This is a genomic window from Gillisia lutea, from assembly GCF_021568705.1.
GTDB lineage: Bacteria > Bacteroidota > Bacteroidia > Flavobacteriales > Flavobacteriaceae > Gillisia > Gillisia lutea.
Map to the genome: position 1 here is coordinate 1 of NZ_JAKGTH010000009.1, position 115343 is coordinate 115343.

The 115343-nt window shown below is 35.4% G+C and carries 108 protein-coding genes and 2 tRNA genes (1 of these 110 running past the window's edge); 72 read left to right on the forward strand and 38 right to left on the reverse strand.

Annotation, left to right across the window (positions count from 1 at the left end; genetic code table 11):
* The first annotated feature begins 181 nt into the window (after positions 1 to 181).
* The 25 genes from L1I30_RS09410 to L1I30_RS09530 all read left to right on the forward strand — a co-directional run bounded on the left by L1I30_RS09410 (position 182) and on the right by L1I30_RS09530 (position 21517).
* Complete coding sequence (locus L1I30_RS09410; protein ID WP_236134035.1) at positions 182 to 553, forward strand: transposase; 372 nt, start codon at positions 182 to 184, stop codon at positions 551 to 553.
* Positions 553 to 1404: an IS3 family transposase gene (locus L1I30_RS09415; RefSeq protein ID WP_308444063.1), complete on the forward strand. Its 852-nt coding sequence runs from the start codon at positions 553 to 555 to the stop codon at positions 1402 to 1404. Before L1I30_RS09410 ends, L1I30_RS09415 begins: the two co-directional genes overlap by 1 nt.
* 74 nt (positions 1405 to 1478) lie before the next feature.
* A complete protein-coding gene (locus tag L1I30_RS09420) occupies positions 1479 to 1838 on the forward strand; it encodes a hypothetical protein (RefSeq protein WP_236134036.1) in 360 nt (119 codons plus the stop codon).
* Between the two features lie 214 nt (positions 1839 to 2052).
* Positions 2053 to 3483 carry an amidohydrolase family protein gene (locus L1I30_RS09425; protein WP_236134037.1) on the forward strand — a complete coding sequence of 477 codons (1431 nt, stop codon included), beginning with the start codon at positions 2053 to 2055 and terminating at the stop codon, positions 3481 to 3483.
* A 115-nt stretch (positions 3484 to 3598) separates the two neighbouring features.
* On the forward strand, positions 3599 to 4966 hold the full coding sequence (locus L1I30_RS09430; protein ID WP_236134038.1) for a Kelch repeat-containing protein: 1368 nt from the start codon (positions 3599 to 3601) through the stop codon (positions 4964 to 4966).
* Positions 4967 to 5117: 151 nt separating this feature from the next.
* Positions 5118 to 5747 (forward strand): SGNH/GDSL hydrolase family protein, encoded by a 630-nt coding sequence (locus L1I30_RS09435; protein ID WP_236134039.1) that lies wholly within the window; start codon positions 5118 to 5120, stop codon positions 5745 to 5747.
* Between the two features lie 164 nt (positions 5748 to 5911).
* Positions 5912 to 6841, forward strand: a complete 930-nt coding sequence (locus tag L1I30_RS09440) for a hypothetical protein (protein WP_236134040.1) — start codon at positions 5912 to 5914, stop codon at positions 6839 to 6841.
* Positions 6842 to 7531: 690 nt separating this feature from the next.
* Positions 7532 to 8413, forward strand: a complete 882-nt coding sequence (locus L1I30_RS09445) for a carboxypeptidase-like regulatory domain-containing protein (RefSeq protein ID WP_236134041.1) — start codon at positions 7532 to 7534, stop codon at positions 8411 to 8413.
* Positions 8414 to 8568: 155 nt separating this feature from the next.
* A complete protein-coding gene (locus tag L1I30_RS09450; RefSeq protein WP_236134042.1) occupies positions 8569 to 9264 on the forward strand; it encodes a Tim44 domain-containing protein in 696 nt (231 codons plus the stop codon).
* Between the two features lie 154 nt (positions 9265 to 9418).
* On the forward strand, positions 9419 to 10129 hold the full coding sequence (locus L1I30_RS09455) for an SIMPL domain-containing protein (protein ID WP_236134043.1): 711 nt from the start codon (positions 9419 to 9421) through the stop codon (positions 10127 to 10129).
* A gap of 167 nt (positions 10130 to 10296) precedes the next feature.
* Positions 10297 to 10914 (forward strand): hypothetical protein, encoded by a 618-nt coding sequence (locus tag L1I30_RS09460; protein WP_236134044.1) that lies wholly within the window; start codon positions 10297 to 10299, stop codon positions 10912 to 10914.
* 60 nt (positions 10915 to 10974) lie between these two features.
* Positions 10975 to 11277, forward strand: coding sequence for an ArsR/SmtB family transcription factor (locus L1I30_RS09465; RefSeq protein ID WP_236134045.1), 303 nt, complete (start codon positions 10975 to 10977; stop codon positions 11275 to 11277).
* A gap of 44 nt (positions 11278 to 11321) precedes the next feature.
* On the forward strand, positions 11322 to 11585 hold the full coding sequence (locus L1I30_RS09470; RefSeq protein ID WP_236134046.1) for a CBU_0592 family membrane protein: 264 nt from the start codon (positions 11322 to 11324) through the stop codon (positions 11583 to 11585).
* Between the two features lie 15 nt (positions 11586 to 11600).
* Positions 11601 to 12203, forward strand: coding sequence for a short chain dehydrogenase (locus L1I30_RS09475; RefSeq protein WP_236134047.1), 603 nt, complete (start codon positions 11601 to 11603; stop codon positions 12201 to 12203).
* Positions 12204 to 12407: 204 nt separating this feature from the next.
* Positions 12408 to 12866 carry an SRPBCC family protein gene (locus tag L1I30_RS09480; RefSeq protein WP_236134048.1) on the forward strand — a complete coding sequence of 153 codons (459 nt, stop codon included), beginning with the start codon at positions 12408 to 12410 and terminating at the stop codon, positions 12864 to 12866.
* A 290-nt stretch (positions 12867 to 13156) separates the two neighbouring features.
* Positions 13157 to 13732 carry a hypothetical protein gene (locus L1I30_RS09485; protein WP_236134049.1) on the forward strand — a complete coding sequence of 192 codons (576 nt, stop codon included), beginning with the start codon at positions 13157 to 13159 and terminating at the stop codon, positions 13730 to 13732.
* 154 nt (positions 13733 to 13886) lie between these two features.
* Positions 13887 to 14615 (forward strand): lysozyme inhibitor LprI family protein, encoded by a 729-nt coding sequence (locus L1I30_RS09490; RefSeq protein ID WP_236134050.1) that lies wholly within the window; start codon positions 13887 to 13889, stop codon positions 14613 to 14615.
* A gap of 444 nt (positions 14616 to 15059) precedes the next feature.
* Positions 15060 to 15749, forward strand: a complete 690-nt coding sequence (locus tag L1I30_RS09495; RefSeq protein ID WP_236134051.1) for an ATP-binding cassette domain-containing protein — start codon at positions 15060 to 15062, stop codon at positions 15747 to 15749.
* A 591-nt stretch (positions 15750 to 16340) separates the two neighbouring features.
* On the forward strand, positions 16341 to 16820 hold the full coding sequence (locus L1I30_RS09500; RefSeq protein WP_236134052.1) for a DUF2975 domain-containing protein: 480 nt from the start codon (positions 16341 to 16343) through the stop codon (positions 16818 to 16820).
* A gap of 3 nt (positions 16821 to 16823) precedes the next feature.
* Positions 16824 to 17030, forward strand: a complete 207-nt coding sequence (locus L1I30_RS09505) for a helix-turn-helix domain-containing protein (RefSeq protein WP_236134053.1) — start codon at positions 16824 to 16826, stop codon at positions 17028 to 17030.
* 204 nt (positions 17031 to 17234) lie between these two features.
* Complete coding sequence (locus L1I30_RS09510; protein ID WP_236134054.1) at positions 17235 to 17708, forward strand: hypothetical protein; 474 nt, start codon at positions 17235 to 17237, stop codon at positions 17706 to 17708.
* A 79-nt stretch (positions 17709 to 17787) separates the two neighbouring features.
* Positions 17788 to 18828, forward strand: a complete 1041-nt coding sequence (locus L1I30_RS09515) for a serine hydrolase domain-containing protein (RefSeq protein WP_236134055.1) — start codon at positions 17788 to 17790, stop codon at positions 18826 to 18828.
* A 173-nt stretch (positions 18829 to 19001) separates the two neighbouring features.
* Entirely contained in the window at positions 19002 to 19715 is a 714-nt protein-coding gene (locus tag L1I30_RS09520) for an acetolactate decarboxylase (RefSeq protein ID WP_236134056.1), read from the forward strand.
* A gap of 492 nt (positions 19716 to 20207) precedes the next feature.
* Complete coding sequence (locus tag L1I30_RS09525) at positions 20208 to 20711, forward strand: Cif family virulence factor (protein ID WP_236134057.1); 504 nt, start codon at positions 20208 to 20210, stop codon at positions 20709 to 20711.
* A gap of 38 nt (positions 20712 to 20749) precedes the next feature.
* A complete protein-coding gene (locus L1I30_RS09530) occupies positions 20750 to 21517 on the forward strand; it encodes a DUF6090 family protein (RefSeq protein WP_236134058.1) in 768 nt (255 codons plus the stop codon).
* A 107-nt stretch (positions 21518 to 21624) separates the two neighbouring features.
* Here the strand turns inward: L1I30_RS09530 and katG are convergent, their stop codons facing one another.
* The gene (gene katG, locus L1I30_RS09535) at positions 21625 to 23874 is read right to left on the reverse strand and encodes a catalase/peroxidase HPI (RefSeq protein ID WP_262911044.1); all 2250 of its coding nucleotides are present in this window, start codon (positions 23872 to 23874) and stop codon (positions 21625 to 21627) included.
* A gap of 366 nt (positions 23875 to 24240) precedes the next feature.
* Here katG and L1I30_RS09540 point away from each other — a divergent pair, with 366 nt between their 5' ends.
* The 12 genes from L1I30_RS09540 (at position 24241) to L1I30_RS09590 (ending at position 35616) form a co-directional block, all read left to right on the forward strand.
* Entirely contained in the window at positions 24241 to 24825 is a 585-nt protein-coding gene (locus L1I30_RS09540; RefSeq protein ID WP_236134059.1) for an N-acetylmuramoyl-L-alanine amidase family protein, read from the forward strand.
* Between the two features lie 152 nt (positions 24826 to 24977).
* Positions 24978 to 25211, forward strand: coding sequence for a DUF5694 domain-containing protein (locus tag L1I30_RS14355; protein WP_373314932.1), 234 nt, complete (start codon positions 24978 to 24980; stop codon positions 25209 to 25211).
* Positions 25212 to 25358: 147 nt separating this feature from the next.
* Complete coding sequence (locus L1I30_RS09545) at positions 25359 to 26342, forward strand: aldo/keto reductase (RefSeq protein ID WP_236134060.1); 984 nt, start codon at positions 25359 to 25361, stop codon at positions 26340 to 26342.
* 159 nt (positions 26343 to 26501) lie between these two features.
* Positions 26502 to 27989 (forward strand): ArnT family glycosyltransferase, encoded by a 1488-nt coding sequence (locus L1I30_RS09550; protein ID WP_236134061.1) that lies wholly within the window; start codon positions 26502 to 26504, stop codon positions 27987 to 27989.
* A gap of 61 nt (positions 27990 to 28050) precedes the next feature.
* A complete protein-coding gene (locus L1I30_RS09555; RefSeq protein ID WP_236134062.1) occupies positions 28051 to 28698 on the forward strand; it encodes a Yip1 family protein in 648 nt (215 codons plus the stop codon).
* Positions 28699 to 28763: 65 nt separating this feature from the next.
* Positions 28764 to 29594, forward strand: coding sequence for a GNAT family N-acetyltransferase (locus tag L1I30_RS09560; RefSeq protein ID WP_236134063.1), 831 nt, complete (start codon positions 28764 to 28766; stop codon positions 29592 to 29594).
* A 55-nt stretch (positions 29595 to 29649) separates the two neighbouring features.
* Positions 29650 to 30174, forward strand: a complete 525-nt coding sequence (locus tag L1I30_RS09565) for a GNAT family N-acetyltransferase (RefSeq protein ID WP_236134064.1) — start codon at positions 29650 to 29652, stop codon at positions 30172 to 30174.
* An 11-nt stretch (positions 30175 to 30185) separates the two neighbouring features.
* Entirely contained in the window at positions 30186 to 30671 is a 486-nt protein-coding gene (locus L1I30_RS09570; protein ID WP_236134065.1) for a GNAT family N-acetyltransferase, read from the forward strand.
* A 369-nt stretch (positions 30672 to 31040) separates the two neighbouring features.
* On the forward strand, positions 31041 to 32984 hold the full coding sequence (locus tag L1I30_RS09575; RefSeq protein WP_236134066.1) for a PAS domain-containing sensor histidine kinase: 1944 nt from the start codon (positions 31041 to 31043) through the stop codon (positions 32982 to 32984).
* Positions 32981 to 33397, forward strand: a complete 417-nt coding sequence (locus L1I30_RS09580; protein WP_236134067.1) for a response regulator — start codon at positions 32981 to 32983, stop codon at positions 33395 to 33397. Before L1I30_RS09575 ends, L1I30_RS09580 begins: the two co-directional genes overlap by 4 nt.
* A 136-nt stretch (positions 33398 to 33533) precedes the next feature.
* On the forward strand, positions 33534 to 34223 hold the full coding sequence (locus tag L1I30_RS09585; protein WP_236134068.1) for a VIT1/CCC1 transporter family protein: 690 nt from the start codon (positions 33534 to 33536) through the stop codon (positions 34221 to 34223).
* Between the two features lie 193 nt (positions 34224 to 34416).
* A complete protein-coding gene (locus L1I30_RS09590) occupies positions 34417 to 35616 on the forward strand; it encodes a sensor histidine kinase (RefSeq protein WP_236134069.1) in 1200 nt (399 codons plus the stop codon).
* A 37-nt stretch (positions 35617 to 35653) separates the two neighbouring features.
* On the opposite strand, the gene L1I30_RS09595 is transcribed toward L1I30_RS09590, so the two are convergent.
* A complete protein-coding gene (locus L1I30_RS09595; RefSeq protein WP_236134070.1) occupies positions 35654 to 36562 on the reverse strand; it encodes a LysR family transcriptional regulator in 909 nt (302 codons plus the stop codon).
* A 100-nt stretch (positions 36563 to 36662) separates the two neighbouring features.
* Here L1I30_RS09595 and L1I30_RS09600 point away from each other — a divergent pair, with 100 nt between their 5' ends.
* The 3 genes from L1I30_RS09600 (at position 36663) to L1I30_RS09610 (ending at position 38185) form a co-directional block, all read left to right on the forward strand.
* Complete coding sequence (locus L1I30_RS09600; RefSeq protein ID WP_236134071.1) at positions 36663 to 37259, forward strand: NAD(P)H-dependent oxidoreductase; 597 nt, start codon at positions 36663 to 36665, stop codon at positions 37257 to 37259.
* A 129-nt stretch (positions 37260 to 37388) separates the two neighbouring features.
* Complete coding sequence (locus L1I30_RS09605) at positions 37389 to 38021, forward strand: chloramphenicol acetyltransferase (protein ID WP_236134072.1); 633 nt, start codon at positions 37389 to 37391, stop codon at positions 38019 to 38021.
* Complete coding sequence (locus L1I30_RS09610; protein WP_236134073.1) at positions 38018 to 38185, forward strand: hypothetical protein; 168 nt, start codon at positions 38018 to 38020, stop codon at positions 38183 to 38185. The genes L1I30_RS09605 and L1I30_RS09610 overlap by 4 nt, the downstream gene beginning before the upstream one ends.
* An 83-nt stretch (positions 38186 to 38268) precedes the next feature.
* Here L1I30_RS09610 and L1I30_RS09615 read toward each other — a convergent pair whose 3' ends face one another.
* Positions 38269 to 41487: a TonB-dependent receptor gene (locus tag L1I30_RS09615; RefSeq protein WP_236134074.1), complete on the reverse strand. Its 3219-nt coding sequence runs from the start codon at positions 41485 to 41487 to the stop codon at positions 38269 to 38271.
* A 319-nt stretch (positions 41488 to 41806) separates the two neighbouring features.
* Here L1I30_RS09615 and mutS point away from each other — a divergent pair, with 319 nt between their 5' ends.
* From mutS to L1I30_RS09650, 7 genes are all read left to right on the forward strand, one after another.
* Complete coding sequence (mutS, locus tag L1I30_RS09620; protein WP_236134075.1) at positions 41807 to 44431, forward strand: DNA mismatch repair protein MutS; 2625 nt, start codon at positions 41807 to 41809, stop codon at positions 44429 to 44431.
* A gap of 117 nt (positions 44432 to 44548) precedes the next feature.
* Positions 44549 to 44621 (forward strand) — tRNA-Gly (locus L1I30_RS09625).
* Positions 44622 to 44666: 45 nt separating this feature from the next.
* A tRNA-Leu gene (locus L1I30_RS09630) sits at positions 44667 to 44752 on the forward strand.
* Between the two features lie 833 nt (positions 44753 to 45585).
* Positions 45586 to 46272, forward strand: a complete 687-nt coding sequence (locus L1I30_RS09635) for a TetR/AcrR family transcriptional regulator (RefSeq protein WP_236134076.1) — start codon at positions 45586 to 45588, stop codon at positions 46270 to 46272.
* A complete protein-coding gene (locus L1I30_RS09640) occupies positions 46262 to 47923 on the forward strand; it encodes a peptidase domain-containing ABC transporter (RefSeq protein ID WP_236134077.1) in 1662 nt (553 codons plus the stop codon). The genes L1I30_RS09635 and L1I30_RS09640 overlap by 11 nt, the downstream gene beginning before the upstream one ends.
* 3 nt (positions 47924 to 47926) lie before the next feature.
* Positions 47927 to 49279 (forward strand): HlyD family secretion protein, encoded by a 1353-nt coding sequence (locus tag L1I30_RS09645; protein WP_236134078.1) that lies wholly within the window; start codon positions 47927 to 47929, stop codon positions 49277 to 49279.
* On the forward strand, positions 49276 to 50664 hold the full coding sequence (locus L1I30_RS09650; RefSeq protein ID WP_236134079.1) for a TolC family protein: 1389 nt from the start codon (positions 49276 to 49278) through the stop codon (positions 50662 to 50664). Before L1I30_RS09645 ends, L1I30_RS09650 begins: the two co-directional genes overlap by 4 nt.
* Before the next feature lie 536 nt (positions 50665 to 51200).
* Here L1I30_RS09650 and L1I30_RS09655 read toward each other — a convergent pair.
* Positions 51201 to 51878, reverse strand: a complete 678-nt coding sequence (locus L1I30_RS09655; RefSeq protein ID WP_236134080.1) for a M15 family metallopeptidase — start codon at positions 51876 to 51878, stop codon at positions 51201 to 51203.
* 110 nt (positions 51879 to 51988) lie between these two features.
* On the opposite strand from L1I30_RS09655, the gene L1I30_RS09660 reads away from it, so the two are divergent.
* Positions 51989 to 54448 (forward strand): zinc-dependent metalloprotease, encoded by a 2460-nt coding sequence (locus tag L1I30_RS09660; protein ID WP_236134081.1) that lies wholly within the window; start codon positions 51989 to 51991, stop codon positions 54446 to 54448.
* Positions 54449 to 54489: 41 nt separating this feature from the next.
* On the opposite strand, the gene L1I30_RS09665 is transcribed toward L1I30_RS09660, so the two are convergent.
* The 7 genes from L1I30_RS09665 to dinB all read right to left on the reverse strand — a co-directional run bounded on the left by L1I30_RS09665 (position 54490) and on the right by dinB (position 64102).
* Positions 54490 to 56946: a DUF5916 domain-containing protein gene (locus tag L1I30_RS09665; RefSeq protein ID WP_236134082.1), complete on the reverse strand. Its 2457-nt coding sequence runs from the start codon at positions 56944 to 56946 to the stop codon at positions 54490 to 54492.
* 211 nt (positions 56947 to 57157) lie between these two features.
* Positions 57158 to 57400 (reverse strand): hypothetical protein, encoded by a 243-nt coding sequence (locus L1I30_RS09670; protein ID WP_236134083.1) that lies wholly within the window; start codon positions 57398 to 57400, stop codon positions 57158 to 57160.
* Between the two features lie 79 nt (positions 57401 to 57479).
* The gene (locus L1I30_RS09675; protein ID WP_236134084.1) at positions 57480 to 57713 is read right to left on the reverse strand and encodes a hypothetical protein; all 234 of its coding nucleotides are present in this window, start codon (positions 57711 to 57713) and stop codon (positions 57480 to 57482) included.
* A 46-nt stretch (positions 57714 to 57759) separates the two neighbouring features.
* On the reverse strand, positions 57760 to 58542 hold the full coding sequence (locus L1I30_RS09680; RefSeq protein WP_236134085.1) for a TIGR03915 family putative DNA repair protein: 783 nt from the start codon (positions 58540 to 58542) through the stop codon (positions 57760 to 57762).
* A 1-nt stretch (position 58543) separates the two neighbouring features.
* Positions 58544 to 59806, reverse strand: a complete 1263-nt coding sequence (locus tag L1I30_RS09685; protein ID WP_236134086.1) for a putative DNA modification/repair radical SAM protein — start codon at positions 59804 to 59806, stop codon at positions 58544 to 58546.
* Positions 59807 to 59818: 12 nt separating this feature from the next.
* Positions 59819 to 62851 (reverse strand): DNA polymerase III subunit alpha, encoded by a 3033-nt coding sequence (locus L1I30_RS09690; protein ID WP_236134087.1) that lies wholly within the window; start codon positions 62849 to 62851, stop codon positions 59819 to 59821.
* Between the two features lie 36 nt (positions 62852 to 62887).
* Positions 62888 to 64102, reverse strand: a complete 1215-nt coding sequence (gene dinB, locus L1I30_RS09695; RefSeq protein WP_236134088.1) for a DNA polymerase IV — start codon at positions 64100 to 64102, stop codon at positions 62888 to 62890.
* Between the two features lie 113 nt (positions 64103 to 64215).
* Between dinB and L1I30_RS09700 the strand changes: the two genes are divergently transcribed.
* Positions 64216 to 64983: an XRE family transcriptional regulator gene (locus L1I30_RS09700; RefSeq protein ID WP_236134089.1), complete on the forward strand. Its 768-nt coding sequence runs from the start codon at positions 64216 to 64218 to the stop codon at positions 64981 to 64983.
* A gap of 273 nt (positions 64984 to 65256) precedes the next feature.
* Here the strand turns inward: L1I30_RS09700 and L1I30_RS09705 are convergent, their stop codons facing one another.
* The 3 genes from L1I30_RS09705 to L1I30_RS09715 form a co-directional block, all read right to left on the reverse strand.
* Positions 65257 to 65529: a hypothetical protein gene (locus L1I30_RS09705; RefSeq protein WP_236134090.1), complete on the reverse strand. Its 273-nt coding sequence runs from the start codon at positions 65527 to 65529 to the stop codon at positions 65257 to 65259.
* 111 nt (positions 65530 to 65640) lie between these two features.
* On the reverse strand, positions 65641 to 65877 hold the full coding sequence (locus tag L1I30_RS09710) for a hypothetical protein (RefSeq protein WP_236134091.1): 237 nt from the start codon (positions 65875 to 65877) through the stop codon (positions 65641 to 65643).
* Positions 65878 to 65991: 114 nt separating this feature from the next.
* The gene (locus tag L1I30_RS09715) at positions 65992 to 67167 is read right to left on the reverse strand and encodes a 3-deoxy-D-manno-octulosonic acid transferase (protein WP_236134092.1); all 1176 of its coding nucleotides are present in this window, start codon (positions 67165 to 67167) and stop codon (positions 65992 to 65994) included.
* 171 nt (positions 67168 to 67338) lie between these two features.
* On the opposite strand from L1I30_RS09715, the gene L1I30_RS09720 reads away from it, so the two are divergent.
* Positions 67339 to 68472: a DegT/DnrJ/EryC1/StrS family aminotransferase gene (locus L1I30_RS09720; protein WP_236134093.1), complete on the forward strand. Its 1134-nt coding sequence runs from the start codon at positions 67339 to 67341 to the stop codon at positions 68470 to 68472.
* A gap of 80 nt (positions 68473 to 68552) precedes the next feature.
* On the opposite strand, the gene L1I30_RS09725 is transcribed toward L1I30_RS09720, so the two are convergent.
* Positions 68553 to 70925 (reverse strand): hypothetical protein, encoded by a 2373-nt coding sequence (locus L1I30_RS09725; protein ID WP_236134094.1) that lies wholly within the window; start codon positions 70923 to 70925, stop codon positions 68553 to 68555.
* Between the two features lie 365 nt (positions 70926 to 71290).
* Positions 71291 to 72169, reverse strand: a complete 879-nt coding sequence (locus L1I30_RS09730; protein ID WP_236134095.1) for an AraC family transcriptional regulator — start codon at positions 72167 to 72169, stop codon at positions 71291 to 71293.
* A 235-nt stretch (positions 72170 to 72404) separates the two neighbouring features.
* Here L1I30_RS09730 and L1I30_RS09735 point away from each other — a divergent pair, with 235 nt between their 5' ends.
* Complete coding sequence (locus tag L1I30_RS09735) at positions 72405 to 72986, forward strand: T9SS type A sorting domain-containing protein (protein WP_236134096.1); 582 nt, start codon at positions 72405 to 72407, stop codon at positions 72984 to 72986.
* Positions 72987 to 73103: 117 nt separating this feature from the next.
* On the opposite strand, the gene fabD is transcribed toward L1I30_RS09735, so the two are convergent.
* The 4 genes from fabD to L1I30_RS09755 all read right to left on the reverse strand — a co-directional run bounded on the left by fabD (position 73104) and on the right by L1I30_RS09755 (position 75651).
* Positions 73104 to 73985, reverse strand: coding sequence for an ACP S-malonyltransferase (gene fabD, locus L1I30_RS09740; protein WP_236134097.1), 882 nt, complete (start codon positions 73983 to 73985; stop codon positions 73104 to 73106).
* Between the two features lie 94 nt (positions 73986 to 74079).
* Positions 74080 to 74580 (reverse strand): pyridoxamine 5'-phosphate oxidase family protein, encoded by a 501-nt coding sequence (locus tag L1I30_RS09745; protein ID WP_236134098.1) that lies wholly within the window; start codon positions 74578 to 74580, stop codon positions 74080 to 74082.
* A 140-nt stretch (positions 74581 to 74720) separates the two neighbouring features.
* Complete coding sequence (locus tag L1I30_RS09750) at positions 74721 to 75206, reverse strand: dihydrofolate reductase (RefSeq protein ID WP_236134099.1); 486 nt, start codon at positions 75204 to 75206, stop codon at positions 74721 to 74723.
* A 7-nt stretch (positions 75207 to 75213) separates the two neighbouring features.
* A complete protein-coding gene (locus L1I30_RS09755; protein WP_236134100.1) occupies positions 75214 to 75651 on the reverse strand; it encodes a 2TM domain-containing protein in 438 nt (145 codons plus the stop codon).
* 63 nt (positions 75652 to 75714) lie between these two features.
* On the opposite strand from L1I30_RS09755, the gene L1I30_RS09760 reads away from it, so the two are divergent.
* The gene (locus tag L1I30_RS09760; protein ID WP_236134101.1) at positions 75715 to 76803 is read left to right on the forward strand and encodes an aminotransferase class V-fold PLP-dependent enzyme; all 1089 of its coding nucleotides are present in this window, start codon (positions 75715 to 75717) and stop codon (positions 76801 to 76803) included.
* On the opposite strand, the gene L1I30_RS09765 is transcribed toward L1I30_RS09760, so the two are convergent.
* The 9 genes from L1I30_RS09765 to L1I30_RS09805 form a co-directional block, all read right to left on the reverse strand.
* Entirely contained in the window at positions 76804 to 77085 is a 282-nt protein-coding gene (locus tag L1I30_RS09765; RefSeq protein WP_236134102.1) for a DUF427 domain-containing protein, read from the reverse strand.
* 33 nt (positions 77086 to 77118) lie between these two features.
* Positions 77119 to 78090, reverse strand: coding sequence for an L-histidine N(alpha)-methyltransferase (locus tag L1I30_RS09770; RefSeq protein ID WP_236134103.1), 972 nt, complete (start codon positions 78088 to 78090; stop codon positions 77119 to 77121).
* Positions 78091 to 78105: 15 nt separating this feature from the next.
* Entirely contained in the window at positions 78106 to 79272 is a 1167-nt protein-coding gene (egtB, locus tag L1I30_RS09775) for an ergothioneine biosynthesis protein EgtB (protein WP_236134104.1), read from the reverse strand.
* A 104-nt stretch (positions 79273 to 79376) separates the two neighbouring features.
* The gene (locus tag L1I30_RS09780; RefSeq protein WP_236134105.1) at positions 79377 to 79793 is read right to left on the reverse strand and encodes an energy transducer TonB; all 417 of its coding nucleotides are present in this window, start codon (positions 79791 to 79793) and stop codon (positions 79377 to 79379) included.
* Positions 79794 to 79824: 31 nt separating this feature from the next.
* Positions 79825 to 80649 (reverse strand): thymidylate synthase, encoded by an 825-nt coding sequence (locus L1I30_RS09785; RefSeq protein WP_236134106.1) that lies wholly within the window; start codon positions 80647 to 80649, stop codon positions 79825 to 79827.
* A gap of 172 nt (positions 80650 to 80821) precedes the next feature.
* Positions 80822 to 82528: a NupC/NupG family nucleoside CNT transporter gene (locus L1I30_RS09790; protein ID WP_236134107.1), complete on the reverse strand. Its 1707-nt coding sequence runs from the start codon at positions 82526 to 82528 to the stop codon at positions 80822 to 80824.
* A 10-nt stretch (positions 82529 to 82538) separates the two neighbouring features.
* Positions 82539 to 83153: a bifunctional nuclease family protein gene (locus L1I30_RS09795; protein WP_236134108.1), complete on the reverse strand. Its 615-nt coding sequence runs from the start codon at positions 83151 to 83153 to the stop codon at positions 82539 to 82541.
* Between the two features lie 83 nt (positions 83154 to 83236).
* The gene (locus L1I30_RS09800; protein WP_236134109.1) at positions 83237 to 84205 is read right to left on the reverse strand and encodes an electron transfer flavoprotein subunit alpha/FixB family protein; all 969 of its coding nucleotides are present in this window, start codon (positions 84203 to 84205) and stop codon (positions 83237 to 83239) included.
* A gap of 74 nt (positions 84206 to 84279) precedes the next feature.
* Positions 84280 to 85026 carry an electron transfer flavoprotein subunit beta/FixA family protein gene (locus tag L1I30_RS09805; RefSeq protein ID WP_236134110.1) on the reverse strand — a complete coding sequence of 249 codons (747 nt, stop codon included), beginning with the start codon at positions 85024 to 85026 and terminating at the stop codon, positions 84280 to 84282.
* A gap of 171 nt (positions 85027 to 85197) precedes the next feature.
* On the opposite strand from L1I30_RS09805, the gene L1I30_RS09810 reads away from it, so the two are divergent.
* From L1I30_RS09810 to L1I30_RS09835, 6 genes are all read left to right on the forward strand, one after another.
* On the forward strand, positions 85198 to 86175 hold the full coding sequence (locus tag L1I30_RS09810; RefSeq protein ID WP_236134111.1) for a pyruvate dehydrogenase complex E1 component subunit beta: 978 nt from the start codon (positions 85198 to 85200) through the stop codon (positions 86173 to 86175).
* Positions 86176 to 86234: 59 nt separating this feature from the next.
* Positions 86235 to 88724 (forward strand): DUF5686 and carboxypeptidase-like regulatory domain-containing protein, encoded by a 2490-nt coding sequence (locus tag L1I30_RS09815; protein WP_236134112.1) that lies wholly within the window; start codon positions 86235 to 86237, stop codon positions 88722 to 88724.
* 67 nt (positions 88725 to 88791) lie between these two features.
* The gene (locus tag L1I30_RS09820; protein WP_236134113.1) at positions 88792 to 89304 is read left to right on the forward strand and encodes an inorganic diphosphatase; all 513 of its coding nucleotides are present in this window, start codon (positions 88792 to 88794) and stop codon (positions 89302 to 89304) included.
* Between the two features lie 118 nt (positions 89305 to 89422).
* The gene (locus L1I30_RS09825) at positions 89423 to 91804 is read left to right on the forward strand and encodes a sodium-translocating pyrophosphatase (protein ID WP_236134114.1); all 2382 of its coding nucleotides are present in this window, start codon (positions 89423 to 89425) and stop codon (positions 91802 to 91804) included.
* 184 nt (positions 91805 to 91988) lie between these two features.
* Positions 91989 to 92237: a DUF7218 family protein gene (locus L1I30_RS09830; RefSeq protein WP_236134115.1), complete on the forward strand. Its 249-nt coding sequence runs from the start codon at positions 91989 to 91991 to the stop codon at positions 92235 to 92237.
* 92 nt (positions 92238 to 92329) lie between these two features.
* Complete coding sequence (locus L1I30_RS09835) at positions 92330 to 93364, forward strand: App1 family protein phosphatidate phosphatase (protein WP_236134116.1); 1035 nt, start codon at positions 92330 to 92332, stop codon at positions 93362 to 93364.
* 71 nt (positions 93365 to 93435) lie between these two features.
* On the opposite strand, the gene L1I30_RS09840 is transcribed toward L1I30_RS09835, so the two are convergent.
* Together L1I30_RS09840 and L1I30_RS09845 are read right to left on the reverse strand one after the other, a co-directional pair.
* A complete protein-coding gene (locus L1I30_RS09840; RefSeq protein WP_236134117.1) occupies positions 93436 to 94083 on the reverse strand; it encodes a sterol desaturase family protein in 648 nt (215 codons plus the stop codon).
* A 13-nt stretch (positions 94084 to 94096) separates the two neighbouring features.
* Positions 94097 to 94711: a deoxynucleoside kinase gene (locus L1I30_RS09845; RefSeq protein WP_236134118.1), complete on the reverse strand. Its 615-nt coding sequence runs from the start codon at positions 94709 to 94711 to the stop codon at positions 94097 to 94099.
* A 221-nt stretch (positions 94712 to 94932) separates the two neighbouring features.
* On the opposite strand from L1I30_RS09845, the gene L1I30_RS09850 reads away from it, so the two are divergent.
* The gene (locus tag L1I30_RS09850; protein WP_236134119.1) at positions 94933 to 95856 is read left to right on the forward strand and encodes a DUF302 domain-containing protein; all 924 of its coding nucleotides are present in this window, start codon (positions 94933 to 94935) and stop codon (positions 95854 to 95856) included.
* Positions 95857 to 95880: 24 nt separating this feature from the next.
* Here L1I30_RS09850 and L1I30_RS09855 read toward each other — a convergent pair whose 3' ends face one another.
* Positions 95881 to 96804, reverse strand: a complete 924-nt coding sequence (locus L1I30_RS09855; RefSeq protein ID WP_308444056.1) for an AraC family transcriptional regulator — start codon at positions 96802 to 96804, stop codon at positions 95881 to 95883.
* A gap of 105 nt (positions 96805 to 96909) precedes the next feature.
* Between L1I30_RS09855 and L1I30_RS09860 the strand changes: the two genes are divergently transcribed.
* Positions 96910 to 98409 carry an aldehyde dehydrogenase family protein gene (locus tag L1I30_RS09860; protein WP_236134120.1) on the forward strand — a complete coding sequence of 500 codons (1500 nt, stop codon included), beginning with the start codon at positions 96910 to 96912 and terminating at the stop codon, positions 98407 to 98409.
* An 8-nt stretch (positions 98410 to 98417) separates the two neighbouring features.
* Complete coding sequence (locus tag L1I30_RS09865) at positions 98418 to 98783, forward strand: DUF779 domain-containing protein (protein WP_236134121.1); 366 nt, start codon at positions 98418 to 98420, stop codon at positions 98781 to 98783.
* Between the two features lie 30 nt (positions 98784 to 98813).
* Here the strand turns inward: L1I30_RS09865 and L1I30_RS09870 are convergent, their stop codons facing one another.
* Positions 98814 to 99197, reverse strand: a complete 384-nt coding sequence (locus tag L1I30_RS09870) for a DUF6122 family protein (RefSeq protein ID WP_236134122.1) — start codon at positions 99195 to 99197, stop codon at positions 98814 to 98816.
* A gap of 23 nt (positions 99198 to 99220) precedes the next feature.
* A complete protein-coding gene (locus tag L1I30_RS09875; RefSeq protein ID WP_236134123.1) occupies positions 99221 to 99547 on the reverse strand; it encodes a DUF202 domain-containing protein in 327 nt (108 codons plus the stop codon).
* 218 nt (positions 99548 to 99765) lie between these two features.
* Here L1I30_RS09875 and L1I30_RS09880 point away from each other — a divergent pair, with 218 nt between their 5' ends.
* Positions 99766 to 100287, forward strand: a complete 522-nt coding sequence (locus L1I30_RS09880; RefSeq protein ID WP_236134124.1) for a DinB family protein — start codon at positions 99766 to 99768, stop codon at positions 100285 to 100287.
* A gap of 5 nt (positions 100288 to 100292) precedes the next feature.
* Here the strand turns inward: L1I30_RS09880 and L1I30_RS09885 are convergent, their stop codons facing one another.
* From L1I30_RS09885 to metK, 4 genes are all read right to left on the reverse strand, one after another.
* A complete protein-coding gene (locus L1I30_RS09885) occupies positions 100293 to 100739 on the reverse strand; it encodes a universal stress protein (protein ID WP_236134125.1) in 447 nt (148 codons plus the stop codon).
* A 19-nt stretch (positions 100740 to 100758) separates the two neighbouring features.
* Positions 100759 to 101679 carry a 2-hydroxyacid dehydrogenase gene (locus L1I30_RS09890; protein WP_236134126.1) on the reverse strand — a complete coding sequence of 307 codons (921 nt, stop codon included), beginning with the start codon at positions 101677 to 101679 and terminating at the stop codon, positions 100759 to 100761.
* 24 nt (positions 101680 to 101703) lie between these two features.
* On the reverse strand, positions 101704 to 103068 hold the full coding sequence (locus L1I30_RS09895; protein WP_236134127.1) for an acyl-CoA dehydrogenase family protein: 1365 nt from the start codon (positions 103066 to 103068) through the stop codon (positions 101704 to 101706).
* 130 nt (positions 103069 to 103198) lie between these two features.
* The gene (gene metK, locus L1I30_RS09900; RefSeq protein WP_236134128.1) at positions 103199 to 104455 is read right to left on the reverse strand and encodes a methionine adenosyltransferase; all 1257 of its coding nucleotides are present in this window, start codon (positions 104453 to 104455) and stop codon (positions 103199 to 103201) included.
* A gap of 761 nt (positions 104456 to 105216) precedes the next feature.
* Here metK and L1I30_RS09905 point away from each other — a divergent pair.
* From L1I30_RS09905 to L1I30_RS09950, 10 genes are all read left to right on the forward strand, one after another.
* Positions 105217 to 106509: an O-acetylhomoserine aminocarboxypropyltransferase/cysteine synthase family protein gene (locus L1I30_RS09905; protein ID WP_236134129.1), complete on the forward strand. Its 1293-nt coding sequence runs from the start codon at positions 105217 to 105219 to the stop codon at positions 106507 to 106509.
* Between the two features lie 66 nt (positions 106510 to 106575).
* Positions 106576 to 107592 carry an alpha/beta fold hydrolase gene (locus L1I30_RS09910; RefSeq protein ID WP_236134130.1) on the forward strand — a complete coding sequence of 339 codons (1017 nt, stop codon included), beginning with the start codon at positions 106576 to 106578 and terminating at the stop codon, positions 107590 to 107592.
* The gene (locus tag L1I30_RS09915) at positions 107555 to 108634 is read left to right on the forward strand and encodes a homoserine dehydrogenase family protein (RefSeq protein WP_236134131.1); all 1080 of its coding nucleotides are present in this window, start codon (positions 107555 to 107557) and stop codon (positions 108632 to 108634) included. The genes L1I30_RS09910 and L1I30_RS09915 overlap by 38 nt, the downstream gene beginning before the upstream one ends.
* Positions 108635 to 108651: 17 nt before the next feature.
* Complete coding sequence (locus L1I30_RS09920) at positions 108652 to 109830, forward strand: trans-sulfuration enzyme family protein (protein ID WP_236134132.1); 1179 nt, start codon at positions 108652 to 108654, stop codon at positions 109828 to 109830.
* A 48-nt stretch (positions 109831 to 109878) separates the two neighbouring features.
* Entirely contained in the window at positions 109879 to 110286 is a 408-nt protein-coding gene (locus tag L1I30_RS09925; protein ID WP_236134133.1) for an RrF2 family transcriptional regulator, read from the forward strand.
* A 152-nt stretch (positions 110287 to 110438) separates the two neighbouring features.
* A complete protein-coding gene (locus tag L1I30_RS09930) occupies positions 110439 to 110687 on the forward strand; it encodes a DUF2061 domain-containing protein (RefSeq protein WP_236134134.1) in 249 nt (82 codons plus the stop codon).
* A 2-nt stretch (positions 110688 to 110689) separates the two neighbouring features.
* The gene (locus L1I30_RS09935) at positions 110690 to 111319 is read left to right on the forward strand and encodes a phosphoadenosine phosphosulfate reductase domain-containing protein (RefSeq protein WP_236134135.1); all 630 of its coding nucleotides are present in this window, start codon (positions 110690 to 110692) and stop codon (positions 111317 to 111319) included.
* Between the two features lie 10 nt (positions 111320 to 111329).
* Complete coding sequence (cysD, locus tag L1I30_RS09940) at positions 111330 to 112229, forward strand: sulfate adenylyltransferase subunit CysD (RefSeq protein WP_236134136.1); 900 nt, start codon at positions 111330 to 111332, stop codon at positions 112227 to 112229.
* A 59-nt stretch (positions 112230 to 112288) separates the two neighbouring features.
* Positions 112289 to 113533, forward strand: a complete 1245-nt coding sequence (locus L1I30_RS09945) for a sulfate adenylyltransferase subunit 1 (protein ID WP_236134137.1) — start codon at positions 112289 to 112291, stop codon at positions 113531 to 113533.
* 153 nt (positions 113534 to 113686) lie between these two features.
* On the forward strand, positions 113687 to 115343 hold the 5' portion of the coding sequence (locus L1I30_RS09950; protein ID WP_236134138.1) for a ferredoxin-like domain-containing protein. It continues 437 nt past the right edge of the window; the window shows 1657 of its 2094 coding nt (coding positions 1-1657); its start codon is at positions 113687 to 113689; its stop codon lies beyond the right edge, outside the window.

Sequence of the window (115343 nt, forward strand, 5' to 3'; positions counted from 1 at the left end):
TTAAACTGTCGAAAATCGAATCAAAAAAGGTCAACCTATTTCAGTATAATACAAACTTGACCAACAAGCCAATACTAAGCCGACAAATCCGCGTCCCTTACTCCGCCAACTGGCGATAACCGAGACCGTTGTAAACAATTTTGACTCGTCCTGAATAAAGGCTACATAATTTTAAATAGTTATGTATAAAAATGACAGAATCACCAGACGGTACAGCGAACCATTCAAATTAAAGATTTTATCCGAACTTAGTACTGGTAAATACTCCAAGTATGAACTTGGAAAGCTCTATGGAATTTCTTCTTCAACTATGAATGAATGGATTAAGAAGTATGAGCGAAAAGACCTAATGAACACTAGGGTTATGATAGAAACAAAAGATGAAATAACACGGATCAAAGCACTTCAAAAAGAAATTGAACAACTTAAAAAGCTGCTGCTAAAAAAAGATATGGATCAATTGGTTGATGATGCTTATTTAGAAGTTGCTGCTCAAAAACTAGGCTATAAAAGTGTCCTGGAACTTAAAAAAAAACTAAGTATCAAGCCTTAATTGTAGCAAAGGAAAAAGCCAGGGGATTTGCTTCGTTATCCAGCATATGTGATTGTTTCGAACTAAAACGTGATGCTTACTATAAGTATAAAAGTAGAGCTGATAAACGAAAAGAAGTTGAAAAACATATTGTAGCTATCGTTAAGAAACGACGCAAATCCCTTCCTAGAGAAGGTGTACGAAAGCTTATGAAATCCTTAAGCCAGGACTTTCAGAAACAACAAGTAAAAGTTGGTAGGGATACATTATTCAATGTACTAAGAGAACATAAAATGCTGACACTAAGAAAGAAGTACAGTGCTAGAACAACCAATTCGTATCACAGGTTTTACAAGTACAACAACATTATAAAAGATCTAAAGGTGACCAGACCTAATCAAGTGTGGGTATCAGACATTACCTATATCAGAACTGTCAAAGGTTTTTGTTACATGGCACTCATTACGGATATGCATTCAAGAAAGATTATTGGATATGACCTCAGTGACAGCCTGGAGCTTAAAGGATGCGTGAGAGCGCTTAAAAAAGCGATTTACAAGGCAAAAGGCATCAAAGGACTCATACATCATTCTGATCGGGGAATACAATACTGCAGTAATGTATATACGCAGATTCTTAAGACAAAAAAGATAGAAATCAGTATGACAGAAGAAAACCATTGCTACGAAAATGCCATGGCAGAGCGGGTAAATGGGATCCTAAAAGATGAATTCTATCTCGATCAGGTCTTTACCAATAAAGAACACGCTAAAAGAGCAGCAAAAAATGCAATCAAACTATATAATGAAATAAGATTACATTTATCTTTAGACTATCAAACACCTAATATGGTATATAAATTAACAGCGTAAATCAATTTTAACCTGTAGCCATATTTCAGGACAAGACATATTTGCAGAAAAATTCGAATACTAACATTTACAAAATGAATATAAATCACCTACTATTACTTTTACTATTAGCATTTTTAACTTCGTGTGGAAATTCTTCAGATAAAAAGAAAGTAACAATTGACGACTTTAATAAAAAATTTGAAGACAGTTTAGTTCCTATTCCTGATAAAAATTATTCAGTTTTCTATGCTAAAATTAAAGGTAATTCAAATGATACTATAAGATTAAGTATCAGTCCAATTAAAACTGAAAATCCAAAGAAATACTATTATTTTATAGGCGATTTTGAAAAAGAAATTCGAAGTGATTATTATGGCGAATCCAATAAATACATAACATTAGATCCATATAAGGCGACAGAAGGAAAAATTGAGTTAAAATACCAGTTGTAATAGTCTAGCAAATACTGTCAACAACAACGATTCATCTTAAATAACGGGTATTGTCGAACAGGTGTAATTTAAGAAACTAATAAAGAAAGTGGTTAATCCAACTAGTCTAAGTTTATATTGACTCAACCTTCTGTTATTAAGATCTTTAGGGGTGATTATTAAGAACGTCGTAACATCGTTAGGAAATCATCGTTTTATTAATAAATCAATCAAAATGAAATATCTGAAACTGCTGTTTCTAATTGTAATTATCAATTTCAATTTAGGCGCACAGAATAAATTAAAATTAGAAAATATAGGTTTAGCGAATAACGTTTACGTAATTAAAAATGTCAACATCATTCCTATGACTACAGATAATAAAATCATTACAAATGCTATAGTCGTAATTAAAAATGAAAAGATTTCATCTATTAATAGTGATTCAATTCCTAAGAAGGGAAAAATAATTGACGGAAGAGGGAAATGGTTGATTCCTGGATTAATTGATATGCACGTTCACACCAATGCAGATCTCAATTTTAAAGAAAATTCTGCAACACAGGGAGCTACTTTTTTTATGAACACCCAAGACGTGATGACAACCTACATAGTGAATGGTGTAACAACCATATTTGAACTGGGGGGAAGAGTTGAGCACTTTGGACAAAGAAATGAAATTGCGAAAGGCAAAGTCATTGGGCCTCGAATGGCAATAGCATCAATGCTAAATGGTGGAGATAATAATGGAGGAAGAATAGTAAATAATGCTTCAGATGCTCGGCAAGCAGTAAGGAGTGCAAAAGCTGAAGGTTATAATTTTATTAAGGCTTATTCAGATTTAAATATTGAATCATTTCATGCAATTATGGATGAGGCTCAAAAACAAGGGCTTAAAGTTGTTGGACACATACCCGATGTATTTAAGGGTAAAACCAAAGAAGCGTTCGTGCCAAATTTTGGCTTAGTAGCACATGCAGAAGAATTCTCCAAACAAATCAGGAATAAAGAAAAGACGGAAAAAGACGCTCAGACATTTGCCTTTATGTCCAAAGCAAACAATACTTGGTTGATTCCTAATTTAATAGCAATTAAAACAATTAGAGATCAAGTACAATCAATCGACTCTATACGATTAATGAAAACATTGAAATATGTCCATCCTCTATTACAAGATAAATGGCTTAATGCAAATAACTACAACAAACATTCAAGTCCAGAATTCTTAAACTATTTAGATAGCTTGATTACTTTTCATAAACAATTGGTTGTTGCATTTAAGAAAGCTGGGGTGCCCATGGTAGCCGGTACTGATGCTGGAGTTTCTGGAGTTGTAACAGGTTTTGCTCTGCACGATGAACTCGAGTTGTTAGTAGAAGCGGGTTTATCAAACGAGGAAGTATTGATCTCAGCCACCAGACGTCCCTCTGAATGGTTGGGTATTAATGAAATGGTCGGCACAGTTGAAATTGGTAAATATGCTGATCTCATATTATTAAATGCAAATCCTCTGGAGAATATCCGAAACACTCGAGAGATTAGAGGAGTTTTTGTAAACGGAAAGTGGGTGGATAAAAATAAAATTGAAGAGATGCTTTCCGTATTAGCAGATTGGAATACTTTGATGAAAGAGGGGTATGAATGGAAAAATCGCAGAGAATATTAGTAATTAAAACATCTCCTAACACCGGTTCATCCCCGATAGGTGGTAGCCTTAGAAAGAAAATAATTAAATTAACGAACAATTAAAACTGAAGCCAATCCAACAGAGAAGTACAATAATGACTAAACAAAATTTATATTTTATAATTCTAGGAATATTTTTCATTACAGAACCATTTTACACTCAAGAATTAAGAGGTAGAATAATCGAAAGTGAAAATAAAAAACCTTTAGAAAATGTAAATATTTATAATAAAAGAACAGGTTTTGGTACAACTTCAAATTCGGTAGGAAAGTTTTATCTAAATGAAGATATTAAGAGTTCTGATAGTTTAATATTTAGTCACATTGGGTATCAAACAGAAATAGGAACGATATCTGAATTCAAATCGGCGGCTTTCCTAATGGAATTACAGAAAAAAATTGATGACTTAGATTTGGTTGATATAAGCTCCAAAAATCTTAATGATCAAATGGATTTCCTAATTCTTGAGAGTATTCCCAAAGCGCTCTACGCATTCTCTACTAATATTATAAATGGAGAACTTTTTGTAATTGCAGGAAACGAGTCTGAGGAAACCAAGCAGGCATTAAAACTTTTAGATAGGTATTCTGATTTAGAGTTGGATGATTTTTTAAAGGCTCTGATAAGAAAACCTAATACGGATTGGGCCAGTTTCAGTTCAAAAATTTATCGGTATGACTTCAGCACTAAAAACTGGGCAAATTCCAAAAAAGCAATAATTCCAAGAGCCTATCATAATTCTGAAGTTTTAAATGATAAAATTTATATTTATGGAGGAAAAACCCTTTCTACAAATCACTGGAAAGAATATTTACCTAATAAAGTTGAAATTTATGACGTAAAGAATGACACATTACTAATAGACGAAACTAATCCCCATATGGCAGTGAACTTTGCCAGTTTTACGAATGACTCACTAATTTTCCTAATGGGTGGTTCGATTAAAGAATTTAAAAATACAAATAGAAAACAGTATACAAATAAGGTTCACGTATTTAATTCGAAAACGGGTTATTGGAGTGAATTGGGGGCTATGCCAGAAGGTAAAGAAACTTCGGGTGTTTTAGTAGATGGTATTTTCTATTTAATTGGTGGTTACAAAGGAGAGCCTCTTAACTCAATTGAAACATATAATTTATCAAATGGTAGATGGCAGAGAATCGGAAAACTATTTACTCCAATGGAAAGACCTGCAATATCCAAAAAGGATCATATGATTTATATTTATGATGAGAAACGAATTTTATCATTCAACACGTTCACTAAAATATTAAAAGAGTTTCAAATAGATATTGACCTTTATGACCCTAAAATGGTGCTTTACGAAAATAATATATTCATTTTAGGTGGTTTCAGTAAATCTGAATTTAAACTTAAACCATCGAAAGAATTTTATAAAATCCCAATTGAAAATTTTAAAAACACTAAAATAAAAAGACAAAGAACATTTGATAGTTTATAAGTAAAATACTTAGCATAATATTGGTTAAGCGAAAATATCGGGCATTCTGGTTTAAAATGCTATTTTAGTTATCAAGTAAAAAGCAACTAGCCGAAAAGAACGTGTCCTTACTACTCGCTTTAACCAATACCGTTGGCAAAATTCTCACGATATGAAGAGTTTAATACTTATTTTTTTCGCATTAATAATCACAAACTCTCGTACATATTGTCAACAAGAAATCAGTAATAATACTTCAAAATCAAAAATTAATGTTTTATTTATTGGTAACAGCCTTACATATACCAATAACTTACCAAAACTTGTACAGAAAAATGCAAAACTAAAAGGGATAAAGATTAATGTTAAAACGATTGCATTTCCTAACTACTCAATTCAAGAACACTGGGATAACGGGGAAATCCAAAAATTAATTTCAAGTAAAAAATATGACTTTGTGATCATCCAGCAAGGACCTTCATCTCAAAATATTGGTAGAGAAATGCTTATTGAATATGGGGGGAAATATAGTAGTTTATGTAAAATGAATAATGTCAAGCTATGCTATTTTATGGTTTGGCCTTCATTAAACTACTATCATACTTTTAATGATGTTATAAATAACCATACGGATGCAGCATTAATTAATAATTCTATTTTACTACCTGTTGGAAGGATATGGAAAGAATATATTGATTCCACCAATAGTAAAGAATATTATTCCTCTGATAGGTTCCATCCTTCCCTAAAGGGCAGTCAAGTAGCGGCTCAAGTAATTGTAAAGCATTTATTTCAATTATAAAAACTATTGCCAGTATAGGTTAAGTGCAAATGGCGGCCGCTTCATTGAAAAGTTCTATTTTAGACACCTATTAAATAACTAAAAACTGATAAGTCCGTGTCCATACTCCACGCCACTTCCTTAACCATAACTGTTGGCAATAATTCTATAATAAAAGTTTAGTAATGATAAAAATAAAGATCGCAGTTATATTAATTTTCATTTCAAGTTCATTATCTGCTCAGAACGAATCTGATATAGTCCAATTTAATAAAGCCTTAAATCAGTTTATAAATGTCCGAGATTTTTGTATCTCAAAGGATGGGAATGAAGCATTCTTCACTATACAAAGCCCGAATCAAGAAATTTCACAACTAGCATATATTCAAAAGGAAAAGGATAAATGGTCAAAACCAGAAATATTACCTTTTTGTGATTCATATATGTATTTAGAACCTTTCCTATCATTTAATAATAATCGTCTTTTTTTTGTTTCAGATAGGCCATTAAATGATTCTATTATTGACAAAAAGGATTTTGACATTTGGTATGTTGACAGAAACAATGAAGACAATAAATGGTCCAATCCCAAGAATATAGGAAAACCAGTTAATTCAGAATTAGACGAGTTTTATCCTTCCGTTAGTAAAAACAACAATCTATATTTTACAATGATATCTCCAGACGGTTTTGGAGAAGATGATATTTATTTTTGTAAATGGGAGAATAATAAATATTCAAATCCTATTCTATTAAATGAGAATATAAACAGCTCTGGTTATGAGTTTAATGCTTTTGTTTCAGAAAAAGAAGATTTTCTAATATATTCAAAATACAATGAAGAAGATGGTCAAGGAAGTGGAGACTTATACATTTCAAAAAAAGATTCTAACGGAAAATGGAAAAAGGCAGTGAATTTAGGAATTCCTGTAAATACTAAATATATGGAATATTGCCCATTTTATGATGAGAAAAACCAAATGTTGTATTTTACAAGTAAGAGAAATAACATTAAGCCAAGAAGATTCAATAATATTTCAGATTTTAAAAGGTATGTTATTGAAAGTAATAATGGTTTAAGTAAAGTTTATATGACCTCACTTAAAATAGAATAAAACTATTGCTAACATTTCGTATGAAACATAGCTATTATAGCTTCTACGAGAGGTTTTGTATATGTTAAAAGTATGTCAAATTTTAAATTTGGTTAGATTTAGAAAAGAAAATTGAACATAAAAATTAAAAATTCGGCTTGTGCTAAATCCGATAGGTTAGCATTTATTTATATGCTAAGTTTCATGTATAAGCCCGTTGGTAATAATTTTAATAGTTAGATTTTCATTAATAACGTGAAATTGCCAGTATATAATCTGACTAAGAAAATCAATCCCAATTAATATAATGCCTAATAAATCAAATAAAGAAAGTGGTTTAACTCAAAATGATAAAATTTTGATATTCTTATTTGCCCCATTTTACATTTTTTTCGGAGGAGTCAGTTCTTTTTATAATTTACCGGGTAATAAAAAACAAAATAAACAAGCCTTAATAACTTATTTTATAGGATTGTCTTTTTGGATTGTTTTACTAATTTCAATTTACTATCTATTTGACTCTTTTCAATAAATAGAAAATTGCGCTTATGATTATTTCGTCTTATACAGTTTAAAAACAATTAGAACAACAGCCAACAGTGATTACGGATAAATTTTAGTAATTTGTGTTGTCAATAAAGTAAATAATAAAGGTCTAATTCCGGCTATTATTCCGCCACTTGTATTAACCGAAACCATTGCCCATAATATATGATAAGAAATCTACTTATAATTATTAGCCTTATTAGCTTTCAATTTTCAATTGCTCAAATTCAAGGAAGAGTAATTGATTCTAATACAAATAATGCCATTTCATTTACAAGTATTTGGATGGAAAATGGGAATAGTGGAACAACATCAGACAAAAATGGAATCTTTCAATTAAACAAAACAGGTAATTCTGAAATTGTAGTCTTTTCAGCTATTGGCTACGAAACAAAACGAGTTGAATATAATTTACTTGTAGACAATATTTCATTAAATCCAATATTAGAAACGAAAAATGGAAAATTAATTAGTTCTAGAAAGAAAAGAAGAGCGAAGGATATTGGACAATACAACAAATCAAATATTAAAAGATTTTTTGGAGCTAGTAATTCACCTGGGATGACAGCGCGATTTTTCGAATATAACAATTCATATTCTAAAACACCATTTTTAAACAAAATTACGGTACTAACAAGTAGCGATATTCCTCGGGCCAAATTCCTAATCAAGCTATATAACAAGGATAGTACTGGAAAACCAGGTGATTTTCTATACAACAAGAATATCATAGGGATTGCAAGGCGCGGTAAAAGATCAACTAAAATAGATATTTCCGATTTGAATATAAAATTTCCAAAAAATGGTCTTTTTGTTGCAATAGAATGGTTAATTATAGAAGATAACAAATTTGAATATTCATACATATCTCCAGGTAGGAAGGGTGAATTGAAAGATATATCATATGAACCAGCAATAGGTGTGATTTCGAGTTTAACAGTCAGTAACACGTGGAGTTTCATTCAAGGTAAATGGATTAGAATACCGAAAGATCCAATGAATAACGAATTTAAAATTTTAGCAATGAAATTAGAACTATCTGATTAATACACTGTAAGTAACAACGGTTCATCGCCAATAAGCGGCACCGTTAGTAAGAAAAGAATTAACCTGACCATCAAACCAATACTAAGCCCACAGATCAACCTCCTTTATTCCGCCAACGGGCGATATCGGCATCGTTGTAGCGCATTAAATTCAGTATGAAGAATATAAAAGCTCGATATGTTTTATTAATTATATTACTCTTATCGGTTGAGTTAGTCAATGCGAGAGCAGGGGGAAGAAGTTATTCCTTTGGACACTCCGGCCCTTACGGTCAATATTTATTTTATCTTTCTTTGCCTCTTTTATTGTTTTTCTGGATGATAAAATATGGTTTAATAAAATTCAAAAAAAGTAAAGCAGAAAGATTATTGACTAAAATAGAATCTGAAGATCAAATTTGGAATTCAAAAAACATAGCGATTAGAGTTAATGAAGCATTCTATAAGGTTCAAGAAGCTTGGATGGCTCGAGATCAAAATATTGCAAAAAACTATATGAGTCAGAAAATTTATGATAAACATAAACTTCAAACGGATGAGCTTATCAAGAAAGGATGGATTAATGTACTAGAAAATGTTAAACTCCATCAATCGACTATAATTAGCGTAAAAGACTTTATAAATAATAAAAAAGATACATTCTCAGTTCTTATAAATGCTTCGATGGTTGATTATCATATTAATGAAAAAACAAAACAGGTAACGGAAGGTGTGACTTATAGATCTCAAGACTTTGAAGAAATCTGGCATTTTATTCGAATTGATAATAATTGGTGTCTAGATAAAATCTATTCAGATATCAATGGAAGGGACTTAGTAGATAGTAAATCATTTAAAGAAATTAAACTTTAGACGGTTATCATAAATAGCGGATTACTTTTAATGAAAATAATTAAATTAACCAATAACTAAAATCTTAGCCCACCAGTTAGTGTCCCTACCACGCCATTTATATTCACCTAGACTGTTAACAAAATTTTTAATAATCGATATATAATCAAAACAAATGAAAAACTTCGGACTTCTAATCATAATTGGATTTATGACTCTAAATATTTATTCGCAGTCAAAAAACTTCATTGACCAACCATTTCTAGAAACTGAAGTTGAAACTGATACATTGGTAATTCCTGATAAAATTTATTTAACGATTAAATTAGATGAAGAAGATAATCGAAATAGAAGATCAACAGAAGAACTTGAAAAATCGATGTTAATGGTTTTAAATTCTTTGGATATTGATACAGATAAAGATTTATCCCTTTTGGATTTTAATAGTGATTTTAAAAAATATTTTTTGAGTTCACAACAAGTTCTCAAGGCTAAAATGTATTCTCTAATTGTAAATGATGCTCGTACTGCAGGAAGAGTTTTAGCTGGTTTAGAAAAAGAGGATATATCTAATGTATCGATTGAAAAAACCGAATATTCAAAGTCGGAACAATTAATTCTTGAATTGAAGTCCAAAGCGATAGTAAAAGCAAAACAAAATGCTGAAAATATGCTTGCACCATTAAATCAAAAGCTTGGAAAGGCTATTTATATATCTGATACAAACACAGCTTCATTAACCCGCCAATTACAAGGAAAAGTAGCTGGGGTTCAAATAAGAGGAATGTCAAGTTTGTATGGAACTCGAGCAAAGGAAGATATACTGATAGATTTTGAAAAGATTAAGTTTTCATCTAAAGTTAAAGTGACTTTTGTGATTGAATAAAACCACTACCTGACAATCCATATTTGTAATCGGGGCCATTCAGGCAGAAGGGAATCGCTATAAATCCTGAATTTAAAAACTAACCTATATAAACTCATATATTAACTTAACTACCATAACTGACGAATACACGAGACCGTTGACAACAATTAATCTGAAACTACAATATGAAAAAAAATTACATCCTGACAATTTTATTTTTGATTCTTGTTCCCAGAGTTAAAGCACAAAACGGAGATTTTTTAGACACAATTGCAAGTAAAACATGCGAATGCGTTGAATTGAAAAATAAATCCGAAGCTAATGAAAAGCTACCTCCTAAGGTGCAAGTAGGAATATGTTTATTTGAATCAGCTAAAGATTTTAAAAAGGAATTAGCTGACCAATATGGTTTTAATCTTGATAATATTGCTGAAAATGCTGAAAAACTTGGTGAAATGGTTGGGAATAGAATGGCTTTTATTTGCCCTAATACACTTATGAAATTCTCTGTTGAGATTCAAGATGAGGAAGAATTATCAATAAGCTTTACAGTACAAGGCCAAATTGTTAATATTAATGAAGATATGTTCGTGGTTTTCAATGTCAAAAATCAAAAAGGGAAAATTGAGAAATTTTACTGGCTAACATTTCTTAATTCCAATTATGACGTTCAAAATTCTTTTAAAGAATTAAAAGGAAAAAATATCAAAATTGAATATTTCGAAGAAGAATTGTTTGACCCGAGAATTAAAGAATATAGAATATTCAATAGTATTTCTACTTTGGAATTAATGGATGAATAGATCCTGTAAATTTCATGAAGTACATTTTTATATATCGAAAATTATAGATATGTTTGTGATATGGATTTGAAAACAGCCACAGAAATAGGTAAATGTTTATCTAATAAAACGAGAGTGCAGATAATGGAATGGTTGAAAGAACCTGAAACCAATTTTCCGCCGCACGAAACATTAAAACATTTTAATGATGGCGTCTGCGTAACTTATATTCAAGAAAAAGCAGGATTATCTCAATCTACTATTTCCACGTATTTAACGAATATGGAAAAATGCGGACTTTTAATTTCAACAAGACATGGAAAATGGTCGTATTTAAAAAGAAACGAGAATGTAATCCAAGATTATATAAAATATATAAGCTAAAAAAAATTCGATCCATATATCTATATTTCGCAATATAACAATTTATGAAAACAATTTTTGACATTATAGGGTGGTTAGGATCAGGATTGATAATCCTTGCCTACGCCCTTACTCTTATCGAGAGTAAGAAATATTTACAATATGGTAAATATTTAAATCTTTTAGGCGGCTTGTTTATTGCCTTAAACTGTTATTATTATAATGCAATTCCGCCATTTGTGACCAATTTACTTTGGAGTGTAATTGCAACACTTACTATATACAAAAGAAGAGAAGAAAAAGAAAATGTAATAAAACTCAATGTTTAACTTAAAATAAAAAAAATGAAAATACTTATAATTGGAGGAAATGGAACGATCGGTAAAAAGGTGGTTTCTCATTTTAGCAAGGATAATGAGATCTTAATCGCGGGAAGAACCTCTGGAAATGTCACAGTAGATATTGCAGATAGTAATTCAATTAAATCTATGTTTGAAAAAGCGGGAAAAGTGGATGCTATTATTTGCATAGCTGGAGAAGCAAAGTGGGCTGATTTTAATCATCTTTCCGAAGAAGATTACTACATCGGACTAAAAAGCAAATTAATGGGACAGGTTAATTTGGTTAGATTAGGAAAAGAGTATTTGAATCAAAAAGGCTCTATAACATTATCGACAGGAATTCTAGCAGATGATCCTGTGGCGCAAACAACAAGTGCAGCGATGGTTAATGGAGGAATTCATAGTTTTGTGAAAGCCGTTGCACTTGAAATTGAAAATGGTATTCGAATTAATGTCGTATCATCAGGAATGGTTGAAGATGCTTATGAAAAATATAGAGATGCTTTTCCGGGGCATAATCCCATTCCTATGGAAAAGGTAGTTAACGGTTATATAAGAAGTGTAGATGGAAAAGGACACGGAGAAATAATTAGAATTTATGTTTAGAAGCCAGTTGCCAACCACGTATAACAGAAATAACGGTTACGTAAAAAAAAGCTAAATTAGTTTTCAAAACAATCAAAATCGTTTAGCCAACAAACCCACATCTAAAAGTTCGCGATATTTGTTTAAACCGAGACTTTGTCGAGCATTGTAAAGACAATTACCCAATATGCAACAGAAACAAAGATTTTAACGAATACTTAAATTATGAAAAAGCTACAATTCATAAAAGACATTCATGCATCTGCTGAGCATGTTTACAATATTATGCTTGGTATTAGCAATGTTGAAACATACGAGCAATGGACATCTGAATTTAATCCAACCTCTACTTATGAAGGAAGTTGGGAAAAAGGATCAAAAATCTATTTCGTTGGAACGGATGAAAATGGGAAGCGAGGAGGAATGGTATCGGAAATTTCGGAGAACATTCCATTCCAATTTGTTTCCATTCGGCATTATGGCATCTTAGATGGGGAAAATGAAATTACGGAAGGTGCTGAAGTTGAAAAATGGACAGGTGGACTGGAAAATTATTCCTTTGAAGAAAACAACGGAGTTACAACCGTAACAGTAGAGGTAGATGCATTGGAAGACTTTATTAGTTATTTCAATGAGACTTTTCCAAAGGCTTTGGAGAGACTTAAAAAAATTGCAGAAAAATAGTTTGAAATTTCCGATACGCCAACAAAAGATCTTTGCAAATAACCGAGACCGTAATAAAGAACGATTATATTGAAAAATTTCACCTTCTTAATTCTTTTAATAATCTGCCAACTTTCAGTTCATTTGGAGAAGAATTGACATGCGCAGATTTCAGAGCAGGCAATTTCTATATTTCTACGATGATAAAAAAGTACCAAATTATTAGTTTATCAAAACGATGAGATGATTAATGAAATATCTGAGTCAACTGACAACAAATAAAACATTTTTTTACTAAATTTTGTTTAGGGATGGAAAAGGTTGCATGCACATTTACCATGGTTTTTACGAGAAAAAAGATTTTATCAGTAAAGGAGAGAAAAAGCTTAGGTAGAGAATTTTTAATGCTGACTGTTTTTAAACCATTAGGAACAGCAACTTTTTTTACAATATTTTTTTTAATTATATTACCTTTTGATCCAATTGTACCGGATATATTCAGCACAGAACCTGTAAATTCGTTGAGTAAATATTTTGATCAGGTAATTAAATCATTAATAGCCTTGCCAAAAATATTCTTGGCAATATCTGCAATAGCATTTATTTATTATGTAAGTAGAGAATTTATTTTGATAATAGATTTAGCAAGGGATTATTTCAGTTTAGAAAAAACTTTGGGTAATTATTTTATTAAGGATAAAAAAGTCTTTCTAAATAATTATTATTTAAAGACGTCTAATCCTAATTTCGAGAAAATAAAAACCAATAGAACCACTTTTAATAAAATTGATAAAGAACAAAATATTGATTTAGTTGTATCGAGATCGAAACGTGTTTATAGATTTAACCCACTTACAAAAAATTTTAGCACAGATAAATTGTTATAATAAAGCAACAAAAGCTATTAGCATGAATAGCGGTAACTGATTTATTTGAATAATTAGAGCGTCTAATAAAGCGAATAGTTAAGCAGATTTATTTCCGACCAATACTCCACGCTTGTATTCACTTAGATCGTTAACATTAATATGAATAACAAGAATGAAGGAAATTTTTATATTAATAATACTAATTGTGAGTATCAATTGTTTTTCACAAACTCAAGCGGAAATGAATCAGCAGTCGTATGAAGAATTGCACCAATCGAACAAGACACTAAATGAGATATATCAAACTATTATCACTGAATATACAAGTGATACAATCTTTATTAAAAATTTAAAAAGATCTCAGCGATTATGGATACAGTTTAGGGATGCACAAATAGAAATGAAATATCCAGAATACGTTGATAAGCTTTATGGTTCAATTCATCCAACGTGTAGAGTGATTTACCAAAGAGAGTTAACCCAAAAAAGAATTGCAACCCTTAACAATTGGCTGAGCGGAACAGAAGAAGGTGACGTTTGTAATGGTTCAGTAAAAATCATTTCAAATATAGATCCCCAATTTAGGGGAAAAGCGTTTATTGAAAAAGATGGTTTAATTTGGTTAAATGCAAATATGAAAAGAGATCACCGAATTTTCGGTTATAAAGAGAAAGATATTTGTTCAGAAAAAATGATTTTATTATCAGTTTTTACAAATGAAGTAGAAAATAATCCTTTTGATTGCCAATATGGGGCTTATTACGATACAAGTGGAATGAAGGAAATTAGTCTAAAATATATTTCTACCGAAGGAGATTTTTTAAAGGTTGCGGTAATAAAAAAAGATAAAAAATTAGATGAGATTTATATGCTTAAAAACTGGTTTGAGATTGATAGATAAAAAAGCCCTTTATTCACAAAACGTTTAATGCCAATGGCTTGTTTATAGAAAAGAACTAAATTAGTTTCTCATTCTAAGCGAAATCGTTATGAGCCACAAATTTGCAATTAAGGTTTCATGCGATTTGTATTAATCGCGACCTTTGTAATCGATTTCTACAATAAAGATTATAACGATAAGACATTTTAAAAACATACTGTTATTTCAAAAAAATATTTTCCTATTAGGATTATTTATTTCTATTGTTGTAGGTATTTCTGTTAACAATTTTAAGTTGATTGGTTTATACTATTTTTTAATTAGCCCTATTATTCATTATTTAATCTATGAGATAAGAGGTAATTATGAATATTATTATTATTTCAATCTTGGATTTCGTAGAATTTCTCTTTGGTGTTCCACAATAATTCTAGGTGTTATTAATCTTTTCTTTTTTTTAATGCTATGAAAGATCTTCATGTTGATAGTATAAGAAAGTGTTATCATGATAAATTAATTTTAAGTGACATTTTCTTGTCTTGTCGTAAAGGTGAAATTGTTGGGTTACTTGGAAGAAATGGTTCAGGTAAATCTACTTTACTCAAAATAATTTTTGGAATTGAAGATGCAGAAAATAAATTTGTTAGAGTTCAGGGTAAAGTTTTAAAGAGCTTTGCAGATTCTAGAAAGTTGATAAATTATCTCCCTCAAGATAATTTCTTGCCAAAAAACATTAAAGTTCGAAATATTATTAATTTGTTTCTTCCACAAGGAAAAAGAAAGCATCTACTTCAGAATGTTTTTATCAAACCTTTATTACAAAAGAAATTTCATGTTTTATCTGGAGGAGAAAAAAGAATATTGGAAATATTATTATTACTAAACTCAAAAGCTGATTTTGTATTATTAGATGAGCCATTTAATGGCGTTAGCCCAATTCTTCGAGATCTAATAATAAAAAATATAAAGGACGAAAAATCAAACAAAGGCTTCATTGTTACAGATCATGATTATGAGAATGTAATAACGATAGCAGATAGAATTTTACTTCTCAAAGATGCAAGTTTGAAAGAGATTAAAGACAAAAGAGAACTTATTAAGTATGGCTACCTATCAAAGACTACTTACAAAACGGTATTCTTAAATTTAGGTTAACCGAGGTGCTTAGTAGTAATTCAGCCAGGAATCCTGAGTTTAATTATGATCTTTTAAACCTTCATTATGAAAAAAGAAATTTCTGAAAATTATCTTAATTGCAATTTTAATATCTATTTCAGGATGCAGTAATTCTGATGATGAAACTTCTATACTGGACGAAGGATCGTGGCTACCAATGCATATTGGAAAAATAAAGAGTCAAGTGCATTCGTAGTAAACCTTAGGACGCATGTTCTTTTAGCTTTTATTTCATGGTTTTGTCTATACTACTTAGTAATGATATTGAATTAAAATTGTAACAAAACTAAAAAGGGTATTGTATAAATCGACAATTAAAAAATGAAATATAACTTTTTAATACTATATCACTTTTCATAGCCCACTTGGGGGTAGACTTTATCGATACCTTACTACCTTCACAATCCTAATATTCAGAAATCCACTTCGCAATTAAATTCCAAAAACAGAGGTTTTAATATCAGCAATGAACATCATTAAATGTAAAATTATTTTTTTGAGTAGTAATAAAAATTTATTGTTTATCAATAAATTTTTTATCTATATTTACACTTTAAATTATCATTCATCATGAAAAAAATTTCAATCATATTTCTTCAGGCAGTTGTTGTGCTTATAGGTATTGTAGCACTTTCCATCATGATTAGGTTTCCATTGACCGAGGGAAGAGCAGAGAATCTGGACGTATTCAATATTTATTTTGATCCATTCATATTATATGGATATGCATCATCAATCGCCTTTTTCGTTGCGCTATATAAAGCATTTAGACTCCTAGGATATATCGGGCAAAGTAAATTATTTTCCCTAAGCTCCATAAAAGCTATAAGAAGCATTAAATACTGTGCAATTATATTAGGAATTTTAATAGCTGCGTCAGGATTATTCATAAAAATCTCTCATAATAAAGAAGACGATCCTGCAGGTTTTCTTGCAATATGCATCATAATCACATTTATTTCCATAGCAGTAGCAACTACGGTGGCTGTGCTTGAAAAAAGTTTGCAAAACGCTGTAGATATGAAATCTGAAAATGACTTAACTATTTAAGCTATGCCTATTATTGTGAATTTAGACGTAATGATGGCAAAGCGAAAAATTTCTTTGAATGAACTTTCTGAACGAGTTGAATTAACATTATCCAACCTCTCTATTTTAAAAACGGGGAAGGCGAAAGCAATTCGTTTTAGCACCTTAGAAGCAATTTGTAAAGCATTAGACTGCCAACCAGGTGATATTTTAGAATATGTAGAGGAGTAGTATCTTTATTAATAATCTGAGTCTCTTCTTCAATAAATATAATAGCTTGAATGAATCCTTTAGAATTATGAGTATGTATTTGATTGAAAATTAATATTTTAGATATCGAAAAAAAAATTAACTAACTGGATGGGAAAATATCTTTCACCTAGCGAGTTACATTATGCGTGATCCTTAGATTTAATTAATTTTAAAATGTAAATTTTGAATTATAATAAAAATATATTAGATACAATTATTGATTTCCTTCATTCCATTAATATAAATATTATTGAAAAAGAATTATCACCTGAAACTTTTTTACCGGGCTTAAAAATTGAAGGAGATACCATTTTCTTGGATAAAGAAAAATTAAAATATCCAGGAGATATGTTGCATGAAGCAGGACATATAGCGGTTACAGAAGAGGGAATTAGACCATTTCTCGGCACAAAAGATAGTGACAGTATTAACCCAACCGAGGGTGATGAAATAGCTGCTATCTTGTGGTCTTACGCGGCATCCCATTATCTAAAATTAGATCTAAATATAGTATTTCACACTAACGGATATAAAAATGATTCTAAATGGTTAATTGAACAATTCAATAACCAAAATTATATAGGATTACCACTTCTAGAGTGGATGTCGCTGTGTGAAAAGGATGAGTTTCCGGTTATGAAAAAATGGCTTAGATGAATATAAAATTAATTGAAATACGATCGTACCACTTTTATTAGCCGAGATCTTTTGTGCTAATATTTAACCAAGGCTTAAAATGACAAAGAAACAGAGAACCTGGATACTTAGATTGGTGCTGTTTATGGGAACACTAATCTCTTTATACTTTGTTCCTTGGCCAATTGTAAAGGCTTGGATAACACCATTGCCCAATACAGTTCAGGAACAGGTAAATAAAGCAAACGATTATGGGTTTGACGGAATCATTGTGTATGTTGATAAAGCAGGAAAACCGCCTAAATTTTATTCTGCGGGCTATAAAAACAGAGAAAACAAAACACCTGCCGATCCACATGCACTGTTCAAAATTGCGAGTGTAGGCAAATTATATAATGCTTTAACTGTTGCAAAACTCGTAAGGATTGGTAAACTTTCTCTGGATAAAAGCCTCACAGATTATTTACCAGAATTGAAAGGGAGAATTGAAAATGCAGATCGAATTACTCTCAGAATGATGGTTCAGCACAGAAGCGGTATTCCTAATTATACAGACTCTTTTAATTACTGGGCCAATCCTAAGGAAAGTGATGATGAAAAACTTGCTTTAATCCTTGATTTACCAGCCAGTTTTGAGCCGGGTAAGGGGTATGAATATTCAAACACCAATTATTTGTTATTAGGTAGAATTATAAATAAAGAACTGGGTTATGACCGTTTTCAGTTTATGCAGGAAGAAATTTTTAAACCATTGAATTTAAACCACACTTTTGGCTCTATTCACGAGGTAAATATGGATGATGTTATGAGTGGTTACTACATTGGTTACGATGCCGATTTAAAAACAGATGATAACGGTTCTATGTTAGCAACCGCCGACGATCTAGGTAAATTTATAAGAGCTTTAAACAATGGTAGTATATTTAAAGATAAAAAGGAACAGGAAATTTATTCTTCAATTTATAAATATGAACATACCGGGCTGATTCCTGGATACCAAACAATTGCTAAATATCACAAAGACATCGACGCAGTTGTCATTCAATTTACGAACACGGTTAACTTCGAAGGCTATAACTGGAATTTATCTGAAATTATGTATAATCGAATTGTGAAAATTGTGAGTAAGGAAAACAATTAGAGTATAACCAGACTTATAAATTCCCTCTTGAGTCATCAAATTGATTTTCTGAATTTTTCGGAACTATTATGCAAGAATAGTTCATTGTTTTTTGTTCACTATTAATTCAATTCATAGTACTTTTATTTCAGCTTAACTATTTCCAGATACTTGCTTTAATTTAAAAAATATACATGCTAAGAAAAATAATTCAGATCGTTTCCATAAGTACACTAGTATATAGCTGTAATTCTTCCTCTCAAAAAAATGAAATTCACGATATACAGATAGCGGGAGCTATGAAAAACGTAATGTGGAAAGGAGAACTTGACGGAATAATAGATCTCGATACATTAGATAGGAAAAAGGGTTTGTTCGGAATTGGTCCGCAAAGTGGTTTAAAAGGGGAAATTTTAATTAATAATGGTGATATCTATGTATCAAAAGTTATTTCAGATACCACGATGAGTGTCGAAAAAAACCATAAAGTTTCTGCGCCATTTTTTGTGTATGGAAATGTTGAAAAATGGTATGATGGGAAATTGCAAACAATCGAAAGTAATCGTGATGTTGAAGCTTATCTTACAGAAGAGTTTGAAAAAATAAATAAACCTTTTGTTTTTAAAATCATTGGCAAAATAGAGAGTGCAACTATACACATTCAGAACTTACCTGAGAATTCGAAAGTTTCTTCCCCAAAAGATGCGCATGTTGGGCAAATTAATTACTCCTTAGAAAATGAAAAAGTAGAGGTTATTGGATTTTATTCAAAAGAGCATCAAGGAATTTTTACTCACCATAATTCGTATATTCATATGCATTTAATTACGGATGACGGAAATAAAATGGGGCATTTGGATGAACTTAATATGCACGACGCTACTATATTATTGCCATTTAAAAGCTAACATTATTGGTTATCATAAACAGTGGACGTTTTTATATTCGAATTTTAAAAGAAATAGGTATTTTTTAAGAACGCGGAGACTTCTAGCCATTGTAATTTCAATCATTATTACGAAATCAGTATTGGTAGTGTGGCTATTTTTATTTTCTTATTCAAGTTGACAACGGGGACAACTGTTAACAAAATAAATATCACTGAAATTGAATCACTAAATGAAAAAGTGTTTATCGGTAGGAGGTTATTGTCCTTAAAATTAAAGAATGGTAAAGTCCGAGAACTATCTGAACTAACATCTACATCAGAGATTGTAGAGATCAAAAAACTAGTCAATTGTATTGGTATAAAAACTGTTTGATCTATTAAATTTTTGCCTTTACTATTATCTGAAATTTCGATAACTTATTTAATTTTAGTAATTTAAGTGGCTGATAATGTTGCTCTCTACTCCCCATTTATTTTGACTTAGATCTTGAAATAGTTTGTAAACCTTAAAATGATGAAGTATTCCAGCGTTGTAATTAATTTGATGTTAGGGGTTTGTCTCTTGTTTTTAATTCAAAGTTGTAAAGATCAAAAAGGGCCGGGCATAGAAAATGAAGAAGTCACTTCCAATTCTGATAGAGAAACTGAAATACGAAGTACAATTGAAGATCTATATACGGTTTATACTAAATCTGATCTTAAATGGGTTGACTTTTACAATGCTGAATATGAGCTTGCTTCTGATGATGGAAAAGTTTATAAAAAATATGCAGATTCATTAAGGATAGAATGGGAGGATATTTATAGCAGATATGATGTTGTTCTTAGAGAGCGTGGAGAACCCATTATTGACCTATCAGGCGATCAGGCTTTTCATTATAACTCTTTTGACGAGTTATTTATAAATAAAACGACGAAAGATACCATCGAAAATATTGGTACCTGGATTGTGTTATGGAAAAGACAAAAGGATAAATCGTGGAAAATTGAATTTGAAACATATCACGCGCAGTAAAAATAATTGATCACCCAAGCTTTATCACAAAAGGTGTAATGAAGTTCTTTAGAAAAATTAGACAGAAATTATTTACTGAAAGTAAATTCAGCAAATACCTAATATATGCAATTGGTGAAATTATTTTAGTTGTTATAGGAATTCTAATTGCTTTAACTATAAATAACTATAATCAAAATCAACTTATAAAAGCGAAAGAACAAAAGTACTTAAAGGGATTAAAAGAGGAATTTCAAACTAGTAAATTGAAATTAACCGAATTGATGGATGTCAATAAAAATAATTATGAGGGAGCTAAACAAATAATCGTCAGTATCACTAAAAATGATCCACCTACAGAAATTGAGTTTTCACAGTTAATATACAAAACCTTCTCTTTTGATATCTCCTTCAACCCCAATAACTCACTTTTAAGTGAAATGATTAACTCAGGAAGTCTAAAGGATGTAAATAATAATGTGTTAAGAAGGCGCTTAACTAATTGGCTCTCTACTCTTGAAGATATTTCCAAACAAGAAAGCGAACTGGGAAATCAAAGAGAAAAGGTTCTGGATTTACTTAGATCAGATGAATACAGTTTGCGCACAATTTTGGATTTAACAGATATTTATAAGCAGGTGGATCTTCCAAAGGGAGAAAACCATATTAGCAATTTAGACCTATTAAATTCCAAGGAATTTGAAAATAATGTTCTCATGTTTATTTTAACGAGTTATGCAACTCAAAAAGCACATTATCAGCCCTTAATGGATGAAATAGATTCCATTATATCTCTCATTGATACCGAAATAAAAAATGAAGGCTAAAATTTAATGAATAGGAAAGTCTTTGTTAATCTTGGTAGCTCAATAAAAAAAGGTGGTCTATAATTAGACCACCCTTTTTAAAATTCTAAGATTTCAGAATAGAATTTTTATTTTAGATCAAAACGGTCAAGGTTCATTACTTTGTCCCAGGCCTTTACAAAATCTTTTACGAATTTTGTTTCTGCATCATCTGTAGCATAAACTTCAGCAAGCGCCCTTAACTCAGAGTTAGAACCAAAAATAAGATCTACCCTGCTTCCTGTCCATTTCACTTCTCCAGTCTTACGGTCGCGACCTTCAAAATGGTTTTGAGCATTAGAGCGTTCTTGCCAGGTAGTTCCCATATCCAGTAGATTTTTAAAGAAGTCATTAGTCAACTGTCCTTGGCGATGAGTGAATATTCCATGTTTAGAGCCATCAAAATTAGTTCCTATAGCTCTCATTCCTCCAACAAGTGCTGTCATTTCCGGGGCAGTTAAAGTTAATAGTTGAGCTCTGTCTATAAGCATTTCTTCCGCAGAAGCTGAAATATGATCACGATTACCAAAATAATTTCTGAAACCATCAGCATTAGGTTCTAATGGTTCAAATGCTTCCACATCAGTTTGTTCCTGGCTTGCGTCTGCACGACCTGGAGTAAATGGAACGTTAATTTCGTGCCCGGCATTTTTAGCTGCCTTTTCAACTCCGGCACATCCGGCAAGAACAATAAGATCGGCAATAGAAATCTTTTTTCCACCTTGAGCTTGATTGAATTCATTCTGAATATCCTCTAAGGTTTCAATTACCTTTCCAAGTTGCTTCGGATTGTTTACTTCCCAACCACGTTGAGGAGCAAGGCGAATTCGGGCTCCGTTAGCTCCACCACGCTTATCTGATCCTCTAAATGTAGAAGCAGAAGCCCATGCAGTAGATACTAACTCAGCAACAGAAAGACCGGAATCTAGGATCTTTGATTTTAAGTTGGATATATCACTATCGTTTACCAGTTCATGATCCACTTTTGGAATTGGATCCTGCCATAAAAGTTCCTCTTGTGGAACCTCAGGTCCCAGATAACGTTCTATTGGCCCCATATCACGATGCGTTAATTTATACCATGCGCGAGAGTAAGCATCTGCAAATTCATCAGGGTTTTCAAGAAAATGTCTTGAAATTTTCTCATAATCAGGATCCATTTTTAGGGAAAGATCCGTTGTTAACATGAAAGGAGCATGTTTTTTATTTGGGTCATGTGCATCGGGTACTGTCCCGGCCCCTTCATTATTTTTTGGTTGCCATTGGTAAGCTCCTCCCGGACCTTTAATGCACTCCCAATCAAACTTGAATAAATTTTCAAAATATTTATTACTCCATTCAGTTGGGGTGTCGGTCCAGGCTCCTTCAATACCACTGGTTATCGTATCTGCTCCCATACCGGTTCCAAAGCTGTTTTTCCATCCCATACTTTGCATCTCAATACCTGCCGCGGCTGGTTCTGCATCTATATACTTTTCAGGGTCGGCGGCACCGTGAGTTTTACCAAAGGTATGCCCCCCGGCGATTAACGCTACTGTTTCGTAATCGTTCATTGCCATTCTACCAAATGTTTCACGAATAAACTGGGCCGATTCTACCGGATCAGGATTTCCATTATGACCTTCAGGGTTAACATAAATTAGCCCCATGTGAGCCGCTCCAAGAGGACTTTCCAACTGGCCATCGGCATAGCGTTCTTCATTATCCAGCCATTTGCTTTCTGCACCCCAGTAAACATCATTTTCGGGCTCCCACACATCTTCTCTACCTCCAGCAAAGCCAAACATTTTCAAGCCCATTGACTCATGCGCACAGTTACCTGCTAGAACAAGAAGGTCTGCCCAGGATAATTTTTTTCCATATTTCTTTTTGATAGGCCAAAGCAGAAGTCTGGCTTTGTCCAGGTTGGCATTATCAGGCCAACTGTTTAAGGGTGCAAAACGCTGTTGCCCGGCACCTGCACCTCCACGTCCGTCACCAATACGATATGTCCCTGCACTGTGCCATGCCATTCTAATAAAGAAAGGTCCATAGTGCCCATAATCTGCCGGCCACCAATCTTGTGACGCTGTCATAATATCGTAAAGGTCTTGTTTAACCGCACTTAAATCTAAACTTTTAAATTCTTCTGCATAATTGAAATCCTCTCCCATAGGGTTGGTTAAGGAAGAGTTTTGGCGCAGGATATCAAGATTAAGCTGGTTAGGCCACCAGTCCCTATTTGAGGTTCCACCTCCTGCACTATTTTTTAAGGCTCCGCCCATGAAAGGGCACCTGCTAGATTCGTTTACTTCCCATACTTTGTGGTTGTCTTTGCTTCCAGAATGATTATTTTCCATTGTATAAAAGGTTTAATTTTCAGTAATATTCCTCTAATTTACGAATTTCATCTCTATAATTTTTATCTATATTTTTTATTCAAGTATCAATAAAACATATTAGGAGAGTGAGTGAATAATTTAGACAGGTCCCATTTTATGTAGGTTAGGCAATGTTGAAAATGTGAACTCCGTTACGGTGTTAGATGCAAACAGGCTAAAGAGGTGAGAAGGTTCCGTTAAAAGTCATAACGAATACAGAGTAAATATTCTATAATAGGTGTTGTTTAATGGGTTAATTTTCAATTACTTGTATATATAATAAAGCAAATAAATAACCGTTGAATTAATTTAGTTCTTACTCATACTTTTAACAACAAATCATTTATGAAAAATTTACTGAAAATTTTCGGATTAGTAGTTATAACAGTTGCATTTGCATTTACTCCTGTAGAAAAGAAAACTGTTGTAATAGATGTAAGTCATGGAGGTCACGATAGTGGAGTTGAACAGAATGGAATAAGTGAAAAGGAAGTTGTGCTAAGTGTAGCTAAGTATTTAAAAGAATTAAATAAGGATGACAATATTGAAATAGTGTTAACTAGGGATGTGGATAATTTTTTATCCTTAACTGAAAGAGTCGAGCTCATAAATTCTGTAAAACCAGACCTTGCAATCTCACTTCATGTAAATTCAAGTAAAAATGAAAATGCAAATGGTGTCGAGCTTTTTATAAGTGATAACAGTGAGAAAAAGGAACAATCACGTAAACTGGCTGTAAAGCTTCAAAATATAATTCAGTATAATAAGTCTGAAATAAAAAAAGCTAATTTTTATTTATTGAAAAATGTAAATTATCCTATAGTTGTATTGGAGTTAGGTTTTTTAACTAACCAGCAGGATAGGGTTTTATTAACTTCAGAAGAAGGTCAAATTGAAATAGCCAAAGCTGTATATGAGGCTATAAGATAACCTAATGATATAGCGCTTAAGTTTATTCCGGATTAAAATATGCTTTTTTAAAGACTAAATCCTGATGGTTTACAGCTGTCAGAAGGGATTCTTGCCGAACTCATTCAATTAAATAATCCTGAAAATTTAAAAAAGACCCTGGGTAATTTCTCATTGGTCCTTTAAAATATGGAAGTGAGGAGGGCGATTTCTTTGGGGCAAATTTTGAAACAGGTTGCTGGTTTAGTAGAAATTTAAAAATCTTTAGAAATATCCTGCGTATTAATGCCGGACCAGAGGATAGAATTTTGGTAATATATGGTGCCGGGCATATGAATGTTCTCAATCTACTTTTTGATAGTTCTCCTGAATTTGAGCTGATGAATACAAATAGTTTTCTTAAATAAGTTGTAAGCCTTTTATAATTATTATAAGAAGTCTTCTCGTTGAAATTTATTAATTTGAAATTTAACTTTAAATAATACTTCGGTCTTATTTGAAGAGGTAAATTAAACCATTATTGAAATGGGAAATACATAAAAATTAATAATATAATGAAGAAAAGAAGATTAGGGAATAACGGATTTGAAATAAGTGAAATTGGCTTGGGCTGTTGGCAAATTGGTGGTGACTGGGGCGCTGAAATAGGTAATGAAAAATCTCAGGAAATTTTAAGCAAAGCCGTAGATAGCGGGATCACCTTTTTTGATACAGCCGATGTTTATGGAAATGGAAGAAGTGAAGAACAAATTGGTCGGTTTCTTAAAGAACATAATGAAGAGGTTAAAGTAGCGACGAAATTCGGGCGTGACGCTAATATCTTCCCCGATAATTATACAGAAAAGGGCTTAAGAGATTGTGTGGCAGCTTCAAAAAAAAGATTGGGTGTGTCTTGTATAGATCTTCTTCAGCTACACTGTATTCCAATAGATGTGCTTAGAAAAGGGGAAGTTTTTAATTGGTTAAGAGCGTTGAAAAAGGAAGGAGAAATCTCCCATTTTGGCGTAAGTGTGGAAAGTGAAGAAGAAGGATTACTCTGTCTTAAAGAAGAAGGAATTCAATCGCTGCAGGTAATTTTTAATATTTTCAGGCAAAAATTAGCTACACAACTTCTACCGCAAGCGAAAGTTCAAGGCGTTGGTATAATTGTACGTCTTCCTTTAGCCAGTGGTTTACTCACTGGAAAGTTCACTAAGGAAACACAATTTAGTGAGGACGATCACCGTAATTTTAATAGTAACGGAGAGGTTTTTAATGTAGGAGAGACTTTTGCCGGACTACCTTTTGAAAAAGGCGTGGAACTAGCTAATGAGCTTAAAAAACTTTGTCCTTCAAATATGTCCTTAGCAGAAATGTCACTGCGTTGGATATTAGACCATGAAGAAGTTACCACCATTATTCCTGGCGCAAGTTCATCAAAACATATTCAAGCAAATTCAAAAGTGAGTTCTTTGCCTCCTCTACCTGACCAACTAACAGCAGAGATCGCACATTTTTATAAGGAGCATGTTCACGATCACATTCGTGGTGTGTACTAGATAATTCCAAAATATATTAATGCCGAATAAATTAAATCGTAAATAAATAATAAAATATGATATTTTAGGGATCAGGTAGGAGCCTTGTAAATTTCAATGGGAGTATTTAACCTTTGGAATTAATTAAAAGTGTAGGTGATAATCCTTTTAAATTGATCCATGAAAAAATACTTGTCAATCATTCTAAGCCTGTCTATTGTAAAATTTTTAATTCAGTGGTATGGAAATAGGAACTATGGTTTTCATCGAGATGAATTACTCCACTTATCGGTAAGCGAGCACTTAGATTGGGGGTATATGGAATTCCCTCCATTCATTGCATTAATTGGAAAAATATCCTATTGGCTGTTTGATTATTCGTTACTGGGAGTAAGACTTTTTCCTACTCTTGCCGGAGTTGCTGTTTTAATTTTGTGTTGTTTAATAGCACGGGAACTAGGAGGGAAGTCGAAAGCTGTCTTCCTTTCAGGAATATGTGTGCTTGCATTTCTACCATTTTACAGAAATCACACTTTATTCCAGCCTGTTGCCTTCGATCAATTATTCTGGACGTTAGGGTTTTATTTTATAATTAAATTTATTAACTCAGAAAATAAGAAATATTTAATCCTTTTAGGAATAACATTGGGCCTCGGCCTACTGAATAAGTATACCATTCTAGTATGGGCCTTTGGACTATTTATAGGTTTGTTCTTCTATAAAAATGGGAAAGTATATCGAAACAAATGGCTATATCTGTCTGCCTTTATTGCTTTGCTCATTTTCCTGCCCAATATTTTCTGGCAGATCCAAAATGATTTTCCTCTCCTTAAACATTTGCAGGCTCTTAATGAAAATCAGTTAGATGAAATAAACCCCTGGGACTTCGGATTGAAGCAGTTAAGTTTTCCATTTACTCTAATTATTAGTCTTTTCGGCTTAGTTGCTTTTTTAGTAGATAATAACTTGAAAAAGTATAGAACTGTTGCAATTGCTGCTTTGGTTATATTTAGCAGTATGTGGCTACTTAATGCCAAGGCCTATTACCTGTTTGCCATTTACCCGGTTCTGTTTGCCGGAGGCGCAGTAAAACTGGAGTCCTTGTTAATGAAAAAGCCGGTTTGGATATATGTTATTGCAGCTAGCATTTTTCTTCCAGTCATTTATTTTATACCAGAGCTCACCCCAGTTTTACCCATTGAAAAATATGTTAGTTATGCCAATCTTGACAAAGAAAATGGCCGTGTTGAATTAACGGGCGATTACGCCGATATGTTTGGCTGGGAGGAGCAGGTTAAATTAGTTGATAGTGTTTACCAATCCTTAAGCCCTAAGGAAAAAAATAACTGTGTTTTATGGGCCGAAAACTATGGTGAAGCGGGGGCTCTTAAAATATTAGGTAAAAAATATAATTTACCAGATCCTATAAGTAGGCACGGAAGTTTTTGGACTTGGGGTTATGGAAACAAGGATGCTGAGGTATGGATAAGTTTAGGAAATGAGAAAGAATCTGTAGAACACGTTTTTGAAGATGTTGAATTAATAAAAATAATTACGCACAACTATGCAATTGGAGAAGAAAATGGAATACCGCTTTATATTTGCCGAAAACCAAAAGTTGATATAAAGACTTGGTGGAGAGATTACGAAGAGCATGTTTTCGATTGAAAGAATCACTCTCAGAAATATCTAATAATAACAAGCATAAGATTAACTTAACACGTTCACATTGAGCCAAAAACTGGAAGAAAGCAATAATAAGATAGCTATAAATAGCGTATTTGAAACTATTTGGCTTAAGCCAACAGCAAGCTTGAAATTTATAATTCGTAATTATCCCAGAAAGTACGTCACGGTTCTTCTAATGTTAGGAGGAGTGGTGAATTCTGTAGATAGAGCATCAAGAATAGGAATGGGCGATGATATGTCTTTAGCTGCAGTTCTAATTATAAGCCTAGGATTAGGAGCAGGACTAGGCTGGATAAGCTTTTACATTTATGCCTATACGCTAAGCATTACAGGAAATTGGTTAAAAGGTAGCTCAGAGCCCAAGGAATTTAGAACCATAATTGCCTGGAGTCTTGTACCATCGATCGCAGGACTTCTTCTGCTAATCCCTGAAATACTGTTTTTTGGAGACGAGGTTTTCAAAAGCAATGTTTCAAACACTTCACTGTCATTTAACCCGGCAAAATTAATTTTTGGAGCTGTAGAGTTAATTTTCTGGCTTTGGTCGGTAGTTATTTTGGTAAAAGGAATAAAGATTATTCAGAAATTTAGTACCGGTCGGGCTTTGGCTAATATGATGTTGCCTGTAGGTATTATTATGGGAGTAATATTGTTTTTCCTATTGTTAGCACAGGCTGTTGGTGCTTAATTATTTGATGTCTAGATTGAAAATGAGAAAAATATATTTTAAAACTTTTTATTCTAAGAATTATTATGATACCCCTTCCAAACAAAGATTATTATAAAGCACTTAAACCTCTTGAAGACGTAACCTTTAATAAATTATTTGCGCTTTACGTTGTTGAAGGCCGTATTCCCGGTACTATATATGTTGATAATGAGAAGCAACCAACTACTTTTTATATTCTCCACAAGTATGGTATGTCGTTGTTATTAGGAGCCACAAATAATGAAAAATTTAATGTGGCGTTTAAAGAATATGCTTTAAATACAGCTCGTATACGTAACAATTACGAATGGTTACAAGTGTATCCATCACAATGGAATTCAGTATTAAACGATTTGTTTAAAGACGAAATTATTCGCTCAACCGATAATCAGGATAACTCGAAAGCAAATATCATAGAACTCAATTCTAGAATTAATTTTAAGTTCAATGTGAACAAATACATGGAGTTTAGAAAGAAAAATCCTAATGAAAATCAGCGTATTGTGCGCACTAATAAAAAGATTTTTAATGAAATGAAAGGAAGTGTGGTGCCTTCTAATTTTTGGAATACAGCCGATGAGTTCAATAAAAAAGGTATAGGCTTTAGTTTATTTAGCGATAATAAATTGGTTACCACGGCTTACTCTGCATTTATAAATGAGAAAGAACTGGAGTTGGGAATGGAAACCGTACCGGAATATCGAGGAATGGGATTTGCAAAACATGCTTGTTCAGCTCTAATTGATTACTGCTTAGAGAAGAATTTGGAACCTATTTGGGCCTGCCGATTAGAAAATACGGGTTCTTATAATTTGGCAATCAGGCTTGGGTTTGAGCCCACCGAAAGTTTTCCATATTATCGATTAAGTAATTAATAGTTTAAGGAGTTAACCGCAGCAGAATTTTACTGAATACAACTAAGGAAAAAAAATGAGCAAAGAAGAATATACTGTTAGAAATGCGCAACCTGCAGAATTTGAAGAAATAGGAAACTTGATGGTAGAGGTATATTCTCAACTGGAGGGATTTCCGAAGCAGCAGGAGCAACCAGACTATTATAAAATGCTGGCAAATTTGGGAGCTCTAACCAACAAACCAAGTACAGAGCTATTGGTGGCTGTTACGTCAAGTAATAAAGTAATTGGTGCGGTAGTATATTTTAGCGATATGCAATATTATGGTTCGGGAGGTACAGCAACACGGGAAAAAGATTCTTCCGGGTTTAGATTATTGGCGGTAGCCCCTTCAGCAAGAGGAAAAGGTATAGGGAAGTTACTCACAAGGGAGTGCATGAAAAAGACAGAAGCGGATGGAAATCATCAATTGGTTATTCACACCACTCAAGCTATGCAGGTGGCGTGGACAATGTATGAAAACCTAGGGTTTAAAAGAGCTTTTGACCTCGATTTTTTACAAGGTGAACTACCTGTTTTCGGGTTTAGATTAGCCATATAAATAATATTCATATGATCAGGCAAATGACTTCTCGGGATATTCCACGAGTTCTTGAAATTTATAAGATGGGTCTTGATACCAGGAATGCTACTTTTGAAACTATTGCTCCATCAATAGGAGACTGGGATTCTAAATATTTAAAGCATTCTAGGATTGTTTGTGAAAAAGAAGGGAAAATAGTTGGTTGGGCCGCCTTAGCTCCGGTTTCTGCAAGAGCCGTTTATAAAGGTGTAGCCGAGCTAAGTATATATGTAGATACAAGATTTACCGGGAAAGGAATTGGTTCTTTGCTGATGGAGGAGGTTATAAATTCATCAGAGTCGCATGGGGTATGGACTTTGCATTCAAGTATTTTTCCTGAGAATATAACTACTCTTAAACTTCATGAGAAATTTAATTTCCGAATTATTGGGGTTAGAAGGAAGATAGCAAAGCTGGATGATGTGTGGAGAGATACTGTTTTACTTGAAAGAAGAAGTGAAACGGTAGGCGTTTAAAATTCATTTTTAAAGCATTTGCTCTATACTCAATTAGAATAAGGCCCAGGCTCTAGATAGTAGAAAATAAAGACTATATTTTTCATCCATAATTAGTCGAAACTAGGCAATTACTGCACTGGAAAGTTTAAACTTGGCTTACTCCATTTATTTGATTAAAATGTTAGCAGTATCATCATTCATTAACACCTAAGTTAAGAAAAACAAAATAAAATGTTAATTTTAAATTGTGGATGACGTTAATCTTCACTAATTTTAACGCTTTAATGAAAGTATTAATGGTTGCTAATTAGGTATTTAACAGCTCTTAAAAGACTTCAATATTTAATTGTTAAATTTTAATACAGTCTTGCAGTTAGCAATAAGATAATGCAAAGTTCCCATTCCCCAAGAATTTCTAATGTTTTAACAACACAAGCAGGTGTAGCTTTAATAGTAAGTTTAATTGTACTATTTGGTTGGATCTTTCATGTAAAAGAAGTGCTTAGTATTATACCCGGTAGTCCTACCATGAAATTCAATACAGCGCTTGCTTTTCTCTTTTCCAGTATAGGTGTGTTAATTGCAAGAAAAGGAGGGAGAATATTTCGAATTTTTACTTATATACTGGCGATAAGCATCCTTATCATATCAGTTTTAACCCTAGCCCAGTATGTTTTCGCATTTAACTATAATATAGATAACCTCTTTATAGTAGACCCATATTCACAAACTAATCCTGGAAGAATGTCGCCGGCTACGGCTTTTTGTTTTAGCCTGTTAAGCCTATCATTATTGGGTACAAATTCTCAATCTATTAAGCTAAGAACTGCAACAAATCATGTGTTGTTGGCAATTACAATAATAGCAATGTTTGCCATATTTGGTTTCATTTTACAGATTCCAGCAAAGGGTAAGATATTCTTCTTCGATTCTATGGCTATTCATACCGCCATTCTCTTTAGATTAACTTCTCAATCTCTTTCTTATAAAAATCCCACCTATGGCTTTACAGCCTTGTATTTGGGTGATTATGCCGGGAGTAAATTAATGAGGTGGATCCTCCCTTTTCTAATTGTATTCCCTTTATCTCTTGGCTATTGGCTTCTGTATATCATCAATAATAACATGCTAAATGTTGAGTTTGGGGTAGCAATTTGTGCTATAAGTTGTACACTAGTATGTATTTTTTATGTGGCGATGGTTGCTATCAGGCTCAATAATAGCGACAGGGAAAGGAAAAAGTTAGAAAATGAGCTATATGAATCTAATCAGGAATTAAGTCATTTTAAAAAAGCTCTCGATGCGAGTTCTATTGTAGCGACTACCGACCGTAAAGGAGTTATCACTTATGTGAACAATAAATTTTGTGAAATCTCAAAATATGGAAGGGATGAACTTATTGGTCAAACACATAAAATCCTCAATTCCGGTCATCATTCCAAAGAATTTTTCAAAAGTCTCTGGAAAAAGATAGGCAACGGCGAAGTATGGATAGGTGGAATAAAAAATCGCGCGAAAGACGGGACATATTATTGGGTACATACCGCCATTGTTCCTTTTAAAGATGAGAATGGGAAAATATATCAATACCTTGCTATAAGACAGGATATTACTAAGCTAACCATGTTGTCTTCTCAATATGAAAATCTGAAACTGCGGAACAAGGAAATTGAACAATTTACTTATATCGCTTCGCATGATCTACAAGAACCACTACGTACGGTAAATAGCATGGTAGACTTGATCCAGCAGGATTATCATCATCAACTAGATGAAGAGGCATTGGTATGTCTTGATTTTGTTATGGACGCTACCACTAGGATGAGTAACCTAATAAAAGGTTTGCTCGATTACTCTCGAATAGGCGGCGATAAGCATTTGGTAAAGGTGAACTTAATGGAAATGGTAGAGACTGTTACCAAAGACCTCTCATCTCTTATCCTGGAAACTAACACCAAGATCACTACTGGAGATCTTCCTATGACAATGGCCTATAGTACAGAATTACGACTTCTATTTCAAAATTTAATAAGCAACGCTATTAAATTTCAGGAGAAAGGGAACCGTCCCGAAATTCATATCTCAGCTCTTCAAACTAATGAGCACTGGCAAATTTCAGTGAGGGATAATGGAATTGGTCTGGCAAACCCCAGTAGCCGAAATATATTTGCAATTTTTAAAAAACTCAATAATCATAGTGAATTTGAAGGTACCGGTATTGGTTTAGCTCATTGTGAAAAAATTGTTCATTTACACGGAGGAGAGATATGGGTGGATTCCGAATTACATAAAGGAAGCACATTTAATTTTACAATTTTTAAGTATTCATGAAGAAAAAACTTAACTGCATCTTGTTAATCGAAGATGATAAAGCAACCAATTTCATTCATCAAAGAATTATTAAGAGAGTTGACTGTGCTGAAAAAGTTGTAACGGCTTTAAATGGATTAGAAGCGCTGGAATATCTCAACAAAGAGGAGGATGGCGTATTACCTCAGCCTGATCTTATCTTTTTAGATATCAATATGCCGGGCATGAATGGATGGGAATTTTTGGAAGAATATCAAAAACTACATAATGATAAAAAAGGCAAAGTAATATTGGTAATGCTAACAACTTCTCTAAATCCCGACGATTTTGAAAAAGCCAGCCAGATTCCGGAAGTAAATGGGTTTAAAAATAAACCGCTTACCATGCCACTTTTAGAAAGTATTCTTGAAGAATATTTCCAAGATCATTTTTAATTATAATTGTTCTAAATCAGTTTCTTGGTGTTAAAATTAGTCTGAAATAAAACTGAAAAAGTTTAAATTAGAATATTGGTAATAATTTAATATGCTTGGCTGATGTCTATTTAGTCAGCGCTAATATTCAAAACTGTTGGAAGCGGAAAAACATTACGTTATAAGAAGCAACTGGTTAAGAGCAGCCATTTTAGGGGCTAACGATGGTATATTGTCTACCGCCAGTATTATAATAGGGGTTGCAGCCGCCAGTAATTCAAGAGATCCCATTGTGCTTGCAGGTCTGGCAGGATTGGTTGCAGGAGCATTATCTATGGCTGCCGGAGAATACGTCTCGGTAAGCTCGCAAGCCGATTTGGAAAGCTCAGACCTGGAACGGGAGAAGTTAGAATTACAAGAAATGCCCGAAGCAGAATTACAGGAACTGGCTGAAATATATGAGAAGAGAGGGCTGGATAAAGAATTGGCTTTGAATGTAGCTAAACAATTAACCGCTCATAATGCCCTGGAAGCTCACGCCCGGGATGAGCTTGGTATTAATGAGATTACTCAGGCAAAGCCTTTGGAGGCCGCACTTGCCTCTGGCGCAGCCTTTGTGTTTGGAGGAGCTTTACCCTTACTGGTCGCCATGTTTGCAGCCGTAAAGCCTATGGTTTATCTTCAATATTTCTTTGCGTTATTGTTTTTAATTGTGCTTGGCGTAGTGGCTGCAAGAACCGGGGGGTCGAGTATTAAAAAAGGGATTATCCGCATCACGTTCTGGGGAACGGTTGCTATGGGAATTACCGCCTTGATAGGTTATTTATTTGGAGTAAGTATGGGGTAAGATTTACACCTGTATCATAATATCGCACTTCTTTCACTTTTGTATTATAGAATTAACATTCCTCTGCCATAATAAACTTGGATTGCGGAATGAAAACATTAAAAAAATACATAAAGTTCTGCTAATTAGAATGTCAAGTAAGAGTAAAAAGCTAATATTTGTGCGATAGTATCGAACCCTACCCCAAATGTTTATGAAGATAGCAGATGTTACCCTGAATGAAAATGACAGACTAAAGGCTTTAAAAACATATTCCATTTTAGACACCTTACCGGAACAGGATTTTGAAGATATCACCAAGATAGCTTCCGAAATATGCCAAACTCCTATTTCTCTTATTTCTTTAGTAGATGAGAACAGGCAATGGTTTAAATCTCATAGGGGATTAAATATAAACCAAACTCCGCGTCACTTCTCCTTTTGCTCTTATGCTATAAACGAAAAGGACACAATTATGATAGTTCCTGATTCTAGATTGGATAGTCGATTCAGTAATAACCCGCTGGTAACCGGAGAGCCGCATATTGTATTTTATGCAGGGGTGCCACTGCGTACCAATGAAGGATTTTCTTTAGGAACTATTTGTGTTATTGATAATGAACCTAGAAAATTAAGTCAATCTCAATTAAACTCCTTAGAGTCTCTTTCAAAACAGGTCGTGAAACTTTTGGAGCTTAAGAAAGCGAACCATCTTTTATTCGAAAGTAAACAGGAGTTAGAGAAGCGAAATGTAGAATTGGAAAAATTCGCATATATGGTTTCTCATGATATCAAATCGCCCTTAAATAAAATTATTTCGCTCACCAATATCTTAAGCAATCAGCAGGAAGTAAATGAACAGGAGAGAAGATTCATCATTAATAATATTGAAAATTCAACCATTCATCTTAAAGGGTTTATTGACGGTATTATAAAGCATTACCGTGGAGTTAACGCCCCTAATACTGAGGTAAACCAGCTAACCATGGCGTCTTTTATAGATGAGTTAATATTGTTGGTTGATCCTGCCAGAGAATGTAAAATTTACACTGATCTCGACTGTGAACTATGCTTTATTAATTCTATAGCGCTCAAGCAAATCCTACTCAATATTTTAAGTAACGCAATAAAATATAACGATAAGCCCGAAGTAATAATTTGGATCAAGGTTTCTGAAGACAATGGTTTTTATAACTTTTCAATAGAAGACAATGGGATAGGTATAGATCCAACCGAATTCGATAAAATATTTGAAACCTTCACCACTCTTGGTAAAATTGATAGATTCCAAAATTACGGAAGCGGGATAGGACTTTCTACTGTAAAAAAAATTGTAGAAAAACTAGGGGGAGAGATCCAGGTAAATTCTAAAGTAGGAGAGGGTTCAGCTTTTAATTTTACTATAAGAAAGTAAATTAAGAATATTGTTATTCCAGATTTAATCTCAAACATCACAGCTGTATAGGCTTCATCACTTTTCTGAAAAGTTCTTTGATGAGGTCTATTTCATTGTTGTATTCCGTTTTTTTTCTGTTTCCAAAATATAAAGTGTTTACTAATTTAGGAGATCCTTCCCATAAAACTTTTATCTTATCCTTCTCCACTTCATCTTTAAATAAAAAATCGGGGATAACAGCAAGACCGGTTCCTCCAGAGAGGCATCTTACAATCGAATTTAAATTGGGAACAATATAATTGGGTCTGAAATCAGGGTTTTTATTGAAGTTAAGTTGCCAAAACCTGAAGAGATGCTCCATATCGCCCGTAGTGCCGTACCATTTTTGTTTTTTTATCCAGATTTCTAAAACCGCTGTATCACCTTTTTTGAGCAATTTTTTAAATGTATTCTCATCAATATCTCCTCCTCCAGCCAGAACAATTGTTTCAGAAGAAAAAGCTTCATACTCTATACTTGCTGAAGTTCCTTTTTGCGGAGTTATAATTAGATCTAAGATACCTTTATCTAAGTTAGAGAGCATCTCTGGATATTCTCCAAAACGGATTATTACATTAAAGGGTAGCGATGAAATATATTGTTCCAAAGTGATTTGAAAAGTTTCAAAGCACATTCCCACGCTTATGGTTGGAAGTTCCTTAACGGTGCTTTTTTGAAAGTTCTTCTCCGCTTCTTCAAGCTTTTTTAAAGGTTCTACTATAAAATTATAAAAGACCTTTCCTTTTTCCGTTGGAATCATCTTTCTACCCGTACGTTCAAAAAGTTGATAACCCACATAGCTTTCTAAAGAATTTAAATGAAGACTTACTCCCGGCTGAGAAATGAATAAGGCTTTAGCCGCACCCGTGAGTGTTCCAGTCTTATAAATGGCCTTAAAAGTTCGAAACCATTCTAAATTAACCATGCTTTTATCTATTATAATTATAATACAAAGGTATGATTTATATAATTTTGATGATGGGTTCAGCTACTCTATTTTTGTGGAGAATTTAAATGATAATAATATGAAGAAGATATTTATAATAAATGGCGGGCAGAAATTTGGTCATTCTGGCGGTAGATTTAATGAAACAATAGCGAATGTTTCAGAGAATTTTTTTAAAGAACATGAAGGTTTTGAAGTGAAAACCACCAACATTAATAATGAGTATAATGTTAAAGAGGAAGTAGAAAAATATGCTTGGGCTGATGTGGTTATCTACCATACTCCTGTATGGTGGTTTCAGTTGCCTCATGGCTTTAAAAAATATATAGATGTGGTTTTTACAGAAGGCCATAATAATGGTATTTATCATAGTGATGGTAGAACCTCCAAAAATCCGGAGATCAACTACGGGACGGGAGGGATGTTAAAAGGAAAGCAATATATGTTAACCACTTCTTGGAACGCTCCAAAGACTGCTTTTACGTTACCCGGAGAATTTTTTAATGAAACGAGTGTAGATAATGGTGCATTGTTTGGTTTTCATAGAATGAACGCCTTTATAGGAATGGTTCCTTTAAAGCCACTTCATTTTCATGATATTGAAAAGAATGCAGATGTACCCAGAGAAATAGAATCATATAAAGAGCACTTGAAAGAGGTTTTCAATATAAATTAAAGAATGGCTGCTAAGTCAGGGAAGTTTAGTTCTTTTAAAGTTCGACAAAATTTGAAAGAAATCATTTTCTAACTACCTAAAACGTGCTAAAAAATCTAATTTTGTTGATCCAAAGAATTTATGGATTTTATGAAAGTTATTAATATAGACAAGTGGAAACGCAAAGAGTATTTCAATTTTTTTTCGGAATATGATGAGCCTTTCTTCGGAATAGTTTCAGAAATAGAATGTACAAAAGCCATGAAATCGGCTAAAGAATCTGGAGTTTCCTTTTTCTCATATTATTTACACCAGTCTATAAGCGCGGTTAATGAAATAGAGGAATTCAGATATAGAATGGAAGATGGTGAAGTGGTGGTTTTTGATACTATACACGCTTCTGCCACTATTGGGAGGGAAGATGAATCATTTGGATTTTCTTTTACTGAATTCAATAAAGATTTTAAGAAGTTCAATGCCTCGTTGCAAGCTGAAATAAAGAGAGTGAAAAGTATATCGGGTTTGGGAGTAGATGCAAATGCAGCTCGAAATGATGTAATTCATTACTCATCAATTCCATGGAGTAAGTTTACCGGGTTAACGCATGCCAGGCATTTTCACAGGGTTGATACAGTTCCTAAGATCACTTTTGGAAAAGCTTTCCTTAGAGACGATAAATGGTATATGGCTGTAGCTATAAACGCACATCATGGTTTTATGGACGGAGTGCATATTTCTAAGTATCTTGAGCGTTTTCAGAAATTATTAAATAAAGAATCATGAGAACAAAGAAAAGTATGGCAACAGGAATAATTCTTGTAATTATTGGAGCTGCAGGAATTTATTTTTTAGATGATGAAAAGTACAGCTTCATTCCTGCTATACTGCTTGGTCTGGGAATTGGTATAAGCATTACGGGTTTTAAAAAATATGATAAGAAATTCTAAATTTCTATTAAGGTATTTTGAAGATTAATCCATAAAAAAAAGCAGCTCAATTAGAGCTGCTTTTTTCGTTTGAATTATAGAGTTTAGAAGATATAACGCACTCCAACTTGCGCCTGCCATCTCGAATCTAAACTGAAATCTTTAGCAAATGTTCTGGTTTGAGATTGATCAAAACTGTAGGTAGGGGTATTTGTTTCATCTACTGTAACTCCAATTGGCTGATCGTTCACCGGATTTTCAATAACTCCCCAATCGGAATTCAATAGATTTCCGAAATTAAGTATATCTAAACTTAATTGAATGGTATTGGTCTTTTCGCCGATTAAAATATCATAGTCCTGAAGTATTTTCACATCCCATCTTCCTTTCCAGGGGCTTAAAGCTGCATATTTTTCAGCATATTCACCTCTACGGTCTTTTAAATAATCATCTTGCTGAATGTAAGAGTTGAAAACAGCTCTTTGAGCTTCCTGTTCCTGTGTCGTTCCGCTGAATTGGTAGGTTTCCAGATCTGCTTGTGTAGGAATATAAATAAGATCATTTAAACCGGAACCATCATTGTTGATGTCTCCAGAATAAGTATAAGAAAATCTTCCTCCCTGCGCATATTCATAGAAAGCTCCAATAGAAGTTCTCCATTGCTTACGCTTTCCATAACTGAAACCTTTATTCAATTGCCCAACAATACGGTGTTTATCACCATATCTTGAATTTGAGCTTACCGCTTTGTTCACGTTTCCAATTGCAGGATTTCTATCGTATGCATCACTTGAAATTTCAGCATCTAAGGAACTGGCATCTTCAGCTTCTAGATAATTGTAAGCAATACTTGCAAATAATCCATTATCGAATGTTTTCTGAAGTTTGAAAGACCAGTTGAAAGAATATCCAACATTGGTATTGCTAAACACATATGCATTGGTAACACCTCCAAACTCATTGGTAGCCCTGTCTGAATTCAAGTAGATAGCTCTGCTATCGGCTCCATTAAGTGTTCCCGATGGAGTAGCTAATCCATAATTTCTCACTATTTGTGCGTTTACATCTCTTGTGTAAATAACATCGGTAGAGGCAAGAATTCCATTTTTGAATTTGTAATCTAAACCTAAGCTGTTTCTCCATACCTGTGGGTATTTAAAGTCGGGAGAAGAAGTTGTGTAAAAGAAAAAGTTAGGATTCGCAACCTGATTTCCAATCCATACAAAAGGTAAACGACCCGTAAATATACCTGTCCCTCCACGTAGTTGAAGTGTTTTGTCTCCTTTAACATCGTAATTGAAACCCAACCTTGGAGAGAATAATAGTTTTTTAGAAGGAAGATCTAGACTGTTCAGTTTTACAGTGGCTCCATTCTCGTCATAGTAGGTAATCTCCGGTTGGTAATTTCCATCAGGATAGGTTCCTCCTGCTGAACGTTCAATATTTTGTGCGATCTTATCTTTAGTGTCAAAATATAAAGGCTGATCTACCCGCAGTCCGTAAGTAAAAGTGAACTGGTCATTCATCTTCCATTTATCTTGCCCGTAGAAAGCTAACTGACCTACATTGGTTTCAGCTAAAGCCCAAGTACTATTAGCATTATTAGTATTGTAGATGTTTTGTGCATTGGCTAAAGCTGCAGCAATAGTTCCGTTATTTACAGCTTCCTCGAAACTTCCACCCGGGTTAGATGGATTTGTTCTTACGCTTGTAAAAGCATCAAAAAAAGTACTTACAGGCCCCGTTCCTGCTTCCGCATCTCCGGCATAGTCATATAAACCTAAGTTGAAGGAGTTATCGAACATGAATTTCTCGAAACTACCACCTAAGGTAATAGTGTGGTTACCAGTAATAATATTAAGATTATTAGTTATTTGATATACACTCTGCTCTAATCTGTTATTGATAGAAAAAGGTTCGTGACCCGCAACAATTGCTCTTACCCCATCTTGCAAAATATTGATGGGAGGTGCTGGTGCAGAGAAAGGATCTCTACTATCGTCGAAAAACGTATAACCCGCTTGGAATTTATTGGAAATATTATCGGCAAAATTGGAGTTTAATTCTACTAAGAAAGAGTTAATCTTGTTATTGATTCTATATCCAGAATTCTTGAACTGAAGCGTAGTTAGATCGGGTCCTCTTCGCCCAATAGCTTCGGGATTTGCAGGAACTTCTCTGGATGCATCAAGGAAATTGTAGATAAAGGCCATTCTATGATTGGTGCTTATGTTCCAATCCAGTTTTAAAAGACCTTTGGTAGATTCTGTAATATGTGTGTAGCCTTCGTATGGTCCTGTTTCATATCCTAAAGAAGACAACTGGCTAGAAACATAATCTAGATCTTCTGCAGAAACACGGGAAACATTGGCTCCTGTAAGTCCCGGTCTTGAAGCTAAAAAGTTAGATCCCAAATCTTCACGATCGTCTTTTTCAAAATTGGCAAAAACAAAAAGTTTATTTTCAATGATCGGTCCTCCTACGCTAAACCCATATTGAGCCTGAGTAAGATCTGGTACAATAATATCGTCTCCGGCAACTTTATCTCCGGTCATTTGTTCATTTCGGTAAAAACCATAAACAGTTCCTTTCCAGTCGTTGGTTCCACTCTTGGTTACGGCATTTACAGATGCTCCTGTGAAACCTGCCTGAGTAACATCGTAAGGAGCGGTAGATACTTGAATTTGATCGATAGCATCTAAGGATACCGGCTGTGCGTTAGTCTGCCCTCCTGGAGTAGCAGCATCTAAACCAAATGGATTGTTGAAAATAGAACCATCTAAGCTGAAGTTGTTGAACTGGTCGTTTCGACCTCCAAACGATCCATTACTGGAAGCAGTAGGTTCTAATCGGTAAAAATCGGCTGCCGATCTGGAAATGGTGGGAAGTGCTTTTAATTCTCTACTACCAATATTTGTTTCGGCTCCAGTTCTATCGCTGTTTATTACAGTGTTTTTGGCACTTGATATAACAACTGCATCCAATTCGGTAGCGTCAGAAACCATATTTACCTCAATATTGAAAGTTTGACCTAGGCTAAGGTTAATGTCGTTTAAAACGTAATTTTTAAACCCCACATAAGTAATAGTTACTGTATAGGGACCTCCAATTCTAAGGTTTAATAAGTTGAATCGTCCATCAAAGTTGGTAACTACTCCATATGTTGTTCCGGTAGGAGTGTGTACAGCACTGATATTAGCGCCTGGAAGTGGTACATTTTGGTCGTAATGTACAACTCCGCTCATTTCTGCGGTGGTTACCTGTGCAAATACGGGCAACGATAGAAAAAATGCAGTTAAATAGAGTAAAAGGTTAGATTTCATCGGTAAAATTTGTTGTTTTTAAGGTTGTGTTGCTAAAATGTTAATTATTTGCAAAAATAATATTAAAAAACATATTCAAAAGATAAGCGGTAGTTTTAATTCTCTTTTTTTTAGCGTATTGTTCTTGTTTATTGATGTTTACATAACATTAAAAGGCTGCTATTAACATTTCGGTTAACTTTAAGATGAATTTTTTTTTAAGTGGAAGGGAATGGTACATTTTTTAGACGGCGAAAAAACATGTGAATAAATGAAGTTGCTTTAATTTTAAAAAAGAGGTAGGAATAAGTATTTTAGCCATAATTAAAATCTCGAAATTTTGGCAGCCAAAAAAGCAAAGCAAACCACCCCATTAATGAAGCAGTACAACAGTATCAAGGAGAAATATCCGGATGCACTGCTTTTATTTAGAATTGGAGATTTTTATGAAACTTTTGGGGAAGATGCCGTAAAAACTACCAGGATATTAAATATTGTTCTTACCAAAAGAGGAAGTGGAACTGAAGTAGAGACCGCATTAGCCGGTTTTCCCCATCATGCCTTAAACACCTATTTACCTAAGCTGGTTAAGGCAGGTTTAAGAGTTGCAATTTGCGATCAGTTAGAAGATCCTAAACTTACCAAGACCATCGTGAAACGTGGGGTCACTGAGTTGGTAACGCCGGGTGTAGCGATGAACGATGAGGTTTTAAATAGCAAGACCAACAATTTCTTATGTGCTGTGCATTATGGCAAGAAGATCATGGGGATTTCCTTTCTGGATGTTTCTACAGGCGAATTTCTTACAGCTCAGGGCCCGGCAGAATATATAGATAAGCTGCTTCAAAATTTTAGTCCTAGTGAGGTCTTGGTTCAAAAGAATCATAAAAAGGATTTCACTAAAACATTTGGAGATAGTTTTCATTGTTTTTATCTGGAAGATTGGATCTTTAAAATGGATTATGCCTATGAATCTTTAAATGAACATTTTCAAACGAAATCTTTAAAAGGTTTTGGTGTAGAGCACTTGGCTGAAGGAATAATTGCATCGGGAGCTATTCTGTATTATTTAGGAGAAACCCGGCATAATAAACTACAGCATATTACATCTATCAATAGAATTGCTGAAGAGGAATATGTATGGATGGACAGGTTTACCATCAGAAATTTAGAATTATATCATTCTACAGCTCAAAATGCCGTTACCCTTCTGGATGTAATAGATCAAACTATATCTCCCATGGGAGGAAGAATGTTGAAGCGTTGGCTGGCCTTGCCTTTAAAAAATGCCGAGAAGATACGTAGCAGACATCAGGTAGTTTCCTATCTTATAGAGAATGGAGCAGAGCTAGAAAGTATTCAGAAAAATATAAAGCGAATAAGCGATCTTGAGCGACTTATTTCTAAAGTAGCTACCGGAAAGATCTGTCCGAGAGAAGTACTTCATTTAAATAATTCGTTGGAAGCAATTGTACCTATAAAAGCGCTTGCAATAAAAAGTAAAGACGAAGCTTTAAAGGTTATTGGGGATCAACTTCAGGATTGTGAGGTCTTGCGCACTAAAATTAAAGCAACCTTGCATGAAGATGCTCCGGTTAATATTGTAAAGGGAAATACGATTGCTCGAGGAGTTAATACCGAACTGGATGAACTTCGGGATATCGCTTTTTCTGGAAAGGATTATTTAAATGGAATGTTGGAGCGGGAAACTCAGGCTACCGGCATTACGTCTTTGAAAATAGGAAGTAATAATGTATATGGGTATTATATAGAAGTTAGAAACAGCCATAAAGATAAAGTGCCTGAGGAGTGGATACGTAAGCAGACCTTGGTGAATGCTGAGCGTTATATTACAGAGGAACTAAAGGAATACGAAGCAAAGATACTTGGCGCGGAAGAGAAGATCTTGCAGTTGGAGCAGGAAATCTTTGGGAAATTGGTAAGCTGGTTGGCAGACTATATTCAGCCGGTACAGCAAAATGCAAGACTTATAGGTCAGTTAGATTGTCTATGCTCTTTTGCGACACATGCTATTAGTGAGAATTATATCCAACCGGATATAGACGACAGTTTTGAATTAGATATAAAGGAAGGTAGGCATCCAGTTATTGAAAAACAGCTACCTATAGGAGAAAGCTATGTTACCAATAATGTATTTTTAGATACCACTACGCAGCAAATCATCATGATCACAGGGCCGAATATGAGTGGTAAGTCGGCTATTTTAAGGCAAACCGCTCTTATCGTCTTACTGGCCCAAATGGGAAGTTTTGTGCCAGCCCAATCTGCTAAAATTGGATTGGTAGATAAGATCTTTACTAGAGTAGGGGCAAGTGACAATATATCTATGGGGGAATCTACATTTATGGTAGAGATGAATGAGACTGCCAGCATCTTGAATAATATCTCCGATAGAAGCTTAGTATTGTTAGATGAGATTGGTAGAGGGACAAGTACGTATGATGGAATTTCTATTGCATGGGCAATAACTGAATATTTACACGAGCATCCTTCGCACCCTAAAACCTTATTTGCCACGCACTATCATGAACTCAATGAGATGGGCGAGACCTTTAAGAGGATTCAAAATCATAATGTCTCTGTTAAGGAGTTGAAAGATACTGTACTTTTCTTGAGAAAACTTGTACCGGGAGGGAGTGCACATAGTTTCGGGATACATGTAGCTAAAATGGCAGGAATGCCACAGCAGGTGATTCATAGAGCGAATAAGATATTGAAGAAGTTGGAAAAATCTCATCAAATGGAAGATTCAGGTGAAATTTTAAAGAATTCGGCAGAAAATGAGATGCAGCTAAGTTTTTTTAATCTGGACGATCCTTTGCTGGCAGAATTGAAAGAAGAATTGTTACATATTGATATCGATACACTTACGCCTGTTGAGGCTTTAATGAAGTTGAACGAGATTAAAAGAATGCTTGTGAGCAAGCAAAAAATAAAGGCCTAAAGCGAATATTTTTTCAGAAAAGTCTTTGGTATATTAAGAATTGTTTTAAATTTGCAACCGCAATACGCCATAAGGCATTGCGCTCTCAGGGAAATTGAGAGTACGTTCATACAAATCGCGAAAATAGCTCAGTTGGTAGAGCGCCACCTTGCCAAGGTGGAGGTCGCGGGTTCGAATCCCGTTTTTCGCTCTGAAAGTGGCGAAAAGAAAATTTTCGCACTATATAAAAATCCACGCTCGGATGGTGGAATTGGTAGACACGTTGGACTTAAAATCCAATGATCAGCAACGGTCGTGCGGGTTCAAGTCCCGCTCCGAGTACAAAAACCCTCTTTATCTTTATGATTTAGAGGGTTTTCTGTTTTTAGAAACCTTCTTTCCTCACATCTTTCCGACTTTTCAACATTGACTATCCGAATTTAGCTAAAAGCGACATCTCTTGTCGGTACCTGTTCTCATTTTGATCTCCTAAATCAGTAAGATGAAAAAGCTAGAAATTATTTTAACTGGTACAATTTAAAAAGCTTAGAAATGAAATTAGAAAAGCAAATACCGTTCATTTAGAAGAAGGGGGTCTTTGGAGGTTATGAGCTTTGTTTAAATGTGGGAATTCCAAATATTTTTCCGGCTTCTTTAATGGTTAAAACATATAAGAATATAGAATTAGGAGTTGTGAAATGGAAATTTGAAGAGTTTCATTAAATGGCTATGAAAGATATTGTGTTTTTTAGAGGTTTGACTAAAACCGGTGCTTTAGCTAAGTTGTCTCCACATTTAATTAAGGAATCTATTTTAGCTTGTGTTTTAGAAGATTGCATTAGGCTGATATTGATCTATTGTATGGTATTCTGAAAAAACTCAGTAAAGACAATGATATTCTCCTTATCAATTATAACCCATATTTGCTGGAGAAAATTGAGGTTGGGGTGATTCTGAAATAAGTATTTAATTACCTGTGTTCAATAACTTAACGCAACAAATCATAATTCAAATTAGTTGTATGACTAGCCATCTTACTAAAAGGTGGCTTTTTGTTTTAAAATAGAGCTAGAGAATACCTTCTGAAAATTTTTCCCTTGAACAGACGTTAATTAACAGCTAAACTTTCATATTGTAATAGTAATACTATTAATTTAGCCTCAAATTTTATTATTTTGGAAGAGCTATATAAAAATTTTAAAATATCTATCAACCCTGAATTATATCTTAAGGATCCTGAATCCAGTGACTTAGGTAAGAAAATTATCGGGGAAGGAATTCTTTTAATTGATGAGGTAGGATTTGAAAAATTCACCTTTAAAAAACTGGGAATAAGGATCGCTTCTAATGAAAGCTCTATTTACAGGTATTTTGAGAACAAACATAAATTTCTGGTATACATAACCAATTGGTACTGGGGTTGGAAGGAATTTCAGCTTACACTTTCCACATACGGTATAAGTAAGTCCTACGATAAACTTATAGAAGGCATTAAAGTGATTACTCAGCCGGTAGTTGAAGATATGCGGTTTGAACATATTAATGAGGTCGCTTTAAACAATATTATTATTAACGAAAGCTCAAAATCGTATCTCACGATAAATGTAGATGAAGAAAACCAGCACGGTCATTTTTTACTATATAAGCGACTGGTGAAGCGTATCAGTGAAATGATTAATGCTGTAGATGCTGATTATAATTTTCCTTTTAGTCTGGCCACTACCATAGTGAATGATTCCCTGAACCAGCATTTTATTTGCAAGCATTTTTCGAGTATTACAGATTGTAGCAGTAAAGTTTCACCCGGGATGTACTTTGAAAACATGGTAGCAAATCTTTTAAACTTTCAAGATGGAAAATAAACTAAGCCCTTTTCAACGATTTCTTGGATTATTAAAACTGGAACGAAAAGACTTTCTTCAGATATTCTATTATGCAATTTTCGCGGGACTGGTTAGTTTGTCGGTGCCTCTGGGGATACAGGCAATTGTTAACCTTATGCAGGGAGCGAGGATTTCTACCAGTTGGTTTGTTCTGGTGATCCTGGTAACACTTGGGGTCGCTTTTGTTGGAATCTTACAATTAATGCAAATACGTATCCTGGAAAATATTCAGCAAAAAATATTTACGCGATCTTCTTTCGAATTTATTTACAGGTTTCCCAAAATCAAGACCGATGAACTACGAAATTTCTATCCTCCGGAATTAGCAAACAGGTTCTTTGATGTTCTTACCATTCAGAAAGGTCTGTCAAAGGTGATCATTGATTTTCCCGCGGCACTGGTCCAGGTATTTTTCGGGTTAATCCTACTTTCCTTATATCATCCCTTTTTTATTATCTACGGAATTTTACTGGTAGTACTTATTTACATAGGTTTTAAAATTACCGGGAAAAAGGGGCTGGAAGCAAGTATATCTGAATCTAAATACAAATACCGCATAGCACACTGGATCCAGGAAGTTGCCAGAACCCTCATTAGTTTTAAAATTTCTGGTAGAACAAACCTGGCCATTCAAAAAAACGATCGTATGCTTTGCGATTATCTCGATGCCAGGGAAGGCCATTTTCAGGTGTTGAAGATCCAGTTTATACAGTTAATAATTTTTAAAGTCCTGGTTACTGCAGGGCTATTAGCGATTGGAGGTATGCTGGTTCTTAATCAGCAAATGAACATTGGGCAATTTGTAGCCGCTGAGATTATTATTCTTTTAATAATTGCCTCAATAGAAAAGATCATTTTAGGACTTGAATCTTTTTATGACATACTTACCTCTCTGGAAAAAATGGGGCAGGTTGTAGATAAGGAACTGGAAGATCAATCTGGTGAAAAGCCATTTGAAATGGGAGAACCATTGACAATTGAACTCAACGGCCTTCAGTATAAAGGCTTTGATGGCAAGAAGATTATCCAAAACCTGGATCTTAAGATCGAGCACGGAGATAGAATTCTTTTGAAAGGATTGAATGGCGCTGGAAAATCTACCCTCCTAAAGCTTATCGCGGGGCTAAATCAGGCGAGTGTGGGGGAAGTGTATGTGAATGATATTTCCCTGCATAGTATAAATCTTAATCATTATCGGTCGATGATAGGCCAGTCGGTAACAGAAGAATCGCCCTTTGAAGGAACCATTCTGGAAAATATTAGCATGGGCGATGAAAATATCTCTAAACAGGATATTCAGTGGGCCCTGGAAAAAACTTTTCTCACCTCCTTTGTTAAAAAACAACCTAAAGGTCTGAATACAATGATCTATCCTGAAGGTATTCAAATGCCCTATTCAGTATCAAGAAAAATAATTCTGGCTCGCAGCATTGTTAAAAGACCTTCGGTTTTAATTTTAAATGAACCACTGGACCAGTTAGATCATGATGAAGCAACCAGTATCATTGATTTTCTCTTCAGTGAAGAAAATAAGTGGACGGTAATTGTTTCCAGTAAGGACGCTCAATGGGAAAAATACTGTAACCGAGTAATTATCCTTGAAAAAGGAAAAATTAAATCAGAGAAGTAAGATATGTTGAACATCACTAAAAATAGCTTGCATGAGAAAGTGGATCTTCTTCAGTATAAATCTGGTAAGAAGGTTTTCAATGAACGTAATCAAAAATACTTTAACCGCTTCCTGATCGTATTTGGGGTAAGCCTGTTTATTATGCTGTTTTTACCGTGGACCCAAACCGTGGCCGGTAAAGGTTATGTGACCACACTTACTCCAGATCAACGGCCACAAACCCTGCAGTCACCAATTCCCGGAAGAATTGAAGAATGGTATATTAAGGAAGGACAATTTGTAGAGAAAGGGGATACCATTCTACATATTTCAGAGGTGAAGAGTGAATATTTCGATCCACAACTTGTTGATAGAACGGGGGATCAGATCCGGGGAAAAGAGAATTCGAAAAAATCTTATGAGGAGAAAATTGACTTTTTAGGAAGTCAGATTGGAGCAATTCAGCAGGAGAAACGATTAAAGATCAATCAGGCTGAAAATAAATTACAGCAAAGTAAGCTGAAATTTCGCAGCGACAGTATAGATCTTGAAGCGGCAAAAACAAACCTTGAAATTGCAAATTCACAATTTAACCGCGCACAAACTTTGCATAACGAGGGATTAAGATCTACTACAGACCTTGAGAATTCCAGGTTAAAATTGCAGGAAGCTCAGGCTAAAAGAATTGCCGGGGAAAATAAGCTCCTGGCCTCCAGAAATGAGATCATAAATGCAGAAATAGAACTTAACCGTATAGATGCTGAATATGGTGAGAAAGTATCAAAAATTCAAAGTGACCGCTCTTCAGCAGAAAGTTCATTATATCAAACGCAGGTAGACATCAGCAAACTGGAGACTTCCTTTTCCAATTATGAAACACGCCAGGGCATGTATTATATCAGGGCACCGCAAGCGGGTTATATTAATAAGGCTATTAAAGCCGGAATTGGAGAAAGCTTTAAGGAGGGAGAACCTCTGGTGAGCATTATGCCATCAAATTATGACCTGGCGGTGGAGACTTATGTAGACCCAATTGATATGCCTTTGCTGCATGTGGGGGAAAAGGTAAGAGTACAGTTTGATGGGTGGCCTGCAATTGTTTTCAGTGGCTGGCCAAATAGTTCTTACGGTACTTTTGGTGCAGAGATCGTGGCGATAGAAAACTTTATAAGTTCTAATGGAAAATACCGCGTACTTCTTGCTCCTGATGAAGAGGATTATGAATGGCCCCGGGAAGTAAAAATTGGCTCGGGAGCTTCAACGCTGGCTTTGCTAGAAAATGTACCTATTTGGTATGAGATATGGCGGCAGTTAAACGGCTTTCCTCCAAATTATTATACGCCTGAATCTTCAACCAATAATAAGACCGGGAAATGAGAAAACTTGCTTTTTTAATATTTTTTCTTTCGGTTTCGTCATTATTTGCGCAGGCAGAAGACACGCTGCGTCTTGAATTTAATGAATACCTGGCGATCGTTAAAAAGTATCATCCCCTGGTAAAACAGGCAGGATTAATGGTGGATGAAGGTGATTTTAAATTGTTGAAAGCTAGGGGAAGTTTTGATCCTAAAATAGAGGCAGATCTTTCAGAGAAGAATTATAAGTCTACTGAGTATTACAATATATTCAATTCAGCATTTAAAATCCCCACGTATTACGGACTCGAATTCAAAGCCAAATATGAGCTCAATTCAGGGTATTACCTGAATCCGCAGAACAATGTCCCACAGGATGGCTTGTATTCGGCAGGGGTAAGTCTGGATCTTACCGATGGATTGTTTATGAGTAAGCGAATGGCTGCTCTTCGCCAGGCCAGGATCTATCGTGATCAATCCAGAATTAAAAGGGATTTGATGAGTGCAGAGATCCTTTATGAAGCTTCGCTTGCCTATTTTACCTGGTATGCGGCATATCAGAAATATGAGTTTTATAAGGATTTTGTGAAAAATGCGGAATTCAGGTTAACCTCTGTAAAAACCGAATTCAGGGCAGGGGATAAGGCCGCGGTAGACACACTCGAGGCAAATATAGCTTATGAGAGCAGGATGCTTCAGTTTCAGCAAACGGAATTAGAACTGACGAAAGCAACATTTAATTTATCCAATTATCTGTGGACTGAAAATAATGTTCCGCTGGAGCTTCAAAATTCAGTGATCCCGGAGGAAAATCTTTTAGAAAAAATAAGTCAACTCTGGATTGAGGATGAAATACTTGCTGCAAGTGGTATTCAGAATAATCCTAAGCTGCAATACCTGGAATATAATGTTGAAATAAAGGAAGTGGATAGAAAACTGAAAATTAATCAGTTGCTTCCAGACTTGAGCCTGAACTATAATTTTCTAACCAGTGAACCTGAAGAATGGCGGCGTCTAAATGTTGATGATTACAAGTTCGGAATTAAACTAAGCCTTCCGGTTTTTATGAGAAAGGAGCGCGGGGCAGTGGAACTTTCTAAGCTTGCAGTTGAAAATTCCAGGTTTGAATTACTGAATGCCGGGCAGGAAATCTCCAATAAGTTGAAAATACTCCAGTCGGAAATTAGCAGTTATCGCTCACAGAACACTAAAATTCAAAAAATGGCGGAAGATTATGAAAGTCTTGTGGAAGCCGAGCAGCGAAAATTTGAACTTGGTGACAGTTCTTTATTTTTAGTCAATAATCGTGAGAATTCATTTCTTTCAGCACGAATGAAACAGATAGACGTTCTGATGAAATTTCTAAAAAGCAGGGCAGAGTTGAAAAAATTAACCACTAATTTTTAAGATGTAATAATGTATAAGAAAGTGATTTCAGATTTATTGCCTTTTTTGCTTTAATCCGAAAGAAGTCGATCCAGGATTTTAGAAAATCCATATATGTGAATAGATCATGGCTTGACCTGTTTTATAAAATTAGAGAAGTGACCGCTTTAATAGTTCAAATAATAAATTATACCCTAGATCAAAACCATTTTTTTCAGGCATTTGAATGTCTAGAAAAACCAACTCAGGCTCGTATTTTTTATAGCAAGACCCCCCGAATCTACCGAAATGCATTTTTCGACTATATTAAATTTGTTAGGAAAATACCTATGAAGGGTTTTTTCTAATAAACTTTGGGCACTTATTTCGTCGTCAATAATTAATGCTTTTATCATAAAATAAAATTACAATAAAATCTTGAGTTGCTTATGTATGTAGCACGCCTAGAAGTATTCTAATCTAGTAATAAATTAAACCCTCTTTATCTTTATGATTTAGAGGGTTTTGTGTTTTTAGAATGCAAGGAATCCGTTTAAAAGACACATCTTCTTCTGGAACTATTCAATAACAAAATCAAAATAGGTATTAGGAAAGGGTTCATTTCTTAAAGTGAAATGCCACCACTCTTCAGAATACGATCTAAAACCATATTTGCTCATTACAGCTTTAAGTAATTTCCGGTTATTTCTTTGATCATCAGTTATCTGGGAAGTGTTGAGATGTGAAATCTCTCCGAAGAAGTCATAGCTGCTCCCCATATCCATTTCTTCTCCGGAGTTTATATCAATTATAGTTAGATCCAGAGTGCTTCCCCGGGAATGACCAGATTTAGTAGCTATATATCCTAATTCAAATAAATTCTCCTTTTTTACGCTAGGGTAGAACGCCTTTTTCATGATAGTATCTTCAGGTTTTCTTGCCCATTCCATAAATTGATCAACAGCCCGTTGAGGTCTATAGGCATCGAAAATTTTTAAGCAGTAGCCTTGAAGTTCCAGTTCCTGCTGAACTTTACTTAATGCAAGTGCAGCTTGTTTTGTGGTTATAACTTCTAAACTATTATATCCGGGAAGAGGTTTTCCTGTAAAATTGTTATTTCCGGCATACCTCAAGTCAATTACTATATCTGGAATTACTTCTTTTAGATGTACGAACCCTTCCGGAAGGGAATTGTTTTGAGAGAAAGACGGTAAACTTATAGATGTAAGGAATAGGAGTAATATTAAATTCTTCATATTAGAAATGACTTTTGTGGAAAGTTACTTAAAAAATTAGTTTTGTATCCTTATCATCTTTATGCTTTCATTCACTTTATCTATCTTGAGGGCTCTATAAAATCAATTATATGTTTAAAAAAATTTCACTGCTACTTGGGCTCATTTTAATCTTATCCGGTTGTAAGAGTCAAAATTCAATCTTCACCAAGAAAGATAAAGCTGATCACTCCATTACCAGTACCGGCAAGAAAAAGAAGGGGGATACCAAGTCTTATTCCGAAGTTATTACCAGTGATGCTAAAACTGATGATGGATTATTCAAAGTTCATAGGGTGGGGGAAAAGCTATATTTTGAGATTCCTTCAAACTTGATGGAAAAAGATATGCTCTTAGTTAGTCGTATTGCCAAAGTCCCGTCAGGTTATGGTGGCGGTTATATTAATGCGGGTTCAAAAGTAAATGAACAAGTGGTGAGATGGTTTAGACGTGGAGCAAATGTAGATATGAAAGTGATTAGTTTCGAAAATCAAAGTGAGCAGGATTCTCCAATCTATCAATCGGTAGCGGCTAATAATTTCTCTCCTATTCTCTTCAGCTCTAAAATTGAAGCTTTTAATGCCGATTCTACAAATGTGGTAATTGATGTTACCGGTTTATTTGATTCAGAAATAGCAGCAATTAATGGTATGTCTGCTAGCATGAAGAAGCGCTATAAAGTGAAAAAGCTGGATCAAAACAGGTCTTTTATTGAGTCGGCTCACGCATACCCAGAGAACATTGAGGTAAAACATGTTATGACTTATGAAGCTGAAGAACCACCAGAAAGGGATCAGGCAGGTACAATTTCACTTCTTATGAATCAATCAATGATTCTTTTACCTGAAAAATTAATGCAGCCCCGATTGGCAGATGATAGGGTAGGGTGGTTCAGTGTTAGAAAATATGATTACGACTCTGAGCAGCTTAAATCAGACGATTATGAAATTATACGGCGCTGGAGGTTAGAGCCAAAAGATGTGGAGGCATATAAACGGGGAGAGCTGGTAGAACCTATTAAACCCATTGTTTATTATTTAGACCCTGCCACTCCTTTAAAATGGCGACCTTATTTTAAAAAGGGGATTGAAGACTGGAATGTAGCTTTTGAAAAAGCAGGTTTTAAAAATGCGATTATAGCTAAAGATCCTCCTACAAAAGAAGAGGATCCAGAATTTAGTCCCGAAGATGTAAGGTACTCTGTGGTTCGGTATGTGGCAAGTACTACCAGAAATGCTACTGGTCCATCTGTTATAGATCCTCGAACAGGGGAGATCATCGAAAGTGATATCATCTGGTATCACAACCATTTGCGATCTTATAGAAACCGATTTATGATAGAGGCCGGAGCACAGAATCCAGATGCCAGAACCCTAGATACTCCTGAAAAGGAAATTGGAGAAATGATGAGAATGGTAATTGCTCACGAGGTGGGACATGCATTAGGCTTACCACATAATATGAAAGCTAGCTCGGCTTATCCTACAGATTCTCTACGCTCAGCTAATTTTACTCAAAAATATGGTTTAACCCCATCTATTATGGATTATGCTCGGGTTAATTATGTGGCGCAGCCGGAAGATAAAAATGTACGCTATATAAGAATGATGGGACCATATGATTTGTACGCAATTAATTGGGGATATAGGTTCTTGCCAGAAGCCGTAGACCCCAAAAGTGAAAAGAAAACTTTAGATGCATGGATATTGGAGAAAGAAGGTGACCCGATCTACGAATTTGGGGGCGGATACGATGGGATTGACCCTCAGTCACAAAGAGAGAGTTTAGGAAAAGATCAGATAAAAGCGAGTGAATATGGATTGGCAAACCTTCAAAAGGTAGTTCCAAATTTAATCGAGTGGACTTCTAAAGATGGTTATAACTATAATGATCTTCAGGAGGTATACACAGAACTTATCGGCTTGTGGAGAGGTTACATAAATCATGTAATTACTAATGTGGGTGGTGTTTACGAAACTAAAAAAACCAGTAATCAAGAGGGTACGGTATATACAGCTGTGCCAAAAAGTATTCAAAAAAACGCCGTGAATTTTCTTAATAATAACGCTTTTAATACGCCTGATTGGTTGTTGAATGAATCGATTTTAGATCGCATTGAAGCTTCAGGTGCTATAGAGCGAATTCAAAAGTTGCAAACTGGTGCTTTGAAATCTTTATTAGGAGAAGAAAGAATAAAAAGAATGATAACTAACGAGGAACAAAATGGAAGTGATGCCTATAGCGTTCTTGAAATGATAAAGGATTTAAGGAAGGGTGTTTTTTCTGAACTTTATAAAAATAAAAAGGTAGATGCCTATCGTAGAAATCTACAACGCTCTTATGTCGATATAGCTAGTGCTTATATAGCAAACGTGAGAACTCAGGATAACGAGAGCATACTTAAATCAGATATCATAGCCTTAATGCGGGGAGATTTGCAAAGCTTACGTTATGATATTAATTCCAGAAGATCCAGAGTGAATGATCAGCTTACAACATATCATTGGAAAGACCTTATAGCAAGAATAGATACAGCCCTTAGAGTTGAATAACATCTTTTAGGAAATAAAAAAAAATGGGATTATAGCAAGCGCTATTTTCCCATTTTTTTATTTTGTATCATCGCGGTGGAAGAATCTTCAGATTTAAACCAATTTTTCATCCTATTATAATCTAAATAGTAACTAACTCTTAAGGATAGATTATTGGTTTGTGGCTGGTTAAAAAGGTCATCGAAGTTCTGGGAGAAATTCCTGCTTGAATCTTCTATGTAACTGTCTATAGCATTTCTGTATAGCAAGGTTAATTGACTCCCGGGAGCAAACCACCACGAAAAACGAAGATCTATATTCCAACTATTATAGGTGGTATCATATTCTTTTCCGAAGGAAGCATAAGAGCTAAGCTCGCCATTGTTTTCTAAGCTGTAAAATGAATTATAACTCACTTCAGAATAATAATGCCTGAATGCTAGATTTAGCGCTATTTTATTGTTGAAGATATATTTAGATTCTATAGAGTTGATAATGGTGTTTCGATCTCTGGCTCCAAAGATGATATCATCTTCAATGCGATCTGCATAGCCTTCTTCTTTGTCTGAAAGTATCAAACTGGTTCCTAAATTCACTCTAAATTTATCTGAAATTCTATACGTTGGATACACCTCCAGCATTAATCTTCCCCTTCCTTTTTCATCATATTTATACCAGTCTACAACGGCATTTACTCCCAATTTTTTTCGATAATCGGTATTTATCCATACCCAGGTATCATAGTAAGCGGGAATTTTAAAATGCCTGCCCTCTGTACGAGCTTCATACAGATCCTGAGTTCCAAAAGGTGTAGTTTCAAAACCTCCTCCAAACTGCATGAATTTCTTGGTAGTGAAATTAGAGTTGAAATTGAAATTGAATTCACTATAAAGGTCTGGTTGAAGCCTGCGTTGATGGTTCAGGTTAAAATTTAGATACATATTATTTAGGAAGCCTTTTGGCTGTAAATATCTATAACCATAATATCCGTAATAATTGATATAGTTAGTGTATCCGGAGTATCCCATATCATTGATATCGAAATCTTTGGTTCGAAAATTCACCTCAGCACTAAGTCGGTTACTACCGCTAATCTTTGCTAATCCGGTTCCTCCTTCGGTTCCAAATTTGGTCTTCTCATCCATTACCCAACTTCCGGCTAAATTGGCCCAATACTTCAGGGTGTTCTTTTTATTGGTGATATCGGTATAAACTCCGGTGGCATTAGCATCTCTAAAACTTCCTTCCCTGGTAACGTTTGTATTTACCAACGAAATAGAGGAATTATCGCCAAATCGCTGATCTAATACCAGGATATTGTAATTTGAAGTAGGTTCTATTAACTCCTTGCGGCTTTGGTTGGTTTCGGTATCTCTTATTTTAGCATAGGTTTTTTCAGTAATCGCATTAAAGAACCCGATACCTAGACCTTTATCGGTTCTCCCGGAAACTTTCAATGCATTAACTAAATCTACAGAAGAAGGGAATTCTTCAAATTCTTCATTATCATTCAGTTCAGGGTTCCCAGAGGGATACCCTCCAACTCGCCTGGAATAGAATAAATTTCCTTTCGAGAATAATTCTGTTCCTTCAGTGAAAAATGCTCTTTGCTCATTATATTGAACCTCAATTGCCGATAGGTTTAAAACTGCATCATCAAATTTGGTCTGTCCAAAATCAGGAATAAGGATCATATCTAGTGTAAATGCATCATTTATTCCGTATTTCAAATCCATCCCTCCATTAAAATTCACTTTTGTATCCCCATCGTATGTGTTAATATAGGAAGAGATATAAGGTTGAAAGGAAAGTCGGGTAGGGGTTTCAATATTTTTAATGCCATAGATCTCCCCATCGTAAATAGAAAAGGCTCCTTTTGAATTATCGATCGGGCTCCAGCTGTAGCGAGTTCTGGCTCTTCTAAATTCCCGTTCCATATTAAGCCCCCATTCCTGAATATCCTTCTTCGGAAATCGTAATTCGGAATAGGGAATAAAGATTTCGGCTACCCAACCTTTGTCATTTATTTGTACCGCACTATACCATACGCCATTCCAACTGGAATCTTCATTGCCATTGGTCATTTTTGCATCATATTGTACACCAGCAGCGGTTACAATAAACTGGAGACTCTGCTGCCGGTCATTATAACCATTTAGTAAAATAAAGAAAAAATCATCGTTGCTTATATCATCTCTTTCGGTAAGTTCTTTAAGGATCTTATCTGGCTCAGGGTCTTGAAGGATTGCTCCAAAGTATATTCCCAGGTCATCATATATAATTTTAACTTCGGTATTAAGGCTATCAGGGATTGGCTTTCCGTTATTAGGCTGGCGTTCTACAAAATTAGTTGCAATTGCTGCTCCTTCCCAGGCAATATCGTCTAAAACTCCATCAATTTTAGGGGCGTTGGTTATCCTTTGAATAGTGATGTTTTTACGAGGAATGCTATCTAATTCTTGGGCATGTAAAAAGGTGTTGCTAATAAAAAAGAGGAGGATTCCTAATAAAAGTTTCATATGATGGTTTTCTCAAAAGACAACAGGAATAATGATTTGTTGCAGTTTAACAGACGTTTTATGTGAAAAATTTAAATATGCAGGGATATTCAATTTAAAATTTAAAGATGCCTAATTTAATTTAATAAGAAAAGGATAAAAGATGCAATTTTAAGGTTTAATAAAAAAGCCCACTGTGTAGCGGGCTTTTTTTTTGGATAAGGTATGATGTCTACAAATCGTCTGCAGCTTCTTCTCCATTTACATCATCAGTATCGTGCATTTCTTCATGAATCTCTTCTTTTACCTTCTTGGCACCTTCTTCTATTTTTTCTCCCGCTTTCTTAGTATTGGTTTCAATATCTTCTCCAATAGATTCTAAGGCGTCTTCAGTTTTTTCCTGAGTTGTTTCTCTACAAGAATAAACAGAGGCAGTTATTACTGCCATCATCAACAATAAAAATACTTTTTTCATACTTTCAATTTAGGGTTAAACTTAAAAAAGCCATCACAATAGAAATTGGATGGCTTTTTAAAAATATTAATGCTAACGACTACATGTCATCATCACCATTTACATCGTCAGTTCCGTCAACTTCTTCTTCGATTTCGTTTCCAGCGTTGTCAGCGGCAGCTTCTACTTCGTCACCAGCTTCTTCAGCAGCGTTTTCGATATCAGTTCCCATTTCTTCTACTGCATCTTCAGTTTTTTCTTCAGTAGTTTCTCTACAAGAGTAGATAGATAAAGAGAATACAGCAGCTAATAATAATAAAGATAATTTTTTCATTGTTAAATATGTTTAATTAGTTGAAGAAACAAATTTAAACTATTTTTTAATTTAGCAAAGAACTCTTTTCAGTTAAATATTTCCAATATCGCTTAGGTACATGTTGTAGGTGTAATTTTAAATTTTTGCGAGATTTTATATTGGTACTGGAAAAATAGTGTTGCCACAGTTTTTGAAATTCCAGCTCGGAAGTATCGTAAAACTTGGGGTTGTGAGCGTGGTCTTTGATATCTTCGGAAAACTCCAAATGTATTTGTACTACATTTTCGAGGTCATAATACAAACCAAATTTTCGTTTATAATCATAGATAATCCACTTTTGATCGGCATATCTGGTCTCAAAATGTTTAGATATAAGAGGGAGAACGTTAAAATCTGGTTCTATACCGGCAAAGTAGATGTCATCTTTGGTTAATTTAAATCTTATAAAGGCTTCCATTCTATGTTTTTCTCTGCTTACCATTTTTGCCACTTGGGTCACTCTTAGGATTACAGAATCACCAAAATCGGTTCCTCTAAATTTTGACTCTTTGAATGCCATTTGTACATATTGTAATAAAGTAAGTTCTATTCCCGGCAATTCACTTAGAAATGCCCAATATAATTTTCTTCTGGAGGTAGCCGACATACATTTTGTTAACCCGGTTTTTACTCTATTTGCTTTAGCTTCCTCGGTTAAAATGAGCAAAGGAGCAGAAAAAAAATCTTGTTGGAGTTCTATTTCAGGATGTATAGCTGAAATTTGAAGATGTTGTTCAAAGCTCGCAAATACAACGCATAGAAATCCGTCAAAACTTCCGTCGTAAGAAATAATTACTGAAGTGTTCATTTTAATTGAATAGACTTAGTTGGTTGCTATACTCTTTTCGGAATTTACTCTGAGAATTCTGTAAGATAAAGCCTTTTACTTGTAATGCGCTTAGATCCCGCTTTTCCCATTCTCGCGAATTACAGTGTATAAAGTATTTCGCTCTATTAAGTGCAATCCCTATTTTTTGAAGATGTTCCCAGTTAAGCGCTCTGTGTTTTCTGGCCTCTAATATTTTATATACAGACTTCATTCCTATTCCCGGCACTCTTGCCAATAAGTATTTTTCAGCTTTATTCACATCTAAAGGAAACAAGTGCATGTTGCGTAATGCCCAACTCAATTTTGGATCTACATCCAGATCTAAGTTTTGATGCTCTTCATTTAGAAGCTCTCGAATATCGAAGCCATAAAAACGAAGTAGCCAATCGGTTTGGTACAATCGATTTTCGCGGAGTAATGGCACCGGACTCCCCAGTGCTGGCAATCTGGTATCATTAGCAACCGGGATATATCCGGAATAATACACGCGCTTCATTTCATATTTTTTGTAGTAATAGGCTGCCGAGTACATCACATCTCTATCGCTTTCTCCTGTAGCACCCACGATCATTTGTGTACTTTGTCCTGCAGGCGCATATTTGGGAGTGCTTCTAATTATTTTTTTTTCATTCTTATATTGTTGAATTCCAGTTTTAACTGCCTGCATGGGTTTGATAAAATCTGCATGATTTTTATCTGGCGCAAGTAATTTTAATCCTGAAATTGTTGGAATTTCTATGTTCACCGATAACCTGTCGGCGTAAAGCCCTGCCTCCATCATTAGTTCGTCGCTAGCACCTGGAATGGATTTTAAATGAATATATCCATTGAAGTTTTCTTCTAAACGCAATTTTTTAGCAACCGCAACAAGACGTTCCATAGTAGTATCCGGACTATTGAAGATCCCGGAGCTTAAAAATAGGCCTTCTATATAATTACGTCTGTAAAAATTCATGGTAAGGTCTACTACTTCCTGTACCTTAAAAGCTGCCCGTTTAATATCATTACTTTTTCGGGTTACACAATAGGCACAATCAAAAATGCAATGATTGGTTAGAAGTATCTTTAAAAGTGAGACACACCTGCCATCTTCTGTGTAACTGTGGCATATTCCAACGCCATCACTATTGCCTAAACCTTTATTATTATTAGCGCGTTTGCTTCCGCTACTGGAACATGAAATATCATATTTGGCGGCATCTGCCAGTATGTTCAGTTTTTCTTTAATCCTTTCAAAAGACATATAAGTGTTTTTTTATTGAGGAACAATCGACTTCTTTTCGTGTAATTTTTTCATCTTATCTATTCTGTTTGCTGTTGCCGGATTATCTTCAGCAAAACGCGGATCGGTGATATAGGCTTCTTTTCGCATTTTAATAACCTCAATACTCAGAAAATCGAACTCTTCGGTTACTTTTCCATACATGACATAGATACCTGGGCCTCGAAAACTGTATTTCTTTGCAATAGGTGGAAAGAGAATGGTGTCAAAATAATGACCTTCGCTATCTATAAAAGTTCCAAAGTTCATGCGCTCTCCCTTAGTGGTACTGGTATTTTTCACCGTTACCAGATAGCCATAAATGAGGATATTCTTATTTAAAAAATCCTGTAGATCTTTTTGCCCATAATCATTTCTTGGGGTTTCCAGAAGGAGATCGAAATGACTGCAAAGCGGGAATCCTAAGAGTTCAATTTGTTCAAAAGCTTCTTCCAACTGTGTGGTCTTAAGTGCCGGCAGCGTAAAATTTTTATGCTTTGGAATAAATAGCGGAAGCTGATCTGGTCTTTTCGGAATTTTACTGAGTTTGAAATGTGCTTCCCATAAGAGCTTATATTTATCGATGCCGGTAAACCTGAAGGCATTTATCCTTATAAGAATGCTTAATTGCTCTATCCCAATGCTTACTCGGTCTATGAAATCTTCAAACGATTTGAATTTTCCGTGGAAGTTCCTGTTTTCTAAGATGCGTTGCGCAGCTCTGTGTTCCAGCTCTTTCAAATATCCAAAACCTAGATAAATGCGCTTAGCTTTAATAGTGTTGTGATAGTCTCCTTCATTAATACAGGGTGGCTCTACAATAGCGCCCAGCATCTTGGCTTCATGTACGTACATTTCGGGAGAATAGAATCCTCCGCCGTTGTTAAGGGTTGCTACCATATATTCTAAAGGGAAGTAAGCCTTTAAGAATAAACTCTGATAACTTTCTACCGCGTAGCTGGCCGAATGGCCTTTGGCAAAAGCATAGCCGGCAAAACTCTTTATTTGTTCCCAAACTTCAAAAATGGTCTTTTCAGCAATTTTTTTCTCTTTACAATTTGAAATGAATTTCTCTTCTACGCGTTGAAACTCTTCTCTAGAACGGTATTTTCCGCTCATTCCTCGGCGTAATACATCTGCTTCGGCAAGACTTAATCCGGCAAAATAATGCGCCACCTTTATAACATCTTCCTGATATACCATGATCCCATAGGTGTCTGGCATTATTCTCGCTAATTCGGGATGTGCGTTTTCTCTACGTTCGGGATAACGATGCCGCAGGATATACTCTCGCATCATTCCACTTTTAGCGACTCCCGGTCTAATAATGGAACTCGCAGCCACAAGCCCTAAATAGGTATTTGTCTTTAATTTTTTCAGCAACATGCGCATAGCGGGAGATTCCACATAAAAACAGCCTATACAGGAAGCTTCTTTTATCAGGTTATTAATACGTGGGTCTTTTTTGAAACTGGTGATATCGTGAATATCAAAGTTGGCTGCCGTGGGCTGATTTTTCTCAATAATGGCCAATGAGTCCCGTATCTTTCCGAGTCCGCGTTGCGCGAGAATGTCAAACTTGTAAAGTCCTACATCTTCTGCAATAACCATATCGAATTGTACGGTAGGAAATCCTTTTGGAGGAAGATCAAGTCCGGAGAAGTAGGTGAGGGGTTTGTTGGAAATAAGAATGCCACCTGCATGAATGCTCAAATAATTGGGCATGCCCTGTATAAGCTCTCCGTACTTCATCACTATTTTATGAATGCTGTCCTGTTGGTTATTTGGGAGATAGCCCTTGCATAATTGGTCTATATCTTCTTTTGGCAATCCAAATACTTTACCTATCTCACGTATCACGGCCTTGTATTGAAAGGTGTTGTAAGTAGCAAGCAAGGCAGTATGGGGGAATTCTTCAAAAATGAACCTGGTGATGTCTTCCCGATCGTTCCAGGCAAAATCAATATCAAAATCCGGCGGACTCGTTCTATACTGATTGATAAAGCGTTCAAAATAGAGATCGAGTTCAATAGGATCTACTTCCGTAATTTGTAGTAAATAGGCTACTATACTGTTGGCGCCACTTCCTCTGCCTACATAAAAATAACCCTGGCCTCGCGCATATTCACAAATTCGCCAGTTGATAAGAAAATAGGAAATAAAATTCATTTCCTTGATCACTTTTAATTCTGAAGTCATTCTCTTGAATACTTCCTCCTTCGCTTCTGGATATCGAAGTAAGAGTCCTTTTTTGCAAAGCTGCTCGAGAAGAGCTTCATCTTTCGCCTCACTTTCGCTAAAAACCTGCTGATTTTGAGGTTTTCTATCTTCTGAAAAATCGAAATCTATACTACACGCATCGAGGAGTTTTTGGGTGTTTTGCAAAATAAATTCAAAGTCCTGAAAGGCTTCTTCTAGCATTTCAATAGATATCATCTGCTCTTCTAGCTTTGCTTGTTCTTCTGAAGGGAGTTTGCTTAAAAGTGTATTATTATCAATAGCTCGTAGCAGTCTATGTGCGTTGAAATCTCGTTTATTACGAAAAGTTACGGGTTGAAGTACGACTAGTTTATGGGTGAGTTCTTTCAGTTTTGAGAAGCGAAGTTTGCGCAATTCGCTTATGGAAACGCCAATAAATTCATTATGGGCAAAATCTTTAACTTCTGCGGCCATTATGTTTTCAAAAGGGTAAACAACAAAAGCATTCTTGAAAAAAGGTGCTTTCTCAGGAACTAGCTGCTTCTTATAAAGTAGCTGTGATAGGAATATATTTATTTCATTAAAGCCTTCGTTGTTTTGTGCAATAGCTACAAATTGTTGTTGCGCTCCATTCCTGAAATCTACACCCAATACTGGTTGTATATTGTAGTCTTTTGCTTTTCGAACAAAGTTGAGGCAGGCAGAGGTGTTGTTGATATCGGTTAACACCAATTTTTCAATACAATTCTGCTTTGCAAGTTCCAGCAATTCCAGTTCTGAAAAAGTGCCGTAGCGCATACTATAATATGTGTGATTGTTTAAATACAATTTTTAGGTAGCTGTTATAAATTTCATGTATTCGATTTATTGTTTTCTATGAGCCAGGATAATGGGAGGTTCACCATTAAAAGGATTGGTCATTCGGCCTATGGTCTTGGCGCCTAAAGAAGAAGCGCGAAGCACACTTCTATCCCCATACCTGTTTCTTATAGTGTCCATCGCATTATAGAGTTGTAACACCTCTTCATTGTCATCAAACAGATTGATCTGGTAATTTCCTCCGGCCATATGACTAAACCTGATGCCTATTAATCGTACCAATAGCCTGCGGTTATATAGTTTTTTGAATAATTCCTGAATCTGCGGAATTAAAATATGATCGGCACTGGTATAGGGAATCTTCAGCTGTTTTGTATACGTGTTGAAGTCGGAATATCTTATTTTAACGGCAATGCAAGAGGTTAATTTATCACCCCGCCGCAATTGGTAGGCGAGATTCTCTGTCATTGCAATAAGGATGGACGAAAGCCGATGCACATCGATGGTGTCCTTATCAAAAGTCCGCTCGGTAGATATAGATTTTCTTTCAGAATAAGGAATAACAGGCGTATGGTCTATACCATGTGCCCGTTGCCAAATAGTGGTGCCGTTAGCTCCCAATACTTTTTGCAACATTTCTAAGGGCATTTCCTGAATGGTTTTAATTTGTCTTACGCCTAAATTTCGGAGGGTTTGATAGGTTTTATCTCCCACCATGGGAATTTTTCTTACAGAAAGCGGTGCCAGGAATTCTCGCTCAAATCCGGAATCAATCTTAAGTTGATTATTGGGTTTTGCTTCGTTGGTTGCTACTTTAGAAACTACTTTATTTACCGAGAGTCCAAAGGAAATAGGTAAGCCGGTTTCCCGGATGATCCTTTTTCGTAATTCTGAAGCGTATTTATAACAGCCAAAGAAGCGATCCATTCCAGTAAGATCGGCATAGAACTCATCAATGCTTGATTTTTCAAATAACGGAACATCTTCTTTTATAATATCTGTTACATTCGTAGAATATTTAGTGTAAGTGCCTGCATTGCCTCTAATTACAGTAGCTTCCGGGCAAAGTTGCTTTGCCAGTTTCATAGACATCCCGGAATGTACCCCAAAGGCACGGGTTTCGTAGCTACAAGCAGCCACCACGCCACGATCACTTGTGCCGCCTACCAATAATGGTCTGTTTTGTAAACGCGAGTCAATAATGCGCTCTACAGAAACATAAAAGGTATCCAGATCCATATGTAAGACAGTTTTAACCATAATGTAATTCCTTCTATTCTTGGAATATTTACAAAATTATGGAATAATTCCATTAAATAGGATATAGTCCAATGTTAAAATTGGATTTATTCCAAAAAGAATTATATTTGTGTATGGGAACAGATATAACACCCGAAGTTAAACGCTTCAAGGAAATTCGAGATGATCATCATTTTACGCAGGCAGAATTTGCCGAATTATTAGGGATCAAAAATTCGACGGCAGATATTGAACGGGGACGAACAAAACTTTCTGGAAAGGTGGTGGCCGAACTATTAAGACAGTTTGGAGTAAATCCGTTATGGTTATTTGGGGATAGCGGTCAAAAATATCTCCCTGTTAATAGAGGAGATGTCACTCCAAAGGTTATTACGGTTAACAGCGCCGAGGAAGAGAATATCGTATTGGTAAACCAGAAAGCTGCTGCGGGTTATCCTCATAATGTCCAGGATGTAGGCTGGTATCAGCAATTGCCAGCTTTTGATATTCCATTACCTGAATATAGAAATGCTACATATCGAGGTTTTCAGGTTGAAGGAGATAGTATGACGCCTAATCTGCTTCCGGGAGAATGGGTACTGGGAAAAGCAATTTCCAGCATTCAGGAAGTAAGTAACAGCAAGATTTATGTAGTTGTCCTTTATGATTCAGTATTAGTGAAGAAGATTAGGAAATTGGAAGATCTTTCTAAAGTTTTACTCATTTCCATTAATGAAGAATATGCGCCTGTAGAAGTAATGGTAGGAGATATACAGGAATTATGGCAGGTAAACAGTAAGCTTACCTTTAGTTTAGATGCCACTTCAGAAAATGGGTTGTTAAGGCAATTACAACAATCTATGGAAGAGCTTAAAAGCGAATTCAAAACTTTTAAACAATAAAAAAATCCATCTTGGTTAAGGATGGATTTTTTAGGTTTAGTTGGTTTAGAAAATGCTAATCTACAGCATCTTCAACATCGTCGGCTACTTTCTCTACCGTAGATTTCTCACGGCATGAAGTGAACATAATACTTGTAGTAAATGTAAGCGCCATCAATAAAACTATTTTTTTCATAATTTAGAATTTATTGGTTTTTGTATTAATTGAACAATTATAATTAATCTGCAAATGGGTTAGTTTCTGTAGATCGCTTATAATTAAAAAGTTCAATATTATATATCGTCCGTTCCTTCAACTTCAGCTTCTACTTCGTCAGCTCCTTTTTTTACTGCATCTCCAACATCATTGGCTGCATTTTCAACTGCATCGCCAGTGTCTTCAGCAGCTTCTTCGATATCATCTGCTACATCATCCATGTCATCAGCTACGTCATCCATATCATCAGTCATTTCAGTGTCATCAGTTTTGTCGTTTTTTTCTCTACAAGAAGTGAAAAATACGCTTAAAGTTAGGGCTGTTGCTAATACTAAAAATTGCTTTTTCATTTGATAAAATTTATATTGGTTAGTTAGGTTTTAAGTGATTGGGTATTGTATTGAGTTATAAATATATACAAAAACCTTAAGCTCACTAATTATTTATGTGTTTTTTCTTAATTAGTTGTCGTCACCTATTTTTTCGATCTCTTCATCGATCTCTTTATTAACTTCTTTATCTACCTTTTTTGCGGTACGTTCTAAAATACCTTCTTGCTCAGGTTCTTTCTCGGTAGCCTCTATTTTTTCAACTTCTACTTCCTTAATTACTGTTTCTTTTTCGGGAGTTTCTCTACAAGAAATAAGACTTGTAGCCGAGGTTAATGCTAAGGCAGTCACTAAAATAACTCTTTTCATAAGTAATTGTTTGTTATTGTACAGGTCGAAATTACTATTAATATGAATCGAACACTTATTTTTTTAGATTTTTTTAATAAATTTTAAAGATATTTTTAGTTTGTATTGATGAAATTAAGATAATTTAACATTTTTATGATTCAAATAGGTTTTAATCACCTGGGTAGCGCCAGTATTGGAACTAATGAAATGTCCCGCAATCATCCCCGTTTTTTGTCTAAAATCTACATCTTTCAGCAGTTTTTGAAGAATATCCTGAAACTCCTTTGTGTTTTTTACTGAATATAAGCCTGCTAGTTTCTGCAATTCGATAGCTTCCGGAAATTTGCTGTAATTACTACCTATTATAATAGGTATTCCAAAAGTGGCCGGTTCTAAAATATTATGCAGACCCGTAGTTCCAGTCGCGCCACCTACAAAAGCGATATCGCCATAGCTATAGATCTTGCTTAGTAAGCCTATGGTGTCTATTATAAAGACCTGATAGGAGGAAAGTTCTTTCCCTTGTTTTTCAGAATAAAGAACTGTTCTTTTGTTGAGGCTATTTTTAAATTTTTGGATCTGTTCCGCTTTAATATTATGCGGTGCAATGATGAATTTTACTTCGGGGGAAGAGTTATTTATGAATTCCTGAAGCATTGCTTCATCCTCTGGCCAGGTGCTACCGGCAACAATACACGTTTTATTTTCTTTAAAATCTTCTATAAAATCAAGTTTGTTATCTTGTTTTAATTGATTGGAAACTCTATCAAAACGGGTGTCGCCGCTTACATTTACATTTTGAAACCCGATAGAATTCAAAAGTACTTTTGAGCTTTCATTTTGTACAAAGAAATGCTGAAAGCTTGTCAGTGATTTTCGCATCCATTTTCCGTATGATTTAAAAAATAACTGATTAGCGCTAAAGCCACCAGAAATTAGAAAGCTTGGGATGTTCCTCTTTTTTAATTCATTTAAGTAGTTTGGCCAGAAGTCATATTTTACAAAAAAACTCATTTCAGGATGTGCCAGTTCTAAAAATAACCTAACATTTCTTCTAGTGTCCAGAGGCAAATAAACTACAGCATCGGCTATGGGAGTATTCTTTTTAACTTCATATCCCGAAGGTGAGAAAAAACTAAGTACGATCTTATGTTGGGGATATATGTTTTTTACGACTTCTATGATGGGAAGTCCTTGTTCAAATTCACCTAAAGATGCTACATGAAACCAAATTACTCTGTCTTTCTGCTGTATCTTAGAGTTTAGAATTGAAAAAGTGTTTTTTCTTCCATCAACAAAAAGTTTCATTTTAGAATTAAAAAACGCTGTTATTGGTAGAACTGTTTTTACTAACCAAATCGATAAATTATAAAGTAGTTGCAAGCTTTCTGTTTTGAATGCTAAAATACTTCTTTCCTGAAAATTGCATTGGTGGTAGGAGCGATATTTCGTATTTTCGCGGCATTACAACAAAAATAGATGAAAAAGATACAAATGGTTGACCTTCAAGGTCAATATAAACTTATTAAAGATCAAATCAATAATTCTTTTGATGAGATCATGCAATCTTCGGCATTTATCAACGGACCGGAGGTTCAGAATTTTCAAAAGGAATTAGAGGAATATTTAGGTGTTAAACATGTAATACCTTGTGCTAATGGTACCGATGCGCTTCAAATTGCAATGATGGGGTTAGGGTTACAGCCAGGGGATGAGGTTATTACGGTAGATTTTACTTTTGCGGCAACGGTAGAGGTTATTGCGTTATTGCAATTAACCCCTGTCTTGGTAGATGTAGAGCCAGATACTTTCAATGTAGATCCTGAAGCTATTAAAAAAGCAATTACTCCTAAGACCAAGGCTATAGTTCCTGTGCATTTATTTGGGCAAACAGCCAATATGGATGCTATCATGGAAATTGCAAAGGCTCATAATTTATATGTTATTGAAGATACCGCGCAGGCGATTGGTGCCGATTTTCACTCGAAAGAAGGAAAAACCTATAAGGCCGGGACCATAGGAGATGTTGGTTCAACTTCATTTTTCCCTTCTAAGAACTTAGGCTGTTATGGAGATGGTGGTGCTATCTTTACAAATAATGATGAGCTGGCTCATACTATTCGCGGAATAGTAAATCATGGTATGTATGAAAGATATCATCACGATGTGGTGGGAGTGAATTCCAGATTAGATAGTTTGCAGGCAGCGGTATTACGTGCAAAATTGCCAAATCTTGATATGTATAATGAAGCCAGAAAGGATGCATCTCTAAAATACGATAAGGCTTTTGCAGGGCAGGAGCATATAATTGTGCCGTTTCGCTCAGGTGATTCTGATACGCATGTTTTTCATCAATATACTCTTAAAATTACCAATGGGAAACGAGATGCTTTGGTGAAACATTTGAATGAAAATAATATTCCTTGTGGAGTTTATTATCCAATTCCATTGCACAGCCAAAAAGCTTATAAGGATTCTAGATATAATGAAGCCGATTTCCCGGTGACTAACCAATTGGTGAAAGATGTGATCTCTTTGCCTATGCATACCGAATTGGAAGATGATCAAATTGACTTGATCACTAAAACCATTATCGATTTTGTGAATGACTAAAAACTTCAAAATAGTTTAAAAAATCAAAAACCGGATCTATTATAAATAGATCCGTTTTTTTTTAATTAACATTTATAATATTAATTAGCGATATTTAGCTGTTCTGATATTAAAAACCCGTCAGAGGTTATACCTTCAATAAATAACACTACTTCTGGTTGCAGGGTATTCAAAATATTAAACGTAGCATTTCCAGTTTTATCCAGACTCAGGTTTGGTGTCCAGTCGATAACACCATATTCTTCAAAAATGGCTGAAGTATAAGAAGTATACTTGGGAGCGTAAAATTTTTTATTAAGTGAAAATCCGTTATTGGTAATTATTTCTTTAATAGTTTCTCGGCGGGAGCTCCCTCCTAATCTCCCTTTTCGTGTGGTAATCTCAATTACTCCATTGTTACCGCTCATTCCATATCCTATCCCAGAAGGGCTTATTATTATAGATTCTACTTGTGAAGTTTCTAAATATAATAAAGGAGAAGTGTCCATGCCTAAACGCATTCCATTAAAATAGATTTGCGGTATTGGGGGATCCTCTTCGCTTAAAGAGGAAGGGGTTCGATTTTCGATCACTAATGATCCATAACCGCCCTGTAAAACTTTAAAGCCGTTGGCTGCAATATAGTCTGTAATAAAGTGGTATCGATTTTCAAGTTCTTCGGTAATAGTAATCTCTTGTTTGATTACTTGCATATCATTGATGTATTTGTCTTTTTCTCGATTTTCTTGAATAAGGTTTACGGTGTCTAAATTTATAGCGTCTCCAATAAAGTTTAATGGGATATCAAGATTGGATACTTCATCTCTATTAAAGTTAACCTTAGGTAATTCATCGACTTTAATGTTTTTAGAGATTTTAAAAGGGGAAATTTTAGCAATAACCGATGGTTTGGAGATTTTACTATTCCGGTCATTTAGTAATCCAAATGAGATAGTGGAACTATCTAATACATATACATTTTTCAATACGAAAGTATTATCGTCCTTAATATTAATTATTTCGAAAAGTCCTGTTTCATCCGATTTAACATAAATGGTGTTTTCTTTTTTGTTATTTCTACCTTGTACAGTTCCTTTGATGGTAAAACCTTTTTCATGATCAACAATTTCTTTTGTTGAATTAGATAAAATAGAGTTCCAGTTATAACTACTCCAACCTTGTGTTAATAGTAATATGTCAAGATCATAAGCGATCTTTCTAGAGTTTTTATTTGAAAAATAATACTGAGGATTTTCAATATTGCCTTTTAGGTGTGGTTTCAAATGAAAAGCCGAAAGGATGTTATGATTAGGTTGATATGCCTTTGTTTTTCCTGGGAGTACAGAAAGGCTTAAAGAATTACTTTTTACCTTTTTTAAAGATTGAAGATTAATTTGAATAGAATCACCTAATTTTCTAACAACTCCAGATTTAATTCGAATGCGTTTTAAATGTTGTTCATTGAAGAATAATCGTTCTAAAAGGGGGTTTAATTTTTCATCAAAAATAGTAATAGTATTAATTCCTGAGTACAAAGAATCTTTGCTTAATTTTAAGTTTACCTCATTTTTGTCATGTGGGAATTGAAATGAAAAATCTTTAATTCTTCCATTTTGATGAATTGCAGCATAAAAAATCTTTTGGTGTATCAAATCTTTTGATCTGTCATTGGTTTTTATGGATAATAAAATCTGATCTCCTACACTGTTCCCCTCAATATTGAAGCCTATTAGTTCGGCTGGAGGTATGTTGAGGCTTACTACATCATCACTTAAATTTGTAACTTCAATGGTATAGGCAGTATTTACTTTGGGTATAAAACTAAATTTTGAAAGTCCGAACTGATTGGATTTAAACGTTATAAGTTCTTCTCCTGCAGAGTTTATAAGTCTCCCTTTTTTGAAAACAACTCCTTGTCCATTATTGTCAATTAACTTTACTCCAACATTATTTCTAACTTCAGAAAGTAAATGACCGCCTTCGGGTAGTATTTGTAAATCGAATTTTTTCTGTTCTTCTAAGGGATTGGTGTCCTTGCTCAGTATCACGAAACTTTGTATATATTCTAAGTTCTCCTCAAAATTATCCATGTATTTCGTTGATGCTTTTACAAAGTATTTTCCAGGCGCATATTTATTATTACTAAGATCAATAAATCCTGAACCTTTCCCATTTCCTATCATTATGGTTTTAGTTTCAATAAGCACCCCTTCCACATTTAAAATATCAAGATTAAGGTTCAGGGTTTCAGGATTTGGAAGGTTAGTAATTGGATTGTATACATAAGCGGATAGCCATAAATCTTCTTTCGGAAGAAAAATGGTTTTATTTAAATGAAGAAATAAAGCCTCACGGTTAAGGCTAAAATAATTGGTATAGTGATCTTCGAGCTTTTGTATTTCTTTTTTTGCAGTTTGAGAGAACGCACTACCTACAGTTAATAGTGTAATTAGCAGTAAAATAATTTTTTTCAATGAGTTGAGGATTTAGAATCTTAAGGTAGGGCCTATGAAACAAGTTAAAATTAATAGTTATATAAAATTTCTAAGACTTCCATTTTATATGAATGACGACTTGGTTTTTGAAGGTTTTAGAAAATAATGTTGTTCATATATAAGTCTATACGTGCTTTTTGAAGTTTGAAATATTTAAAGTCAAGATATTTTAATATATCAAGTTGGAATTTTTTAAATGTAATAATATTTTGTCGAACTAATTAATAGAAAGATGATTTTATAATTTCGCTAAATTCTTATTGATATAATACATTCATAAGAATGTTTTTCAATAGGAATATGCTATTTTTTATGGCAAGAGATTTACTTGATTATAACGGTGACTATGAGATGGTATATCTCAATTCATTTCTATAATGGGACGGGGATTTGCCAGTAAATTTTTTGAATTGCTTATTGAAATGACTAAAATTATTAAATCCGCTTTCAAAACAAATATCAGTAATGCTTATTTGTTTTTCATGTAAGAGCTTGGCTGCATGAACCAATCGATATTCATTTACAAAATTAGTGAAGGTTTTACCTGTTATCTTTTTGAAATATCTGCAAAAGGCAGAAACCGTCATACTTACCTTATTGGCGATCTCTTCTAATGTGATAGGCCTCATATAATTTTCTTTTACAAAATTGAATACAATATTTATCCTGTTATTATCCTGAAGTTCAGTTTCTAATAGGAAACCCTGAGCATTCAAAACAGTATAGTTCTTTGAGCATTCTAACATTTTGAGGATATCCAGTAAACCTAGTAATCTATAATATGGGCTCACTCCCTGTAAGGCTTCTATTTTTTTTCCAATGGCTCGTTTGTCGTCTCCATGAAATACAATCCCATTTTTTGAGCGCTCAATAAGGGTTTTTATTTCCTTCATTTCGGGGATTTCAAAAAAATCCTTTCCCAGGAAATTATCTCTTATTTGAATAATGGTTTCAGAATTATGTCCTGTAAGGTTATCCGTAAATCCACAATGCGGTAAATAGGGACCAATCAGTATTAGGTCTCCGTTTCTGTAATAAGAAAGGTGGCTTCCAATTTGCCGTTTTCCTGAGCCACCGTTTACATAAACCAACTCTATCTCAGGATGATAATGCCAAAAGCTGTTCTTTCCATTTTGATGGTCTTTATTATATGTTTTATAATAAAGAGAACTACCAAAAGCGGGTTCAATCTTCTCTAGTATAGGTTTTACTAATATGGCCATTATGCTTATTTTATTAATTATAATGTAATGATGATTTAATTGAGTTAACTATGTTTTATTAACCGTGTTATGTGCTTAATATACATTAATAGAACATTAAATTAATGTAAAGTGTAAAATAGAACATATTCATGTATAATATACATCATTTTAGTCGATTAAACAGCAGTATATTTGATTATGTTATTATCGGTAAATTAACATAATCATTAATTAACACTTAAAAACGGAAAACATGGGAAATCTATTTAAATTATCAATTTTAGCTTTAATGTTAACTGCTAGTTTCAACGTAAAAGCTGCTGAAGGATTAGATGTAAGAATTAATGAAGAAACTCTTTTTGTAGAAGTGCAGAATTCTTTTATGAATGCAAGTCTTACGTTAAAGGATGAAGAAGGGAATCTTATCTTTAAAGACGGTCTTATAGATAACAAATCTTACAAGAAGACCTTAAATTTTGGTACAGCTCAAATAGGTACTTATTATCTTAATTTTGAAAATGAGTTTTATATTTTCAAAAAGGTGATCCATAGATTAAATAAGGGAGTGAAAATTGATAAGGAAGCTTCTGAAATAATCTTTAAACCTACCTATAAGATAAGTGAAAGAAAGCTGATGTTCTCTTTAACTAATCCGGAAGAGAAAATGACACAAATAGAGGTGTATGATGTTCGAGGAGAGCTGGTAAATTCCATTACTTCAAATGATCTAATAATTAAAAAGACCTTCGATTTTAAGCGTGTTCCAAAAGGGGAGTACTTGGTTAAAATTAAAAGAGGGCAACAGGTTTTTACAAAAACCATGAATTTGATCTAATTGATTAGTTATGGAAGTTGATATGAAAAAAGGAATTGTTTAAAGATATCTCTTAAACAATTCCTTTTAACTTTTTAAAAAAGTACAACTCCCTTCAGGAGTTGCTGTTCTTATACTTTATATTTCAGCTGAACTGGTTTGGGCTGATCTGTCAATTTTTCTAACTAATCCTTGTAATACTTTTCCCGGGCCAACTTCAATAAATTCAGTAGCGCCATCGGCAATCATATTTTGAACAGATTGGGTCCATTTTACAGGAGCGGTTAATTGAAATACAAGATTCTTCTTAATTTCTGAAGGATCTGTAACTCCAAATGTGCTAACGTTTTGATAGATAGGACAAATAGGATTATTAAAAGTAGTAGCTTCAATTGCTTCTGCCAATTCTTTTCTTGCTGGCTCCATCAAAGGAGAGTGAAATGCTCCTCCTACGGGAAGCAACATTGCGCGTTTCGCACCTCGTTCCTTAAGAAGTTCACAGGCTTTTTCTACTGCTGCTAAATCTCCTGAAATCACTAATTGCCCAGGGCAATTATAGTTTGCCGCCACTACCGTCCCATCAACTTCGGCACAAATGGCTTCAACTAAATGGTCTTCCATTCCTAAAACAGCAGCCATAGTAGATGGTTGTAGTTCACATGCATGTTGCATGGCAAGGGCTCTCTTGTAAACCAGTTTTAAAGCAGGCTCAAATTCTAAGGTTTTATTAGCAACCAATGCCGATATTTCTCCTAATGAGTGTCCTGCAACCATATCCGGTTTAAAATTGTCTCCTAACATTTGGCTCATTATGGCAGAATGTAAAAAGATTGCCGGTTGAGTAACCTTGGTTTGCTTTAAGTCTTCGGCAGAGCCTTCAAACATTATATCGGTAATAGAGAATTCTAAAATCTCATTTGCTCTTTCAAATAATTTTTGTGCTTCAGGAAACTTCTCGTAAAGATCTAATCCTATTCCTGTAAACTGTGCCCCTTGCCCAGGGAATATATATGCTTTCATATTATGAATATTTGGAAAGGCTAAAATAGAAATAAAAAGAAAGACCTCATAACAATTGAGTTATAAGGTCTTTCTTTATAAAAGCGGGATGGTATTATAGGTTTAAAGCTCCTTTTTTACCTACATCTGCCTTTTCCCCGGTAATGGTTGCTACTCCCATTTTAAATAAACTAACATATTTGTTGCCTTTAGTGTCCCAGTAATATGCCTCATCTGGACTAAATTTTATAGCGGTAAGATTTGGGTCATCTAATCCATCAAACCAAGCATCGTCAACTTTACTGTAAAGCTCTTCTAAAATATCTTTTCGAGTTTCGATGGAAGAATTACCATAAATACTAATAAACTCCATGTCTGAAGGATCGCTATACAGAAGTTGAGTTCTGGAATCTTTCACAATATTAACGTTATGTTCGCTATTCAAGGCGCTTAAGAACCAGATATCCCCGTTTTCGTCAACTTTTTTAGTCCGCATTGGAATTGCACTAATAGGAATAGAGCTTAAGTTGGTCATCATCATAGAAGTGGTAATATCCTCTACCATTTCAGTCATTTTTTTTAAAGCTTCTTTGTTTTCTAAATTTTCTGTACTCATGGCTTGTTCTATTTTTGAACAAGTTACTGTAAGACCAAGATGTATTGCCCCAAGGTATTCCTAAAAGATAAAGTAGGAATGTTAAGAATTGTGAAATTTAGTTTTTGGTGAATAGGTATTTTAATGAGGTAAAGAAGTAATTAGTGTTTTCGGAGGTATGTTAAATAAGTGAATGAATAATTATGCTTATCATCGGTATCATGAAATTCTTCGGCTACTAGCCTCCATTCATTTTCATCAATCTCAGGAAAAAAGGCGTCTGCTTCAAAACTGCCATGCACACGGGTGAGTTCTATTTTATCAGCAATTTCCATAGCTAATTTGTAAATTTCACCACCTCCAATTATAAAAGTTTCGGGATCTTCCTCACATAATTCTACAGCCCTCTCTAGAGAATGTACTACAACTATACCTTCTTTCTTAAAGTTTTCACTTCTGGTAATCACTACATGTGTTCTATTGGGAAGAGGTTGGGGGAAAGAATCGAAGGTTTTACGGCCCATAATAATGTGATGGCCACTTGTTAGCTTTTTGAATCTTTTAAAATCATCCGGTAAATGCCATACCAGATCGTTGTCTTTTCCTAGTGCATTATTTTCTGCTGCTGCAGCAATTATAGTAAGCATTTTTAAATTAGCTGTTTAGTGGTGGATTTTTAGGCTCAGTAATTATAGGTTGTTCCTCTTTAATATGTGGAAGGGGGTAGTCGCGATCAACCTTTTGTTGCATCTCTGCAATTCGGTCCTTTTGTTTTCTAACCAGTTTTTCTATGGTTCTCTGCTGCCATTCTCTCCCCATAAAGCTATTAATTACAAATACATTCATAAGGTGGATAAGGAATAAAAATGTCCATGCTAAAACGGCTATTACAAACCAATCGTAGCCAAAGGGTGTAAAGTCTTCTCTGTATCCAATTACAACATTTATAATTATCAATAGGATTGCTCCAATAAGGTAAATTACGAAATGCTGAAATAATCTTCTTTTTTGAATGGTTCTCTTGCGAGCATTTTCGTACAGTTCGCGTTGTTCGGAATCTAGTTTAGAAGCGTTTTTCTTTTTAGAAAACATAATTAGAAGTACTTTAGTATAGAATCAAATTTACAGAATTTTTTATTCTATTGTTAAACACATATGAAGAATTTAAGAAAAGCCTTTCCTGTACTGCAACAATATATTTACCTTAATACGGCTGCCTCAGGCCCCTTGTCTGAAAAGGTGTTTGATTTTCGGCAGGAGCACGATTTAGATTTTCTGGTTTCCGGATGCATTTTAAAGGAAAAGCAAGGAGAAATGCTTGCTAAAATTCGAGAAACTGTTGGTGGTTTTTTTAAATGTGAGCCTAATAGAGTGGCACTTGTGCCTAATTTCTCATACGGTTTTAATACGCTTTTGGAGGGAATAGAAAGTGATAAGTCCTTTTTATTGTTGGAGGATGAGTACCCTTCTATATCCTGGCCAATTACTTCGCGTGAATTCAAAACTTATACGGTATCGCTATCTGCAACTTTAGAAGAAGATATTGAAAATGCTCTGAAAAATTATAACCCGGATGTATTTGCATTTAGCATAGTCCAATATATAAGTGGGTTGAAACTTAGTATAGATTTCTTAAAACAAATGAAGCAGAAATTTCCCGATACTCTCTTCATTGCTGATGGCACCCAGTACTGCGGAACAGAGATTTTTAATTTTGATGATTCGGGATTAGATGTATTATTATGCAGTGGTTATAAATGGCTGAATGCCGGATATGGAAATGGATTTGTGTTGTTTCAAGAGGATGTGCCTAAAAAGATTTTTCCGAAAACTACAGGTTTTAACTCTCTTCAGGGAAAATATAAAGCGCAAGAAGGAAACTTTTTAGGGAAATTTGAACCTGGGCACCAGGATACTTTAAATTATGGAAGCCTGATGACGGCTTTAAAATATTTAAATGAGGTTAACTTGGAAGTGGTTGAAGAGATCAATAAAAAACTTTCTGTTATAGCGAAAAAGGAGCTAACAACCTTGGGAGTGCTAGATGAAATAGTTGTAAAACGTTCTCATCATTCCACTATATTCAACATTAAAGGTGATAAAAATTTATATGACCACCTGCGAAACAATGATATCTTGGCTTCCCTTAAGGGGCCGGGAATTCGTGTGAGCTTTCATTATTATAATACGGAAGAAGAAATTCAGGAATTGGTAAAAGCTCTTAGCGAATATTTAAAAAAGTAATTATTCGCTAACTTTTACCTCTTTCCAGAAGGCAACATAGTTTTCTATAGGTTTAGCAGCATGACTTGCCTGAGGATAGTACCAGGCTGCGTTTTCATTTTGTTTCCCGTCTACATCTATAGTATAGTAAGATGCTTCGCCTTTCCATGGACATCGCGTTCGGTGGTCGCTAGGTTCAAAGTATTCAGCTTTAATAGAATCTTTTGGAAAGTAATGATTGTTTTCCACAATTTTAGTTTCGTTGCTTTCTGCTATAATTGTATCGTTCCAGATTGCTTTCATTTGTAAGTAATGTTTTAATTGAAAATAATCAGTTTACTGAATGTTTCGGAAGATGTAATTTTTGTAATACTCTTTTTCATCTGTAAATGATGAAGTTACCTGTAAGTTAGCTTCTTTAGCAAGCCATCGAACTATTGCATCATCATATTTCTGTGAGATCTCGGTATGTATGGTTTCCCAGGCATCAAAATTTATTTTAAGGTCTAAGGATTTAATCTTTACAACCTGAGGGATTTTGCTGACTAAGAAGCTCTTGGCAGTGCCTGTTTCCGGATCATAAGTTTCCCAGTGCAAGAAGGAATCTACATCAAAATCACCTTTTAATTCTGTATTTATTCTATGTAATATATTTTTGTTGAATGCAGCGGTAACTCCGGTTGGATCATTATAAGCGTCTAAAATGGTCTGTGGATTCTTTTTCTGATCAAATCCCATAAATAACATGTCCTCCGGTCCCATCGCACTCTGAATCTGCTTAAGGAAACTGATAGCATCTTCATGTAATAGATTCCCGATGTTCGATCCTAGAACCAAAATAACCTTTTTTCTGGAATTATAATCTGCTAATTTTTCTAGAGTCTTAATGTATGTTCCTTGCTGAGTTTTTACCAATAGCCCGGGGATTTCTTCATGTAACGAGGCTTCCAGATCATCTAATGCATTCTGGCTGATATCTATAGGTAGATAAGTAAAGTCTACATTATCATTTATTAATTGCTTAAGCAAAAGTTTGGTTTTTTTACCATCTCCCGCCCCAAGTTCAATTAGATCAAAACCATTGGTGCTATTGAATTTATGCGCGATCTCACGGGTGTTTTTATCTAAGATATCATACTCGCAGTTGGTTAAATAGTATTCAGGCAAATTCATGATTTCCTGAAATAATTTATCGCCTTTTTTATCGTAAAAATATTTAGACAATAAGTATTTTGGAAAGCTGGTTAAGCCTTTATATACATCTTCTTCAAAAACAGAAGCAAATGTGGTTTTTGTGTTTTCTTTCATTATTTAAATGTCGATTTATTTTGCCAATCTAATCCCTGTAAACTGCCATCTAAGGTTTGGATGAAAGAAATTTCGATAGGTAGCTCGTGTATGTTTGGTTGAAGTGGCAACAGAGCCTCCACGCAATACTTTTTGGTTGACCATAAATTTCCCGTTGTATTCGCCTAAAGCTCCATCAGCTTTTTTGTAATTGGGATATGGTGAATAGGCACTTTCTGTCCATTCCCATCTGCTTCCCCATTCAAATTGCTGCTGAGCGATTTCCCATTCAAATTCAGATGGTAATCGCATGCCTTTCCATTGTGCAAATGCGAAAGCTTCATAATACGATATATGTGTAAGAGGGGCTTCCGGTGTTATTTTTTTTAATCCCTGGAAGGTATAATACTGCCATCCTTTTTTAGTTTTATGCCAATAGGAGGGAGAGTTAATTTTGTTGGAGGTTACCCAATCCCAGCCTTCTGCATGCCACAGGAGAACATCCTGATATCCGCCGGCTTCCATAAACTCGAGATATTCGGCATTGGTAACAAGTTTATTTGAGATCTCGAATTTGTTGAGATATGTTTTATGTCTTCCTAATTCATTATCATAACAAAACGAAGTGCTCGAATGCCCTATCTCATAAACGCCTTCAGGGACAGTAATCCATTCTTGCTCAAACTCCTGAACAGGATATTCCTGAAAATCGTCATTATAAGCTGGAAGAAGTGGATTGTTTCCTAAAATATATTTGATATCTGTAAGTAATAATTCCTGGTGCTGTTTTTCGTGATGACAGCCAATTTCAATTACTTGCAACAATTCTTCTGAAAAATTTTGACTACCCAAAAATAGACCCTGCATAGCTTTGGTTACACAGGTTCGATATTCGTAAACCCAAGCAACGGTAGGTCTGGAAAGATTTCCTCTATCTGTGCGTACCACCTTTTCACCTACACTTTCGTAATAACTATTAAAAACGAAGGCGCAATGATCATCAAAAAGCTGGTAATTGGAATCATATTTTTTAAGAACGAATTCCTCAAAAAACCAAGTAGTATGGCCTAAATGCCATTTTGGAGGAGATACATCCACCACGGGCTGCACCACATAATCTTCTATTTCAAGAGGAGCACAGATAATTTCGGTCGCTACTCGAGTTTCTGTAAATAGTTCAAAAAGATGTTCTTTAGAAATCATAAATGTTGGTCTAAAACGTGAGCCACTCAAATTTACAATTTTTTAAGAATGAAGGAAATGTACAGGAGTTAAGGCCAAGTTAAAGTCCTGTTTCAAAAGCTGCTCTAAAAATTGAAAGGCATCTTATACTTGATAGTTACCGGTTTTCCACCGCGAATACCCGGTTTCATGACAGGAAACAGCTTTACAATTCTTATTACTTCATCATTAATGGCTTTCTTAGGGCCTTCAGCTGATATTTTAGTGGCTTTACCAGTTTCATCTATAAAAAATGTAATAGTAGACTTTCCTTGAATAAACTTGCCATTCGAATCTTTAGGGTATTTGAAATTCTCCTTGATATGTACGGCTAGCATTTTGTTGAAACAATCTTTCGAAGAAAGTTCGCTGGTCTCGCAGCCCGGCCATACCGGTGCGATCTCTGCAGAGGAGATGGTATTCCCCTTCACGTTCACACCTTCTTGAGCTTGTAGCGTTGAAGTGAAAGTAAAAATAATGGCGATAATCAATAAATGTTTCATAGGTAGGTATTTCATAAGTAGGTTTTCAGGCTTAAATAGCCACTTTAGCTCTAATGGCAGGGTGAGGATTGTAATTTTCCAGACTGAAATCTTCAAATACAAAGCTGAAGATATCCTTCACCTCAGGATTTATTCTCATTACGGGCAGTTCTCTTATTTCTCTGGATAACTGAAGTTCTACCTGTTCAAAGTGATTGTTGTAGATATGTGCATCTCCAAAGGTGTGAATAAAATCTCCGGCTTCATACCCGCAAACCTGTGCGATCATCATAGTAAGCAAAGCGTAAGACGCAATATTGAAAGGCACTCCTAAAAAGATGTCGGCAGAGCGTTGATATAGCTGACAAGATAGTTTTCCATCGGCGACATAGAATTGAAAAAATGCATGGCAGGGAGGGAGTGCGGCTTTTCCCTTAGCTACATTTTCAGAAAAAGAAACAGAAGTATCAGGTAGAACCGAAGGGTTCCAGGCTGATATTAACATCCTTCTGCTATTGGGATTCTTTTTTAAAGTTTCTATCAACTCAGCTATCTGGTCTAAGTCTTCACTATTCCAATTTCTCCACTGGTGTCCATAAACAGGACCCAGATCTCCATTTCCGTCAGCCCATTCATTCCATATCTTCACACCATTCTCCTGAAGGTATTTAATATTAGTATCTCCTTTTAAAAACCATAGTAATTCATGTATAATAGATTTTAAATGTAATTTTTTAGTGGTAACCATGGGGAAGCCTTCACTTAAATCGAATCTCATTTGATATCCAAATACACTTTTGGTTCCTGTGCCTGTACGATCTCCTTTTTGTACTCCATGTTCCAAAACGTGCTTTACTAGGTCGTGATACTGTTTCATATTGCTATAGACTTATAAGATGTTGAAAGTATAAAAAGATGAGCGTATATCAAATTAATTAACGGCTGTGCTTTGTTAAAAACCTGTTTTAATAAATAAGACATATTCTAGATACAAATTATGTACATGGAATATGCCTTAACAACATGCTTGTTAAATATGATTATAAGCCTTACCCGATGATCATTCCCGCAATAGTTGCCGAAAGTAAAGAGGCAATAGTACCTCCAATCAAGGCTTTCATTCCAAATTCTGAAAGTGTTTTTCTCTGTCCCGGTGCTAGTGAACCAATTCCTCCAATTTGGATTCCTATTGAAGCAAAATTCGCAAATCCACAAAGCATATAGGTAGCCATGATAACCGATTTTTCATAACTCAAGCTTAAGGCGCTTGCAGGATTTTTAAGATCGGCCAGTTGAATATAACCAACAAACTCACTTGCTGCCAGTTTTATCCCAAGAAGTTGCCCCATAAGCATCATATCTTCTTTGGCCACACCTATTAGCCACATTAGAGGAGCAAACACAGTTCCCAATATAGCTTCAAGTGAAAATTTAGAATAAGGAGTATGTTCAGCCATAAGGCCATTAAGAGTGGTAATTTCTCCAAACCAGCCTAACATATGGTTAATCATTGCTATAAAAGCTATAAATACCAATAGCATAGCTGCTACATTGGCTGCTAATTTTAATCCTTCTGTGGTTCCATTGGCAATAGCATCCAGTATGTTAGATCCTATTTTTTCAGAAGAAATCTCTACATTGCTATTTATAGATTCGGTTTGGGGATATAATATTTTTGAGATTACTATAGCTCCCGGGGCAGCCATTACTGAAGCGGCTAATAAGTGTTTTGCAAACTGGAGTCGTAATTCAGGGTCATCTCCACCCAGAAAACCTATATACGCCGCAAGTACACCACCTGCAACGGTGGCCATACCGCCTATCATTACCAGCAACATTTCTGAGCGGTTCATGCGTTCCAGATAAGCTTTGATCATAAGGGGCGCTTCGGTTTGTCCTAAGAATATATTTCCTGCAACACTTAGACTTTCGGCTCCTGAAATTCCCAGGATTTTGGTAAGTACCATCGCCATTCCTCTTACCACAATTTGAATTACTCCAAGGTAAAACAATACAGAAGTTAAGGCAGAGAAAAATATAATCGTAGGTAGTACCTGGAATAAGAAGATGAAACCAAAGCTGTCTACATCCATCATTCCTCCTAATAGAAATTCACTTCCTGCTCGAGTAAAATCAAGAATAAGTACAAAGATACCTCCAACAAATTCAAATATATTCTTTATGAAATCAATTTTTAAGACACCTATTGCCAATAGCATTTGTGCTCCTAACCCTAGAAGGACTGTCTTCCAATTAATAGATCGTTTATTACTGCTAAAAAAATAGGCAATTAATAGTAAGGACAGCATTCCCAATAAACCTCGCCACAAACTTGTTAATGAGAAGCCAGCGCTGGGGGCAATTGTATTAATTACTTGAGCCGGGATAACTTCCTCTATAGGCTCTGGGGTATCTTTAAAGGTAAAGGTGTTAGTGTTGTTTGTAATAACTAAAACCTCATCACTAAGAGAAGATATCCTGAATTTTTTAATAGTATCTTTTGGAGTAGTATAAAAAAATACCAGCAAGTTATTCTGGTAAAGGTAATCTCCACTGGCTTTTACAGAGTCATTATTAGTGGATTTAATTTCAAAAAGTCCTTCCTCTAAGATAAGTCTATCTTCTTGAGAGAAATCTGTTTGAACTTTAGTGCTGTCTTCAAGAGACTGGAAACTCCAGTTTTTCGAGATGCTTTGGGATTGAGCGGCGAACACGCCGAATAACATAAAGAATAGGTAACACCAATACTTCTTCATAAATAACTACTTATTTGCGTTTTGAAATCTCGTCTCTAAGTCTTGCTGCTTTTTCGTAATCTTCATTTTTTACAGCCTGGGAGAGTAAAGTTTCCAGTTCGTCCAGCGACATTGTTTTATAATTGGTCTCCTGTGATTCAACAACATCAGGAATAATGTCGTCTACTTGTGCATCTTCGCTGCCCGGAGTTTGGCTCATGGGTTCCGATTCTCCTTTAAGGTAGATACCGGCTTTATCGAGAATGTTCTTGTATGTAAAAATAGGTGCGTTAAATCGCAACGCTAAAGCAATAGCATCGCTGGTACGGGCGTCGATTATTTCTTCAATTTTATCGCGCTCGCAAATAAGGCTGGAGTAAAATACTCCATCCACCAGTTTATGAATGATCACTTGTTTTACAACAATATCAAATCGTTCACAAAAATTCTTGAAAAGATCGTGTGTAAGTGGTCGTGGAGGTTTAATCTCCTTTTCTAATGCTATAGCAATAGATTGTGCTTCAAAAGCCCCAATTACTATAGGTAATTTCCTGTCGCCATCCACTTCATTTAAAATAAGTGCATAGGCGCCATTTTGGGTTTGACTGTAAGATATTCCTTTTATATTAAGGCGTACTAAACTCATATTCCACTAATTGAAAAGAGCTGTCTAAATAAGGACATTTTACCAAATTTAGACAGCCCTTTTGAAGCTCGCAAGTTATAAAATTATGCGTTCTTAGCCTTAAATTCTTTTAGTTTTTCGTTGAGTTTTGGAACTATTTCAAAGGCATCGCCTACAACTCCGTAGTCTGCTGCCTTAAAAAATGGGGCTTCTGGATCATTATTGATCACAACTTTTGTTTTAGAAGCATTGATTCCTGCTAAGTGCTGGATGGCTCCAGAGATTCCAATGGCAATATAAAGGTTAGAAGCTACGGGCTTTCCGGTTTGTCCAACATGTTCGCTATGGGGTCTCCAACCCATGTCACTTACAGGTTTAGAACATGCGGTGGCTGCGCCTAAGGTTTCAGCAAGATTTTCTATCATGCCCCAGTTTTCAGGTCCTTTTAAACCTCTTCCTCCTGAAACAACAATTTCTGCATCGGCAATAGTAACGGTATTTTTAGCTTTATCTACATTGGTCACTTGTACAGAGAAATCGGCATCAGATAAAGTTGGTGCGAAATCTTCTGCGGTAGCATCAGCCTGTACTTCTTTAAGTCCGAACGCATTTTTTGAAAGTCCGATGATCTTCACATCGGTAGCTATTTTTGTAAAACTAAAGGCTTTATTTGTGAAAGCAGTTCTTTTTACTGTAAATGGATTTGCGCTTTCGGGTAGTGCTACTACGTTCGATGCATAACCGGCGTTTAAGTGCACTGCCAAAAGTGGAGCAAGGTATTTGCTGTTAGCCGACTGGCTTAATACTACTACTTTGGATTGTTCTTTTTCTGCTGCTTGTTTTAAAACATCGGCATATGCTTCGGCATTAAAGTTAGTTAGCTTATCGTTGCTTACTTTCAATATTTTATCTACCCCGTAATTTCCTAATTCTGAAACATCAGAAGTATTAAACGTTACAGCGGTAACTGTGGTTTGAAGCATTTGAGCAACTTCCTTCGCATATGATGCAATCTCCAAAGATGCTTTTTTGAATTTTCCTTCTTCTGATTCTATATATACTAAAACTGACATGTTTTCTTTTTATTTAAGAATGACTAAATTATTTTATGAGCTATTTCGGAATATTATTTCCCGAGATAGGGTCACTAAATTACTTTTGCTTCATTGTGTAACAAAGAAATCAATTCATCCAAATTATCAGGATCAATTAATTTTACAGCTCCTTTAGGTGCCGGTTTCTCAAATTTTTCAGCAGTTGTTTGTGCTGTAACCTCTGTAGGCTCTACTACATTTAAAGGTTTTTTTCTGGCTTGCATGATCCCTCGCATATTAGGGATTCTAAGATCACTTTCTTCAACAAGACCTTTTTGCCCACCAATTACTAATGGTAAGCTGGTAGATACGGTTTCCTTCCCTCCGTCGATCTCTCTGGTTGCAGTAGCTTGAGTTCCTTCTACGTCTATGCTTATACAGGTGTTTACGAAATTAGCGTTTAATAAAGCTGCTAACATTCCCGGAACCATACCGCCATTATAGTCTATAGATTCTCTTCCTGCAATAATAAGATCGTAAGCTCCGTCTTTTGCTACTTGAGCTAATTGCTTTGCAACTTGAAAACCATCGGTAGCCGGAGTGTTCACTCTAATAGCATTATCGGCTCCAATAGCCAATGCTTTTCTAAGAGTTGGCTCCGTTTCAGGACCTCCTACATTTACAACATCTACACTAGCTCCCTGTTTTTCTTTGAACCACATGGCACGAGTAAGTCCAAATTCATCATTAGGATTTATAACAAATTGAACTCCGTTGGTATCGAATTGAGTATCGTTGTCTGTAAAATTAATCTTTGAGGTGGTGTCTGGTACGTGACTTATACACACTAATATTTTCATCTAAAAAGGCTTTTTAAATTGTTATATTTTCTTGTTCACGAAGATAAGTAATTTAAATCGAAATTTACTATGCATGCATAGTAAATATTTTATGAATAAGTAGTAGTTTAAACTTTTATGAATTACTATTTTTGTTTTTTTTAAATGATACCATAAACATTTTAGTATAGAATGAAGACAATTCAATTTAGAGAAGCGGTCCAGCAAGCAATGAGCGAGGAGATGCGCAAAGATGATAGCATTTACTTAATGGGTGAAGAAGTTGCCGAATATAATGGTGCTTACAAAGCTTCAAAAGGAATGTTAGATGAATTTGGTCCGGAACGCGTTATAGATACTCCTATTGCAGAGCTTGGATTTTCCGGGATTGCTATTGGTAGTGCCATGAACGGAAACAGGCCAATTGTAGAGTTTATGACTTTCAACTTCTCTTTGGTAGGGATTGATCAAATAATTAATAACGCTGCTAAATTGCGCCAGATGAGTGGTGGGCAATTTAATATACCAATCGTTTTTCGTGGTCCAACTGCATCTGCAGGACAATTAGGAGCTACGCATTCTCAGGCTTTCGAGAGCTGGTATGCTAACTGCCCCGGTTTAAAAGTGGTAGTTCCATCAAATCCATACGACGCAAAAGGACTTTTAAAGTCGGCTATTCGTGATGACGACCCGGTTATTTTCATGGAAAGTGAGCAAATGTATGGGGATAAAGGCGAAGTGCCAGAAGAGGAATATACAATTCCTTTAGGAGTTGCTGATATAAAACGTGAAGGAACAGATGTTACTATCGTATCTTTCGGAAAGATCATCAAAGAAGCGTATGCTGCAGCTGATGAGCTTGAAAAAGAAGGAATTTCTTGTGAAGTTATCGATTTACGTACAGTGCGTCCATTAGATCACGACACTATATTAAAATCGGTTAAAAAGACCAATAGACTGGTAATTCTTGAAGAAGCATGGCCATTTGGAAATATTTCTACGGAAATAGCATATTCAGTGCAAATGAATGCTTTTGATTATCTGGATGCTCCAATAATTAAAATAAATACGGCAGATACACCTGCGCCATATTCACCTAACCTTCTAAAGGAATGGTTACCAAACAGTGAAGATGTTGTTAAAGCTGTGAAAAAGGTGCTGTACAAATAAGCTTATAAACTTACCTTTGAAACTTCATCTTTTCGGATGAAGTTTTTTTTTGCCCTAATATGAAATACACATTCTTTTTCACTCTTCTTTTTTTGGTGACTTTCAGCGTTTCATCTCAAACTCTCATTAGTGGAGTTTTAGTAGATGAAGCTAATATGCCAGTACCTTTTGCTAACGTGATCTTTGTTAATTCTTCTGAAGGAACCACTACTGATGAGGAAGGGAATTTTTATTTGAGATCTGAAAATTCTTATTCTTCAGCTGAATTTTCTTTTGTTGGCTATAAACCTGAAGTGGTTTCTTTAAAACCTGGTAATAACCTTAATATGAAGGTCATTATTAAGGAGGAAGCCGAATCGCTGTCAGAAGTAGTAATCTATCAGGGGAAAACTTCTAAAAAGAATAATCCGGCACTGGATATTCTTCGAAAGATCTGGGAGAACAAAAGAGAGAATGGAGTTAAGAAATTCGATCAATACCAATACAGCAAATACGAAAAGCTGGAATTCGACCTTAATACAATAGATAGTTCCCTTATTAAAAGCAGGATTTTTAACGGTATGGAATTCATTTTTAATGATTTAGACACCAATAAAGTTACCGGTAAAACTTTTCTACCGGTCTTTATTAATGAATCTTCCTCAAAAGTTTATGGTGATAATCCTGCCGGGAAAACCAGAGAAATTCTTTTAGGAAACAAGAATTCCGGATTTAGTAATAATCAAACTCTTATTTCCTCTGTACAAGATGTGTACAGAGAAATTGATATATATGATAATTATCTGAAATTCTTTGATAAGAATTTCGTGAGTCCGTTAGCTAGTACCGGAATCAATAATTATAATTATGTTCTGGCAGATAGTGCCTTTATTGGCGATAAATGGTGTTACAATATTGTTTATTACCCCAGAAGAAAGAACGAGCTTACTTTTAAAGGAGACTTTTGGGTGAACGATACCACTTTCGCTATAAAGAGCATCAATCTTGAAATGGCCGAAAGTGCCAATGTTAACTGGGTAAAAGGTGTTTATATAGAGCAAGAGTTCGAGGCATTGAATGATAGCATATTTGTAATAAAAAGAGATTTTTTCCAGGCCGATTTCTCTCTTCGTAAAAAGGAAGATTCTAGAGGAGTTTATGGAAAACGAACAGTTCTTTATGATAATTATGAATTCAATATAAAAAAGCCACAAAGTTTTTACGATACCGAGGTCACGAAATTCCAGGAAGAAATTTATAATAGAGATGATGCGTTTTGGGAGCAAAACAGATTGGAGCCGCTTAGTGGAAATGAACGTGGAGTGTATGAAATGTTGGATACGCTGCAAACGGTTAAAGCCTTCAAGCGCATTTATAATATCTCCTCGGTATTCGCAACAGGCTATGTAGAGTTTAATGGTTGGGATTATGGGCCGGTGTATTCTACGGTTGGATTTAACGAAGTAGAAGGACTTAGAATTAGAGGCGGAGGCCGAACGTACTTTGGGCAAAATGATCCTTGGAGGATTGAGGGGTATGGGGCATATGGCTTTACCGATAAAAAATTTAAATACGGGATATCCGGAAAAGTGCTGATAGATGCAAAATCTAGATTGATACTCTCTGGGGGAAACCGAAGAGATATAGAACAATTAGGCGCAAGCCTTACCAATACCACAGATGTTCTAGGAAGGAGTTTGGCGTCTTCTTCTTTGATAAATGTGGGTGACAACGATAAATTGAGCTCTATAAACCTTGCCGTGGTGGCTTTAGAGGTTGAGCCCTTTACAAATTTCACGTTCCGGGTGGCAGGTTCTTATAGAGAGTTAAAACCTGCATCTCCAACTTTTAGCTTCGATTATTATATTGATGAGACTAGAACCGAAACCGCATCTGAGATCAATCAGGCAGAGATATCTACCATAATAAGTTATTCCCCTGGTAAAGAGACTTCGGGTTATGGAGTAGAGAGGAACCTTATAAATGGGGGTGATTTTCCAACTCTGTTCCTGAATTACAGCGTGGGCTTAAAGGATATTTTAAATAGTGATTTTGAATATGAGAAAATACAATTTTTCTACAATCAGCCGTTATTAGTAGGTGGGTTAGGTAAGGCCAATATAAGTGTGGAAGCCGGTAAGACATTTGGAGATGTGCCGCTAGGCTTATTAAGTGTTGTTCCTGGGAATCAAACTTATTTCGAACTTTATAATACCTTTTCTCTGCTTAATTTCTATGAATTTGTAACAGATACGTATGTTGCAGCTCATCTTGAACATAATTTTAATGGAAGATTATTTTCTAGAGTTCCATTGCTTAGAGATTTAAATTTAAGAGAGATCATTGGGATTAAAGGAGTATGGGGAGAGATATCTGAAGCTAACAAGCAATTGGATGCTTCCGGAATCGATTTGCTAGCGCCAAGTTCCGATCCATATTATGAATACAGTGTAGGGGTGGGGAATATCTTTAAATTCATTAGGATCGACGCCCATTTTAGAGGGAACTATTTTGAGAATACCGATGCAAGAAAATTTGGTGTAACAGCAGCTTTTGGTTTTCATTTTTAAATACCTCTTATCAATTTGAAAATGATTATATTTGCCGCCTTGAAAATTTGAATATAAAATAAAGAAAATGTCTGAGACTTTTGATGTATTGATAGAGATCCCGAAAGGGAGTAGAAACAAGTACGAATACGATTTTGAATTGAAGAAAGTACGTTACGATCGTATGATCTTCTCTTCTATGATGTACCCTGCAGATTACGGGTTTATTCCTAATACCCTTGCATTAGATAGCGATCCTTTAGATGTATTGGTTCTGGTAACTGAACCAACTTTTCCTGGAATTGTAATGGAAGTTAAGCCAATTGGAGTATTCCACATGGCAGATGAAAAAGGACCGGATGAAAAAATTATCTGTGTACCTGTATCCGATCCTGTTTGGAACAGAATTAATGACCTTGATGAATTGAATGGACACTTAACAAAAGAGATCGAACATTTCTTCAAAGTTTATAAAGATCTTGAAAAGAAAAAAGTTGATGTTGGAGGATGGGGTGATGCTGCTGAGGCAAAACAAATCATTCAGCAATGTGTAGATAGATATAAGAATTACGAAGGAGATAAAGAAAGATTTGGAATATAGTCTAATTAATCACCTTTAATATTACATTTTTGAAAGCAATAACCTTAAAAAGTTATTGCTTTTTTAATTATCACTGTTTTACTACATTAGCATAATTAACAAATAATTAGCTAACTCTATGGAATCAATGATGATTTATTCCCCCGTTGTTCTGGCCGTTATCGGCCTTCTTTATATGTGGGTGAAAAGGTCTTGGGTACTCAAGCAAGACGCCGGCGACGGAAAAATGAAAGAAATTTCAGATCATATTTATGAAGGGGCGCTCGCCTTTTTAAATGCCGAATATAAACTTCTAGCGATATTTGTGGTAATTGTAAGTATTGCTCTTGCAGTAGTTTCGTTTATAGTGCCAACAACACACTGGTTAATTGTAATAGCTTTTATTTTTGGAGCTTTTTTCTCTGCCCTTGCGGGAAATATGGGAATGAAAATAGCTACCAAAACCAATGTTAGAACTACTCAGGCTGCTCGAACCAGCTTACCAAATGCTCTTAAGATATCTTTTGGTGGTGGTACAGTAATGGGTCTTGGAGTTGCAGGTTTGGCTGTGTTAGGATTAACATTGTTCTTTATCTTCTTTTTCAACTTTTTCATGGGAAGTGTATGGACTTCAACCGCAGATATGACAGTGGTATTAGAAACCCTGGCAGGTTTTTCATTAGGAGCTGAATCGATCGCCTTGTTCGCTCGTGTGGGTGGAGGAATCTATACAAAGGCGGCAGATGTGGGTGCCGATCTTGTTGGAAAAGTAGAGGCTGGAATTCCAGAAGATGATCCTAGAAACCCTGCTACTATTGCCGATAATGTTGGAGATAATGTTGGAGATGTGGCCGGAATGGGGGCCGATCTATTTGGATCGTATGTAGCAACAGTACTCGCTGCCATGGTACTTGGTAATTATGTTATTAAAGATATGGGAGGCAATATCTCTGATGCTTTTGGTGGTATCGGTCCTATTTTATTACCAATGGCAATAGCCGGTGCAGGAATTATAATTTCAGTAATCGGTACTATGCTAGTGAAGATTAGCAGTAACGACGCAAAAGAGTCTCAGGTAATGCGAGCTTTAAATATTGGTAACTGGGTTTCCATCGGGCTTGTAGCAGCCTCTTGTTTTGCTTTGGTTAAATGGATGCTTCCAGAAACCATGCAAATGGAGTTCTTTGGAGAAGGTTTGAAAGAGATTTCTTCTATCAGAGTTTTTGCCGCTACTATTGTAGGTTTAATTGTGGGGGGTGCAATCTCATCGGTTACCGAGTATTATACAGGTCTAGGGAAAAGGCCTATTTTAAAAATTGTAGAAAAATCTAGTACGGGAGCGGGAACCAATATTATTGCCGGTCTTGCAACAGGAATGATTTCTACGTTTCCTTCAATATTATTATTTGCCAGTGCTATATGGGCTTCCTATGCCTTTGCAGGATTCTACGGAGTAGCCTTAGCAGCTTCAGCAATGATGGCTACTACTGCCATGCAATTGGCGATAGATGCTTTTGGGCCTATTTCCGATAATGCTGGTGGGATTGCCGAAATGAGCGAACAGGACCCTATAGTAAGAGAACGAACAGATATTTTAGACTCTGTAGGAAACACTACAGCTGCTACCGGTAAAGGTTTTGCAATTGCATCAGCTGCATTAACCTCTTTAGCCCTATTTGCAGCCTATGTAACTTTTACTGGTATCGACGGAATTAACATTTTTAAAGCGCCAGTATTGGCTATGTTATTTGTTGGTGGAATGATACCTGTTGTATTTTCAGCATTAGCGATGAATGCGGTGGGAAAAGCAGCCATGGAAATGGTACAGGAAGTTAGAAGGCAATTCAAGACTATTCCTGGAATTATGGAGGGTACCGGAAAACCTGAATATGATAAATGTGTAGCGATCTCTACACAGGCTTCTTTAAAAGAAATGATGCTTCCCGGTTTATTAACCATTGGATTCCCGTTAGTAATTACCTTTGTTCCAATGCTTTTTGGAATGAATAGTCGCACAATAGCAGAGATGCTTGGAGGATATATGGCCGGAGTAACGGTAAGCGGTGTACTTTGGGCTATTTTTCAGAATAATGCCGGAGGTGCGTGGGATAATGCTAAAAAATCATTTGAAGCCGGGGTGATGATTAATGGGGAAATGACGTATAAAGGTTCAGAAGCGCATAAAGCAGCTGTAACTGGAGATACGGTAGGTGACCCATTTAAAGATACTTCTGGTCCTTCCATGAATATTCTAATCAAACTTACATGTTTAATTGGTCTTGTAATAGCTCCTATCTTAGGAGGTCATACTTTGGAAGAGGGGGCTACTGAACCAGTAGGTACTCATATTGAAAGTGTAAATGAAACATCAAAACAGGTAGAGGTAGAGATGACTTCCGAAGGCGAAGAAACCATTGCGAAAGTTCGGGTGATAACTACAGAAAATGGAAATACCAATGTAGAAGTGAAAACTTTTAAAGGAAGTAAAGCTGAAGTAGAGAAAGAGATAAGTAAGTTATAAATATTTATAAAAAATAAAAAAAAGGGAGCTTGATATCAAGCTCCCTTTTTAATTTAAATGGTTTCAGAAATAACCCATTTAAAATTATCAATTCACATTTAAATAATTATTAACAGCATCATTTTCCTGTAAAAATTATAAAATTTTAAATTAGAGATGGTATTAATCTCTAAAATTGAATATAATGGCAAAAGATCATGGACCACATATAAAGAATGACGCCCAATATGAAGAATTAAGAAAACAGGGGATGAGTCAGAGTAAAGCGGCTCGTATTGCAAACGATCCCAACTCCGGTAAAAAAGGAGGAAAGGCAGAGAAATACGAAGATCGTACCAAGAAAGACTTGTATGAAAAAGCCAAACAGGTAGGAATTGAAGGAAGAAGTAAGATGAATAAAGAGGAGCTTATAAAAGCACTTCGCAATAACTGAAATATTAAAATTTACCCAAAAGATAATATGAAAGAAGAAGACCTGTGGGGAAGTGTTTATTTTAGTAGCAAACATTTAATCTACAATTAAAAATGCTTAAACGATTAAAAAAGATCTTCGGATTGTATAACACTATAGAAAATGTTCTAATTACCCCTTATAGAAGTTATGGTACGCATTCTCATCTATATGTTCTAGGAAGAGCTTTAGATGATATTCCTCTTAATATAGTTGAAGATCAATCGTTTTTCAATACTCTAAAAAATACCTATAAGCAGTTCGATAGCTTTGAAATACCTGATGTTCCTATTCAGCTTCGAATAAAGAATTCAGTGAGTTTGAATACCGTGTCAAATAGTGAGGGGTATTTTTTATTCAATGAAACCGTAAATAAAGACCTCTCACACTTTGCTAATGATGAAGGTTGGATAACTTACGATCTTAATTACACTAAGGAGTTAGGAGCCAGAACTAAATTAGCCAAAAAAGAATTTCAGGGTGAAATGCTTGTGCCGGATATCAATGCAGAATACGGAATTATTAGCGATATAGACGACACTATTCTCCATACAGGTGTCACTTCCTTTTTGAAGTTACGTTTGCTTAAAAACTCGCTGCTTACCAATGCGTATCAACGAATTCCATTAAAAGGTGCATCACATCTGTATCAAAAACTTCACTTGGGAAAAAGCGGAAAAAATAAGAATCCGGTGTTTTACTTGAGTAACAGTCCGTGGAACATGTATCAATATCTGAGATTGTTTTTAGACTTCAATAAATTTCCGAAGGGACCAGTACTTCTCAGGAACATTCGAGGTCCATTCGATAGATCACTTAAGCCGGAAAAACCCCATAAGCAAAAAGAGATCATTAATATTTTAAGTACGTACCCGCATTTAAAATTTATCCTGATTGGGGATAGTGGAGAGCATGATGCTTCAATATATACCGAAATCGCTGCTCAATACTCTGATAGGATCTTGGCAATCTATTTAAGAAGCGTTAACCATGAGAGACAAATGCAGCGGGTAAAGAGTATAGTGGATGACTTCGATACTACTCCGGTATTAATGGTAGATTCTTCTGTAGAAGCTGAGGAACACGCCAGAGAGAATGGATTTATTTAAAAATCATTTTACAGGTATAAAAAAAGACCTCGCTAATTTAGTGAGGTCCTTTTTTTATAAGATTGCTTTTTTTAATGACTAGCAGATTGCTCTACCGGGTTTTTTCGAGGCATGGTGCCAAATATTACATCCCATAAAGGAGAGGAAACTCCAAAGGCTTTATCCGGCTCTCTGTAATGGTGAATACTGTGGTGATGCCATAAAATCTTCAGGAAGTTATTAGGTACTTTAAAAGCATGAACCGAATAGTGAACGCCTAAATAAGCAGTATATCCCATCAGGAATCCCGCAAGGAATCCAAAGGCATAATCACCCATCACACTTCTGTAAATAATAAAGAATACCGTTGCTAAAATAAGACTTAATACCGGTGGCATTGCCAAACGATCTTTGTCTTTCGGGTAATCGTGATGTACCCCATGCATGGTGTATACAAATTTTTCTCGCTTTGGATTAGTTACCGGTAAGTGATACAGATATCTGTGCATTAAATATTCTATGAAGGTGAAAAAGAAAAATCCTCCTAAAAATAACAGGATCATGCTTGGAACTTCAAATCCTTTTTCAACAATCCCAAAATAAATGAGCACTGCAGATATCACCGAAAAAATGATAAGCGGAGCCGCAATATGAGTGTGAGTTAACTTTTCTAGAATTGGGTTTGAAAATAGCTTTGCCGAACCCTTATGCTTTGGTCTTTTATGTTTTGTTGCTTCCATGGTGTGTGAATTTTTAAAATAATCCGTGCAATTCAGCGTCAATTTTTGTGATAATTCCTCCCAAGTCTTCGGGGTTATCCACAAAATTTATATTGTCTACATCTATTACAAGCAGGTTACCTTTATCGTAATTATGCACCCAAGCTTCGTAACGTTCGTTTAGTCTACTAAGATAATCAATAGAGATTGAATTCTCATAGTCTCTTCCTCGCTTTTGAATTTGCGCGACTAGGTTGGGAATACTGCTTCGCAAGTAAATTAACAGATCTGGCCCTTCTACTACGCTTTCCATAAGATCGAATAAAGAACGGTAGTTCTCAAAATCTCTATTAGGCATCAAACCCATAGCGTGTAAGTTGGGAGCAAAGATATGAGCATCTTCGTAAATAGTTCTATCCTGAATAATTTGCTTTCCACTTTCTCTAATTTGTAAAATCTGGCGGAAGCGACTATTCAAAAAGTAAATCTGAAGGTTGAAAGACCAACGCTCCATTTTATTATAGAAATCTTCTAGATATGGGTTTTCCAGAACATCCTCATATTGTGGTTCCCAGTTATAATGTTTGGCTAATAGTTTGGTAAGAGTGGTTTTACCCGAACCTATATTTCCCGCAATAGCTACGTGCATATTCTTAAAATTTACGGCTGGTTAGATTTGAAACTGATCCATTAGAAATCAGCGCCGGTAAATATACAAGTTTTCAAATAAAAATAGGAGTGATGCAGCTCTTTGAAGCACTATAATTGCAAAGATTTTTTTCAGAAATAGGCAGCCTAAAGTTAAATCTTCTTAAATAGAAAATATACTTTTTAATTATCTCTAAATTTGAAAAAGATAATATGCTAACAATGAATAAACTGATTTCTGTTTTTTGTGTCTTCCTTTTCCTAATTTCATGTAGTGGCGATAGCTCGGGAGATGTTCTTTTACCTTCAGAAGTGCTAAATGTGCCCGGTACCCGGTATTCTGCCAGCAAAACCTCCTTTAATACCACCTATTCCAGTTTGAATAATGTTTTAGCGGAAGATGAGAGAATTAACGAGATTATAGAAGTAGACCTTGCTGCAAATGCTCGTAGTTTAGGCCGGGTATTACATCCGTTGAAAGTGGTGTTGTTTCAAAACCCGGAACTGGATTCCAATTTATTACAACGTAATCAATTAGCGGGTTTAGACCTCCCTCATAAAATCCTAGTGTATCAAAATTCTGATGATGTAGTATATGCGCTCTATAATAGTGTAGCCTATTTAGTATCTAGGTATAATTTACAGGAAACAGAAAATTTAGATCAAATATCAGAGACATTAGAAGGTTTAGCCACTTCAGCTACCAGTGCTGAGGTTAAAAGAGCTTCTAATATCACGGTGGAAGCTGAAGAAGGAATTATCACAAAAGTGAGCAATTTGAATTTTGAAGAAACTTATTCCAATTTAGTGAATGCTATTTCCCTGAATGAAAATTTTAAAGTTATAGGTGAAATCGATCACCAGACAAATGCTTCAGATGTAGGTGTTAACTTAAGCCCTACGAAGTTAATTTTACTTGAAAATATTGTTTTAGAAACATCGCTGGTGCAAAGCTCACAAACCTTAGCACTGGATCTTCCGCTAAAAATACTGGTTTGGGAAGATGAAGGAGGAATGGTTAAAATTTCATATAATAATCCTTTTTATCTGGAAGAGCGACACAGTATTACTAATCATCAAACTGAGTTGGAACAACTATTAGTTGCTTTAGATGAATTTTCATCTGTTGCTGCAGCAGCTAACTAAAGTCATAAACAATTCTCGGAAATTTTAATTATTTGACTTTACTAAGTTGCGATACTGGTTTGGAGTGATTTTTTCCAATCGCTTGAACTGACGGTTAAAATAGCTTATATTGTTAAAGCCGGATTTAAAAGCGATGTCTGAAAATTTGTTGGAAGTATTTTGAATAAGTCGTTTCGCAAATTTTATGCGTTCTGCATTAAGATAATCTATTGGAGATTCCCCTAAAGTATTTTTAAAGGTTTTATAGAAGTTGGAAGTGCTCATGCAGGCCTTATTTGCCAGTTTATCGACACTTATATTTTCTGTAAGATGATCCCTCATATACTTCACAATAAATACCATCCGGTTATTATCGAAAAGGGTAGAGTTATCTACAAGCATTAATTTAGCTTTTGTTTGCAGAAGTCTTATAATAAGCTCCTTCACCATAAGGTCTACCAACACATCTTTGGCTTTATTACTGCTTAAAAAAGTCTGGAAAATACGGTCTAGCACAAACTGAACCTGTTCATTATTGTTTAAATGAATGGAAGTAATATCAAAATTATGCGCGTCGTTTTCAAATTCTATTCGGGTGCTATCGTTAAAAAGTGCCACCGTTTCCCTGATCTTGTCCGGATCAATTCCTAAGGCCAGGCATTGTGTGGGGCGATCTATGGAAGCAATTGGAAAATCTATAATCATCTTTTCATTTGCAGGAAGCACTACAGATTCTCCCGGAAAAAACTCGAAAGGACTTTTATTCTTTAAGTGCATGATCTTTTTCCCGGAAAGCATGCTGGCAATTATAGGGAACCCAAACTGAAGATCTACTTTCTCTGTTGCTTTTTGAGTTTCAAAAACATTCAATTCTGCATGCTCGGCGCTATAAATTGTCCTGTTCTCAATAAAAGTATCGAGTTTTCGGGTACTTTGGTATTTTAACAAGTTCCTATTCAAGTGCTGCAAGAATTATGTATTTGATAGAAATGTAATAGTAAAAAGTAGAAAAGTTCAATTTTTTATAGGTTTAAATATAGAGATTTATAATCGAAAAAATCAATAAATCGTATTATGAATTACTCAAAACCAAGGTTTAAAGAAAAATATGGCAATTTTATAAATGGCAAATTTGTAGCTCCAGAAGATGGAGAGTACTTCGAAAATCATTCTCCCATAGATAATAAAGTACTTGCAAAATATCCCCGTTCTAAAGAGAGCGATGTTAAAAAAGCCATTGCAGCTGCCAATAACGCGAAGGATGCATGGGGAAAAACTTCTGCTGGAGAAAGAGCTTCCATTTTAATGAAAATTGCTGATGTTATTGAAGAAAATCTCAATGAATTTGCTCAAATGGAAACGGCTGATAATGGAAAGGCGATTCGTGAAACCGTGAATGCCGATGTGCCTTTGGCTGTAGATCATTTTAGATATTTCGCTTCTGTTATTAGAGCTGAAGAAGGCTCGGCTACAGAGTTGAACGAAAATACGGTCTCCTTAATCATTAGAGAACCATTAGGGGTAGTGGCACAAATTATTCCGTGGAACTTCCCGCTTTTAATGCTCGCCTGGAAAGTTGCCCCGGCCTTAGCTTCCGGAAATTGTATTGTATTAAAACCTGCTGAACAAACACCTGCTTCGGCAACATTTTTAGCAGAGAAAATTGCCGATCTTTTACCTCCGGGAGTTTTTAATGTAATTCATGGGTTCGGACCTGAAGCTGGAAAACCCTTAGCGTCAAGCGGGAATGTAGATAAAGTGGCATTCACAGGGGAAACAACCACAGGGCAGTTAATTATGCAGTATGCTTCCAAAAATTTGAATCCTGTTACCATGGAATTAGGCGGAAAATCCCCTAACATTTTCTTTAATAGTATTATGGATGAGGATGATGACTTTTTAGATAAGTGTATTGAGGGGGCTGTGCTTTTTGCATTCAATCAAGGAGAAGTTTGTACAGCTCCTTCCAGGTTACTTATTCAAGAGGATATCTATGACGCTTTTATTGAAAAAGTGATCGCACGTACAAAAGCTATTAAAATGGGCGATCCTTTTGATATGAGTACTATGATGGGCGCACAGGCATCTAACGATCAGTTTGAGAAGATACTCTCATATATCGATATAGGAAAAGAAGAAGGAGCGGAAGTCCTGGCCGGAGGAGCTGCTCAAAAGCTAGAGGGGGATCTGTCCAATGGTTTCTATGTGCAGCCAACTATCCTGAAAGGGCATAATAAAATGCGGGTATTTCAGGAAGAGATATTTGGCCCGGTAGTAGCAGTTTGTACCTTTAAAGACGAAGCCGAAGCTATCGAAATTGCCAATGATACACTCTATGGTTTGGGAGCCGGAGTCTGGACGCGAGATGCCCATCAGTTATATCAAATTCCACGAGCCATTAAAGCGGGTAGGGTATGGGTAAACTGTTATCATGATTATCCTGCACATGCTCCTTTTGGAGGTTATAAGAAATCTGGTTTCGGCCGTGAAAATCATTTAATGATGTTGAATCACTATCGCCAAACCAAGAACATGCTAATTTCTTACGATAAGAAGAAATTGGGATTCTTTTAAAAACAGCTATGGAATTTAGTAGAGTTGCCATCACCAAAGAAGCGGCAGAAGTAGTAGAAAAATTAAAACAGCAACATGGAGAAGTGATCTTTCACCAAAGCGGTGGTTGTTGTGATGGTTCCTCTCCAATGCTATTGCCTAAAGAAGATTTCTATATTGATGATAATGATATTTATTTAGGGGAAGTTTCCAAGGTGCCTTTTTATATGAGTCATGACCAATTTGAATATTGGAAACATACGCATATTACAGTGGCGCTCACCGATGGAAGAGGAGCGAGTTTTTCACTAGAAATTCCGCTGGGTAAACGCTTCATTATCAAATCCAGATTATTGAACGAGGAGGAAATAGCTTATCTCAAAGAAAATGAATAATTAAAACTCCTGTAAATTCTAGAGGGGTTTTTAATTTTTAAAGAGTGCCATCCATTCGTAGATTTTGGATTGGATATAACAAGTTTCGCATTTAGAAAAAGTCCAGAGACAATCTATTAAATCTGTGAACATATGAAAGAGCAGACCAATAAAAATAAGTTTAATAAGCTTATTTCTAATAACAATTGCCCCTATAATATATCCTAAAATGGCTATTTCTGAATGTAGTGGATGATAACCGATGCCGCAGCGGGTTGGATCAAACAGAGGGGTTGCAAAAATATGATCTATATCTACAGCCATGGTTGCAATTAGAATTAACCATGCCTTTTTCCAGTGTTGCTTATCATAGAAATAGGCAATTAGTCCAATTGCAAGAAAGTGTAAACAGTAATGAACTGCAGTTTGTAACATAATTTTAAGTGCTCTATGTTACATTATTTTTCCTGAAGTTGATCTTCCTCTTTCTCTGGCTGTAAAAGTTGTCTGAGTTTTCTATTCAAATGTACGTACCTATACGTTCCAACAGTGATGAATATGATACAGATGCCTAAAGATAAGTATCCTAACCATTCCACGTGTTCATATTCTTTTATTTGCAATAGTGCCAGACCTCCTAGAAAGGTATATAATGAAGATCTTATATAAGAAAGTAAGGTACGTTCGTTGGCTAGTTTGGTTCTTTCCAAAGCCAAATGCTCCCGGATCAATTTTTCATCGATGATCCTTGATTTGAAAGGGTTTAGGAGTTTTACGCGTCTCATTAACTATAGTTCTTTTTTGTCTGAATGAATTTTAGGAATTTCAAATACTTATAGAGAATTCTTACTGTTACCTTATTTCATTTTCTTTTATAAAGTCCCAAGCACTTGGTAGCTCCAATCTCTTTTCGGAAATCATAGAAATTCATTTATTTGAAAGTTAAAGATAGTATTTCTTTTATTTTTAATGACTTACTTTAAATTTTGAAATCGAGAATTTTATGGAAAATAAAAATCATGAAAAACTACCGGAAGTATGGCTTAGAGGAAGTATTCCGGAAGTTCCGGCATTGTTGCAACCTGCTGCTCACGCTTTGCTACAGGCAAGAGAAGATGTTTACAAATACACCCAGGATTTTCCTGACGTTTTTCTATGGCAAAATCCTGCTGGCAGGGCATCTGTGGGATTTCATCTTCAGCATCTAACGGGTGTTATAGACAGAATGCTCACCTATGCTTCCGCCAAACCCCTTTCTGAAAATCAGTTCAGTGCACTTAGAAGTGAAGGTGAACCAAATGAAAATATTCAAATGAGCCAGTTAGTTGCTGCCTTTAATGCGAAAGTAAACGATGCGATCCGCTATTTAAAAAATACTTCAGAAAGCATACTTACCGAACCTCGAACTGTAGGTAGGAAACAATTGCCTTCCACGGTGATCGGGCTGCTTTTTCATGCAGCAGAGCACAGTCAAAGGCATGTAGGGCAGCTGCTAGTTACAATAAGTGTATTAAAGCAGAAATAAACTCATTATTCAGCAATTGGAATAGCTAATAAAGGAATATTTCCTTTCTTCAGTAGTTCTAAAGAAACACTTTCGTTCAATAAATTATGCAAGAAGCTATGTTTATGTGTACCTACTATTAACAGGTCTGCATTAAGTTTTTCAGCTTCATTTATAACAGTTTGCACTGTAGAACCTTGAATAAGTAAAGCCTCCGATTCAATACTGTCATCAATAAAGGTTTTACAAAAACTTTGAAGTTTACGATGTTCCTCCCGCAATTCACTGGCTTTAAAATCCCGGATGTATTGAGGTCCGGGTTCGTACCCTACAAAGTCGGGATCAGGATCTGCCACGTGTACTACCCATATTTTAGCATCGAATTTTGCAGCTAGGCTTTCAGCATAGCCTAATAGGTCTCCAATAGCATCATTGAAGTCTATTGCTACTAATATGTTTTTTAGATCTTTCATATGTTCTGCATTTAGTTAATTAATAGCCTTTTGCTCTTTCAACTTTATTTAGAAGTGGTTCATCTTCGGTCATTCTTTCATAATTCTGTGCCACCTGTGCCGCTGCCGACTTAGGATTGGTAATGCTGGCTATATGTGGGGTGATCTTTATTTTAGGATGTTTCCAAAAGGCATGTTCCTGAGGAAGAGGTTCTGTTCTAAAAACATCGAGACTCGCTCCCGATAAATGTTCGTTATCTAACATTTCTAGCAAATCATGCTCTACCAAATGTTGACCTCTGGCCACATTTATAACATAAGCTCCCTGAGGTAGTTTTTCGAAAAGCTCTTTATTCAAAATATTCTCCGTTTCTTGTGTAAGAGGTAAAAGACATATCAGGACGGAAGTGTTGTTTAGAAATTGCTCTTGTTGTTTCTTTCCATGATAGGTTGTAATATTATTTACTTCTACAGGGGTTCTGGACCAGCCCGATACTTGAAAATTATTGTTTACAAGAGTTTGAGCTACGGCTTTTCCCAATACACCCATCCCCATAATTCCAACTGAAACTTCTTCTGGTCTTTTGTAATAGAATGGTTCCCAATTAATATTATTAAAGTGCTGAGAAAGATCTCTAATATGATCGAGTACCAAAGCCATAACAAAAGTGCTCATATCTCTGGTAAGTTGTTCGTCAACTATTCTGGTTATTGCAATGTTATCAGGGATTTCGGGATCACTGGTTATATGATCTACCCCTGCACCCATTGAAGCTATAACTTTTAAATTTGGGTAATTCCTGAATATTCCACGGGGATGTTTCCAGCTAACCACATATTCCACTTCTTCCTTATCATGTTCTTCCGGATAAATATAAATGTTCATTCCCGGATGATTGTTTTTTAATTCTTTAACCCATTCTTCCGGATTCTTCCCGGGACATATAACTAAAACTGACATTCTTTAATTTTTAATATTTATTGATTAGTTCACAAAAGCACTGTACCCTGTAATGGCTCTCCCTACTATAAGTGAATTTATTTCTTTTGTTCCTTCATAACTATAAATGGCTTCTGCATCAGCAACAAACCTGGCAACATCATGCTCAAGGAGAATACCATTTCCACCAAGCACCTCTCTTGCTCTGCTTACCACATCTCTGGTGCGCATACTGCAATATACTTTTGCTAATGATGCATGTTCATCGGTTAATAATCCTTGATCTTGTAATTCCGACAGTCTGTACACCATAGTTTGCATAGCTGTTAAATTAGAAAGCATTTCCACCAAATGATTCTGAACTAGCTGGTAAGAAGCAATGGGTCTGCCAAACTGTTCTCGTTTTTTGGTGTATTTCAAAGCGCTTTCATAGGCGCCCCTTGCACATCCCACGGCTTGCCATGCAACTCCGGCTCGCGTCATTTGTAAAACTTTGGCAGTGTCTTTAAAAGAATCGGCATACTTTAACCGGTCGCTCTCGGGAATCTTACAATCCGTTAGTGTTATTAAGGCATTTTGTACAATACGTAACGCCATTTTATCCTCTATTTTTTCGGCTTTAAACCCAGGATTATCTTTTCTAACTATAAATCCTTTCACTTGGTTTGAATCTTCATCTCTTGCCCAGATGATAATGATATCCGCAAAAGTGGCGTTTCCTATCCATTTTTTCTGTCCGTTCAAAACCCAGTTTTCTCCATCAAATTTGCAGGTGGTTTCCATTCCGCCAGCAACTCCGGAACCTACATTCGGCTCGGTAAGTCCGAAGGCTCCAATCTTCTCCAACTTTTGCATTTGTGGCAACCATTCTTCTTTTTGGGCTTCACTTCCACATAAATAAATGGATCCCATTGCCAGCCCACTATGTACGCCAAAAAAAGTGGAGATAGAAACATCTACCCTTGCCATTTCTTGTGCAATAACTCCTTCCATTAAAAAGGGGAGATTAGGGCAGCCGTAGCCTTCGTAAGGAATTCCGGTGATATTCAGGCTTTTGAATTTCTCTATAATCTCAAATGGAAAAGCAGCTCTGTTCCAATGATCGTTTACTAACGGTTTTACCTCATCTTCCATGAAGTTGCGCACCTTTAGTTGTAAGTCTCGTTGTTCTTTGGTAAGTTTTAGATCAAGATTGTAGAAATCTCCGTCTATAGGTGGTAGATCATGTTGCCCTTTTCTTCTCTTAGTCTTTAACATTTTCATCAAACCCTTGAGCTGATGTTCATCTAAATTACCCAATGTTTTCATGGCATCGCCTAAATCAATCTGTTTATTGATCTTGGCAAGTTGATCCATGTCTATCGATTTCAATAGATTAATGGTGTTTTTTACTTTTCCGAAAATAGACATGTGAAGAGGTTTTGATTCAACCTAAAATTAGGTATTTAAAACATGCCCTGTTGTTAAAGCTTTCCGAAGAAAAGACAAAAAAAAGACCGCCTAAGGGCGATCTCTCTATAAACGATATGTATCCAGATATTTAGAGTCCGAACGCTTCTTTTACTTTATCTACATAATCTAGTTTCTCCCAAGTGAAAAGTTCTACTTTTTTGGAGATCTTCCCGGAATACGGACTTTCAAAAATTTTGGTTACCGTTCTTGGCTCTTTTCCCATATGTCCATACGCTGCAGTTTCACGATATATAGGATTGCGTAATTTCAATCTGTCTTCAATAGCCGAAGGACGCATATCAAATATCTCTGCTACTTTCTGAGCGATCTCTCCATTGCTTAGTTTTACGTTCTTACTTCCGTAGGTGTCAACAAAGATAGAAGTAGGTTTAACTACCCCAATGGCATAAGAAACCTGTACCAAAACCTCATCTGCAACTCCTGCTGCAACTAAGTTCTTGGCAATATGTCTCGCCGCATAGGCTGCAGAACGGTCTACTTTACTAGGATCTTTTCCTGAAAAAGCCCCTCCACCATGCGCGCCTTTTCCACCATAGGTATCTACAATAATCTTTCTACCTGTAAGCCCGGCATCTCCATGTGGACCGCCAATTACGAATTTCCCGGTCGGATTTATATGATAAGTGATTTCATCATCAAATAATTCCTGAACATATTCGGGAAGTTGCGCTTTTACACGTGGTATCAAGATCTCGACCATATCTTTCTTGATCTTGTCCAGCATCTTAGTGTCATCCTCATCGAAATCGTCATGCTGTGTAGAAATTACAATGGCAACAATGCGCTGAGGTACATTTTCGTCGCTATACTCTATGGTTACCTGACTTTTAGAATCGGGTCTTAAGTATTCAATATCTTTTAATTCTCTTCTAAGTTTAGCTAGTTCAATAAGGATCTTATGTGAGATATCTAATGCCAGAGGCATGTAATTCTCGGTTTCCTTTGTTGCATAGCCAAACATCATTCCCTGATCCCCGGCGCCTTGCTCTTCCTTATTACCACGGTCTACACCTTGATTAATGTCTTGAGACTGTTCGTGGATTAATGAGATCACTCCGCAGGAATCTCCACTAAATTTATAGGCACCTTTGGTATATCCAATGTCATTTATAACCTCGCGGGCAATATTTTGAACATCCAAATAGGTGTTACTGCGTACTTCCCCAGCAAGAACCACTTGTCCGGTAGTCACTAAAGTTTCACAAGCCACTTTTGAATTTTCATCAAATGCTAAAAAGTTATCTAATAAGGCGTCGCTAATTTGATCTGCAACTTTATCTGGGTGTCCTTCAGAAACACTTTCTGAAGTAAATAAATAAGCCATTTTCGAAATTTAAATTAATAGTACGAGAACTATTTGACGTGAGAGGCTAGAGGAGTTTACACTGCTTTAGCATTTTATAAGGGTTGCAATCAGTCAAATCATTCCCTGTAATAATCAGGGGCAAATGTATGAATTTTGATTAAATTCCATACTTCTTTAACGTCATTTTAAAATCTGTTGGGCACTCCGCATCGCAAAAAGCTCGCGGCAGGCTCTCGCGACTCGCTTTTTAGCTCTAGAAATGTGAGCTAAAAGAGCTTAAACACTCGCTCCATCCTTAGTGCTTTGACAACAAAATAGTAGGCATTTAAACATTTTTTCAATAAAAGTTGTGAAAACATTTGGATACTAAGTTTTTCTGTCGTTAAATTTGTGAAATACAAAACAAGAAAATGAATCAAGTAATGTGCAATATGTGTATGATGATGTGGGGAAAACCTGCAGCGGACGCTATTGCATAACACTTAACTTATAAGATTTGCAAAGCCGCTGCCACCCGCAGCGGCTTTTTGCGTTTTTAGAATTAAAGAATATTAGAATAATAATTATGATCACCAACCCGGCAATACAAAATATGATGTGTGGAATGATGCAAATGTGTATGATGTACGCAACAAACCGCTATTGCCAAAAAATTAGGATATAAATTAGTTTATATAGTTCAATTCTAAAAGATCCCTTTGGCAAGCAAGCTGAAGGGATTTTTTTATTTCTAAAAAACCGAAGAAAATAAAATAATAACACATTAAAACTTTTCAATTATGAGCACTCAACAATTTTCAACAAACGCATTACATGCAGGTCATGACGTAACCACTAATGGAGGAACTCGCGCAGTTCCAATTTACCAAACCACTTCTTACGTATTTAAAGACTCTGATCATGCTGCAAATCTTTTTTCACTAGCTGAGCCGGGATTCATTTATACCCGTATTAATAATCCTACAAACGATATTTTGGAACAACGGCTCGCCGCTCTAGAAGGAGGAATTGCGGCAGTTGTAACAGCGTCGGGAACCGCAGCTATTAATACTACATTGCTTACATTGCTAAAATCTGGTGATCATATAGTAGCTTCTAGTAGTTTATATGGCGGCACTTACAATTTATTGAGTGTTACGCTACCTCGATTTGGAATCACCACCACTTTTGTAGATCCTTCTAATCCCGAAAATTTTGAAAAAGCAGCAAAGGGGAATACTAGGGCCTTCTTTATTGAATCTCTTGGAAATCCTAAATTAGATGTGCTGGATATTGCGGCAATTTCCACACATGCGAAAGCGCATAAAGTACCGCTTATTGTAGATAATACCGTGGCTACTCCGGCATTGCTGAACCCGATTGAACATGGGGCAGATATAGTGATACATTCTCTTACCAAATATATAAATGGAAACGGAACGGCACTAGGTGGTGTTATAATAGATGCCGGAAAATTTGACTGGGCAAATGGGAAATTTCCAGAATTTACAGAGCCTTCAGCAGGATATCACGGCTTGATCTATCATGAGGCGCTTAAAGAAGCAGCGTTTATCGCCAAGGTGAGAATTGAAGGTTTGAGAGATCATGGGGCTGCATTGAGTCCATTTAACGCTTTCCAAATTATCCAGGGCCTGGAAACCTTATCTCTTCGTATTAAGAAACATAGCGAAAATGCACTTGCACTTGCTACTTGGTTACAGCAACAAGAAGAGGTTACTTGGGTGAATTACCCGGGATTAAAAGAAAGCACTTATTACGAATTGTCGCAAAAATATCTACCTAATGGACAAAGCGGGATTGTAACTTTTGGTGTAGAGGGAGGTTTTGATTCGGCAAAAGTTGTAGCCGATGAGACCGCGGTTTTTTCTTTGCTTGCAAATATTGGAGACACAAAATCATTGATCATTCATCCCGCAAGTACAACTCATCAGCAGCTTAACGACGAGCAACAGGAATCTACAGGAGTGACCAAAGATTTAATAAGACTTTCTGTTGGATTAGAAGATCTGGAGGACTTGAAATCTGATCTGAAACAGGCTTTTTCTAAAATAGGTAAGAGAGTACTTCAATAGTAGATGTTAAAAAAAGCGAAGTGGATTTGACTTCTCGTATAAATTCAAAAAACAGAAAACAGTAACATGCTTCAGGAAATTAAGATCTCAAATTTTAAGAATAGCTCGGGGAATTCTCAAGATATCTTTCTCACCTATCAAATTTTTGGCAGGGAATTAGGAAGTGCACCTGTTATTCTTGTAAATCATGCACTTACCGGTAACTCATCGGTTACGGGGCCACATGGGTGGTGGAATGAAATAATTGGAGATGGAAAAAGTATAGATACTCAAAATTTTAGTGTACTCGCTTTTGATATGCCGGGAAACGGCTATAGTGGGAATTCCACTCATCTTATTCATAATTATAAGGAGTTCCAGCTTCGGGATATTGCTAAAATTTATGATGAGGCGCTAAGGATTTTAAATATTTCAGAAATTTTTGCAGGAATTGGAGGTTCTATAGGGGGTGCATTGTTATGGGAATTAGCTGCGTTAAATCCAGAGCTTATTAAAAATGTGATTCCCGTAGCTACAGATTATAAGGTTACCCAATGGGTGAAAGCCCTTTGTAAGGTGCAGGATAGTATTCTTAATAATTCCAATAATCCTATAAGTGATGCCAGAATGCAGGCTATGACTTTTTATCGCAGTCCGGAATCGTTAAAACAAAAGTTTGATCCTACAACTCAAATTCAGCCTAGTGGGAATTGGAATATTGAAGGTTGGTTAGAATATCACGGAAAAAAGTTGGAAGACCGCTTTCAACTTGCTTCCTATAAATTAATGAATCATTTGTTAACCACCATTGATATAAGTAATAACACTCATGATCACATAAGTTCAGCATTAAAAATTAAAGGGAACATTCATATTGTAACGGTAAATTCTGACGGTTTTTTTCTAGCCAATGAGAATTGGGAAAGCTATGTGAATTTATCGTTATCAAAAAAGAATATCAAGATTTCTGAAATTAGATCTATACACGGGCATGATGCTTTTCTAATTGAACACGCTCAAATAAAAACTATTCTAGATCCAATTTTTCACATTAATAAAAATAAACATGAAAAAGATACACATTGTTCTCTTCGGCGTGGGTAACGTAGGAAGCACTCTTATCAATCAAATTTTAGAAACCCGTGCACAATGGAGGGAAAATGGATTGGAGGTTAATATTCCGGTTATCACCAATTCTACTACCGCATTCTTTGCGAAGGAAAACCTGGAAAATTCCTGGGAGACAGATTTTAAGAAATTTGGCTTTCCATATAATTTGGATAGCATTTTAAGTTATGTGAAAAAGCAGGAATATGAAAACCTTATAGCAATTGATGCCACGGCGAGCGAAAATTTTGTGAGACATTATAAACAACTCATAAAGAACGGATTCAATATTATAGCAGCCAATAAGGCAGCAAATACGCTATCTGGTAAATTCTATAAAGATTTAAGAATCGATTTGAAACAGCAAGGAAAGTATTTTCTTTATGAGACAAACGTGGGAGCGGGTTTACCCATTATCCAAACTCTACAAAGTCTACATGCATCAGGTGAAAAAGTGACTAAGATAAGAGGAGTGTTTTCTGGTTCCCTCAGTTATATTTTTAATGAGTTTTCAAAAGAGAATAAGGCTTTCGATGAGGTTCTAACTGATGCCGGGAATAAAGGATTTACAGAGCCCGACCCTCGTATAGATCTTTCTGGGAAAGATGTAGCGCGAAAATTATTGATCCTGGCCAGAGAATTGGAAATTCAAAAGGAACTTTCTGAAATAAGTATTGAAGATCTGGTTCCTTCACATTTAAATGGTAAAAGTTCCCTGTCTCATTTTAAAGAACATCAGTATCAATTAAATGAAGGTTTTAGGGAGCGAAAATCTAAGCTGAAGAATGATGAGGTTTTAAGACATATAGGGGAGTTGGATGTAGCCAGTGGTATTCTAGAAGTGAAACTGATAAATGAAAAGAAATCATCACCTTTTGGAAGCCTTAAAAACGCAGATGCCTCTTTTGAAATATACACATCGTCTTATGGAGATCAACCCATTGTTATTCAGGGGGCAGGAGCCGGCGGGGCCGTTACAGCAAGAGGAGTGGTAGCAGATATTTTGAAATTATCAGAAAGACTAGAAGCAATAAATTAAAAAATAGAGTTCAAATTATGGAATATACCAATATAGAAACCACAGTAATTCGTACTCAGTTAGAACGTTCTCAGTTTCAGGAGCATTCGGTTCCTTTATATTTAACCTCCAGTTATGTTTTTGAAGATTCTGAAGACATGAGAGCTTCATTTGCAGAGGAAAAGGAACGCAATATCTATAGCCGCTTTTCTAATCCCAATACTTCTGAATTTGTAGAAAAAATGATAAAGATGGAAGGTGCGCAGGCAGGATATGCTTTTGCAACGGGTATGTCGGCTGTGTTTTCTACATTGGCGGCTCTTTTAAATAGTGGCGATCATATTATTTCGGCTAGATCAGTATTTGGATCTACTCATAGTTTGTTTTCTAAATATTTTCCGAAATGGAATATTTCTCATAGTTATTTCGATGTGACCAATTTGGATGAAATAGAAAATTTGATCACACCTACTACTAAAGTTCTTTTTGCTGAATCTCCTACAAATCCCGGGGTGGATATTCTTGCTCTTGAAAAACTGGGGAGCATAGCTAAGAAACATCAGTTAATATTAATCATCGACAATTGTTTTGCAACGCCTTATATTCAGAATCCTATAAAATTTGGAGCCGATCTGGTTATTCATTCAGCAACAAAATTGATAGATGGGCAAGGTCGGGTTTTGGGTGGTATTACTGTTGGAAAAGAAGATTTGATCAGGGAGATCTATTTATTTTCAAGAAATACCGGGCCGGCCTTATCACCTTTCAATGCCTGGATACTCTCAAAGAGTTTGGAAACTTTACCAGTACGTTTAGAGAAACATTGTGAGAATGCATTCAAGGTAGCTGAATTCCTGGAAGCACATGTGAAAACTGAAAAAGTGAAATATCCATTCTTAAGATCACATCCTCAATATGAGATAGCCAAAAAACAGATGAGGTTAGGCGGAAATATCATTTCATTTGAGATAAAAGGGGGGATTAAAGCAGGCAGTAAATTCATTGATGCCATTCAGTTATGCTCGCGCTCGGCAAATCTTGGAGATACCCGAAGTATAGTAACGCATCCCGCATCAACAACTCATAGTAAACTTTCTGAGGAGGAGCGATTAGACGCTGGTATTACCTCTGGGCTGGTCAGGATTTCAGTAGGTTTGGAACATATAGATGATATTATTAATGATTTAAAACAGGCTTTAGAGAGGGAATCGAATTGAGGGGCTAAATAAAAATGGGATAAAGTTTTTATTAATTATATTCGCCTTATGCTTTCAAAAAAGACGAAATACGGAATAAAGGCTTTAGCATATCTCGCTAAAAGGACAGATAAAACACCTGTTCAAACCGCAGAGATCGCGAGAAGTGAAAACATCTCTCCTAAATTTTTGGAAAGCATTTTGTTGAATTTGCGTAAGTCTGGTTTTCTAGGTGCCAAAAAAGGTAAGGGAGGAGGTTATTATTTGATAAAGGATCCCAAGGAAATTCAAATGACAAGCGTAATTCGTGTTTTAGAAGGTCCTATAGCAATGCTTCCCTGTGTGAGTTTGAATTATTATGAAAAGTGCGAGGATTGCCCTGATGAGGTAACCTGCTCGGTACATAAATTGATGATTCAGGTAAGGGACAGTACCCTTAAAGTGTTAGGAGAAAATACATTGGCCGATCTGGCTTGATGTTACTCTACAAGAATTGTATAGTAAAGTTTACTGTTAAATTTAAGTTTTAATGCTCTATTAATTGGTGTATATGAATATTGAAGATTACTTTTGCTTAATAACCTACTATTCCGATAGGGTAATAGGTTTAAATAAGAAATAAAATGATCATGCTATTAGATCAAGTAAAAAAAAGCAATTATAAGAAGGACAGGGTTACCGACAAACCTGTACGAAGTATACTGAAAGCTATTAGCTGGAGAGTGGTGGGAACCATTGATACTATTGGTATTTCATGGATTTTAACCGGTGAGGTGAAGACGGCTCTGGCAATTGGTTCGGTAGAGTTAGTAACAAAAATGCTGCTCTATTTCGGGCATGAGCGAATATGGGATAAGATAAATTTTGGGAGACAATAATTATGAAAAAGTATTCAGAAAGTGAGTTAAAGGCACTTAACCAACAATTTAAAGGTATTAGTCCATCAGAAATAATTCAGTGGGCTGTAAAAAGCAGTGATCGGCCGGTGGTAACTACAAACTTCCGTCCTTACGAGGCCGCTATTTTAAATGCATGTACTAGAATCGATCCCAAAATGACGGTAGTGTGGTGCGATACAGGGTATAATACACCTCAAACATATCTACATGCAAATTCTGTAATTGATAAGTTAGATCTAAATGTGAAGCTTTACACACCTCAGCAAACCGCAGCCTATAGAGATGCGTTGTTTGGGGGTATTCCACAAATTGATAATCCCTTACATGATGAGTTTACGAAGCAAGTAAAATTGGAGCCTTTTCAACGTGCCATGGCAGAACAGCAGCCCGATGTTTGGTTTACCAATCTAAGAAAAGGTCAAACAGCTTTTAGGGATAGCATTGAAATTCTAAGCTATAGTAAAGATGGAGTTTTAAAGGTTAGTCCATTCTATCACTGGACCGATGAGCAATTAGACAGTTACTTGTTGCAGAATAATTTACCCAATGAATTTAAATATTTTGATCCCACAAAAGTACTAGGGAACAGAGAGTGTGGTTTACATGCATAAAAATAAATACATGAAGAAGATTTTAGAAAATAACGTCTTAGAGAGTGAAGCTATCTATATTTTTCGTGAAGTAGTAGCTCAATTTGAAAATCCGGTACTCCTATTCTCGGGAGGAAAAGATTCTATCACTTTGGTAAGACTGGCACAAAAAGCATTTTTTCCTGCAAAAATTCCTTTTCCATTATTACATATAGACACTGGGCATAATTTTCCTGAAACAATAGCATTTAGAGATAAACTAGTAAAAGAATTAGAGCTAAATCTTATAGTTCGACATGTGCAGGAGAATATCGATAATGGGACAGTAACAGAAGAAACCGGAAAATATTCTAGCAGAAATTCTTTACAAACAGCTACGCTACTAGATGCTATAGAAGAATTCAAATTTGATGCCTGTATTGGTGGAGCTAGAAGAGATGAAGAGAAAGCGAGAGCAAAAGAACGAATTTTTTCTGTGAGAAATGATTTTGGAGAATGGGATGAAAAGAATCAAAGACCAGAAGTTTTCGATATGCTGAATGGAAGAATTGAACTAGGTCAGAACGTAAGGGTTTTTCCAATTTCTAACTGGACAGAACTTGATGTCTGGAATTATATAGATAAAGAAAATATTGAAATACCCTCAATATATTTCTCTCATCTAAGAGAAATCTTTGAACGTGACGGCTTAATATGGTCTGCTTCCCAACATGTATATCGAGATGAAGACGAACTTGTAGAAAAGAGAAAAGTGCGATTTAGAACTGTTGGTGATATTACTTGTACTGCTGCAGTAGAGAGTGAGGCAGATAGTATTGATAGAATCATCGAGGAGATTAGAGCATCTACTTTATCGGAGCGTGGCGCTCGTATAGATGATAAAAGATCGGAAGCTGCTATGGAAACAAGGAAACAACAAGGTTATTTTTAGAACAAATCAATTTAGGTAATTTCTAAAAATGAAAATAAAAAGTAATTAAGAATACAAGAATGGAAGTTTTAAAAATAGCGACAGCAGGAAGTGTAGATGATGGTAAAAGTACCCTAATTGGGCGATTGCTTTATGATACCAAATCTATTACTACCGATAAGCTTGAAGCCATCGAAAAGAGTAGTAAAAAGAAAGGTTACGATTATCTAGATTTTTCTCTTGCAACCGATGGGTTAGTGGCTGAACGCGAACAGGGAATTACAATAGATGTAGCACATATCTATTTTTCTACAAATAAAAAAAGCTATATAGTAGCCGATACTCCCGGTCATATTGAATATACTCGTAATATGGTAACCGGTGCATCTACCGCTCAGGCATCAATTATTTTGATAGATGCTAGAAAAGGGGTGATAGAGCAGACCTATCGTCACTTCTTTATAAATAATCTGTTACGCGTTAAAGAGATCGTAGTAGCTATCAACAAAATGGATCTTGTAAATTATTCACAAAAGATATTTGATGAGATTGTAGGAGATTTTAAAGAGCTTCAGAGAAAAAGTGAGTTTAAGGATCAAACCATAAAATTTATTCCCGTAAGTGCTTTGTGGGGTGAGAATATAGCTAACAAATCTGAGGCAATGCCTTGGTATACAGGAGAGACTATTCTTCAGTATTTAGAAGGTTTAAGATCTGAAGATTTTAATGAAGTTACTCCAGCCAGATTTTCGGTTCAAACAGTTGTTCGTCCTAAAAGTGAATCTCATCACGACTTTAGGGGCTATGCTGGTAGAATTACCGGGTCTTCTTTTAAAGTGGGCGATGAAGTAACTATCCTTCCATCTTTAACATCATCAACAATTGAAAAGATTCATTTTTTCGATGAAGAGTTTGAGGAAGCGCCTGCAGGAAGTTCGGTTACAATTACTTTAACAGATGAAGTAAATGTTACAAGAGGGGATATCATTGTGAAATCTGGAGAAGCCCCTGAAGGAACAAAATCGCTGAATGCAGTGGTTTGCTGGATGGATATGAAGGCTTTGCAACCTGGAACAAAGTATATCCTTCAGCATAATACACAGAATATGGCGGTAAAAATAGATGCAATACACGAAAACATTTCTACCGATTATAGTGGGAATTCAATCGTTTCATCCTTGAAATTGAACGATATAGGAAAAGTTGGACTTAAGCTAAGTAAGCCTTTATTTGCCGATGCATACAAAAATAATAAGGCCAATGGTAAATTCATTTTAATAGATGCACATACTAATAATACCGCCGGTGCAGGGTTTATTATTTAAAAATATGATCAATTTAACTTCTATAAAATCATGTTATATGTGTATGTGCAGTGTGCCTTACACCTAAAAGCTATTTCTATAAATTTATTTATAAAAAGTCCTTTTAAGTGTCTCACTTTAAAAGGACTTTTTTCATTTTAAAAACCAATACCCATGCAAAGTTTTAGAACAGAACTGGAAAATCCCATTGTAGAAAAGGATATTCTGGATTTAGAAAAAAAGATCAGGTTATTTCGTGAAGGGAAGGCCGATGAAGAAAAATTTAGAAGTCTAAGACTGGCGCGTGGTGTATATGGCCAGCGTCAGGCCGGAGTACAGATGGTGAGAATAAAACTGCCATTTGGTAAAGTAACTTCTGAGCAGCTTCATAGAATAGCGGATGTTTCTGATGAATATTCCACCGGAAGGTTACACATTACCACAAGACAGGATATCCAGATTCATTATGTTAGTCTGGATAGAACACCAGAACTTTGGTCGCAACTTGAAAAAGATGACATTACATTGCGAGAAGCCTGTGGAAATACGGTAAGAAATATCACTGCTTCTCCTACTGCGGGAATAGATGTAAATGAGCCTTTTGATGTTTCCCCTTATGCGCATGCTACATTCCAGTTCTTTTTAAGAAATCCTATTTGTCAGGAAATGGGGAGAAAGTTCAAGATCTCCTTTTCATCTTCGGAAGAAGATTCGGCATTGAGCTTTATTCATGATCTGGGTTTCATAGCCAAGATTAAGGATGGAAAACGCGGATTTAAAGTGATGCTTGGCGGCGGATTGGGGTCTCAGCCCAGACATGCCGATGTGCTATACGATTTTATTGAAGCGGAAAATATAATAGAACTAATAGAATCGGTATTACGCGTTTTTGATAGATATGGAGAGCGAGCGAAGCGCCTAAAAGCCAGAATGAAATTCTTGATCAAAGATATTGGAAAAGAAGCTTTTATGGAATTGGTAGCTGCTCAAAAAACAGCTCTTTCAGGAGAAAAAGTGGAATTTAATCTTGCAACCTTTGAAACCCTTCCTCAGTTAAAAGATGTTGAAATTCCTTCAGTAATTATAAAAGATGAGAAGGCGTTTAATTCCTGGAAAGCCACTAATATAATAGCTCAAAAGCAAGAAGGACTTTACGCTATTGGAATTCGGGTGCCTTTAGGCGATTTTTATACTGGAGCAGCACGAAAACTGGCAGATCTTATAAAAAAATATGCGGGAAATGAACTCAGGTTCTCTCTTCGTCAGGATATTTTACTAAGGCATGTGCGAGAAGAATTATTGCCATTCTTTTATAAGGAATTATACGAATTAGGTTTTGCAGAGCCCGGTTACAATAAAACGCTCGATATCACTGCCTGCCCGGGTACCGACACTTGTAATCTGGGGATAGCTAGTAGTACGGGAATTGCCGATGTATTAGAAGATGTAATAAAAGAGGAGTTTCCACAATATATTAACGGAAAAGACATAACCATCAAAATTAGCGGTTGTATGAATGCTTGTGGGCAACACAATATGGCGGAAATCGGTTTTCAGGGAATGTCTATAAAAGTGGGTAAAACGGTTGCTCCGGCATTGCAAATCCTTCTTGGGGGAGGAGTGCTTGGAAATGGAAAGGGACGATTTTCTGATAAAGTGATTAAAATTCCTAGTAAACGCGGGCCGCAGGCTTTACGTGTTCTGTTAAATGATTTCGAAAGATCTTCTTCAGCGAATGAAAAATTCATTGAGTATTATGATAGGCAAGGGAAATCCTATTTCTATGATCTTTTAAAGGAGTTATCAGATACTTCGAATATCACAGAAAACG

Bases quoted from the DNA above. Each gene is read 5' to 3' on its own strand.
- L1I30_RS09700 (WP_236134089.1), top strand. From the start codon at position 64,216: ATGGGAACAGATATAACACCCGAAGTTAAACGCTTCAAGGAAATTCGA.
- L1I30_RS09680 (WP_236134085.1), bottom strand. From the start codon at position 58,542: ATGAACACTTCAGTAATTATTTCTTACGACGGAAGTTTTGACGGATTT.
- L1I30_RS09595 (WP_236134070.1), bottom strand. From the start codon at position 36,562: ATGGTTAATTTAGAATGGTTTCGAACTTTTAAGGCCATTTATAAGACT.
- L1I30_RS09460 (WP_236134044.1), top strand. From the start codon at position 10,297: ATGAAAAAAAATTACATCCTGACAATTTTATTTTTGATTCTTGTTCCC.
- L1I30_RS09465 (WP_236134045.1), top strand. From the start codon at position 10,975: ATGGATTTGAAAACAGCCACAGAAATAGGTAAATGTTTATCTAATAAA.
- L1I30_RS09445 (WP_236134041.1), top strand. From the start codon at position 7,532: ATGATAAGAAATCTACTTATAATTATTAGCCTTATTAGCTTTCAATTT.
- L1I30_RS09880 (WP_236134124.1), top strand. From the start codon at position 99,766: ATGGAAAATAAAAATCATGAAAAACTACCGGAAGTATGGCTTAGAGGA.
- L1I30_RS09575 (WP_236134066.1), top strand. From the start codon at position 31,041: ATGCAAAGTTCCCATTCCCCAAGAATTTCTAATGTTTTAACAACACAA.
- L1I30_RS09490 (WP_236134050.1), top strand. From the start codon at position 13,887: ATGAAGGAAATTTTTATATTAATAATACTAATTGTGAGTATCAATTGT.
- L1I30_RS09600 (WP_236134071.1), top strand. From the start codon at position 36,663: ATGAAGAAGATATTTATAATAAATGGCGGGCAGAAATTTGGTCATTCT.
- L1I30_RS09515 (WP_236134055.1), top strand. From the start codon at position 17,788: ATGACAAAGAAACAGAGAACCTGGATACTTAGATTGGTGCTGTTTATG.
- L1I30_RS09530 (WP_236134058.1), top strand. From the start codon at position 20,750: ATGAAGTTCTTTAGAAAAATTAGACAGAAATTATTTACTGAAAGTAAA.
- L1I30_RS09800 (WP_236134109.1), bottom strand. From the start codon at position 84,205: ATGTCAGTTTTAGTATATATAGAATCAGAAGAAGGAAAATTCAAAAAA.
- L1I30_RS09710 (WP_236134091.1), bottom strand. From the start codon at position 65,877: ATGAAAAGAGTTATTTTAGTGACTGCCTTAGCATTAACCTCGGCTACA.
- L1I30_RS09560 (WP_236134063.1), top strand. From the start codon at position 28,764: ATGATACCCCTTCCAAACAAAGATTATTATAAAGCACTTAAACCTCTT.
- L1I30_RS09480 (WP_236134048.1), top strand. From the start codon at position 12,408: ATGAAAAAGCTACAATTCATAAAAGACATTCATGCATCTGCTGAGCAT.
- L1I30_RS09665 (WP_236134082.1), bottom strand. From the start codon at position 56,946: ATGAAACTTTTATTAGGAATCCTCCTCTTTTTTATTAGCAACACCTTT.
- L1I30_RS09835 (WP_236134116.1), top strand. From the start codon at position 92,330: ATGCTTAAACGATTAAAAAAGATCTTCGGATTGTATAACACTATAGAA.
- L1I30_RS09805 (WP_236134110.1), bottom strand. From the start codon at position 85,026: ATGAAAATATTAGTGTGTATAAGTCACGTACCAGACACCACCTCAAAG.
- L1I30_RS09840 (WP_236134117.1), bottom strand. From the start codon at position 94,083: ATGGAAGCAACAAAACATAAAAGACCAAAGCATAAGGGTTCGGCAAAG.
- L1I30_RS09935 (WP_236134135.1), top strand. From the start codon at position 110,690: ATGAAAAAGTATTCAGAAAGTGAGTTAAAGGCACTTAACCAACAATTT.
- L1I30_RS09420 (WP_236134036.1), top strand. From the start codon at position 1,479: ATGAATATAAATCACCTACTATTACTTTTACTATTAGCATTTTTAACT.
- L1I30_RS09785 (WP_236134106.1), bottom strand. From the start codon at position 80,649: ATGAAACAGTATCACGACCTAGTAAAGCACGTTTTGGAACATGGAGTA.
- L1I30_RS09825 (WP_236134114.1), top strand. From the start codon at position 89,423: ATGGAATCAATGATGATTTATTCCCCCGTTGTTCTGGCCGTTATCGGC.
- L1I30_RS09915 (WP_236134131.1), top strand. From the start codon at position 107,555: ATGAAAAAGATACACATTGTTCTCTTCGGCGTGGGTAACGTAGGAAGC.
- fabD (WP_236134097.1), bottom strand. From the start codon at position 73,985: ATGAAAGCATATATATTCCCTGGGCAAGGGGCACAGTTTACAGGAATA.
- L1I30_RS09475 (WP_236134047.1), top strand. From the start codon at position 11,601: ATGAAAATACTTATAATTGGAGGAAATGGAACGATCGGTAAAAAGGTG.
- L1I30_RS09730 (WP_236134095.1), bottom strand. From the start codon at position 72,169: ATGGCCATATTAGTAAAACCTATACTAGAGAAGATTGAACCCGCTTTT.
- egtB (WP_236134104.1), bottom strand. From the start codon at position 79,272: ATGATTTCTAAAGAACATCTTTTTGAACTATTTACAGAAACTCGAGTA.
- L1I30_RS09945 (WP_236134137.1), top strand. From the start codon at position 112,289: ATGGAAGTTTTAAAAATAGCGACAGCAGGAAGTGTAGATGATGGTAAA.
- L1I30_RS09925 (WP_236134133.1), top strand. From the start codon at position 109,879: ATGCTTTCAAAAAAGACGAAATACGGAATAAAGGCTTTAGCATATCTC.
- L1I30_RS09590 (WP_236134069.1), top strand. From the start codon at position 34,417: ATGAAGATAGCAGATGTTACCCTGAATGAAAATGACAGACTAAAGGCT.
- L1I30_RS09845 (WP_236134118.1), bottom strand. From the start codon at position 94,711: ATGCACGTAGCTATTGCGGGAAATATAGGTTCGGGTAAAACCACTCTT.
- L1I30_RS09735 (WP_236134096.1), top strand. From the start codon at position 72,405: ATGGGAAATCTATTTAAATTATCAATTTTAGCTTTAATGTTAACTGCT.
- L1I30_RS09870 (WP_236134122.1), bottom strand. From the start codon at position 99,197: ATGTTACAAACTGCAGTTCATTACTGTTTACACTTTCTTGCAATTGGA.
- L1I30_RS09500 (WP_236134052.1), top strand. From the start codon at position 16,341: ATGAAAAAAATTTCAATCATATTTCTTCAGGCAGTTGTTGTGCTTATA.
- L1I30_RS09715 (WP_236134092.1), bottom strand. From the start codon at position 67,167: ATGAAACTTTTTGTTGATGGAAGAAAAAACACTTTTTCAATTCTAAAC.
- L1I30_RS09565 (WP_236134064.1), top strand. From the start codon at position 29,650: ATGAGCAAAGAAGAATATACTGTTAGAAATGCGCAACCTGCAGAATTT.
- L1I30_RS09920 (WP_236134132.1), top strand. From the start codon at position 108,652: ATGGAATATACCAATATAGAAACCACAGTAATTCGTACTCAGTTAGAA.
- L1I30_RS09685 (WP_236134086.1), bottom strand. From the start codon at position 59,806: ATGTCTTTTGAAAGGATTAAAGAAAAACTGAACATACTGGCAGATGCC.
- L1I30_RS09765 (WP_236134102.1), bottom strand. From the start codon at position 77,085: ATGAAAGCAATCTGGAACGATACAATTATAGCAGAAAGCAACGAAACT.
- L1I30_RS09865 (WP_236134121.1), top strand. From the start codon at position 98,418: ATGGAATTTAGTAGAGTTGCCATCACCAAAGAAGCGGCAGAAGTAGTA.
- L1I30_RS09545 (WP_236134060.1), top strand. From the start codon at position 25,359: ATGAAGAAAAGAAGATTAGGGAATAACGGATTTGAAATAAGTGAAATT.
- L1I30_RS09760 (WP_236134101.1), top strand. From the start codon at position 75,715: ATGAAGAATTTAAGAAAAGCCTTTCCTGTACTGCAACAATATATTTAC.
- metK (WP_236134128.1), bottom strand. From the start codon at position 104,455: ATGGCTTATTTATTTACTTCAGAAAGTGTTTCTGAAGGACACCCAGAT.
- L1I30_RS09610 (WP_236134073.1), top strand. From the start codon at position 38,018: ATGAGAACAAAGAAAAGTATGGCAACAGGAATAATTCTTGTAATTATT.
- L1I30_RS09660 (WP_236134081.1), top strand. From the start codon at position 51,989: ATGTTTAAAAAAATTTCACTGCTACTTGGGCTCATTTTAATCTTATCC.
- L1I30_RS09485 (WP_236134049.1), top strand. From the start codon at position 13,157: ATGGAAAAGGTTGCATGCACATTTACCATGGTTTTTACGAGAAAAAAG.
- L1I30_RS09720 (WP_236134093.1), top strand. From the start codon at position 67,339: ATGAAAAAGATACAAATGGTTGACCTTCAAGGTCAATATAAACTTATT.
- L1I30_RS09570 (WP_236134065.1), top strand. From the start codon at position 30,186: ATGATCAGGCAAATGACTTCTCGGGATATTCCACGAGTTCTTGAAATT.
- dinB (WP_236134088.1), bottom strand. From the start codon at position 64,102: ATGGTTAAAACTGTCTTACATATGGATCTGGATACCTTTTATGTTTCT.
- L1I30_RS09455 (WP_236134043.1), top strand. From the start codon at position 9,419: ATGAAAAACTTCGGACTTCTAATCATAATTGGATTTATGACTCTAAAT.
- L1I30_RS09550 (WP_236134061.1), top strand. From the start codon at position 26,502: ATGAAAAAATACTTGTCAATCATTCTAAGCCTGTCTATTGTAAAATTT.
- L1I30_RS09750 (WP_236134099.1), bottom strand. From the start codon at position 75,206: ATGCTTACTATAATTGCTGCAGCAGCAGAAAATAATGCACTAGGAAAA.
- L1I30_RS09470 (WP_236134046.1), top strand. From the start codon at position 11,322: ATGAAAACAATTTTTGACATTATAGGGTGGTTAGGATCAGGATTGATA.
- L1I30_RS09755 (WP_236134100.1), bottom strand. From the start codon at position 75,651: ATGTTTTCTAAAAAGAAAAACGCTTCTAAACTAGATTCCGAACAACGC.
- L1I30_RS09450 (WP_236134042.1), top strand. From the start codon at position 8,569: ATGAAGAATATAAAAGCTCGATATGTTTTATTAATTATATTACTCTTA.
- L1I30_RS09640 (WP_236134077.1), top strand. From the start codon at position 46,262: ATGGAAAATAAACTAAGCCCTTTTCAACGATTTCTTGGATTATTAAAA.
- L1I30_RS09615 (WP_236134074.1), bottom strand. From the start codon at position 41,487: ATGAAATCTAACCTTTTACTCTATTTAACTGCATTTTTTCTATCGTTG.
- L1I30_RS09770 (WP_236134103.1), bottom strand. From the start codon at position 78,090: ATGAAAGAAAACACAAAAACCACATTTGCTTCTGTTTTTGAAGAAGAT.
- L1I30_RS09850 (WP_236134119.1), top strand. From the start codon at position 94,933: ATGAATAAACTGATTTCTGTTTTTTGTGTCTTCCTTTTCCTAATTTCA.
- L1I30_RS09875 (WP_236134123.1), bottom strand. From the start codon at position 99,547: ATGAGACGCGTAAAACTCCTAAACCCTTTCAAATCAAGGATCATCGAT.
- L1I30_RS09790 (WP_236134107.1), bottom strand. From the start codon at position 82,528: ATGAAGAAGTATTGGTGTTACCTATTCTTTATGTTATTCGGCGTGTTC.
- L1I30_RS09830 (WP_236134115.1), top strand. From the start codon at position 91,989: ATGGCAAAAGATCATGGACCACATATAAAGAATGACGCCCAATATGAA.
- L1I30_RS09440 (WP_236134040.1), top strand. From the start codon at position 5,912: ATGATAAAAATAAAGATCGCAGTTATATTAATTTTCATTTCAAGTTCA.
- L1I30_RS09520 (WP_236134056.1), top strand. From the start codon at position 19,002: ATGCTAAGAAAAATAATTCAGATCGTTTCCATAAGTACACTAGTATAT.
- L1I30_RS09895 (WP_236134127.1), bottom strand. From the start codon at position 103,068: ATGTCTATTTTCGGAAAAGTAAAAAACACCATTAATCTATTGAAATCG.
- L1I30_RS09410 (WP_236134035.1), top strand. From the start codon at position 182: ATGTATAAAAATGACAGAATCACCAGACGGTACAGCGAACCATTCAAA.
- L1I30_RS09580 (WP_236134067.1), top strand. From the start codon at position 32,981: ATGAAGAAAAAACTTAACTGCATCTTGTTAATCGAAGATGATAAAGCA.
- L1I30_RS09705 (WP_236134090.1), bottom strand. From the start codon at position 65,529: ATGAAAAAGCAATTTTTAGTATTAGCAACAGCCCTAACTTTAAGCGTA.
- L1I30_RS09780 (WP_236134105.1), bottom strand. From the start codon at position 79,793: ATGAAACATTTATTGATTATCGCCATTATTTTTACTTTCACTTCAACG.
- cysD (WP_236134136.1), top strand. From the start codon at position 111,330: ATGAAGAAGATTTTAGAAAATAACGTCTTAGAGAGTGAAGCTATCTAT.
- L1I30_RS09815 (WP_236134112.1), top strand. From the start codon at position 86,235: ATGAAATACACATTCTTTTTCACTCTTCTTTTTTTGGTGACTTTCAGC.
- L1I30_RS09910 (WP_236134130.1), top strand. From the start codon at position 106,576: ATGCTTCAGGAAATTAAGATCTCAAATTTTAAGAATAGCTCGGGGAAT.
- L1I30_RS09820 (WP_236134113.1), top strand. From the start codon at position 88,792: ATGTCTGAGACTTTTGATGTATTGATAGAGATCCCGAAAGGGAGTAGA.
- L1I30_RS09675 (WP_236134084.1), bottom strand. From the start codon at position 57,713: ATGAAAAAATTATCTTTATTATTATTAGCTGCTGTATTCTCTTTATCT.
- L1I30_RS09860 (WP_236134120.1), top strand. From the start codon at position 96,910: ATGAATTACTCAAAACCAAGGTTTAAAGAAAAATATGGCAATTTTATA.
- L1I30_RS09905 (WP_236134129.1), top strand. From the start codon at position 105,217: ATGAGCACTCAACAATTTTCAACAAACGCATTACATGCAGGTCATGAC.
- L1I30_RS09885 (WP_236134125.1), bottom strand. From the start codon at position 100,739: ATGAAAGATCTAAAAAACATATTAGTAGCAATAGACTTCAATGATGCT.
- L1I30_RS09540 (WP_236134059.1), top strand. From the start codon at position 24,241: ATGAAAAATTTACTGAAAATTTTCGGATTAGTAGTTATAACAGTTGCA.
- L1I30_RS09495 (WP_236134051.1), top strand. From the start codon at position 15,060: ATGAAAGATCTTCATGTTGATAGTATAAGAAAGTGTTATCATGATAAA.
- katG (WP_262911044.1), bottom strand. From the start codon at position 23,874: ATGGAAAATAATCATTCTGGAAGCAAAGACAACCACAAAGTATGGGAA.
- L1I30_RS09655 (WP_236134080.1), bottom strand. From the start codon at position 51,878: ATGAAGAATTTAATATTACTCCTATTCCTTACATCTATAAGTTTACCG.
- L1I30_RS09930 (WP_236134134.1), top strand. From the start codon at position 110,439: ATGCTATTAGATCAAGTAAAAAAAAGCAATTATAAGAAGGACAGGGTT.
- L1I30_RS09430 (WP_236134038.1), top strand. From the start codon at position 3,599: ATGACTAAACAAAATTTATATTTTATAATTCTAGGAATATTTTTCATT.
- L1I30_RS09745 (WP_236134098.1), bottom strand. From the start codon at position 74,580: ATGAGTACAGAAAATTTAGAAAACAAAGAAGCTTTAAAAAAAATGACT.
- L1I30_RS09650 (WP_236134079.1), top strand. From the start codon at position 49,276: ATGAGAAAACTTGCTTTTTTAATATTTTTTCTTTCGGTTTCGTCATTA.
- L1I30_RS09425 (WP_236134037.1), top strand. From the start codon at position 2,053: ATGAAATATCTGAAACTGCTGTTTCTAATTGTAATTATCAATTTCAAT.
- L1I30_RS09605 (WP_236134072.1), top strand. From the start codon at position 37,389: ATGAAAGTTATTAATATAGACAAGTGGAAACGCAAAGAGTATTTCAAT.
- L1I30_RS09890 (WP_236134126.1), bottom strand. From the start codon at position 101,679: ATGTCAGTTTTAGTTATATGTCCCGGGAAGAATCCGGAAGAATGGGTT.
- L1I30_RS09435 (WP_236134039.1), top strand. From the start codon at position 5,118: ATGAAGAGTTTAATACTTATTTTTTTCGCATTAATAATCACAAACTCT.
- L1I30_RS09505 (WP_236134053.1), top strand. From the start codon at position 16,824: ATGCCTATTATTGTGAATTTAGACGTAATGATGGCAAAGCGAAAAATT.
- L1I30_RS09525 (WP_236134057.1), top strand. From the start codon at position 20,208: ATGATGAAGTATTCCAGCGTTGTAATTAATTTGATGTTAGGGGTTTGT.
- L1I30_RS09645 (WP_236134078.1), top strand. From the start codon at position 47,927: ATGTTGAACATCACTAAAAATAGCTTGCATGAGAAAGTGGATCTTCTT.
- L1I30_RS09670 (WP_236134083.1), bottom strand. From the start codon at position 57,400: ATGAAAAAAGTATTTTTATTGTTGATGATGGCAGTAATAACTGCCTCT.
- L1I30_RS09810 (WP_236134111.1), top strand. From the start codon at position 85,198: ATGAAGACAATTCAATTTAGAGAAGCGGTCCAGCAAGCAATGAGCGAG.
- L1I30_RS09795 (WP_236134108.1), bottom strand. From the start codon at position 83,153: ATGAGTTTAGTACGCCTTAATATAAAAGGAATATCTTACAGTCAAACC.